Source organism: Thalassiella azotivora (genome assembly GCF_054781695.1).
The window spans coordinates 56,684-144,446 of record NZ_BAAGTX010000009.1 but is presented as its reverse complement, the minus strand read 5'-3'; the positions used below and the strand labels follow the sequence as shown (position 1 = coordinate 144,446).

The following is an 87,763-nucleotide window of genomic DNA, read 5'->3' as shown; positions in this document are numbered from 1 at the left end:
GGGATAATTTGGCATTGACTACTTGGCACGCTGTTGAGTTCTCAAGGAACGGACGCACACCCACCACCAGTCCCTCGACCGGCCCCGGGGGCAACCCTTCAAACTTACCCGACTTGGTCTGCCTGGTCAAAGCCGCTGTGCGACTCGACCCGATCGGCCTCTCCGGGCCCCACGACCCTCGTCCGTGCCGGCGCGCTCCTCAGGAGCCGCGCCAACGGCCTCAGGTGGTGGGAGCCAGCCCCGGACCGGCCACCTCGCGGTGTCCGTTGCTCCCTGTCGGGCTGACGAGGTGGAACATTACGGAGCCTCGGTGGGTGGGGTCAAATCCGCTGCGCGTGGCCCCCGCCACAGCCGACTCGCCGTCGCCGGGCGCCGTTCCTGGGCGCGTCCCAGACGCGCGTCCGGGGCACTCGGAGGTCACGGCACCACCTCCGCCGCCGCGAGGTTGCGACGGCCCCGACGCAGCACCACCCAGCGTCCGTGCAGGAGGTCCGCACGGTCGAGGACCGCCTCCTGGTCGACCACCTTGGTGTTGTTGACGTACGCCCCGCCCTCGGCGATGGTCCGCCGAGCCGCGTTCCGTCCGGTCGCCAGGCCCGTCGCCACGAGCAGGTCCACCACGCCCAGCGCGTCGGCCGGCACCGTCGCCCGGGGCACCTCCTCGAGCGCGTGCCCGAGGGTCCGCGGGTCCAGCTCGCGCAGCTCCCCCCGGCCGAACAGGGCCGCGCTGGCGTCCTCGACGTGCCGGGCTGCCTGCTCGCCGTGCACCAGCGACGTCAGGTCGCGGGCCAGCGCCCGTTGCGCCTCCCTGGCGAACGGGCGCTCACGCGTCGCCTCGTCGAGCTCGGCGACCTCCTCGCGGGAGCGCCACGTGAGCATCCGCAGCATCGACCCCACGACGGCGTCCTCGACGTTGAGCAGGTACTGGAAGAACGCGTAGGGGGACGTCAGGTCGGGGTCCAGCCACAGGGCGCCGCCCTCGGTCTTGCCGAACTTGGTCCCGTCCGCCTTGAGCAGCAGCGGCGTCGACAGGCAGTGCGCCGTCGCCTGCTCGACCCGGTGGATGAGGTCTACCCCGGCGGTGAGGTTGCCCCACTGGTCGCTGCCCCCGGTCTGCAGCGTGCACCCGTACCGGCGGTGCAGCTCGAGGAAGTCCATCCCCTGCAGCAGCTGGTAGCTGAACTCGGTGTAGCTGATTCCCTCCTGGGACTCGAGCCGACGGGCCACCGACTCCTTGGTCAGCATCTTGTTCACCCGGAAGTGCTTGCCGACGTCGCGCAGGAAGTCGATGGCCGACAGGCCGGCCGTCCAGTCGAGGTTGTTGACCACCCGTGCGCGGAACGAGCCCTCGAAGTCGAGGAACGGCTCGATCTGCGCCCGGATCCGCTCGACCCAGTCCGCGACCGTGTCCGCCGAGTTGAGCGTGCGCTCGGCCGTCGGTCGCGGGTCGCCGATGAGCCCCGTCGCGCCGCCCACGAGGGCCAGCGGGTGGTTGCCCGCCTCCTGGAGCCGGCGCACCGTCAGCACCTGCACCAGGTGGCCCACGTGAAGGCTCGGGGCGGTCGGGTCGAAACCGCAGTAGTACGTGACCGGCCCCGCCGAGAACGCCTCCCGCAGCGCCGTCTCGTCGGTGGACTGCGCCACCAGACCGCGCCACCGCAGCTCGTCGAGGATGTGCGTCACGTCGTGCCCTCCGCTCGTCCGCCCCGGTGCCCGGGGCCCGTCCTGCGCTCACCTGCGCGGACCCAGCCTGCCCGATCGCGCTCAACCGGGGCGACGCGCCCGACGCCTGGCGGTGCCCGGCCGGTAGGCCGACACGGTCGGTTCACCGTCCAGCCAGAAGCGCCACGGGTGCGCGCCGGCGTCGCCACCCGGACCGTTGACGCCGACCCGCGGGCCGCTGCGCACGGCTGACGGCGGCACCGCAGCACTCTTCACCAACCGCACCGGCCCCCCGCCACAGGCGTCCGTGCCGTCGTGCTCGCGCCCCAGCCCGAGGGCCTGCGCCAGCCGGGCGGGGCCGCGGGCCAGGTCCCGGTCCGTGCGCGCGGCCGGGCGTCGCGAGCGGGCGAGCTCGTGCCCCGCCACCACCTCGCCCGCCCGCAGCAGGACCGCGGACGCCGTCCCGTCCGGCCCGCAGACCACATTGGCGCACCAGTGCATCCCGTAGGAGAAGTAGACGTACAGGTGCCCGGCCGGTCCGAACATGACCGCGGTCCGCGGGGTGCGGCCGCGGTAGGCGTGCGAGCCGGGGTCGTCCCGCCCCTCGTAGGCCTCGACCTCCGTCAGCCGGACGGCGACGAGCCCCTCCGGCGAGTCCGCCTCGACGACAGCGCCGAGCAGGGCGGGTGCCACCTCGAGCGCTCGCGCCTGCAGCACCCGCCGGTCGAGCACGTCCCGACCCGGCACCGCCGCACCGGCCCCCGTCACGGTCGCGTGCTCAGCGCGGCACCGGGGCGTCGGCCACCCAGACCCGGGCGGCGCCCACCGCGTCGCGGGCGGCGGACAGCTGCTCCGCCACCCGGACCGGGGCGGTGCCGCCGACCGACGAGCGCGACGCCAGGGACCCCTCGACCGACAGCACCTCGCGGACGCCGGGCGTCAGGGCCGGCGAGACGGCGGCGAGGTCCGCGTCGGTCAGGTCCCACAGCTCGGTCCCGCGCTCCTCGCACACCCGCACGCAGGCCCCCGCCACCTCGTGCGCCTCCCGGAACGGCACGCCCTGGCGGACCAGCCACTCCGCGACGTCGGTGGCCAGCGCGAAGCCCTGCGGGGCGAGGTCGGCCATCCGGTCGGTGCGCAGCCGCATCGTGGCGACCATCCCGGCGACCGCGGGCAGGAGCACCGTCAGGGTGTCCACCGCGTCGAACACCGGCTCCTTGTCCTCCTGCAGGTCCCGGTTGTACGCCAGCGGCAGGCCCTTGAGCGTCGCCAGCAGGCCCGTGAGGTCCCCGACGAGACGCCCCGCCTTGCCGCGGGCGAGCTCGGCGACGTCCGGGTTCTTCTTCTGCGGCATGATGCTCGACCCGGTCGAGAAGGCGTCGTCCAGGACCACGAAGGAGAACTCCTTCGTCGCCCACAGCACGACCTCCTCGGACAGCCGCGACAGGTCGACGCCGACCATGGCGGTCACCCAGGCGAACTCGGCGACGACGTCGCGGGCCGCCGTCCCGTCGATGGAGTTGGCGACCGGCGCGTCGAAGCCCAGGTCCGTGGCCACCGCCGCGGGGTCCAGCCCGAGCGAGGACCCGGCGAGCGCTCCCGAGCCGTACGGGGACACGGCCGCGCGCGCGTCCCAGTCGCGCAGCCTGTCGACGTCGCGCAGCAGCGGCCAGGCGTGCGCCATCAGGTGGTGCGCGACGAGCACGGGCTGGGCGTGCTGCAGGTGCGTGCGCCCGGGCATCGCCGCGCCGGGGTGCGCGGCCGCCTGGTCGAGGAGCGCGTCGACCACGTCGAGCAGCAGGCCGGCGACGACCCGCGCCTGCTCGCGAAGGTACATCCGCACGAGCGTGGCCACCTGGTCGTTGCGCGAGCGACCGGCGCGCAGGCGACCTCCGAGCTCGGGGCCGGCGCGCTCGATCAGCCCCCGCTCCAGGGCGGTGTGGACGTCCTCGTCCGAGGGGTCGGGCGCGAACGCCCCCGCGGCGACGTCGGCGTCCAGTCGGTCGAGGGCGTCGAGCATCGCGGCCAGCTGGTCGTCGTCCAGCAGCCCGGCGGCGTGCAGGACGCGGGCGTGCGCGCGCGAGCCGGCCACGTCGTACCGGGCCAGCCGCCAGTCGAAGTGCGTGCTGCGGCTCAGCTCGGCGAGCGCGTCGGCCGGGCCGCCCGCGAACCGGCCGCCCCACAGGCTGAGCGGGCGGTCGTCCGGTGGGGTGCCGGGCACGGCGGACGGGCTGGTGTCCGGCTCAGGCACCGGCGCCTCCCCCGGACACGCGCAGGTCGCGGGCGGAGGCCATCTTCGACGGCAGGCCCCACAGGTCGACGAAGCCCTTGGCGAGGGACTGGTCGAACTGGTCGCCGGAGTCGTAGGTCGCCATCGCGTAGTCGTACAGGCTGGCGTCGCTGCGCCGCCCCGTGACGACGGCGCGCCCACCGTGCAGCACCAGGCGCACGTCGCCGGTGACGTGCCGCTGGCTGTCGTCGACGAACGCGTCGAGCGCGTGCTTGAGCGGGGAGAACCACAGGCCGTCGTAGACGAGCTCGGTCCAGCGCTGCTCCACCTGGCGCTTGAACCGGGCCAGGTCGCGCTCGACCGTGACGTTCTCGAGCTCCTGGTGGGCGGTGATGAGGGCGATCGCGCCGGGGGCCTCGTAGACCTCGCGGCTCTTGATGCCGACCAGGCGGTCCTCCACGAGGTCCAGCCGGCCCACGCCCTGGGCGCCGGCCCGGCGGTTCAGCTGCTCGATCGCCTGCAGGACGGTGACCTTCTCCCCGTCGATCGCGACCGGGACGCCGGCCTCGAAGGTCAGCACGACCTCGTCGGGGTCCCGGGCGACGGACGGGTCCTGGGTGTAGGAGTAGACGTCCTCGGTCGGCGCGTTCCAGATGTCCTCGAGGAAACCGGTCTCGACCGCGCGGCCCCAGACGTTCTGGTCGATGGAGAACGGGTTCTTCTTCGTCGTCTCGATGGGCAGCCGGTGGTGCTCGGCGAACTCGATGGCCTTGTCCCGCGTGAGCGCGAGGTCGCGGACCGGGGCGATGCACGTCAGGTCGGGGGCCAGCGCCTGGATGCCGACCTCGAACCGCACCTGGTCGTTGCCCTTGCCGGTGCAGCCGTGCGCCACGACGCTCGCGCCGTGCTCGCGGGCGGCGGCGACGAGGTGCTTGACGATGACCGGGCGCGACAGCGCGGAGACCAGCGGGTACCGCTCCATGTAGAGGGCGTTCGTGCGCAGGGCCGGCAGGCAGTACTCGTCGGCGTACTCGTCGCGGGCGTCCGCGACGTAGGCCTCGACGGCGCCGCAGTCCAGGGCGCGCTGGCGGATGACGGAGAGGTCCTCTCCGCCCTGGCCGACGTCGACGGCGACGGCGACCACCTCGGCGCCGGTGCGCTCGGCGATCCAGCCGATGGCGACGGAGGTGTCCAGACCTCCTGAGTAGGCGAGGACGACACGGTCGGTCACGGGGTGCTCCTTCGGTGCTGCGGGTCTCGGGTGGCGGCGGGTGCCGCTCCAGGTCGGGTGGTCGTGGTGGGGTCGGTCACTCGTCCGACCGGGTGGAGGCGAGGGCGAGGAACCGCGCCGCGAGGGCGGCCCCGCCGTCCGGTGAGCGCGACACCACGAGCACGGTGTCGTCGCCGGCGATGGTGCCCAGCGCGTCGGGGAACGTGGAGTGGTCCAGCGCGGAGGCGAGGAACTGGGCGGCCCCCGGCGGGGTCCGCAGGACGACGAGGTTCGCGGACGCCTCGGCGGTGACGAGCAGCTCCTCGCACAGGCGGGCCACCCGGGCGTCGAGCACCTCGCTGGAGACCGCCGCCTGCAGCGAGCGGTCCCCGCCCTGTCCCGGCACCGCGTAGACCAGGCCGAGCTCGGGATCGCGCACCTTGGCGGCACCGAGCTCGACGAGGTCACGCGACAGGGTCGCCTGCGTCACGGCGACACCGTCCGCCGCCAGCAGCGTGGCGAGCTCGGTCTGCGAGCGCACCGCCCGCTGCTCCAGCAGCTCGCGGATGCGGGCGTGCCGCGCCGTCTTCGTCGCCGGGCGCTGGCGCTGGTCGGCGCCGGGCACGCGCGCGTCGGGGGCCGCCGCGCTCACGAGGAGCCCCGGACGGACGGGTCGAGGAGCCAGGTGAGAAGGGCCTTCTGGGCGTGCAGGCGGTTCTCGGCCTCGTCCCAGACGAGGGACGCCGGTCCCTCCAGCACGGAGGCGTCGACCTCCCGCCCCCGGTAGGCCGGCAGGCAGTGCAGGACGACCGCCCCGTCGGCCGCCAGCGCCAGCGCCTGCTCGGAGACGGCGAACGGCGCGAACGGTCCCGAACCGCGTTCGTCGGCCTGCGACTCGTGCCCCATCGAGACCCACGTGTCGGTGGCCAGCACGTCGCTGCCCTCGACCGCCGTGCGCGGGTCGTCGGTGACGGTGACCGACCCGCCGGTCGCGGCCGCGACGCGGCGCGCCGCGTCGAGGACGTCGGGGTGCGGGGCGTAGGCAGCCGGGGACCCGACGCGCACGTGCAGGCCAGCAGTGGCACCACCGAGCAGGTAGCTGTGCGCCATGTTGTTGCCGCCGTCGCCCAGGTACGTCAGCGTCGTCCCCGGCAGCGCGTCGACGCCGCCGCGGTGCTCGGCCAGGGTCTGCAGGTCCGCCAGGACCTGGCACGGGTGGAACAGCTCTGTCAGCGCGTTGACGACGGGCACGGACGACGCGCCGGCCATCGCCTCGATCCGGTCGTGGCCGCTGGTGCGCCACACGATCGCCTCGACCTGGCGGTCCAGCACGCGGGCGGTGTCCTCGATCGGCTCGCCGCGTCCCATCTGGGTGGTCTGCGCGTCGATGACCAGCGGGTGGCCGCCGAGCTCGGCGATCCCGACGAGGAAGGAGATCCGGGTCCGCGTCGACGGCTTGTCGAACAGCACCGCGACCGACCGGGGGCCCTCCAGGGGGCGCAGGCCGAACCGGTCGGCCTTGGCCCGCAGCGCGAGCCGCAGCACGTCCGCCTGCTCCTGGGGGGCGAGGTCGTCGTCCCGCAGGAAGTGCCGCGGGGTCACGACGCGCCCTCCGACCCGTCGGCAGCCGCGTCCAGCAGGCCCGGCAGGGCGTGGGTGAAGGAGTCCGCCTGCTCGTCGGTGAGCACGAGCGGCGGGGCCAGCCGGACGGCGTCCGGGGCGACCGCGTTGACCACGAAACCCGCCTCGAGGCCGGCGGCGACCACCGCGGCCGCGACCGGCCGCTCGAGCTGCAGCGCCAGCAGGAGGCCCTGACCGCGCACGCCGCGCAGCAGCGGGTGGTCGACGCCGGCGAGCTCGCGCGCCCACCGCTCCCCCAGGGTCCGCACCCGCTGCAGCAGGCCGTCCCGCTCGATGACGTGCAGGGTCGCCAGGCCGGCGGCGGCGCTGACCGGGTTGCCGCCGAACGTCGTCCCGTGCTGCCCGGCACCGAGCAGGGAGGCGACGTGCTCGCCGTAGCCGACGACCGCGCCGATCGGCAGGCCGCCGCCCAGGCCCTTGGCGAGGGTCACCACGTCCGGGACCACGCCGTCGCCGCCCCCGATCTCGGGGTGCTGGTGGGCGAGCCAGTGGCCGGTGCGCCCGATCCCGGTCTGCACCTCGTCGAGGACGAGCAGCGCACCGGCGTCCCGGGTGACCCGCCGGGCGTGGGCCAGGTAGCCGGCGGGCAGCGGGCGAACCCCCTGCTCCCCCTGCACGGGCTCCATGAACACGGCCGCGGTCTCCTCGTCGACGGCGTCCGCGAGGGCCTGCTCGTCACCGAACGGGACGTGCACCACCCCGGGCAGCAGCGGCTCGAACGGCTCGCGGTACGCGGCCTTGTGCGTCAGGGCCAGGGCCCCGGTGGTGCGGCCGTGGAACGCGCCCTCGAGGGCGACGACCTTCGAGCGGCCCGTGCGACGGCTGAGCTTGAGGGCCCCTTCGAGCGCCTCCGCGCCGGAGTTGCAGAAGAACACCCGGGACCCCTGCGGGGCCCCGGCCAGGGTCAGCACCCGCTCGGCCAGGGCGACCTGCGGGCCGGTGGCGAAGAAGTTGGAGACGTGCCCCAGGGTGGTGAGCTGGGTGGTCACCGCGGCGACGAGGACCGGGTGGGCGTGCCCGAGGGCGTTGACGGCGATGCCCGCCAGCAGGTCGAGGTAGCGCCGGCCCTCGTCGTCCCAGACCCAGGCGCCCTCGCCGCGGACGAGGACGCGCTGCGGTGTCCCGTACGTCTGCATGAGGACGTCGCCGTAGCGGCGCATCACGTCGTGGGTGCCCGCGGCGCCCGTCACCAGCTCGCTCACGGGACCACCATCGTCCCGGTGCCCTCGCTGGTGAGCATCTCCAGCGCCAGGGCGTGCGGCAGCCGGCCGTCCACGACGGTCGCGCGGTTCACGCCGCCGCGGACGGCGCGCAGGCACGCCTCCATCTTGGGCCGCATCCCCGAGTCGATCCGCGGCATGACGCCCTCCAGCTCGTCGGCGCCGATCTGCTGCACCAGGGACGCCTTGTCCGGCCAGTCGGCGTACAGGCCCTCCACGTCGGTCAGGACGACGAGCTTGACGGCGTCCAGCGCGACGGCGAGCGCGGCGGCCGCGGTGTCGGCGTTGACGTTGAGGACCTGACCGGTCTCGTCCGGGGCGACGGTCGACACGACCGGCACGCGGCCGGCCTGCACGAGGTCCAGGACGGCGGCCGGCGCGACGTGGACGACGTCGCCGACCAGTCCGACGTCGACGGGCTCGCCGTCCACGACGGGCCGGGTCCGCCGCGCGCGGAACAGGCCGGCGTCCTCCCCGGAGAGCCCGACGGCGTGCGGGCCGTGCTCGTTGATCAGGCCGACGAGCTCGCGACCGACCTGGCCGACGAGGACCATCCGGACGACCTCCACCGACTCCTCGGTGGTCACCCGCAGACCACCGCGGAACTGCGACTCGATCCCGAGGCGGGACAGCATGGACGACACCTGGGGGCCGCCGCCGTGCACGACGACCGGGCGGATCCCCGCGTAGCGCAGCAGGACCATGTCCTCGGCGAAGGCCCGCTTGAGGCTCTCGTCGACCATCGCGTTGCCGCCGTACTTGATGACGACGACCTTGCCGTAGAACTCCTTCAGCCACGGCAGGGCGTCGAGCAGGACGCCGGCCTGGCGCGCCGCGGCCTCCGGGTCGTCCGGGCGCATGACGCGCGTGGTCCCCCAGCGGGTGGGGCCGCTCGTGCTGTCGGTGCTCATCGTCCTCGAGGTCCTCGGGTCGGGTGCGGATGTCGGGGTGGGGTGCCCGCTCGGTCAGGTCGAGTAGGCGCTGTTCTCGTGCACGTAGGCGTGGGTCAGGTCGTTCGTCCACACCGTCGCGGACGCCTCGCCGCTCTTGAGGTCCACCACCACCTCGACGTCGCGCTGGTCCAGGTCCACGTCCGCGGGGTCCTGCGCGGCGCCCCCGGCCCGGCAGACCTGCACGCCGTTGAGGCTGACGTCGAGGTCGGCGGGGTCGAACGTCGCCGACGTCGTGCCGACGGCCGCGAGGATCCGCCCCCAGTTGGGGTCCTTGCCGAACACGGCCGCCTTGAACAGGTTGTTGCGGGCGACCGAGCGGCCGACCTCGACGGCCTCGTCCTCGGTCGCGGCCCCGACGACGCGGATCGCGATGTCGTGGTCGGCACCCTCGGCGTCGCGCACGAGCTGCAGCGCCAGGTCGAGGCAGACCTGCCGGACGGCGTCCGCGAGCTCGGCCTCGTCGGGGGCCACCCCGGACGCGCCGCTGGCCATGAGCAGCACGGTGTCGTTCGTGGACTGGCAGCCGTCGGAGTCGACCCGGTCGAAGGTGACCCGGGTGGCCGCGCGCAGGACCCGGTCGCAGGTCGCGGCGTCGACGTCGGCGTCGGTGGTCAGGACGACGAGCATGGTCGCCAGGGACGGGGCGAGCATGCCGGCGCCCTTGGCCATCCCGGCGACGCTCCAGCCGTGCCTGGCGGCGACCGACTGCTTGGGCACCGTGTCGGTCGTCATGATCGCCCGGGCCGCGTCCTCGCCACCGTCGGCGTCCAGCGCCGGGACGACCGCGCGCACACCGTCCAGCAGGCGCTCGCGGGGCAGCTGGACGCCGATGAGGCCGGTCGAGCACACCACGACGTCGCCGGCACCGACACCGAGCAGCTCGCCGACGAGCTCGGCCGTCTGGTGGGTCGTCTGGAAGCCGTCGGGTCCGGTGTAGCAGTTCGCCCCACCGCTGTTGAGGACGACGGCCCGCACGCGGCCGTCGGCGGAGGCGCGCTCGCTCCACAGCACGGGGTTGGCCTTGCACCGGTTCGACGTGTAGACGGCGGCGGCGCTGTCGCGCGGCCCGTCGTTGACGACCAGTGCGACGTCGGGCGCGCCGCTGGCCTTGAGGCCGGCGGTGACGCCGGCGGCGCGGAAGCCGGCGGGGGCGGTGACGCTCACGGGGCGACTCCCACGATCGGCAGGCCGGCCGTCTCCGGCAGCCCGAGGGCGATGTTGAGGCTCTGGACGGCGGCACCGGCGGTGCCCTTGGTGAGGTTGTCGACGGCGGCGACGGCGACGACCCGCCCGGCCCGCTCGTCGACGGCGACCTGGACGTGCACCGTGTTGGCGCCGAGGGTGTCGGCGGTGCGTGGCCAGCGCCCCTCCGGCAGCAGGTGCACGAAGGGCTCGTCGGCGTAGGCGTCCTGCCAGGCGGTGCGGACGGCGGCGGGGTCGGTGCCCGGGACGAGCCGTGCGGTCGCGGTGGCGAGGATGCCGCGGGACATGGGCGCGAGTGTGGGGGTGAACGAGACCCGGACGGGTCTCCCGGCCGCCGCGGCGAGGTTCTGCTCGATCTCGGGGGTGTGCCGGTGCACGCCGCCGACGCCGTACGGGGTCATGGAGCCCATCACCTCGCTGCCGAGCAGGTGCGGCTTGACCGCCTTGCCCGCACCGGAGGTACCGCTGGCGGCGACCACGACGACGTCCTCGGTCTCGACGAGCCCGGCGTGGACGCCCGGGGCCAGCGCGAGCGTGACCGACGTCGGGTAGCAGCCGGGCACCGCGATGCGGTGCGCCCCGACGAGGAGCTCGCGCTGCTTGCGGCCGTCCGCCAGCACCAGCTCGGGCAGGCCGTAGGGCCAGGAACCGGCGTGCTCGCCGCCGTAGAACTCGGCCCAGGCGTCGGGGTCGGTGAGCCGGTGGTCGGCGGCGACGTCGACGACGAGGACGTCCGGGCCCAGCTCGGCGGCGACGGCGGCCGACGCCCCGTGGGGCAGGGCGAGGAAGACGACGTCGTGCCCGGCGAGGTTCTCGGTCGTGGTCTCGCTGATGACGCGGTCGGCGTAGGGCGTCAGGTGCGGCTGCACCGACCCCATCGTGCTGCCGGCGGAGCTGTGGGCCGTCAGGGCGCCGACCTCGACCTCGGGGTGCGAGGCGAGCAGGCGCAGCAGCTCACCCCCCGCGTAGCCTGACGCTCCTGCCACTGCGACGGAAACCATGTGCATGACCATACAGGCATGGTCGTATCTATGCACATCGGGGCCTCACACGGCCGGGTCGTCGTCCCCCCACGGTCGCAGGCGCAGCGTGCGGGCGTCATCGCCCGCCGGCCCGTCCAGCACCGCGGCGGCCGCGGCCAGGGACGCCGGGTCGTCGGCACCGGCGCGGACGTAGCGGCCAGACCACTCGTCCAGGCCGCCCCGCGCCGCGGCCACGACCAGGTCCACGACCGCCTGCGGGTCCGTCCAGTCCGTGCGGTCGTCGTGGACCCGCATGCCCGCCGTCATCTCGGTGCGGACGACGCCGGGAGCGATCTCCAGGACCCGCAGACCCCGCTCGTGACCGGCGAGGTGCAGCCCGGAGCCGAACCTCAGCAGCGCCGTCTTCGACGCGAAGTACGCGGAGTAGAGCGCGCTGTCGCGCGTCGCCGACCCCGTGCTGAGGTCGACCACGCGCCCCCCGCCCCGCTCGAGCATGCCGGGGACCACCGCGCGGACGAGGTGGAACGACCCGCGCAGGTTGGTTTCCACGACGGCCCACCACTCCTCCGGGTCCGCCTGCCACGGCGGCACCTCCGTGGACTCGATCCGGCCGGCGTTGTTGACGAGCAGGTCGACCGGACCGAGCTCGCGCTCCACCTCGGCGACCGCGGACTCGACCACGGACAGGTCGGTGACGTCGGCGGTCACGGGGTGGGCCCGCCGGCCGCGGTCGACGACCGCACGCGCCACCTCCTCCAGCGCACCGCGGTCGCGGGCGAGCAGCCCGACGTCGAGGCCCGCGTCGGCCAGGCCCAGCGCGAGGTGGCGGCCGATCCCCCGGGAGGCGCCGGTCACCAGGGCCGTGCGCGCCGGCGGCGGGTGGCCGGCGCCGGCCCCGACCGACGTGCCGGTCACGAGCGCTGCACCGCGCCGACGCGGCGCGCGGCCTCCGCGACGGCGGCGTCCCGGACGGCGTTCGCCTCGTCGGCGGTGAGGGTGCGGTCCGGGGCGCGCATGCGCAGGGCGAACGCCAGCGAGCGGCGTCCCTCCCCGACCTGCTCGCCGGTGTACACGTCGAACAACCGCACCGACTCGAGCAGCTCGCCGGCGCCGTCCCGCAGCGCCGCCTCGACGTCCGCCGCGGGGACCCGCGCGTCCACGACGAGCGCGACGTCCTCCTTGGCGACCGGGTAGGTGCGCAGCGGCACCGCCCGGACCGGCTCGCCGGACGCGGCGACCAGCACGTCGAGGTCGACCTCGAAGGCCACCGTGCGCGCCGGCAGGTCCAGTGCGGAGAGGACCTTCGGGTGCAGCTCGCCGGCGTGCCCGACCAGCGTGCCGTCGGCCGTCGCCAGCCGCGCGCACCGGCCGGGGTGCCAGGGGGCGTGCTCGTCCGCGGTGACGAGGACGTCGACGCCCAGCACGGCCGCGACCCGGCGGGCCAGGTCGATCGCGTCGGCGTGGTCCACCACCCGTCCGGGACCCCACCAGCCCGCGGGGTCGCGCTGGCCGGCGAGGAGACCGGCGACCCGCACCGGCTGGTGCGGTACCGCGGACTCGAGCCGGGCCAGCTCGTCGTCGCCCGGGCGCGAGGCGACGCCCGGCAGCGGCGCCGCGCCGGCACCCGGCCGGGGACGGGTCACCGAGCCGATCTCGTACAGCCCCACGTCGGCGGCGCCCCGGCCCAGGTTGCGGCGCAGCGCGTCGACGAGGGTGGACAGCAGGCTGGTGCGCAGCAGCGGCTGCTCGTCGGACAGGGGGTTGACCAGCCGCAGGGCCGTACGCCGCGGGTCGTCGGCCGCCAGCCCCAGCTCGTCGTGGCGGGACGGGGCGACGAACGGGTAGGTGAGCACCTCCACCAGACCGGCCTCGGCCAGGGTGCGCCCCACCGAGCGCCGGACCCGCTGGGCGTGCGTCAGACCACGCCCCGGCGGGGCGACCGGGAGCACCGAGGGGATCTCGCTGTAGCCGGCGAGACGGGCGACCTCCTCGACGAGGTCCGCGGGCTGGACGAGGTCGGGCCGCCAGGACGGCGGGACGACCGTCAGCACCGGGACGTTGCCCCCGGCCGTGCCCTGCGCCCCGGCCGCGAGGTCGCCGGTGACCTCGACCCGGCAGCCGATCTCGCGCAGGAGGTCGACCACCCGGTCGGTGCCGTACTCGGTCCCGACGAGCCGGGACGGCAGGTCGGCGGGCATCCGCAGGGTGGGTTGCGCGGCCGGCTCGCCGACGTCGGTCACCGCGGGGTCGGCGACCCCGCCACCGTGCTCGACGAGCAGGCGGACCGCCAGCTCCGCCGCGGCGGCCTGCAGCCGGCTGTCGACGCCGCGTTCGAAGCGCTTGCTCGCCTCGCTCGGCAGCCGGTGCCGGCGGGCGGTGCGGGCCACCGAGACCGGGTCGAACCAGGCCGACTCGACGAGCACGTCCCGCGTCGATTCGGAGACCTCGGTGGGACCGCCGCCCATCACCCCGGCCATGCCGATGGCGCGCTGCCCGTCCTCGCCGTCGCAGATGAGCAGGTCCTCGGGGTCCAGCGCGCGGTCGACGTCGTCGAGCGTGCGCAACCGCTCGCCCGCACGGGCCCGGCGCACGGTGACCGCTCCGTCGATGGTGGACAGGTCGTAGGCGTGCAGCGGCTGGCCGAGCGCGAGCATCACGTAGTTCGTGACGTCCACGACGAGGGAGATCGGTCGCATCCCGGCCTGCTGCAGCCGCCGGCGCATCCAGAACGGTGACGCCGCCGAGCCGTCCACACCCCTCACGACCCGCGCGACGAACCGCCTGCACCCGGGCACGCCGTGGATCGGGGCCTCGTCGGCCAGGACGACGGGGAAGCCGCCGGGGGTCGCCGCGGGCACCTCGACCGCGGCGGGGTCGCGCAGCACCTCGGCGACAGGTCGACGGGTCGCGTGGGCGTACTCGCGGGCGACCCCGCGGACGCTGAAGCAGTAGCCGCGGTCGGGGGTCACGTTCACCTCGACGCCGCTGCCCTCCCGGCCGGCCAGCCCGAGCAGCTCGATCGCGTCGTCACCGGGCTCGGCCTTCAGGCCCCACTCGGACAGCACGATGATGCCGCCGTGGTCGTCGCCGAGGCCCAGCTCCCTGGCCGAGCAGATCATCCCCTCGGACAGGTGCCCGTAGGTCTTCCGCGCGGAGATCTCGAAGCCGCCGGGCAGCACCGCGCCGGGCAGCACCACGACGACGAGGTCGCCGACCTCGAAGTTGGAGGCGCCGCACACGACCCGCTGGGGGTCCTCCGGCCCGCGACCGACGTCCACGGCGCACCACCGGATCGTCTTGCCGTTCTTCTGCGGCTCGGCGTCGTACGAGAGCACCCGGCCCACGAGCAGCGGGCCGGTGACGTCGGAGCCGATCAGCCCCTCCTCCTCCAGCCCCACGCGCACCAGGTCGGCGGCGACCTGCTCGGCGGTGGCGTCGTCCGGTACGTCGACGTACTCGGCGAGCCAGGACAGCGGGACGCGCATCAGCCCTCCATCGCGAACTGCGTGCTGAACCGGACGTCGCCCTCGACCATGTCGCGCATGTCCGCGACGCCGGAGCGCAGCATGAGGGTGCGCTCCACGCCCATGCCGAACGCGAAGCCGGAGTAGCGGTCGGGGTCCACCCCGCACGCGCGCAGCACGTTCGGGTTGACCATCCCGCAGCCGCCCCACTCGATCCAGCCGGTGCCCTTGCAGGTGCGGCAGGCCGGGTCGACGGCGCCGCGCGGGGTGGCGCAGACGAAGCACCGCAGGTCCATCTCGGCGCTCGGCTCCGTGAACGGGAAGAACGACGGCCGCAGCCGGGTCGTCGTCCCCGGGCCGAAGACCTGGGCGGCGAAGTGGTCGAGGGTGCCCCGCAGGTGGGCCATCGTCAGGCCCTCGTCGACCGCGATCCCCTCGACCTGGTGGAACACCGGGGTGTGGGTCGCGTCGAGCTCGTCGGTGCGGAACGTCTTGCCGGGGCAGACGACGTACAGCGGGACGCCCCGCTCGAGCAGCGAGCGCGCCTGCACCGGCGAGGTGTGGGTGCGCAGGACGAGGCCCGACCCGGGAGGGTCGACGTAGAAGGTGTCCTGCATCTGCCGGGCCGGGTGGTCGGGGCCGAAGTTGAGGGCGTCGAAGTTGAACCACTCCGCCTCCACCTCGGGACCGTCGGCGACCTCCCAGCCCATCCCGACGAACAGGTCCGCCACGAGCTCCTGCAGCGTGGTCAGCGGGTGCCGGGCGCCCAGGGGCGCCCGGTCCGTGGGCAGGGTGACGTCCACCCGCTCCTCGACGAGGACGCGCTCGTCGCGCTCCGCCTCGAGCTCGGCCTGGCGCGACTGCAGCGCCTGCCTCACACGGCCGCGCGCACCGCCGACCCGCTTGCCGGCCTCGGCCTTGGCGGCGGGCGGCAGGGCGCCGATCTCGCGGTTGGCCAGCGCCAGCGGGCTGCGGTCACCGGCGTGCGCGACCCGCGCCGCCTTGAGCGCGTCCAGGTCGCCGGCGGCCGCGATCGCCGCCAGCGCGTCGGCCACGGCCTGCTCGACCTGCTCCGGCTGGACGGCGCTCACCTCGACCGGGTCGTAGTCCTTGTTCGGTGCGGACATGCGGGCTGGCGCTCCGGTGCTCGTCGGTCGGGGGCGGTGACGAGTCTAGGAGGCGGGGGCCGCGGCACCCCAGCGGGTTACCGACCGGCGGACGGCGGGCGGCGGGGGCCGACGTGCTCCGGCACGGCACTGGGCAGCAGCACCCGGAAGCGGGCGCCGCCGCCGGGCGAGCGGCCCACGCTGACCCGCCCGCCGTGCGCCTCGACGAGGCCGCGCACGACGTACAGCCCCAGGCCGGTGCCGCCCCGCCGCGCGCCGCGCCAGAACTTGGTGAAGACGAGTCCGAGGTTCTCCTCGGGGATGCCCTCCCCCTCGTCCTCGACGACCACGCTCACCGCGTCGGCGTGCGCGGCGTCGGGGCCCACCGGCCCGTCGTCGACGCGCGCCGCGGCGACCGTGACGGTGACGTCGCCGTCCCCGTGCCGCACGGCGTTCTCGAGCAGGTTCGCGAGCACCTGGTCCAGCCGGTCGGGGTCGGCCCACAGCTCGGGCAGCGGCGTCCCGGGGGCCACGACGTGGACGCGGCCGGCGGCCACGCCGGAGGCGACGGAGCGGGCGACCTGCCCGCGGACGAGGGCCACCACGTCGACGGGCTGGCGTCGCACCTCGAGCCGCCCGGCGTCGATCCGGGAGATGTCGAGCAGCTCGGCGATGAGCCGGGTGACGCGGTCGGCGTCCGCCTCGACCGTGGTCAGCATCAGCAGCTTCTGCTCGTCGGTGAACCGGTCCCACCGGCGCAGCAGCGTCGAGGTGAAGCCCTTCACGCTGGTCAGCGGCGAGCGCAGCTCGTGCGCCACGGTGGAGATCAGGCCCGCGTGGTCGTGCTCGGCCCGGCGGCGCGACTCGGTGTCGCGCAGCTGCAGGACGACCCGGTCGACGGGCCGCGAGCGCCCGGACCGCACGTACCGGGCCGTGACCAGCACCTCGCGCCCCGGCGGCACGACGAGCAGCCGCTCCCGGTGGCCGGTGCGCGTCGTCAGGCCGTGCCAGGGGTCGGTGACCTCCCACCACCGGCGACCGGTGGTGTCCTGCAGCGGGAGGACCTCACGGACGTCGGCTCCGACCGCCGCACGGGCGGCCACCCCCGTCACGCGCTCCGCCGCGGCGTTCCACACGGTGACGCGCGCCCGGGCGTCGGCGACCACGACCGCGTCCGGCAGCTCGTCGGGGTCCACGACCGGAGCCTAGTGGCGCTCCTGCGCGCCGGACGGGCGGTGCGGGGCGCGCGAGCGGCGCTGCGCGCGGGCCGTGGCGTACAGGCACACGGTGGCGGCGGTGGCCAGGTTCAGGCTCTCTGCCCGGCCGTGCACCGGGACCCGCACCACGTCGTCCGCGAGGGCGCGGTCCGCCTCCGGCAGGCCCCACGCCTCGTTGCCGAGCACCCACGCCACCGGCCCCGTCAACGGTCCGGCCCCTCGCTCGGCGGCGTCCTGCAGGTCGTCGAGGTCGGTGCGTCCGGCACCGTCGGCGGCCAGCACGGCCGTCCCCGTCTCCCGCAGCGCGGCGACCGCCTGGTCCAGCGGGACGCCGGTCACGACGTCGACGTGGAACAGGCTGCCCGCCGTCGCCCGCACGCACTTGGGGTTGTACACGTCGACGCTGGCGTCGGTCAGCACGACGGCGTCCGCTCCCGCGGCGTCCGCGGCGCGCAGCACCGTGCCGGCGTTGCCGGGGTCGCGCACGTGGGCGAGCAGCGCGACGAGCCGCGGCCCGCGCTCGAGCGCCGTGGCGAGCGGGACGTCGACGGGACGGCACACCGCCAGCAGGCCCTGCGGCGTCACGGTGTCGCACATCGCCGCCAGGACGTCGTCGGTGCACCACCGCACGGGGACGTCGGCGGCGCGGGCGGCGTCCACCAGGTCGGGGTGGCGACTGCCCCCTGCGTCGGTGACGTACAGGTCGCGCACCGCGCCCGCGGGCACCGCCTCGCGGACCGCCTGCGGACCCTCGGCCAGGAACAGGCCCTGGCGGGAGCGACCCGCGCGGCCGGTGAGCCGCCGCACGGAGCGGACGCGGTCGCTGCGCGGGTTGACCAGCTCCGGCTCACCGGGCACGCGGGCGCTCGGTCCGGAGGCGCTCGGTCCGGAGCTGCTCGGTCCGGAGGTGCTCGGTTGGCAGGCGCTGGGCACGGCCCAAGGGTGGCAGACCCGCGGGACGGCGACGCCCCCGCGTCCGGGTGGACGCGGGGGCGGGAGCCGTCGGCTCAGGCGGCGGAGGTGCCGGACGCCGGCAGGGCCTCCTTGGCCGTCTTGACGAGCGAGGCGAAGGCGGCGGAGTCGTTCACCGCGAGCTCGGCCAGCATGCGCCGGTCGACCTCGATGCCGGCCAGGCGCAGGCCCTGGATGAAGCGGTTGTACGTCATGCCCTCGGCGCGAGCCGCCGCGTTGATCCGCTGGATCCACAGGCGACGGAAGTCGCCCTTGCGGGCGCGGCGGTCGCGGTAGGCGTAGACGAGCGAGTGGGTGACCTGCTCCTTGGCCTTGCGGTACAGCCGCGAGCGCTGGCCGCGGTAGCCGCTGGCGCGCTCCAGGGTCTCCCGGCGCTTCTTCTGGGCGTTGACGGCCCTCTTCACGCGTGCCACGTGACTAACTCCTTGCTGGGTTCGGTTCGTCGGGGGGACCCGCCGGCGACGGTCCGGCCGGCAGGTCGGTCGGCTGGGTCAGCCGGGGTGGTCAGCTCACTTGCCGAGGAGCTTCTTGATGCGCGGGACGTCGGCCGCCGCGACCTGCTTGTCGGCGGCGATGCGCCGGGTGCGGGTGGAGGGCTTGCCCTCCAGCAGGTGACGGCCGTTGGCCTGCTCGCGCATGACCTTGCCGGAGCCGGTGACCCGGAACCGCTTCTTGGTGCCGCTGTGCGTCTTCTGCTTCGGCATGGCTGCCGTTCTCCTGTCGTTCGTCGGGTGGTGCTGGTGGTGCGTGCGGGGGCGGTGGGCGGACGCGGTCGTCCTGGCGCCTCCCCCGCGGGGTGGCGCCGAGCGCGGGGCCGTCAGGCGTTCTCGGGCGCCTCGGTGGTCTGGTCGGCCTCGGTGGCCTCGGCCTGGCCGCCGGAGCGGTCGCGACGCTGGCGCGGGGCCCCGCCCCGGGCGCGCTGCTCGGCCTTGGCCTCGGCCTTCTTCTTGTTCGGGCCGATCACCATGACCATGTTGCGGCCGTCCTGCAGCGGGGCGCTCTCGACGTAGCCGAGCTCGCCGAGGTCCGCCGCGATCCGCTGGAGCAGCCGGTAGCCCATCTCCGGCCGGGACTGCTCGCGACCGCGGAACATGATCATGACCTTGACCTTGTCGCCGGCCGAGAGGAACTTCTCGGCCTGGCCCTTCTTGGTCGCGTAGTCGTGCGGGTCGATCTTCAGCCGGAGCCGGATGGTCTTCAGGACCGTGTTGGCCTGGTTCTTGCGGGCCTCACGGGCCTTCATGTCGGCCTCGTACTTGAACTTGCCGAAGTCCATGAGCTTGCAGACCGGGGGCTTGGCCTGCGGCGCCACCTCGACGAGGTCGAGGTCGGCCTCCTGGGCCAGCCGGAGTGCGTCCTCGACGCGGACGATCCCGACCTGCTCGCCGTTCGGGCCGACCAGACGAACCTCGGGGACTCGGATCCGGTCGTTGATGCGCGGCTCGCTGATGTGCTGCTCCCTCGTAGACGTCGGTGCGACCGCCGGTCCACGGGAAAGGCCCCCGCGGGCGTTCGCTCGGCGGGGGCCTGCCTACCTGTCCGTTCGCCTCGGTGGCCCACGTCGTCCGACGGGGGCCGCCACGGCACCCGGGCGGGGTGCACCCGGGCTGGACCAGGACCCGGCGACCGGTGGGAACCCGGGGGTTCGCTTCGGCCGCTGCGGGTGGGAGGGATCTCCGCTTCGCGCACCTGGCCGGCTCCGCCCGTCGGGACGGGCGGTGTCAGCACAGGTCGGTCTGCGTGACAGGCTACCAGCATGGTCACCAACGAGCAGAATCCCGACGCGGCCGACACCGCCGACGGTGCCGCCGACGCCGTCGGCGCCGCCGCCGACGACGGTGCCCGGCAGGCCGAGCGGGACATCGCCGACGTCGCGGCCGTCGAGGTCGTCACCACGGCCGCGGTCCACCTGATGAGCGCGGCGGCCGTCAAGTGCGGCCTCGCGCAGGACGCCGAGGAGCGCGGGCACCTCGACCTCGCGGAGGCGAGGATCCTCATCACCGCGCTCGCCGGTCTGGTGACCTCGGCCGCCCCGGAGGTGGGCAACCAGCACGCCCGTGCGCTGCGCGACGGCCTGCGCACCCTGCAGCTGGCGTTCCGGGAGGCCTCCGCGGTCCCCGACCCGCCCGGGCAGGGACCCGGCGAGCGGCTGACCGGCCCCGTCTCCTGACTCGGGCTCAGGCCGTCTCCTGACCCGGGCTCAGGCTGGCGAGGCCCCGCCCACGACGGCCGCCCCGGCCCGGCGGGCGCGCTGCACCGACAGGCCGGTGGCCGCCACCCCCAGCCCGACGACCCCCACGACGGCGAACGCCGCCCAGGGGGCGACACCGTCGATCGCGGCACCGGCGACGGGGGCGCCGAGCGCGCTGCCGACCGTCATGGCCGAGCCGTGCCAGCCCATCGCCGTCCCCCGCGACTCCTCCGGCACCAGCCGCGCCACCGCCTCCGCCGTGGACGAGATCACCGGTGCGACGAGGGCGCCGGCGGGCAGGATCGCCAGGGCCAGCAGCCACGGCGAGGTGGCCAGCCCCACGGGCACGGTCAGGACGGCCAGGCCCAGCAGCAGCCACAGCGGGTGCACGGCGCGCCGCGCCTGGCCGTACACCAGCCCACCGACGATGGAGCCGACGCCCCACGCGGCGAACACCAGCCCCAGCAGCTGCGGTGAGCCGGCGTCGTCCAGGACGGCGACGACTCCGACGTCCGTGCCCGCGAGGACGAGCGTCCCTCCCCCGGCCGCGGCCAGGACGGCCAGCACCGACGGCGACCGCGACCACCGCGTGCGCCTCGCGGAGCCGTCGAGCTCCGCCGCGGCGCTGGCCGCCGCCGGGACCTCCCCGACACCGCGCGGCCCTGCCGCCGCGGCCTGCTCGAGAGCGGCCCGCTCGGCGTCCGCTCCGGCGGCCGGGCCCAGGACGGCGCTCGCCTCGGCGGCGTCCACCGACGGCCCGACGCGGCGGCCGGCGAGCTGCTCGCTGCGCGTGGGCGGGTTGAACCAGGCCAGCCCGAGCCCGGCGGCGACGGTGGTGCCGCCGACGAGCAGGAGCGCCGCGGTGGTGGACCACTGGGTGGCGACCACGACCCCGGCCGCCGGGCCCGCCATGAAGGACAGCTCGACCCCCATGCTGTCGACCGCGTAGGCGCTGCGACGCTGCTCCAGCGGCACGAGGATGCTCAGCGACTGCCGGATCACCGTGAAGATCGGCAGCCCCATCACGCCGCCGACCAGGCCGACGACGAGCAGCGCGTGGTAGGGCACGAAGGGCGCGGCGGACCACACCAGCGCCTCGACGACGATCGACGGCGCCAGCGCCCGTCGCAGGCCGTACCGGTCCACGACGCGCCCGCGCCACGGCGCCCCCACGGCCATCCCGACCGTCACGGCGGTGGCGACGAGGCCGGCCTCCGTCCAGCTGCGCTCCAGCCCGTACACGACGTGCAGGGTGAGCACCACGCCCGCGGTGGTGTGGGGCAGGCGGGCGAGGATCCCGACGAGCAGCAGGTTGCGGACCGAGGGCACGCCGAGCAGGCGGCGGTAGGGGGCGAGGGACATGGGATGAATGCTCCCACCCCGGTGCGGGTGGTCCAAACCGGTTTCCCCGGTCGGCGGACGGTCAGGCGGTCGGTCAGGTGGGACGAGGCACCGCGCGCGGTCGGAGCTCGAGGGAGTCGACGCGCTCGGCGACCACTCCGTCGGCGGCCAGCCGGCGGGTCACCTCCGCCGTGAGCGCGTCGAGCGCCGACCGCCCCAGCCCGGCCGGCAGGTCGAGGACGACGCGCAGCTCCGTGCGTCCGCCCGGCTCGCACCGGCAGCCGAGCAGCCCGGGGACGCCGGCCAGCGCGGCCGCGACCGCACCGTGCACGGCGGGGTCCTGCGGCGACGGGGTCCACGGGCGCGCCTGGGCCACCGCCCACACCGCCGGTCGCGGCAGGACCGCCGTCACCGGGCCCGCGGGGTCCAGCACGAGCAGCGAGCAGCCCTCGTCGACGGCCGACAGCGCCGCCCTGCGGGCCCCCACCGGAACCGGTCGCGCGGCGGCGTCCCAGGAGGCGAGCGAGGTCGTGGACGTGAACACGGGCAGCGCCCGCCGCCCGTCCGGGGAGGTGAGGGTGACCAGGGCCATGTCGGCGCTCTTGTCTGACGTCAGGGACCTGCCGTCCGGACCGGTCGCCGCGGCCTCCTCGCCCTCCCCCAGGACTGCCACCACGGGCACGAGCACCCGCACGTCCGCGAGCGCCGACGCGACCTCCTGCGGTCCGGCCTCCCCGGCCGCGTACCGACGCAGCACGGCCGCGAGAGCGGGGTCGGCGGTCCCGTCGTCGCCCTCGAACCCCGTCGGGGTCAGCGTGCGGCCGGCCCACGGCACCCCGGCGGAGTCGGTGGGGCCGCCGGGGCCCGGGTGGTCGGCGGGGCCGCTCACGGACGGCCCGCGACGTCCAGGGCCTCGGGGAGTGTGAACGCCTGGGCGTACAGGGCCTTGCCGACGATGGCGCCCTCCACGCCCAGCGGCACCAGCTCCCGCAGCGTCCTCAGGTCCTCCAGGCTCGACACCCCGCCGGAGGCCACCACGGGACGGTCGGTGCGGGCGCACACCTCGCGCAGCAGCTCGACGTTCGGGCCGCGCAGGGTGCCGTCCTTGGTGACGTCGGTGAGCACGTAGCGGGCGCAGCCGTCGGCATCGAGCCGGTCGAGGGTCTCCCACAGGTCGCCGCCCTCGGAGGTCCAGCCGCGCGCGGCCAGCGTCGTGCCGCGCACGTCCAGGCCGACGGCCACCGCGTCACCGTGCTCGGCGATCACCCGGGCCGTCCAGGCGGGGTCCTCCAGCGCGGCCGTACCGAGGTTGACGCGCCGGCAGCCGGTGGCCAGCGCGCGGCGCAGCGACTCGTCGTCCCGGATGCCCCCGGACAGCTCGACGGCCACGTCGAGCCGGCCCACGACCTCCGCCAGCAGGTCGGCGTTCGACCCGCGGCCGAAGGCGGCGTCCAGGTCGACGAGGTGGATCCACTCGGCGCCGGCGTCCTGCCACGCGGTCGCGGCCGCCAGCGGGTCGCCGTAGCCGGTCTCGGTCCCGGCCTCGCCCTGGACGAGCCGCACGGCCTGGCCGTCGGCGACGTCGACGGCCGGCAGCAGCTCGAGCCGCGGTGCGGGGGTGGGGGCGTCGGTCACGTGGGGCTCCTCCGGTCGAACAGGACGGTGACGAGCACCGGCCAGGCCATCAGGGTCAGGACGGCGGCGCTGATCCGCACCGTCCACGAGTCGCTGAGCAGCCACAGGACGCTGTGCAGGGCCACCAGAGCGGCCAGCAGGGTGCCGTCCTGGCGGCGGCGCCGGCGCCGCAGCGGCGAGTCGGGGCGGGGCCGCCGGGCGGGCCGCCGACGCCGACGCCGCCCGTCGCCGTGACCGTCGGGACGCAGCCGCGCGGGAACCAGGGCGGTCACGCGACCGCGGCGGACCGCGGCCCGCTCACGCCGCGCCCGCTCGGCCTCGGCGGCGGCCTCGCGCTCGGCGCGGCGACGCGCCCGCTCCTTGCTCATCGCGTGGTCACAGCGTGGCGAGCCAGTTGCGCAGCAGCTCGGCGCCGGCGTCCCCGGACTTCTCCGGGTGGAACTGCGTCGCGGACAGCGGGCCGTTCTCGACGGCGGCGACGAAGGGCGCGCCGTGGGTGGACCAGGTGACGAGGGGCGCCCGCATCCGGCTCGTCCCGTCGTCCGTGGGGCCGACCCAGCGCAGCACGCCGTAGGAGTGCACGAAGTAGAACCGCTCGGACTCCACGCCCGCGAACAGGCGCGAGCCGGCCGGGACGTCGACGGTGTTCCACCCCATGTGCGGGACGACGTCGGCGGGCAGCCGCTCGACGACGCCGGGCCACTCCCCCAGGCCCTCGCTGCGCCGTCCGTGCTCCAGACCGGTCCCGAACAGCACCTGCAGCCCGACGCAGACCCCGAGCACGGGCCGGCCTCCCGCGAGACGGCGGCCGATCACCTCGTCACCGCGGACCGCGCGCAGCCCCTGGACGACCGAGGCGAAGGCACCGACGCCCGGGACGACGAGGCCGTCCGCCTCCTGGGCGGACGCGCGGTCGGCGGTCAGCTCGACGTGGGCGCCGACGCGCTCCAGGGCGCGGACGGCGGACCGGACGTTGCCGGAGCCGTAGTCGAGGACGACGACGCGGGGGGCGGGCACGACGACAGCCTACGAGGGTCGGCGCAGCGCGCCGGACACCCGCCACACCGCCCACGCCAGGACGAGCGCGGTCACCACGACGAGGACCCACGAGCCGCCGCCGCCACCGGCCACCCGGGTCAGCTCGACGACGAGCAGCAGCAGCGCCGCCAACCCGACCAGCCCCGACGTGACCAGCTCGAGCCGGCGCACGCGGCGGACCGTGGCGGGGTCGGCGCCGGCACGCTGCAGGGCCATGGCCGAGCGCAGCGCCGCCGTCCGGGGCACGTCGGCGACGGCCACGGCGCCGGGCTCGGCGTCCGGTGGCGCGGTGGACAGCAGGAGCCGCTCGACCTCGTCCGGGAGCGCGGACAGGACCAGCACCGGCGCGGGCGCGTCCTGGAGCGCCCCGCCGCGCCAGCGCTCCGCCGCGACCTGGTGCTCGTCGCGCCACAGCACGATCAGCTCGGCCCGCCCGAGCAGCCGGGACAGGTCGCGGGCGGCGACCGACGGGTCGACCCCGCGGCCCAGGACGACGGCCACCCCGGCGTCGCCGACCGGGACCGCCGTCCCGTCCACGCGGATCGTGGAGCACGCGCCGGCGACGGCGGTGGCGTGGGCGACCGGCACCAGCAGGACGACCCGCTGGGCCTGCCCGGTCGGCCCGTCCGGGGTGCTCAGAGCGCCCCCTTCGTGCTCGGCACGCCCTGGACGCGCGGGTCAGGCGCGACCGCGGCGCGCAGCGCGCGGGCGACCGCCTTGAACTGCGCCTCGACGACGTGGTGCGGGTCCCGACCGGACAGGACCCGCACGTGCAGGGCGATGGCGGCGTGGAACGCGAGCGTCTCCAGCACGTGCCGGGTCAGCGAGCCGACGTAGGCGGCGCTGTGCGGGGACACGCCGATCAGCGCGTGCTCCTGACCGGGCGGCTCGCCGGTGTGCACGCAGTACGGGCGGCCGGACACGTCGACGACGGCCTGCACGAGGGTCTCGTCCAGCGGCACGGTCGCGTCACCGAACCGGGCGATGCCCTCCTTGCCGCCGAGCGCCTGCCTCAGCGCCTGGCCGAGGACGATCGCGACGTCCTCGACGGTGTGGTGGGCGTCGACGTGGGTGTCACCGGTGGCCTCGACGACGAGGTCGAGCAGGGCGTGCTTGGCGAGGCTGGCGAGCATGTGGTCGTAGAACCCGACGCCGGTGCTCACCCGGGAGGTCCCGGTGCCGTCGAGGTCGAGCTCGACGACGACGGTCGACTCCGACGTCGTTCGCTCGATGCGGGCGGTGCGGCTCATCGGGCCTCCTGCGGCTCGGCGGGCGTGGTGGGGTGGCCGGTGCGGGCGGTCACCGCGGCGAGTGCCTGGAGGAAGGCACTGGTCTCCTCCGCCGTGCCGGCGGTCACCCGCAGGTGGCGCGGGATGCCGACGTCGCGGACGAGGACGCCGTGGTCGAGGAGCGCCCGCCAGGTCGCCGCGGCGTCCGGGAGGCCGCCGAAGAGGACGAAGTTCGCGTCGCTGGGCACGGGGTCCAGGCCGAGGGCGGCGATGCCCGCGACGAGACGGTCGCGCTCGCCGCGGATGGCCTCCACCGTCGCCAGCAGGACGTCCGCGTGCGCCAGCGCCGCGCGCGCGGCGGCCTGCGTCAGCGCGGACAGGTGGTAGGGCAGCCGCACCAGCCGCAGCGCGTCGGCGACGGCCGGGTCCGCGGCGAGGTAGCCGACCCGCGCGCCGGCGAGCGCGAAGGCCTTGCTCATGGTGCGGCTGACGACCAGGCGCGGCCGGCCCGGCAGCAGCGAGACGGCGGACGGCGTCCCGGTCCGGGCGAACTCCGCGTACGCCTCGTCGACGACGACGAGGGCGTGGTCGCTCGCGGCGTAGGCCGCCTCGACCACGTCGGGTGCCAGCGCCGTGCCGGTCGGGTTGTTCGGCGAGCACAGGAACACGACGTCCGGGTCGACGTCCCGCACCTGCCGGGCGACGAGGTCGGCGTCGAGGTCGAAGCGCTCGCCGCGGGCGCCGTCCACCCACGCGGTGCCGGTCCCGGTGCTGATCAGCGGGTGCATGGAGTACGACGGGGTGAAGCCGAGGGCGGCGCGCCCCGGCCCGCCGAAGGCCTGGAGCAGCTGCTGCAGCACCTCGTTGGAGCCGTTCGCCGCCCACACCTGCTCGGCGCGCACGGGGTGGCCCGTGCTGCGGGCGAGGTAGGCGGCCAGGTCGCCGCGCAGGGCGGTGAACTCGCGGTCGGGGTACCGGTTGAGGCGACCCGCCTCGGCCGCGACGGCGGCGACCACGGCCTCGGCGACCTCGGCGGGCACGTCGTGGCTGTTCTCGTTCGTGTTGAGCCGCACCGGCACGTCGAGCTGCGGGGCGCCGTACGGCGTGCGGCCGCGCAGGTCCTCGCGCAGCGGCAGGTCGGACAGGTCGGTCACGGCACGATCCTCCCAGAGGCCCGAGGGCGCCCCGCACGGCGTCCGGCAGGCGGGCGCCCGGCACCGCCTCGAGCCGACGCGCGTCCCGCCGTGACCCGGTCGACCGTGGCGCGAGGACGCTAGCCGCGGAACCGGACGCTGACGGCCTGGCCGTGGGCCGGCAGGTCCTCCGCCTCGGCCAGCGCCAGGACGTGCGGGGCGACGTCCTGCAGCGCCTCCCGGGTGTAGTCGACGACGTGGATGCCGCGCAGGAAGGTCTGGACGCTCAGGCCGCTGGAGTGGCAGGCGCACCCACCCGTCGGCAGCACGTGGTTGGACCCGGCGCAGTAGTCACCCAGGGACACCGGCGCGTAGGCGCCGACGAAGATCGCGCCGGCGTTCGTCACCCGCGACGCGACCTGCGCGGCGTCCCGCGTGATGACCTCGAGGTGCTCGGCGGCGTAGGCGTCCACGACGGCCAGCCCGGCGTCCACGTCGTCGACGAGGACGACGGCGGACTGCTCGCCGGTCAGCGCCGTCGTGATCCGCTCGTGGTGCTTGGTCTGCGCCACCTGGCGCTCGACCTCGACGAGGACGGCGTCGGCGAGCTCCGCGGAGTCGGTGACGAGGACGGCGGCGGCGATGGTGTCGTGCTCGGCCTGGCTGATGAGGTCCGCGGCGACGTGCGCCGGGTCCGCCGTCTCGTCGGCCAGGACGGCGATCTCCGTGGGCCCCGCCTCGGAGTCGATGCCGACGACGCCCTTGACCAGGCGCTTGGCCGCGGCGACCCAGATGTTCCCCGGACCGGTGACGACGTCGACGGGCGCGCACAGCCGCGAGCCGTCGTCCTGGCGGGCGCCGTAGGCGAGCATCGCGACCGCCTGGGCGCCGCCGACGGCGTACACCTCGCCCACGCCGAGCAGAGCGCAGGCGGCCAGGATCGTCGGGTGCGGCAGGCCGCCGAACTCCTTCTGCGGCGGGCTGGCGACGGCGAGCGACGCGACCCCCGCCTCCTGCGCCGGGACGACGTTCATCACCACGCTGCTGGGGTACACGGCCAGCCCACCGGGCACGTAGAGGCCGACCCGGCCGACCGGGACCCACCGCTCGGTGACCGTGCCGCCGGGGACGACCTGCGTCGTGGTGTCGGTGCGACGCTGGTCGCGGTGCACGAGCCGCGCCCGCCGGACCGACTCCTCGAGCGCCGCGCGGACCTGCGGGTCGAGGCCGTCGAGCGCCTCCGTCAGCGCCTGCGCCGGGACGCGCAGGTGCTCGACCTCCACGCCGTCGAAGCGCCGGGCGAGGTCCCGCAGCGCCGCGGCACCGCGTTCACGGACGTCCGCGACGATCGGGCGCACCGTCTCCACGGCCGCCTCCACGTCGAGGCGGGCGCGGGGGACGGTTCCCCGCAGCTCGCGGGAGTCGAGCGTCTGGCCGCGCAGGTCGAGTCGACGGATCACGTGCCGATTCTAGGTCGGGGCGGGCGGTGCGGCGCCGCGCGGCAGCGTGCGGCCGGTCACCCGCCGACCCCGCCCGGCGCTCCGTCAGCCGACCCCGCACCCGGGCGCGCACCCGGCCGTGCCCGGTCGCGGTACGCGGGCAGGAGGGCGGTGAAGCGCGCGTCCCAGTCCCCCGCGGCGGCCCCTGTCAGGTGGTCGCCGAGGCCGTCGAGGTAGGCGTGCCAGCCCGCCCCGTAGCCGACCGCCTGGTCCGCGGGGAGCCGGCTGTGGTCGAGGACGAGCACGGTGCCCGCGCCGGCGGCGGCTGCGGCGAGCTCGACCACGACCCGGCTCGTCGGCTCCCCCGGGAAGTCCCAGCTGACGACGAGCAGGTGCGGGGGGCGGCACTCCTGGACGACCCCGGTCGCCTCGTCGCCGCCACCGAAGTCGACCCGGTACCGCCCGCCGGCCGCGAGCTCGCCGGTGACCGGCGCCAGCCACCGGGCGAGCCGGTCGGGTTCGGTGAGGGCGCTCCACAGGTCCTCGGCGGTCGTGGCGTAACGGCGTTCGAACCGGACGGCGTGGCCGTCCCGGTCGAGCCGCAGGGCCCCGGGCAGGTCGGTTCCGTCCGGGGTGCCGGTGCTGGTCATCGTGGCCTCCTGGTGCGTGGGTCGGTGCTCGTCGGACGTGCCGGACGTGGCGGTGCTCGTGGTGCGGTTCAGTGGTGGTGTCGCCGACGTCCTCGCGCGACCTCGGTGTCGAGGGCGTCGAGGCGCTGCTGCCAGAGGTGGCGGTAGCGCGACAGCCACGCGTCCACCTCCCCGAGCGGCTCGGGTCGGACGGCGTACAGCCGCCGGGTGCCGTCCTCCCGGGAGGTCAGCAGCCCGGCCTCGCGCATCACGCGCAGGTGCCGGGACACGGCGGGCTGGGAGATCCCGAACTCGGCTCCGACGGCGTCGGCAAGCAGGCCGGCGCGGACCTCGCCGGCGTCGGCGACGAGCTCCAGCAGCCGTCGTCGGACGGGGTCCCCGAGGACGTCGAGCGGGTGCACGACCCCATTCTTAGCCTGTCCGTTATATAAGTCAACAGTTACCCGCCTTGGGGGCGCGAACCCCCCTCCCCCGGCCTAGGGTCGGTCTCGTGCAGCGGCTACCGCTCTTCCCGCTGGGGACCGTGCTCGTCCCCGGCCTGGTCATGCCGCTGCGCGTCTTCGAGGACAGGTACCGCGCGCTCGTGCGCGACCTGATGGCCCAGCCCGAGCACGAGCGGTTCTTCGGCGTCGTGGCGATCCGCAGCGGGCACGAGGTCGGCACCGGCAACGCGACGGCCATGTACGAGGTGGGCTGCACCGCGCTGGTGCGGGAGGTGGACGAGCTGCCGGACGGTGGCTACGACCTCGTGGTCAGCGGCGCCGTGCGGTTCCGCCTGCACGACGTCGACCCCGCGCCACCCACCCCCTACCCGAGCGGCTGGGTGACCCCGCTGGTGGAACAGGACCACGACCCCTCGCCGGAGCTCGCGCACCTGTCGGACCGGGTGGCTGCGCGGTTCGCCGCCTACCGGGACCAGGTGGGGAGCCCACCGCTGGAGCTGCCCGACTCACCACGCGTCCTGTCCTACCTCGTGGCGGCCGGGACGGCGCTGGACGTGGCCGACCGGCAGGGCCTGCTCGAGGCCCCGGACACGACGCGGCGGCTGGAGAGCGAGCTGCGGCTGCTCCGGCGCGAGCAGCTGCTCTGGGACGCGCTGCACGCCGTGCCGTCGAGCGCCCCGCCGGCCTCCTCCGGCGCCAACTGACGGTGGGACGCGCGCGCCGCGGATCGCGGGACACCGCCGGGACCCCGGCCACGTCGGCCCTGACCGCCGCGGGCGCGGCGTTCACGGTGCACGCCTACGAGCACGACGCCCGCACGGCGCAGGAGGCGGGCGGCTACGGGGGCGAGGCCGCGCGCGCCCTCGGTGTCGAGCCCACCCGCGTGCACAAGACGCTGCTGGTGTCCGTGGACGGCCGCCTGGTCGTGGCCGTCGTCCCGGTGACGTCCCGGGTCGACCTCAAGGCGGTGGCCGCAGCCGTCGGCGGCAAGCGGGCGGAGATGGCCGACCCCGCGGACGCCGAGCGGGCGACCGGGTACGTGGTCGGCGGCATCAGCCCGCTCGGGCAGCGGCGTCGGCTCGAGACCGTCGTGGACGTCGGTGCGCTCGACCACCGCACGGTGCTGGTCAGCGCCGGGCGGCGCGGACTGGAGATCGAGCTCGCCCCGGCGGACCTCGTCGCGCTGACCGGTGCGACCACCGCGGCGGTCGCCACCCGCTCCTGAGCCAGCGCGTCCCGACCCGGCCAGCCCACCGGCCAGCCCGCCGGGCACCCGGCGGCGGTCCGGGTGCGCCTACGGGGCGCGCCGCGGTGCGACCACCGTGACGGCGAGGAGGACGGCGAAGCCCACGAGCGCCGTCGTCGTGGGCCAGACCCCGAGCACCCCGAGCGCCTGGACGTCCAGCGGCGCGGGCACCGGCTCGGTCCCCACCGGTCCGCCGGGGCCGAGCAGGTGACCTGTCGCCCAGGCCAGCGCCGAACCGAGGAACCCGCCGGCCACCGCAGCGACCGCGTGGGCGACCGGCTCGACCGGGGACCGGGACAGCGCCGCCGCCACGACCCGGAGGCCGACGACCAGGCCGGCGGCCGCTCCGAGCCCCGCCATCACGGCGTCCCGGGTGGCGAACAGCTCGGGGTCGCCGACGGACAGCAGCAGGCCCTGCCGAGCCACGGCGTCACCGTCCGGCGAGAGGGCCCACCACAGGGCGCCCACGACGGGCCCGAGCAGGAGGCACAGGGCCAGGGTGCCGGTCACGACCCGCCTCCGGGCGGAGGAGCGCTCAGACAAGGCAGCTCGGACCGAGCAGCGCCTTGAGGTCGCCGAAGAGCGCCGGCGACGGCGTCACCCGCAGACCGTCGTCCAGCCTCATCACCGTGGCCCTGCCCGGCTGGGTGAGCCGCAGGTGCACCTCCGTCACCCCGGGGTGGGTGGCCAGCACGTCCTTGAGCCGGCCGACGACCGGGGGCGTGCACCGCGTCACCGGCATCGCGATGGTGACCGGTCCCCGCGGCCCGTCCGACAGGTCGGGCAGGCTCATCTCCTGGGCGTAGATCGTCGGGACGTCGTCACGACGGTTCAGCCGTCCCCGCACCACGCACACGAGGTCCTCGCGCAGCTCGTGCAGGACCTGCTGGTAGGTCTGCGGGAAGAACAGCACCTCGATCGAGCCCTCGAGGTCCTCCAGGGACGCGATCGCCCAGGGGTTGCCGTTCTTCGTCATCTTGCGCGTCACCGTCGTGACCATCCCCGCGATGGTCACGGTCGCGCCGTCCGGACGGGCCTCGTCCGCCATCAGCTGGGCGATCGAGCAGTCCGACGCCTGGGCCAGCACGTGCTCGACCCCGAACAGCGGGTGGTCGGAGACGTACAGCCCGAGCATCGCCCGCTCGAACGCGAGCTTCTCGCGCTTGTCCCACTCCGGGACGTCGGGCAGCACGACCGACAGGCCGCCGGCGCCCTCGTCGTCGCCCGCCCCGCCGAACAGGTCGTACTGGCCGACCGCCTCGTTGCGCTTGAGGTCGATCACCGCGTCGACCGCGCTCTCGTGGGTCATCACCAGCTGGCGCCGGTTGTGGCCGAGGGAGTCGAAGGCGCCCGCCTTGATCAGCGACTCGATCGTCCGCTTGTTGCACACGACGGCGGGCACCTTCTCCAGGAAGTCCTGGAAGGACGTGAAGGCACCCTTCTCCTCGCGGGCCCGGATGATCGCGTCGACCACGTTGACACCGACGTTGCGGACCGCCGCGAGACCGAACCGGATGTCGTCGCCGACGGCCGCGAAGGTCGCGATCGACTCGTTCACGTCCGGAGGCAGGACCGTGATCCGCATCCGCCGGCACTCGCCGAGGTACAGCGCGGACTTGTCCTTGTCGTCGCCGACGCTGGTGAGCAGCGCGGCCATGTACTCCGCGGGGAAGTTCGCCTTCAGGTAGGCCGTCCAGTAGGAGACCAGCCCGTAGGCCGCCGAGTGCGCCTTGTTGAAGGCGTAGTCGGAGAACGGGACGAGGACGTCCCACAGCGCCTTGATGGACGCCGCGCTGAAGCCGTTCTCCTTCATACCGGCCTCGAAGCCGACGTACTCCGCGTCCAGGACCTCGCGCTTCTTCTTGCCCATCGCGCGGCGGAGCAGGTCCGCCTTGCCGAGCGTGTACCCGGCGAGCTGCTGGGCGATGGCCATGACCTGCTCCTGGTACACGATCAGGCCGTAGGTCGTACCGAGGATGGGTTCCAGGGCCTCGGCGAGGTCGGGGTGGAGGTACTCCACCTCCTGCTGGCCGTTCTTGCGCAGCGCGTAGTTGGTGTGCGAGTTCGCGCCCATCGGACCGGGCCGGTAGAGGGCGCCGACCGCGGAGATGTCCTCGAAGTTGTCCGGCTTCATCAGCCGGAGCAGCGCGCGCATGGGACCGCCGTCGAACTGGAACACCCCGAGGGTGTCGCCCCGGCCGAGCAGCTCGTAGGTCGCCGGGTCCGTCGGGTCCTTGCTCAGCGCGTCGAGGTCGATCGTGACGTCGCGGTTCGCCTGCACGTTCTTCAGGGCGTCGTCGAGGATCGTGAGGTTGCGCAGCCCGAGGAAGTCCATCTTGACCAGGCCGAGGTTCTCGCAGCTCGGGTAGTCGAACTGCGTGATCACCTGGCCGTCCTGCTCGCGGCGCATGATCGGGATGAGGTCGAGCAGCGGCTCGCTCGACATGATGACGCCGGCGGCGTGCACGCCCCACTGGCGCTTGAGGCCCTCCAGGCCGCGCGCGGTGGCGACGACCTTCTGCGCGTCCGGGTCGGTGGAGTGCAGCTGGCGGAACTCCTCCGCCTCCTTGTACCGCTTGTGGCCGGGGTCGAAGATCCCCGACAGGGGGATGTCCTTGCCCATCACCGACGGCGGCATCGCCTTGGTGAGCCTCTCCCCCATCGCGAACGGGTAGCCCAGGACGCGGGAGGCGTCCTTCAGCGCCTGCTTCGCCTTGATCGTGCCGTAGGTGACGATCTGGGCGACCCGGTCGTCGCCGTACTTGTCGGTGACGTAGCGGATCACCTCACCTCGGCGGCGCTCGTCGAAGTCGACGTCGAAGTCCGGCATCGACATGCGCTCGGGGTTGAGGAAGCGCTCGAAGATGAGGCCGTGCTGCAACGGGTCGAGGTCGGTGATGCGCATCGCGTACGCGCACATCGAGCCGGCGCCGGACCCGCGGCCGGGACCGACCCGGATCCCGTTCTCCTTGGCCCAGTTGATGAAGTCCGCGACGACGAGGAAGTACCCCGGGTAGCCCTTGCCGACGATGACCTCGGTCTCGTACCGCGCCTGCCGGCGGACGTCGTCGGGCACGCCGTCGGGGTAGCGCTCGCGCAGCCCCCGCTCGACCTCCTTGACGAACCACGACTCCTCGTCCTCCCCCGGCGGGCAGGGGAATCGCGGCATGTACCGGCCCTCCCCCTCGGTGAAGCGCACGTCGCACCGCTCGGCGATGAGCAGGGTGTTGTCGCACGCCTCCGGCAGGTCGCTCCACAGCGAGCGCATCTCCGCGGCCGACTTGAGGTAGAAGTCGTCGGCGTCGAACTTGAACCGGTTGGGGTCGGACATGGTCGAACCCGACTGCACGCACAGCAGGGCCGCGTGGGCCTGGGCGTCCTCCGCCCGCGTGTAGTGCAGGTCGTTCGTGGCGACCAGCGGCAGCTCGAGCTCCTTGGCCAGCCGCAGCAGGTCGTCCCTCACCCTGCGCTCGATGTCCAGCCCGTGGTCCATCAGCTCGAGGAAGTAGCTGCCCTTGCCGAAGATGTCGCGGAAGTCCGCCGCGGCCTCCAGCGCCTTGTCGTACTGGCCGAGCCGGAGGCGGGTCTGGACCTCACCGGACGGGCAGCCCGTCGTGGCGATCAGGCCGCCGCTGTGCTGGGACAGCAGCTCGCGGTCCATGCGCGGCTTGTAGAAGTGGCCCTCGAGGGAGGCCAGGGACGCCAGCCGGAAGAGGTTGTGCATCCCGCCGGTGTTCTCCGCCAGCAGGGTCATGTGCGTGAACGCGCCGCCGCCGGACACGTCGTCGCGGCTGCCGTCGCCCCACTTGACCCGCGTGCGGTCGGACCGGTGCGTGCCCGGCGTCACGTACGCCTCGACCCCGATGATCGGCTTGACGCCGTGCTTCTGCGCCGTCTTCCAGAAGTCGTAGGCGCCGAAGACGAACCCGTGGTCGGTGGTCGCGATCGCCGGCATGCCCATCCGGGCGGCCTCGGCGAACAGGTCGTCGACGCGCGCCGCGCCGTCGAGCATCGAGTACTCGGTGTGCACGTGCAGGTGCACGAACTGGTCCGAGCTGCTCGACGGCATGTCTGGCGCCTCCCTGGCGTCGCTGGGCGGAGCACGGCCCGAGAGCCGCGGTGGTACGACCGGGGAAGGCACCCGCGGCCCGTCGGACGGGCCTGCCGGTGCGGTCGTGCGCAGGTGAGTCTAGGTGCCCCGACCGACAGCCGGGAGGGCGCGTGACGCCGTCGCAGGTGCGTCGGCGTGTCCGCGCGGCGCGTCGTCGCCGGGGCTCACCCCGACGCGTCCGCCAGGCGGTCCAGGGCCTTCGCGAGGTCGTCCGGGTAGGGGCTCTCGAAGACCGCCCGCTCACCCGTCCGCGGGTGCTCGAACGCCAGCCGGTGCGCGTGCAGCCACTGCCGCGTGAGCCCCAGCCGGGCGGCCAGCGTGGGGTCCGCCCCGTACGTCAGGTCCCCGACGCACGGGTGCCGCAGCGCCGACATGTGGACCCGGATCTGGTGGGTGCGACCCGTCTCGAGGTGCACCTCCAGGAGCGTGGCCGCCCGGAACGCCTCCACGGTCTCGTAGTGGGTGACGCTCGGCTTGCCGGCCGCGGTCACGGCCCACTTCCAGTCGGAGCTGGGGTGGCGCCCGACCGGGGCGTCCACGGTGCCGGAGGTCGGGTCGGGGTGGCCCTGGACGACGGCGTGGTACACCTTCTCGACCGTGCGCTCCCTGAACGCGCGCTTGAGCACGGTGTAGGCGTGCTCGCTCTTGGCCACGACCATCAGGCCCGAGGTGCCGACGTCCAGGCGGTGCACGACCCCCTGCCGCTCGGCCGCGCCGGACGTGGAGACGCGGTAGCCGGCCCCCGCCAGGCCGCCCACCACCGTGGGCCCTGACCAGCCCGGGCTGGGGTGCGCCGCGACCCCCACCGGCTTGTCGACCACGACGAGGTCGTCGTCGTCGTGGACGACCCGCAGCCCCGGGACGGGTTCGGCGACGACCTGCACGGGCTGCGGCGGGTCGGGCAGCTCCACCTCCAGCCAGCCACCGGCCACGAGGCGGTCCGACTTGCCGACCGGTCGGCCGTCCAGGTGCACGGCACCGGCCGCCGCGAGGTCGGCCGCCCTGGACCGGGAGAACCCGAGCAACCTGGCCAGGCCGGCGTCCACCCGCTCGCCGTCCAGGCCGTCGGGGACGGGGAGCGTCCGCGACTCACCCACGCGCGTCGTCACCACCGGTGCGCTCGGCGTCGCCGGCGCGCGCCGCGTCCTCGCCGCCCGTCGCGCCGCCGTCATCGGCCGCGCTGTCGCCCTCCCGGCCACCGTCGACGCCGATCCCGCGCAGCCCCAGCAGGATCACCAGGCACGCGGCCACCGTGATCGAGGAGTCGGCCACGTTGAACACCGGGAAGTCGGGGAGCGCGACGAAGTCGACGACGTGACCGCGGGCGAACCCCGGGTCCCGCAGGAAGCGGTCGGTGAGGTTGCCCAGGGCCCCGGCCAGCAGCAGGCCGAACGCGACGGCCCACGCGCGGCTGCCGAGTCGCCGGGACACGCGCACCACCACCACCACGACGACCGTCGCCAGCAGCGTGAGCAGCCAGGTCATGCTCGTGCCGATGGAGAAGGCGGCCCCCGGGTTGTAGACCAGCCGCAGCTGGACGAGCTCGCCGACGACCTGCACCGGCTCCCGGTCGGTCAGGTGCTCCACCGCCAACCACTTGGTCACCTGGTCGAGGACGTACACCACGGCCACGATCGACCACGTGACCAGGTGCAGCCGCCGGCGGGAGCGCCGAGGCGGGTCACCCACCGGTGCAGCGGCGTCCGTGGTGCCGGGACGACGGTCGGGCGGCCCCGCCTCGGGGGCGGGCCGCTCGTCGGCGGGGTGCTGGGAGGACTCCATCCCCCCCAGAATCCCACGACCGACGGGGTGCGGCGGTCAGCGGCGCTCCTGGCGCTGCTTGCACTCGACGCAGAGGGTCGCGCGCGGGAACGCCTGGAGGCGCAGCTTGCCGATCGCGTTGCCGCAGGACTCGCACGTGCCGTAGGTGCCGTCCGCGATCCGGTCCAGCGCCCGGTTGTTCTGGGTCAGCAGGTCGCGCGTGTTCGCCACCAGCGTCATCTCGTGCTCGCGCTCGAACGCCTTCGAGCCGCTGTCGGCCTGGTCGTCACCGGCTCCGTCCCCCGAGTCCCGGATGAGCTCCGCGAGCTGCTCGTCCGCCTCGGCGAGCTCGGTGCGCAGGCGCTGGACCTCCTCGGCCAGGGCCAGCCGGACCTCCTCCAGCTCCTGCGGCGACCAGGGGTCCTCGTTCGCACGGACCTTGAGCTCGGAGGGGGCCGCGGACGGGGCGGAGCGCGGTGCGGTCGTGGCCGGCTCCCGCGCCGGGGCCCGCCGCGTCGCCGCACGGGTCGCCGCGGACCGGGTGGCCGGACGGCCGCCGGTCGCCGCCTTCGTCGCCGTCCTCGTCGCCGGGGCCTTCGTCGCCGTCTTCTTCGCCGGGGCCTTGGTCGCGGGTGCCTTCCTGGCAGCCTTCGTCGCGGTCTTCGCCGGGGCCTTGGTCGCGGGTGCCTTCTTGGCAGCCTTCGTCGCGGTCTTCGCCGGGGCCTTGGTCGCGGGTGCCTTCTTGGCAGCCTTCCTCGCGGTCTTCGTCGCCGGGGCCTTCTTCGCGGGCGCCTTCGTCGCCGGGGCCGTCGTCGCCGCCGACGTCGCCGCGGCCGCCTTCTTCGTCGCCGCCTTCGGCGCCGGGGCCTTCGTCGCGGGGGCCTTCGTCGCGGACGCCTTCTTCGCGGGCGCCTTCGTCGCGGCCTTCGTCGCCGGGGCCTTCGTCGCTGTCGACTTCGTCGCGGCCTTCGAGACGGTCCTCTTCGACGTCGCGGCCTTCGAGGTCGCGGTCTTCGCCGCCGCCTTCGTCGAGCCCGACCCCCCCGAGCGGGACCCCGTGCCACGGACCACCTTGGCGGCCCCCTCGACCGCCCGGCGCGCCGCACCAGCGAGCCCTCTCCCTCGCTCAGCCATGGCCCCTCATCCCTCGGCGTGGACGACCCCCCGGCCGTCGTGTGCCGCGAGGATAGGGGCCGGACACGGTGCGCTCAATCACAACGCGCCCACGAATCTCAGCGGATCGTGACCGGATCGGCACGCAGCGCGTCCAGCCGCTCCGCCACCGTCGCGTCCGCCTCGGCCACGAGCAGCACCTTGTCCCGGCTCGTCGCCCCCGTCACCAGGCTCACCTGGCTGCGCCGCACCCCCAGCGCCCGGGCCACGGCGTCCAGGGTCGCGCGCGTCGCCGCGCCGTCGACGGCTCGTGCGCCGACGCGGACGACGAGCGCACCGCCGTGCTCGCCGCCGACCGTGGTCCGCGAGGCACCCGGGCGGACCCTGACGGCCACCCGGTACGACGACGGCGCGGCGCGGGGACCGTGCAGGTCCCCGCGCCGCGCCGTGTGGTCGTCCGCCGCGCCGTCCGTCAGCTCGACGTCCCGAAGCTGTAGCCCGGCTCGCCCTGACCCGGCTGCTGGGCGCGGCCGGGCACGATCGACCCCTTGGCCTCGAGGTCGCGCAGCTGGCTCTCCAGGTAGGACTTCAGGCGGCTGCGGTAGTCGCGCTCGAAGGCGCGCAGCTCGTCGATCTTGCGCTCGAGCAGCGACCGCTCGCGCTCGAGGGAGCCGAGCGTCTCGCGCTGCTTCTGCTCGGCCTCGGCGACGAGCCGCGCCGCGTGGGTCTCGGCCTCGTTGATGAGCTGGTCGCGCTTCTGCTCCCCGCTGCGCACGTGCTCGTCGTGCAGCTTCTGGGCGAGCGCGAGCATGCCCGTCGCGGCCTCGGGGCTCTGGCCGCCGACGGCGGCGGCCACCGGGGCGGGTGCGGGAGCCGGGGCGGGTGTGGGCTCGGGCTTCTTGACGGGCTCCGGCTCCGGCGCCGGCTTGGCCTTGGCGACCGGCTGACCGCCGGTGGCACCGGCGCGCGTCAGCTCGCCGACGCGTCGCTCGCAGGCGGCCAGCTTCGAGCGCAGCTCGTCGTTCTCCGCGTTGAGGCGGCGCAGCTCGTTGACGACCTCGTCGAGGAAGTCGTCGACCTCGTCCTGGTCGTACCCCTCCCGGAACTTGGTCGCCTGGAAGCGCTTCTCAACGACAGCCTCGGGCGTCAACGCCATGTGGTCACCTCGCGATGAAGAGTGGACAACCGTTGACCCCGACGTGCCGGGATCGCCGAAAGCCACCGTATCGGACTCTCTGTCATGGCGTCGCCACGCCTGCGGACCGAGACGGCGTCACGTCGGGTCATGACGCGGACACCGCCAGCGACTGGAAGACCTGCATGAGGATGACGACCGCGAGGAAGACCACCATGAAGGCCAGGTCCAGCTGCACCGACCCGATGCGCACCGGCTTGAGGACCTTGCGCACCGCCCGCAGCGGCGGGTCCGTCGCCGTGTACACGACCTCGGCGACGACGAGGAGCGCACCGCGGGGCTGCCAGTCCCGGGAGAACACCTGCACCCAGTCGATGACCAGGCGGGCGAGCAGCAGGACGAAGTAGATCGTGAGCAGGAACGCGACCAGCCCGAAGACGAGACCCACGGGCGGTCAGCTCTGGTTGAAGAAGCCGGTCGCGGCGGCCTTGCCGGCCACCGCGGGGCCCTCCCCGGTCACCTCGACGTGCGCGGGGGAGAGCAGGAAGACCTTGTTGGTCACCCTCTCGATGCTGCCGCGCAGCCCGAAGATCAGCCCGGCGGAGAAGTCGACCAGCCGCTTGGCGTCCGCGTCGTCCATGTCCGTGAGGTTCATGATCACCGGCACGCCCTGGCGGAAGCTCTCGCCGATCGCCTTGGCGTCGTTGTACGAGCGGGGGTGGATCGTCGTGATCCGGCTCAGCTCGCCGCCCACCGGCTCCGGCACCACGCGTGCCACCTGCCGGTCGCGCTTGATCGGGGTCACCTGCGCCCTCCGCTCGTCCTCGTCGTCCTCGTGCGCCGACTGGGGCGGGGTGGCTCGGGCCACCGGCGCCTCCTCGACGTCGTCGTAGGCGTCGTAGCGGTCGTCCTCCTCGGCGAGGCCGAGGTAGACCATGGTCTTGCGCAGCGCCCCAGCCATGTCAGTGACTCCAGTCCGTTCCGCGGTGCCGGGCGGACCCGGCGGGTCCACCGGACCGGGCCCCCCGTCGACGCCGCCGTGGTGCCGGAGGTCCCGCGTCCACGACGACGCTAGCCGAGCGGGGGCCGCGAACCGAGGACCGCGCCGCCGACACGCAGGTGTGTCGCCCCCGCGGCGACCGCCTCCTCCAGGTCACCGCTCATCCCCGCCGAGACCCAGGTGGCGTCGGGGTGCCGCAGGCGCATCTCCGCCGACACCTGGACCAGCCGGTCGAACGCCGGCCGGGGGTCGACGTCGCGGGGCGCGACGGCCATCACACCGGCCAGCTCGAGCCCGGGCGCCTCGGCGACGGCGTCGGCGAGGCGGGGCAGGTCCGGCACCAGCGCTCCCCCGCGCGCCGGGTCGTCGTCCAGGCTCACCTGGAGCAGGCAGCGCACCGTGCGGCCGGCGGCCTGGGCGCCCCGGGACAACGCGGCGACCAGCCGGGTGCGGTCGACCGAGTGCACGACGTCGGCGTACCGGGCCACCGAACCCGCCTTGTTCGTCTGCAGCCGCCCCACGAAGTGCCAGCGCAGCAGGGTCGGCGCGGTGCCGTGCGCGGCCCGGGCGCAGGCGGCCACCTTGTCCCTGGCCTCCTGGTCGCGGCTCTCGCCGACGTCCCTGACGCCGAGCTCCGCGAGCGTCTCGACGTCGGTCACGGGGAAGGTCTTGGTGACGACGACGGTGGTCAGCCCCGCGGGGTCGCGACCGGCGGCCGCGCAGGCCCCGCGCACCCGGGATTCGAGGACGGCGAGGTTGTCGGCCAGCTCCGCCCGTCGACCGTCGTCCGGCGGGCGGCGGTCCGCGCTCACGGGGCCTCCAGCCACGCGAGGCCGGCGAAGCGTCCCGTCCTGCCGTCGCGGCGGTGGGAGAACAGCGACCGGTCCTCCACCGTGCAGCCGGGCAGCTGCCGGACCCTGGCGCACAGCGGCGCCAGCTGGGCGAGCACGCCCGCGGCCACGTCGACGGCGGGGGTGCCTCGCCAGGTGACGGACGCGGCAAGGGGCGCACGGGCGGCGACCTCGTCGCGCAGCGCGGCGGGGACCTCGTAGCAGCGGGGGCAGACCGACGGACCGAGCGTGGCCTCGACCTGCGTCGCCCCCAGGTCACGCAGCGCCTCCACGGCGGCGACCGCGACCCCGTCCACCATCCCGCGCCGACCGGCGTGGGCGACGCCGACCAGGCGCTCGCGTGGCGCGCTGAGCAGCACGGGCACGCAGTCGGCGACGAGGACGGCGAGCACGGTGCCCGGCGCGTCGGTGACGAGCGCGTCGGCCTCGGGGACGGGCCCGGGCCAGGGTCCGGTGACGTGCACCACGGACGAGCCGTGCACCTGCGAGGCGCTGACGAGCCGGTCGGCGCCGACCCCGAGCCGGGCGGCGAGCGCCCTGCGGTTGGCGGCGACGGCCGTCGGGTCGTCCCCCACGTGGCCACCGAGGTTCAGGCCGTCGTACGGGCCGGCGCTCACGCCGCCGACGCGGTCGCTGACGGCGAGCCCCACGCCGCCCGAGTCCTCCCGCCACCACAGCACGACGGCCACCCTGCCAGACGCTCCGAGGAGCGTGCGGGGTGGCCGTCGCGCGGCGCCGGCGCCGGCGCCGGCGCCGGCGCCGGACGTCAGGTCACTTGAGGAAGTCCGGGACGTCGAGGTCCTCGTCGGCCTCCACGGCGACCGGGCGACCGGGGCGCTGGCGCTGGTACTCCGTCTCGACCACGCGCGGGGCGGGCTCCACGGCGGGACGGCCCTGCTCGCCGCCGCGCCCCTCGTGCTCGGGCCGCTCGGTGGACGCCCGGGTGTCGCTCGCACCGGGGGGCGCCCAGGACGACGGCGCGGCGGTCTGGGCGCCCTCGCGGTGCCCCGGCGTGGCGCTGCCGTCGGCGAAGCCGTTGGTGGTCTGACCCCACGACCCGGCGGTGCTGGCCGGGCCGGCGGTGCCACCCGACCCGCCGTTGGACCCGGTCGCGGCCCCCACGGGGGTCAGCCCCTCGCGCCCCACGGGCTGCGGGGTGGCGGTCGCCGGGCGGTCGGCGTCGGGGCGTCCGTGCTCGCGACGCACCGTGGTCGGGGCCGGCGCGGCGTGCGCCCCACCGTTCGTGCCGGCGCCCTGGGCACCGCCCTGCTGGCGGCCGGAGACCTGCCCCAGCGCGCGGTCGTTGCGGCGGTGGTTGGGGTGGCCGCCGTCGAAGCCCGCGGCGATGACGGTGACGCGCACCTCGTCCCCGAGCGCGTCGTCGATGACGGCACCGAAGATGATGTTCGCCTCCGGGTGAGCGGCCTCCTGGACCAGCCGCGCCGCCTCGTTGATCTCGAACAGGCCGAGGTCGCTGCCGCCCTGGACGGACAGCAGGACGCCGTGCGCGCCGTCGATGCTCGCCTCGAGCAGCGGCGAGGAGATCGCCAGCTCGGCCGCCTGCACGGCCCGGTCCTCGCCGCGCGCCGAGCCGATCCCCATCAGCGCGCTGCCGGCGTTCTGCATCACGGACTTCACGTCGGCGAAGTCCAGGTTGATCAGACCCGGCGTGGTGATGAGGTCGGTGATGCCCTGGACGCCGGACAGGAGCACCTGGTCGGCCGACTTGAACGCGTCGAGGACGCTGACGGCCCGGTCGCTGATCGACAGCAGGCGGTCGTTCGGGATGACGATGAGGGTGTCGACCTCCTCGCGCAGGCTGTCGATGCCCGAGTCCGCCTGGTTGGCGCGACGCCGGCCCTCGAAGGTGAACGGGCGGGTCACGACGCCGATCGTCAGCGCCCCGAGCGACCGGGCGATCCGCGCCACGACCGGCGCGCCGCCGGTCCCGGTGCCGCCGCCCTCCCCGGCGGTGACGAAGACCATGTCGGCCCCCTTGAGGACCTCCTCGATCTCCTCGGCGTGGTCCTCCGCGGCCTTGCGGCCGACCTCGGGGTCCGCCCCGGCGCCCAGCCCGCGGGTGAGCTCGCGGCCGACGTCGAGCTTGACGTCGGCGTCGCTCATCAGCAGCGCCTGGGCGTCGGTGTTGATGGCGATGAACTCCACGCCCTTCAGACCGACCTCGATCATGCGGTTGACCGCGTTCACGCCGCCGCCGCCGATGCCGACGACCTTGATGACCGCGAGGTAGTTCTGCGGTGCTGCCACGTCGGTGAGCCTCTCGCTGGTGGTTGGTGACGGGCCGCCGGCCGCTGCGGCCGGCACCGTCAGGTGCTGTGGTGCCCCCCGGGTGCGGGTCCTTCCCCAGACCCTCACCCTCAAGTAGAGGGTTATAGTTATGTCAACTTGCTGCGTGGTGCTGACGCTAGGTGCCCGGCCCCGGGCGTCCAACGCACCACGCCGCGTGTCGGGTGATTTCGTCCGGACGTCACCCGCGGTCCCGTGTGACCGGGGTGTCCGGTGCGCTGACGTCGTAGACCTCCGCCGGACGCTGGAGCAGGACCTCGAGGACCATCGCCTTGAGCTCGGAGTCCTCGGCGCTCCCCCACACGACCTGCGAGCCGTCGGCCAGCTCGAGGGTGACCGAGTCCCGGGACGCCGCCGACAGCGTGGTCACCCGGCCCCGCAGCGCGGGCGGCATCGCGGTCAGGACCGCGACCGCCTCGACGACGGTCCGCGGTCCCGCGGTCGCGACGTCCACCTGGACCAGCGGCAGCCCGGCCGGTGGCTCGTTCACGCTCTCCAGCACCACGCCCTCGCCGTCCACGACGTCCAGCGCCCCCTCGCCGGCCGGGACGACGGCGACGGGACGGCGCTCCACCACCCGCACCCGCAGACCGGAGGGCCAGTCCCGCTCGACGGTCGCGTCCAGCACCCGCACGAGCCCGCGGACGTCGTCCTCGACGGCACCCAGGTCCACCCTGGCGAGGGGGACGCCGACGGCCGACGACGCGGCCTGCTGCACCTCGGCCGGCGCCACCCGCTCCGTGCCCTGCACGCTCACCTCGTCGACGGCGAGCCACGGCGACCACAGGAGGACCCACGCCGCGGCGGCCAGCACCACCGACGCGGCGAGCACCCACCCGACCCGGCGCAGCACCCGGCGTCGTTCCTCGCGCGCCCGCTCCGCGAAACGACGCACGCTGGTGCGGGACACCACCGACCGGGCCGTGTCCCGCACGGCCGTGCCCGCGGCGGCGACGCGGTCCTGCCTGCGGTCACCCCGGCGACGGTCCTCGGCGAGCTCGCGGCCCAGCCTCTTCGGTGACCGGCGCCGGTCCTGCCCGCGCCGCTCCCCCTGCCGCCGGTCCTGCTCCGCCTCCGCAGCCGCCACGGCAGCCGCGTCGTCGCGGTCAGGGGCGGACGGTCGTGCCGCGGGGCGCCTGCGGGCCCCGCCCGCGCCCGCGCGCGCCCCCGCCGACCCCGCGGGTGGACGGCCCGGCGGGCTCGGTCGCCGCGCCGGTGCGGTGGGCCGCCGGCTCACGGCCGCCCCAGCAGGTCCAGGACCCGGGGGCCGACGTCCGTCACGTCACCCGCCCCGACCGTGAGCACGACGTCCCCGGGGACCACCCGGTCCACCACCGCCCGCGGCACCTGGCCGGCGTCGGCGACGAAGCGGACCCGGTCGCCCGGCAGGGGGACGGCGTCGGCCACCAGCGCCCCGGTGACGCCCGGGACCGGGTCCTCGCGGGCGGCGTAGACGTCCATCACGAGCACCTCGTCCGCCGCGGACAGCGCCGCCCCCAGCTCGGCGGCGAAGTCCCGGGTGCGGCTGTACAGGTGCGGCTGGAAGACCACGTGCAGTCGGCCCGTGCCCGCGACCTGCCGGCCGGTGGCGACGGCCGCGGCCACCTTCGGCGGGTTGTGGGCGTAGTCGTCGAAGACCCGCACCCCGCCTGCCGTGCCCCGCGGCTCGAACCGCCGACGGGTCCCGGCGAACGTCGTCAGGCCCTGGGCCGCCGTGGCCTCGGGGACGCCGAGGGCGGTGGCCGCGGCGTAGGCCCCGAGCGCGTTCAGCACGTTGTGGTGCCCGGGGACCCGCAGCCGGACCCGGCCCACCGGGCGGCCGTCGTCGACAAGGTCGAACGACACGCCCTCGGCGTCCAGGGCGACCGACCCGGCGCGCACCTGCGCCTGGGCCGAGGTGCCGTACGTGCGCACCGCCCGGCCGCCGCTGCGGACGCGGGCGGCGAGCGCGGCCGCCCCCGGGTCGTCGGCGCAGGCGACGAGGACGCCGTCGGGTCCCAGCCGGTCGGCGAAGCGACCGAACGCCTCCGCGACCCGCTCCGCCGTGCCGTAGTGGTCGAGGTGGTCCGGCTGGACGTTCGTCACGACCGACACCGCCGGCCGGTACACCAGGAACGAGGAGTCGCTCTCGTCGGCCTCGGCGACGAAGACGTCCCCGCGGCCGTCGCGGGCGTTCGTCCCCTCGCCGACCAGCTCGCCGCCGATGGCGAACGACGGGTCGAGACCCGCGTGCAGGAGGACCGCGGTGAGCATCGAGGACGTCGTCGTCTTGCCGTTCGTCCCGGCGACGGCGACGCCCCGCCGGCCCTGCATCACCGCCTGCAGCGCCTGCGAGCGGTGCAGGACCAGCTGGCCGTCGCGGCGGGCCCGCACGAGCTCCGGGTTGTCCGGGCGGATCGCCGAACCCGCCACCACCGTCCGCACGCCGTCGAGGCGGCCGGCGTCGAAGCCGACGTCGACCCGCCCGCCCGCCGCGCGCAGCTCGGCGAGGACCGGCACGTCCTTGGCGTCGCTGCCGCTGACGACCAGACCGCGCTGCAGCATGACGCGGGCCACGGCGGACATGCCCACGCCGCCGACGCCGACGAAGTGCACCGGGGACAGGTCCGCTGCCGGTGGCACCCTCAGGTCGACGTCGAACCGGGGGACGCCGGCGGGGGACGCGTCCTGCGGTGCCGTGCTCACCGTCCCTCCGACGCGGCCAGGACGACCATGTCGGCGAGCCGGTCGTCGGCGTCCCGGACGCCCTGACCCGCGGCCACGGCCGCCATCGCGGCCAGCCGGTCGGGGTCCTCCAGCAGCGGCAGCACCTGCCGGCGCAGCCACGCGGCGTCCAGGTCGGCGTCGTCGACGAGCAGGCCGCCCCCGGCACGCACGAGCGGCTCGGCGTTCAGCCGCTGCTCGCCGTTGCCGACCGGCAGCGGCACGTACACCGCCGGCAGCCCGACGGTGGTCAGCTCGCACACCGTGTTCGCGCCCGCGCGGCACAGCACCAGGTCCGCCGCGGCGTACGCGAGCTCCATCCGGTCGAGGTACTCCAGCACCGTGTAGGCCGGGTGGCCCGCAGACGACTGGCCGAGGTCGGTCGCCCGGGGTGCGTCGTCGTCCACGGTGCGCACCGCCGTGGCGACGTCGAGCAGGTCACCGGACTTGCCGGCGCCGGCCAGGTGCAGGACCTGCACGCCCGCGTCGCGCAGGTCCGCCGCGAACGCCGCCATCGTCCGGTTCAGCCGCTGGGCGCCCAGGGACCCGCCGGTGACGAGCAGCGTCGTCCGGTCGGGGTCCAGACCGAGGTCGGCTCGCGCCTGCTTGCGCACCGCCGCCCGGTCCAGGGTGCTGATCTCACGGCGCAGCGGCATGCCCACCCGGACGGCGTGGGGCAGGCGGGTCTGCTCGAACGTGGTGGCCACGTGCCGGGTCAGCCGGGCGCCCAGCCGGTTGGCCACGCCCGGGCGGGCGTTCTGCTCGTGCACGACGACCGGGACGCCGCGACGCCGGGCGGCCAGGTAGGCGGGGGCCGAGACGTACCCGCCCATCCCGACCACCACGCGGGCGCCGACCCGGTCGATGGCCTCCTCGGCGGCGCGCACCGCGTCGCCCAGGGCGCCGGGGAGCCGCAGCAGCGCCGGCGACGGCCGGCGCGGCAGCGGCACCTTCGGCACGAGCGCCAGCTCGTAGCCGCGCGCGGGGACGAGCCTCGCCTCGAGGCCCTCGGCGGTCCCCAGCGCGAGCAGCGGGACGTCGGGGTCGCGTCGGCGCAGCGCGTCGGCGAGGGCGAGCATCGGGCTGACGTGGCCGGCGCTGCCCCCTCCGGCCAGCAGGACCGGCGGCACCGCCGGGCTCACGACGCGCCGCCGCGGCGCAGCCGCCGCCGCACCCGGTCGGGGACGCGGTCGCCGACCCCGCGCGGCACGGCGCGGGGGACGACCGTCAGGGACCGTCGGACGACGTCGGCGCGCGCCGCGAGCACGTCGCGGGCGCCGGGTTCGGAGCGGGCGAAGGACAGGACCATCCCGAGGGCCACCATGGTGCAGATCAGGGCGGAGCCGCCGCTGGAGACCAGCGGCAGCGGCACGCCGATGACGGGGAGCAGACCGAGCACGACGGCGACGTTGATCATCGCCTGGCCGAGGACCCACGCCGCCACGGCGCCGGTCGCGATCTTGACGAACAGGTCGTCGTGGCGGCTGACGACGCGCACGCACGCCACGCCGACCGCCGTGAAGAGCAGCAGCACCGCGAGGGTGCCGGGCAGGCCGAGCTCCTCGCCGATGATCGCGTAGATGTAGTCGTTGTGGGCCTCGGGCAGGTAGGACCACTTCTCGGCGCTGGCGCCCAGGCCGACACCCCACCAGCCGCCCGAGGCCAGGGCCCACTTGCCGTGCGTGGTCTGCCAGCAGTCGCCGTAGTAGTCGCAGCTGCCGGACGCCCACGTCGTCAACCGGGCCACCCGGTTCGGGCTCGTCACGACGAGGAACGCGGCGACGGCGGCGGCAGCGGCACCGGCGACGGCGAACACCCGCCACGGCACTCCGGCCACGAACAGGGCCCCGACGACGATGAGCATGAGCACCAGACCGGTCCCGAGGTCGTGGCCCGCCAGCACCAGGGCCAGCACCAGCCCGGCGACGGGTCCGACGGGGACGACCACGTGCTGCCAGCGGTGCAGCAGGGAGCGCTTGGTCGCCAGCACGGCCGCGCACCAGACGACCAGCGCGACCTTGGCCGCCTCGGACGGCTGGGCGCGCACGCCCGCGATCTCGATCCAGTTCGTGTTGCCCTTCACGCCCACGCCGAGCGGGGTGAACACGAGCAGCTGCCCGAGCACCGCGGCGACGACCAGCGGCCACGCGAGCCGCTTCCACGCGGTCACGGGCAGCCGGGAGGCGACCCACATCAACGGCACCCCGAGGGCCGCGAAGAACGCCTGCCGCGCGAAGACGGCGTACGGGGAGCCGCCGGCGGCGATCGACTCGACGCTGGAGCTGGACAGCACCATCACCAGGCCGAAGGCGACGAGCAGGGACGTCGCCCCGAGCAGCAGGTAGTAGCTCGTCGCCGGCGTCTCCCAGCCGACGAGCCGCTCGACGGCCCGGCCCCGGGCGGTGCCCTCGTGCCGGCGGTCGCCGGCCAGCGCGCTCACGCCGCCCCACCCAGCCGGGCCGCGACGCAGGCGGCGAAGACGTCGCCCCGGTGCCCGTAGGAGGTGAACTGGTCCATCGACGCGCACGCCGGCGCCAGCAGCACGGTGTCGCCGGGGCGGGCGAGACCGGCGGCGACGTCGACGGCGTGCTCCATGACCACGTGACCAGTCTCCGCCGCGGGGACCTCGACGACGGGGACGTCGGGCGCGTGTCGCGCGAGCGCGTCGCGCAGCGGCGCGCGGTCGACGCCGATCAGGACGACGCCCCGCAGCCGGTCGGCGTGCGCGCTGACCAGGTCGTCGAACCGGGCGCCCTTGGCCAGGCCGCCGGCCACCCACACCACGTCGCGGAACGCCGTCAGGGAGGCCGCGGCGGCGTGGGCGTTCGTGGCCTTGGAGTCGTCCACCCAGCGGACGCCCCCGCCCTCCCCGACGACCTGGATCCGGTGCGGCTCGGGCACGGTGCCCCGCAGGCCGTCGCGGACGGCGGCGGCCGGCACGCCGTGCGCCCGGGCCAGCGCCGCGGCGGCCAGGGCGTTGGCCACCACGTGGGGGGCGGCGACGCCGCCGGCGGCTGCCGCGACGTCCTCGAGGGTGGCGAGCTCGGCGGCGGACGTGGCCCGCTCGGCGACGAACGCGCGGTCGGCCAGGACGTCGTCCACCACGCCGAGCATCGACACATCGGGCACCCCGAGCGTGAAGCCGACCGCGCGGCAGCCCTCGACGACGTCGGCGTCCCGGACCAGCTGCTCGGTGGCGGGGTCGGCCACGTTGTACACGCAGGCGACCTCGGTGCGCTCGTACACCGTGCCCTTGACCCGCCGGTACTCCTCGTAGGAGCCGTGCCAGTCGACGTGGTCGGGTGCGACGTTGAGGACGGCGCTGGCCTGCGGGGCCAGGGACGACGACCAGTGCAGCTGGAAGCTGGACAGCTCGACGGCCAGCACGTCCAGCGGCTGCGGCCCGGTCACCGCGTGCAGCAGCGGGGTGCCCACGTTGCCGACGGCCTCCGTGCGCAGCCCGGCGGCACGCAGCACCGCGGCCAGCATCCGCACCGTGGTGGTCTTGCCGTTGGTGCCGGTCAGGCACAGCCAGGGGGCCGCCCCGGGCCGGCGCAGGCGCCACGCGAGCTCGACCTCGCCCCAGACCGGGACGCCCGCCCCCGCGGCGGCCGCGAGCAGCGGCGCGTCGGGCCGCCAGCCCGGGGACGTGACGACGAGGTCGGGAGCCTGCCCGCCGACGTCCGGCAGGGCCGTGGCGGCGTCCGGGCCGAGCAGGGCGCGGACCCCCAGGACGTCGAGGACCGCGGCCTTCTCGCGCTCCGCGGGCCCGTCGCGGCCGTCGACGGCGACGACCTGGGCGCCCCGCTCGGCCAGGACGTCGGCGGCGGCCATCCCGGACACGCCGAGGCCCGCGACGACGACCCGGCGCCCGGTCAGGTCGGCAGCAGTCAGCGAGGCGGGCAGGCCGCCGTCCGCTCCGCCGCTCACGCGCCCGCCACCCACTCGGCGTAGAAGATGCCCAGCCCGAGGGCCACGAACAGGCCGGCGATGATCCAGAACCGGATGACGATGGTGACCTCGGCCCACCCGGCCAGCTCGAAGTGGTGCTGCAGCGGGGCCATCCGGAAGACCCGCTTGCCGGTGAGCTTGAACGACCCGACCTGGATCACGACCGACAGGGTGATGAGCACGAACAGCCCGCCGAGCAGGACCAGGAGGATCTCGGTGCGGGTCGTGATGGCCAGGCCGGCCAGGGCCCCGCCGAGGGCGAGCGAGCCGGTGTCGCCCATGAAGATCTTGGCCGGCGAGGCGTTCCACCACAGGAACCCGAAGCACGCGCCCATCAGCGCGGCGGCCACGACCGCCAGGTCGAGGGGGTCGCGCACCTCGTAGCAGTTGGGGCCGACGCTGTCGAGGCGCTGGCACGACTGGTTGGACTGCCAGATGCCGATGAGCACGTACGCGGCGGCGACGAGCGAGGTGGTGCCGGTCGCGAGCCCGTCCAGTCCGTCGGTGAGGTTCACGCCGTTGCTGGTGGCAGCGATCATGATCTGGGCCCACACCACGAACAGCACCAGGCCGACGGCCGCCCCGGCGAACGCCAGGTCGATGTTCGTGTCGCGGATGAACGAGATCGCGGTCGACGCCGGGGTGCGGAACCGCTCGTTGGGGAACTGCAGCGCCGCCACGGCGAAGAGGACGGCGACGGCGGACTGGCCGACGAGCTTGGGGACGGAGCGCAGCCCCAGGCTCCGCTGCTTGGAGATCTTGATGAAGTCGTCGAGGAAGCCGACCAGCCCCAGTCCCACCATCAGCGACAGGACCAGGACGGCCGACATGCTCGGTGGCGTCCAGGTCAGCAGGTGCGCCGCGGCGTAGGCCGCGACGGTCGCGCCGATGATGACGGCGCCGCCCATCGTCGGCGTCCCGCGCTTGGTGTGGTGCGAGGTCGGGCCGTCGTCGCGGACGAACTGCCCGTAGCTGCGCCGGACCAGGAAGCGGATGAACAGCGGGGTCCCGAGCAGGGACAGCAGCAGGGAGACGGCCGAGGCCGCCAGCACGGCCCTCACGCGTCGGCCACCCCCGGGTCGACGTCCGGGTCGACGTCCGGGTCGGCCGCGAGCCGGTCCCCCAGGAAGCGCAGGCCGATGCCGTTGCTCGACTTCACCAGCACCACGTCCCCGGGGCGCAGCTCGCGCCGCAGCAGGTCGAAGGCCGCGTCGGCGTCCGGCACCCAGACGGACTCCTCACCCCACGAACCCTCCTGGTACGCGCCGGTGTGCACCGGGCGGGCGCCGGCGCCGACGGCGACCAGCCGCGACACGTTGAGCCGCACGGCCAGCCGCCCGACCGCGTCGTGCTCCGCGACGGTGGCGTCCCCGAGCTCGAGCATCTCCCCCAGCACCGCCCACGTGCGCCGTCCCCGCGGGTGCTCCTCGCCGGGGCCGGCCATGGCGACGAGCGCCTTGAGCGCCGCGCGCACGGAGTCCGGGTTCGCGTTGTAGGCGTCGTTGACGACCGTGACGCCGTCGGCGCGCTCGGTGACCTCCATCCGCCACCGGCTCACGGGCCGCGCGGCGGTCAGCGCCGCGGCGACGCCGTCCGGTCGCCCGCCGAGCACCAGCGCCACGGCGGCGGCCGACAGCGCGTTGCCGACGTGGTGCTCGCCCACGACGCCGAGGTCGACCCGCGCCTCGCCCTCGGCCCCGGGCAGTCGGGACACGAGCGTGAAGGACGCCCGGCCCGCCCCGTCGAGCGTGACGTCCCGTGCGCTGACGTCCGCCGTGGAGGTCCGGCCCACGAGGACCACGCGGGCCCGGGTGCGGGTGGCCATCCTGGCCACCCGCTCGTCGTCGGCGGTCAGCACGGCGACCCCGCCGTCCTGCTCCGCCGGCAGCGCCTCGACCAGCTCGCCCTTGGTGGCCTCGACGGCGTCCAGCCCGCCGAACTCGCCGGCGTGCGCCATCCCGACGTTGAGGACGACACCGACCCGCGGCGGCGCGATGCGGCACAGGTGGGCGATGTGGCCCGGGCCGCGGGCGCCCATCTCGGCGACGAGGTGGGCGGTGCCGGCGTCGCAGCGAAGGGCGGTCAGCGGGACACCGAGCTCGTTGTTGAACGACCCCTGCGGCGCGACGGTCGGCCCCTGCGCGGCCAGGACGGCGGCGAGCAGGTCCTTCGTGCTCGTCTTGCCCGAGGAGCCGGTGACCCCCACGACGGCCAGGTCGGGAAGGCCGCCCAGCACGTGCGCGGCCAGGTCGCCCAGGGCCGCGGTCGTCGAGGCCGTGACCACGCACGGGACGTCGAGCTCGCGCTCGGCGAGGGCGGCGACGGCGCCGGCCGCCAGGGCGTCGGCGGCGTAGTCGTGACCATCGACATTCGTGCCCGGGACCGCGGCGAAGAGGCAGCCGGGGACGACGGCCCGCGAGTCCAGCACGGGCGCGGCGTCCACGCGGGCCGCCGGGTCCGCGCCGCCGGCCAGGCGGCCGCCGGTGACGTCGGCGACCTCCTGGAGGGTCATCGGGGTCACCGCGGGGCCTCCCAGGTGGCGAGCGCACCGGACAGCTCGTCCCGGTCGTCGAAGGGGTGCACCGTCCCGGCGACCTCCTGCCCCTGCTCGTGCCCCTTGCCCGCCACCAGCACCGTGTCGGTGGCCGCGGCGAGCCGCACGGCCCGGGCGACGGCCTCCCGGCGGTCGGCGACCTCGAGCACCTCGACCGGACGCCCTCCCGGGTGACCGTCCGGCTGGCCGTCCTGCTGGTCCGGGTGGGTCGCGGCGTGGGCCCGGGCCCCGGCCAGGACCTCCGCGCGGATCGCGGCCGGGTCCTCGGACCGGGGGTTGTCGTCCGTGACGACCACGACGTCGGCCCAGCGCGCGGCCGCCGCGCCCATGGCGCGGCGCTTGCCCGGGTCACGGTCGCCGCCCGCGCCGAGGACGACGAGCAGCCGGCCCGTCGTGGCGGGGCGCAGCGCCGCGCAGGCCGCCGCGACCGCGTCCGGGGTGTGCGCGTAGTCGACGACGCCGAGCGGGTGCGGCCCGGCGGCGATCGGCGGGGAGACCCGCTCCATCCGCCCGGGGACGCCGCCGGCCATGCCCAGCCCGAGGACGGCGGCGTGCGGGTCCACCCCGGCCTCGATGGTCATCACCAGGGCCAGGGCGGTGTTCGCCACGTTGAACCGGCCGGGCAGCGGGCAGGTCACCCGCAGGCTCTCACCGTGCCGGGAGCGCAGGGTGAAGGTCGTGCGGGCGTCGGCCTCGACGTGCTCGCCGACGACCCGCCAGTCCGGCTCGTGGCCGAGGGCGTCGGGTGCGTCGTCGTCCACGGGGTCGGTCGTGGCCACCGTGACCACCGGGACGGCGGCCGTCGCCGCGAGCCGGCGGCCCCACGCGTCGTCCACGCAGACGACCCCGCGCTCGGCGCGCCCCGGGGTGAACAGCGACGCCTTCGCGGCGAAGTAGTGCTCGATGTCGGGGTGGAAGTCCAGGTGGTCCTGGGAGAGGTTGGTGAACCCGACCACGTCGTAGCGCACGCCGTCGACCCGGTGCAGCGTCAGGGCGTGGCTGGAGACCTCCATCGAGCAGGCCGTGGCGCCGCGCTCGCGCATGAGGGCCAGCAGGGCGTGCACGTCGGGCGACTCCGGTGTCGTGCGCACGCTGGGCAGCCGCTCGTCACCGACCCGGGTCTCGACGGTGCCGACCAGCCCGGTGGTGCGGCCCGCGGCGCGCAGCGCGGCGTCCAGCAGGAAGCACGTGGTCGTCTTGCCGTTCGTGCCGGTGACGCCGAGCATCAGCAGGTCGGCGGCCGGCTCGCCGTAGACGAGGGCGGCGACGTCCCCCAGCACCGAGCGGGGGTCGGGGACGACGAGCAGCGGCGGGGTGGCGGACCCGGCCGTACCGGCACGGGCGCCGGCCAGCTCGGCCCCGGCGGGGTCGGTGAGCACGGCCACCGCCCCGGCCGCGACGGCCTGGTCGACGAACTGGGCGCCGTGCGCGCGCTGGCCGGGCAGCGCGGCGTACAGGTCCCCCGGCCGCACGGCCCGCGAGTCCAGCGTCACGCCGGTGACGACAGGGTCGACGGGCCCACCGGCGGCGTCGGCCGGGAGCGAGGCCCCGGCACGGGTGGCGACCTGGCTCAGCGGCCGGCCGTCGACGCGCCGCGGTCGCGGCGCACCGGCCTGGGGCGCTGGGGGCGACGGCGCGGTCACGGCCTTCGGGTCCGGGGAGGGCGTCGGCACCCGGTGAGGTTACCGGGGGCCGGGGCCGCCGCGACGCCGGCCACCGGGCGGGTCGCCGGACCCGTGACGGCCCCGGCGAGGGTGGTCCACCCGTCGTCACGGCACGGTCGCGCTGCGTCCCCGGAGGGCACCGTGGTCATCCTCCGTGGGTCAGCGGGTACAGCTCGGCGGGCTCACCCGACGGCGGGATGCGGAACGTCTGGAGCGCGTAGGACATGACGTCCCGGAACACCGGGGCGGCGACGGTCCCGCCGTAGAACCCGTTGGTGGGGCGCTGCAGGGTCACCGACACGACGAGCTTCGGGTCCTCCGCCGGCGCCATGCCGATGAACGAGGAGGTGTACCCCTCGTACCGGCCGTTCCCGGGGGCCTGGGCGGTCCCCGTCTTGCCGGCCACCCGGTACCCGGGGATCGCCGCGTTGTCCCCGGTGCCCTCGGCGACGGCCGCCTCGAGCATCACCCGGACCTGGCTGGCGGTCTCGGGGCTGACCACCTGGGTGGACCCTGCGGTGGGCTCGGCGGTGAACGTCCCGTCGGGCGAGCGGGTGCCCGCCACGAGGCGCGGCGTGACCCGCACACCGTCGTTGGCGATCGTGGAGAACACCTGGGCGGACTGCAGCGCGTTGGTGGACAGCCCCTGGCCGAACAGCACGGTGTACTGCTGACGGCCGTCCCAGTCCCCCGGCTCGGCGAGGATCCCGCGCGTCTCGCCGGGGAAGTCCAGGCCCGTCGGCTGGCCGATGCCGAACCGGGTGAGGTAGTCGTACCGCTGGTCGCGCGTCAGCCGCTCACCGGCCATCACCGTGCCGGTGTTGGACGACTGGGCCAGCACCCCGGCGAACGTCAGGGGCAGGACGGGGTGGGAGTGCGAGTCCTTGAACGTCTGGCCATTCGACGTCGTGTACCGGTCCGGGACGGTCATCGGGGTGGTCGGGTCGTACAGGCCCTCCTCGATGACGGCGGCGGCCGTGACCACCTTGGCCGTCGACCCCGGCTCGATCACCCCGGACAGCGCCCGGCTGCCGCGGTCCTCCGGCTCGGACGCCCCCGGGTCGTTCGGGTCCACCGAGGGCGCCTCGGCGATCGCCTTGACGTCACCCGTCTCGGGGTCGACGACCGTCACGGTGCCCCACTCGGCGCCCGACTCCTCGACCGCACGGGCGACGCGCTGCTGGGCGTACCACTGCAGGTCCCGGTCGATGGTCAGCACCAGGTCCGAGCCGGCGGTCGGGGCCACCTCGGCCCGGTCGCCGGTCGGGATCATCTGGCCCTGACGGCCCTTCTCGTAACGGCGCATCCCGTCCTGGCCGGACAGCACCCCGTCGTGGGTCATCTCCAGGCCCGCGAGCGGCTCCCCGTCGGCGCCGACGAAGCCGAGGAGGTTGCCCCCGACGGCGCCTGCCGGGTACACGCGCTCGGACGTGGTCTCGCTGAGCAGCCCGGGGACCCGCAGGTCCTGGATGCGGCGCCAAGCCTGCGGGGTGACGTCGCGCGCCACGACGGCGTACCGCTTGAGGTCCTGCTCCGCGACCCCGGCCCCGAGCGCGGCGCGCACGTCGTCGAGGTCGGCTCCGAGCAGCGGCGCGAGGTCGGCGGCGGCACCCTCCACCCCGACCACCTGCGTGGTGCCGGCGACCTCCTTCTCGTACAGCGGGACGAGGGTCTGGTCGACGGTGACCGTGCGCCGCTCGACCGACGTCGCCAGGACCACCCCGTTCGCGTCGGTGACGTCACCGCGCGGGGCCTGCAGGGTGGTCTCGACCATCCGCCGGCCGAGTGCGTCCGCGGCCAGGGCCTCCGCGTCCAGCGCCTGCAGCTGCACCAGGCGCCCGACGAACAGGCTGAGCACGACGAGGACCCCCGTGGCGGCGACCCGCAGCCGGCGGTCCGGGGAGGCGAGCCGACCCGCGGAGCCGGGTGGCCGCCCGGACCGGCGGGCCGGCTGCGGCGGACGCAGCTCCCCCCGCGTGCCGGCGCCCGACCCCTGCCCCGGTCGCCGGTCGCGTCGCTGGCCGGCGGGGCGCGCGGAGGTCGCGGTGGCTGCCACGTCTGTCCCCTCTCCTGCGTGCGACCGGTGGTGCTGCTGTGACCTGAAGGTGGTGCTGTGGTCTGAAGGTGCTGGTGTGACTCGTGTGGTGGACGTCGGTTCCGGTGGTGTGGGTGGGATCCCGTCGACGGATGGCCCGTTGTCGCCCCGTGGACGCGGTGCCGGGGACGGTCAGGGGACGACGAGCACGGCCCCGTCACCGGTGGACGCGGACGGTCGCTGCTCGCCGGTCGCGGCCGCGCCGTCCGTGCCAGTCTGCCCGCCGCCGCCCGCCGAACCGGTGCGCGACGCGCGGTCGGCGCGATCGGGTGACGTCGGGCCGTCGAGCGGCGGCGTGGCCAGGCCGTCCGCCCCCGGCGTGGCGCCGCCGGCCGTGGGGGCGGGCTGCCCGGACGCCGGGACGGACGGCGGCGTGGACGCCGGGCGGGCCCCCACGACGTCGGCCGGGGCCGTCCCCGGCTCGGCGGGGGCCGGCTCACCGAGGACGGCGCCGTCGGACAGGCGGATGAAGCCGGGGCTCGTGCTGGGGACCATCCCCAGCTCGCGGGCGCTGACGGCCAGCTGCGCGGGCGCGGCCCGGGCGGCGAGGTCCTCCGACAGCGCCTGCTCACGCTCGGCCAGCCGCGTTGCCTCGGCCTGCAGCTCGTGCATCTGGTACGCGCCCCGGGACAGGCTGATGTTGAGCATGAGCAGCCCGAGCAGGCTGAGCACCAGCAGGGCGGTGCAGCCGAGCGCGAAGGGCAGCCTGCCGCGCTGGCGCGGTGGCGGGGTGACGACCGTCAGCCGGGGCGGCCGGGGGCGCTCCGTCGTCCGCGCCGGGGGTCGCGCGGTCCCCGGCCTGGCCGCGCGTGCGGCGGTGGCGACCTGGCTCATGCCGCTCTCCCCTCGGTGGTCCTGATCCTCTCGGCGGCGCGCAGGCGCACGGACGCCGCGCGCGGGTTGTCCGCCACCTCCTGCTCGGAGGCCTTCTCGGCACCGCGGGTCAGGAGCCTGAGCCGCGGCGCGTGCTCGGGCAGCTCGACGGGCAGGTCCGGCGGCGCGGTGCTGCGAGCACCCGCGGCCAGCACGCGCTTGGCGAGCCGGTCCTCGAGCGAGTGGTAGCTCATGACGACGACCCGCCCGTGCAGCGCCAGGGCGTCGACGGCAGCGGGCAGGGCGCGCTCGAGCACCTCGAGCTCGCCGTTGACCTCGATCCGCAGCGCCTGGAACGTGCGCTTGGCCGGGTTGCCGCCGGTCCTGCGGGTGGCTGCCGGCACGCAGGCGCGGACCAGGTCGACGAGCCGGGCGCTGGTGCGGAACGGCTCCGTCCGCCGTTCCCGCACGACCGCCTCGGCGATCCGGCGGGCGAACCGCTCCTCGCCGTACTCGCGCAGCACCCTGGTGAGGTCGTGGACGTCGTACTCGTTGAGCACGTCGGCGGCGGTGGGCCCCGAGGTGGGGTCCATCCGCATGTCCAGCGGCGCGTCGTGGGCGTAGGAGAAACCGCGACCGGTCTCGTCCAGCTGGAGCGAGGAGACCCCGAGGTCCAGCAGCACCCCCTGGACGCCGTCCAGGCCGAGGTCGGCCAGCACCTGCGGGATGCGGTCGTACACGGCGTGCACGAGCGTCACGCGGTCCGTGTAGGGGGCGAGCCGCCGGCCCGCCAGCTCCAGCGCCTGGGGGTCGCGGTCGATGCCGACGAGCCGGGCCCCGGGGCACGACCGCAGCAGCGCCTCGCTGTGCCCGCCCATCCCCAGGGTCGCGTCGACGACGACCGAACCGGGCTCGTCGAGCGCCGGGCCGAGCAGGGCGACGCAGCGCTCGAGCAGCACGGGGACGTGCCGCGCGGCCACGTCGTCGTGGTCCGCCGGCTGCGCGCCGTCGTCGGTCATCTCGACCCCTCTGGTGGTGCGTCAGGGGTGTCGCGTACCCCTGCGGGTGGATCGGTCTCGCCCTCGGCCGGCCCAGGTCTCCATCCGCTCCCTCGGTGAAGGAGTCCGCCGTCGCGGCCTGACACCGGGGAAGTGCGTCAGGACGCGGGAAGCGGCTGGAGACCTCGCCCGGTCGCGGGCGGTGTGCTCTCGTCGTCTCGCTGTGTCGTGTCGTGCTGTCTCGTCGTGCTGGCTGGTCGTGCTGGCTCGTCGTGCTGGCTGCGGGGCGTCAGAACAGGCCCGGGACCACCTCCTCGGCCGTCTCGGAGAACGCCGTCTCCTGCTCGGCCAGGTACGACTCCCAGGCGGTGGCGTCCCAGATCTCGACCCGCGAGCCCGCGCCGATCACGGCGCAGTCCCGGTCGAGCCCGGCGTAGCTGCGCAACGCCGGCGGGACGGTGACCCGCCCCTGCTTGTCGGGGACCTCGTCGAAGGCTCCGGACAGCAGCACGCGCAGGTAGTCGCGGGCCTGCTTGCTGGTGACCGGGGCCTGGCGGAGCTGCTCGTGGATGCGCTCGAACTCCCGGACCGGGAAGACGTACAGGCACCGCTCCTGACCGCGGGTGACGACCAGTCCCGACGCGAGCTGCTCCCGGAACTTGGCGGGCAGGATCAGCCGGCCCTTGTCGTCCAGGCGCGGCGAGTGGGTTCCGAGGAACACGGCCCCACCTCCCCTGGACGCCGTCGGAGACCCCGCTCCGCTCCGACGCCCTCCACATTACTCCACTTCACTCCCCCTGCAACCGTGAATCACCCGATCGCCACGCAGCGTGATCGCATCACCGCAGGTCGGAGCGGTGGAGGGAGGTGGAGGAGGCCGGCGCCTCACGCCGCGGCGCGTCGGGCGAAGGCGGCGTGCACCGTCCGGACGCGCACCGGCCGACCGCGCAGAGGACACGGACGCGGTGGGCCGGGGCGCGGGCCGTGGGGGGAAGTGGAGGGCTCCTGCGCGGCGCCTCGGACGGGCCGCTCACCGGAGCCGGTCCCACGGACGCTGCCCGTCACGTACCGTTCCCCCAACACGTCGAAGGAGCACGCGTGACCACAGCCGGCCTCGAACCCGCGGCCCTGGACGACCTCGCCCGCACCACCGCCGACATCCGGCGTGCCGTGGAGTCGGTGATCGAGGGCAAGCAGGCCGTCGTCAGCACCGCCCTGGCGGTCCTGCTCGCCGAGGGCCACCTCCTCGTCGAGGACGTCCCCGGTGTCGGCAAGACCATGCTCGCCAAGGCGCTGGGCCGGTCGGTCGACGGCACGGTGCGGCGGATCCAGTTCACCCCGGACCTGCTGCCCAGCGACATCACCGGCGTGAGCATCTACAACCAGGAGGCGCGGGACTTCGAGTTCAAGCCCGGCCCCGTCTTCGCCAACGTCGTCGTGGGCGACGAGATCAACCGGGCCTCCCCCAAGACCCAGTCCGCCCTGCTGGAGTGCATGGAGGAGCGCCAGGTCACCGTCGACGGCGTGACGTACGCCCTCGAGCCGCCGTTCATCGTCGTCGCCACCCAGAACCCGGTCGAGATGGAGGGCACGTACCCGCTGCCGGAGGCCCAGCGCGACCGCTTCATGGCCCGGGTCTCGATGGGCTACCCGTCCACCGCCTCGGAGCTGGAGATGCTGGACCTGCACGGCGCGCACGACCCTCTCGCCGAGCTGCGCCCTGTCGCCGACGCCACCCACGTGCGGCGGCTCGTCGCCACCGTCCGCACCGTGCACGCGGCCGCGGCCGTGAAGCAGTACGTCGTGGACGTCGTCGAGGCCACGCGACGCCACCCGGAGCTGCGGCTCGGGGCCTCCCCGCGCGCGAGCCTGCACCTGCTGCGCGCGTCACGGGCCTGGGCCGCGCTGGCCGGTCGCGACCACGTCCTGCCCGACGACGTGCAGGACCTGGCCCACCCGGTGCTGGCGCACCGGCTCCTGCTGACCACGGACGCCCAGCTCGCGCGGCGCACGGTGGCCGACGTCCTGCACGACGTGCTGTCGACCGTCGCCGTACCCTCCGGTGCCCGCCGCGTCCCGCTGCCCCCCACCGGCTGACCGGACCACCCGTGCCCGCCTCCACCGCCCCCCTGTCGGCCGCGCTCACCGGGCTCACCACCCGAGGGCGGGCGTTCCTGGCCGCGGGCGCCGCCGCCGCGGCGTGCGCCGTCGTCCTGGGGCAGCGGGACCTGCTGCGGGTGGCCGTCCTCCTCGTCGCCCTGCCCCTGGCCAGCGTGCTGGTCGTGGCCCGTGCCAGGCACCGCATCCAGCTCCAGCGGACCGTCACCCCGGCCCGCGTCCAGGCCGGTCGGTCCGCCTCCGTGCGGCTGGAGATGCAGAACCTGTCCCGCCTCCCCACCGGGGTCCTGCTCGCCGAGGACCACGTGCCCTACGCGCTCGGCTCACGGCCGCGGTTCGTCGTCGACCGCCTCGACGGCGGCGCCGGGGCCGCCGTCGGCTACACCCTGCGCAGCGACGTCCGCGGTCGGTGGGACGTGGGCCCGCTGCGGCTGCGGCTCACCGACCCGTTCGGGATGTGCGAGGTCACCCGCTCCTTCACGGCGACCGACCCGCTGGTCGTCGTGCCCACGGTGCACCCCCTGGTGCCGCTGCACGCCCAGGGGAGCTGGATGGGCTCCGGGGACTCGACCGCCCGGACGGCGGCCGCCGCCGGCGAGCACGACCTCGCCACCCGCGAGTACCGCCACGGCGACGACCTGCGCCGGGTGCACTGGCGCTCCACCGCCCGTCGCGGCGAGCTGATGGTCCGCCGCGACGAGCAGCCGCACCAGATGCGGGCCACCGTCCTGCTCGACCGGCGCACCGTCGGCCACCGCGGGGACGGACCGGCGTCCTCGTTCGAGTGGGCGGTCAGCGCCGTCGCCTCGGTCGCGGCCCTGCTCGTGGACGGCGGGTACGGCGTGCGGGTCCTCACCGACGACGTCGACACCACCTGGACCGGGCGCGAGCACGCCACCGGCGTCGGGCAGGTCCTCGACCAGCTGGCGATGGTGACCACCGGGGGGCCGCACGAGCTGGGCGCAGCGGTCGGCAACCTGGTGCGCGCCGGGGGCGACGGTCTCGTCGTCGCCGTGCTGGGCGAGGTCGGCAGCCGGGACGTGCACGCCCTCGCGGGCCTGGCCCGCCGAGGCGTGACGGGTGTCGCGCTGGTGCTCGAGACGACGACGTGGGCGGCCCTGCCCCCTCGTCGCGCGTCCGAGATCACGGCCGACCGGCAGGCCGCCGTGCGCGCGCTGGACGGCGCCGGGTGGGCCGTGGTGACCGTCCCGGCCCGCACCACCGTCACCGCGGCCTGGTCGCGGGCGGTCGCCCGCGTGGCGGCCGGCTCCTCGGCTCCGGCCGCCGGAGCGGGACGGTGAGCCGCGGGGTGCGGGCCGGCTGGCTCGCCGCGCTGGCCACGGCCCTGGTCGCGACCGGGATGAGCACCCTGGTCGAGGGCACCCGCTGGTTCGTCGAGCTGCTGGCCGTCCTGGTCGCGGTGGTGCTCACCGGGAACGTCACCGCCCGGCTGCTGCGTCGCGCCGAGCTCGTCGTGGCCGTCCAGCTCGTCGCGGTCCTGCTGGTCCTCACCTGGTTGTACGCGCTGCCCGAGGCGTGGGCCGGGCTGCTGCCCACGCCCGCGTCGTGGCAGCGGCTCGTCGACCTGGCCGACGTCGGCCTGGCGCTCGCGCGGGACGAGGCCCCACCGGCGCCCGCCGAGGCCGGCCTCCGGCTGCTGCTCACGGCGGGCCTGGGGCTGGTCGCCGTCGCCGTCGACGCCGCCGCCGCCGGCTGGCGGCAGCCCGCGGTCGCCGGTCTGCCGCTGCTCGCCGTGTACTGCGTCCCCGCCGCCCTGGCCCGCGGCGGACTGGACTGGTACTGGTTCGTCCTGGGCGCCGGCGGGTTCCTGGCGCTGCTCGCGTCGGACTCGACCACGAGGGTGGCCCGTTGGGGCCGGGTGCTGCGGGGACAAGGCGGTGAACAGGCGCCGCTGGCCGCGGCGGGCCGCCGGGTGGGTGCCGTGGCCCTGGCCGCCGCGGTCCTCGTCCCGACGCTGGTGCCCGGCCTGTCCGAGGGCCTGCTGCCCGGCACCGGCGCCGGCGGCGACGGCCCCGGCGGGCGGATCGAGGTGAGCAACCCGCTGTTCGACCTGCGCGAGAACCTGGCCGCCCGCGAGGACGTCACCGTCCTGACCTACACCACGGACCAGCCCTCCCCCGAACCGGTCCGCTGGGTCGTCGCCGACTCCTACGACGGCAACACCTGGGGTCCGACGTCCGGCGCCATCCCCCGGGAGCAGCAGGCGTCCGACGGCCTGCCCGAACCACCGGGCCTGACGGACCGGTCGGTCGCGGCGGAGCGCACGACCACGGTGACGATCGACCGGCTCACGCAGTCCGCGTACCTGCCGCTGGTCTACCCGCCCACCGCCCTGGACGTCGAGGGCAGCTGGCTCTACGAGACGACGACCCTCAACGTCATCGGCGACGGGGTCAGCACCGCGCAGGGCCTGCAGTACACCGTCGAGCACCTCCAGGTGGCACCGGACCCCGCCACGCTGGCCGCCGCGCCCGCCCCGCCGCCGGCCGTCACCGAGCGGTGGACCACCCTGCCGCCCAGCGTCCCGGAGACGGTGGTCGCGACCGCTCGCGAGGTCGTCGACGGCCAGCCCACGCCGTTCGCGCAGGCCAGCGCGCTGCAGTCGTGGTTCCGCAGCGGCGGCGGCTTCAGCTACGACGAGGAGGCGCCCGACGGCACCGGCACCTCGGCCATCGCCGACTTCCTCGAGCGGCGCAGCGGCTTCTGCGTGCACTTCTCCGCCACCATGGCCGTGATGGCCCGCTCCCTGGGCATCCCGGCCCGTGTGGCCGTCGGCTTCCTGCCCGGCGAGGAGGTCGAGGAGGGGACCTACCGGGTCAGCCTCCAGGACGCCCACGCGTGGCCGGAGCTGTACTTCGGGGACGTCGGCTGGGTGCGGTTCGAGCCGACCCCGGCGACGCGCACCGGTTCCGTGCCCGGCTGGACGCTGCCACCCGCCGAGGAGCCCGCGGGCGCCCCCGCCCCCGCCCCGTCGGCGAGCGCGCCCGTGCCCGTCGACCCCGGGTCGCTGGCCCAGGACGGCGCGCAGCAGGAGGCGGACGCCTTCGACCTGCGGGCGGCGCTGGCCGAGGTGCCCTGGCGGCTCGTCGCCGCGCTGGCCGTCGTGCTCGCGGTCCTCACCGCCCCGTGGGCGACGTCGGTGCTCGTGCGCAGGGCGCGCTGGCGCCGGGCGGACGGGAGCGCCGCCCGGGTGGAGGCGGCGTGGCGGACGCTCGGCGAGCGCCTCGACGACCTCGGCGCCGGGTGGCCACGGTCGGCGACACCCCGCCAGGCGGAGACGGCCGTGGCAGAGGGTCTCGACGAGGACGGCCGGCAGGCCCTGCACCGGCTCGCGCGGGCGGTCGAGCGCTGCCGTTACGCGCCCGCGCCCCCCGAGGCCACCCGTGGCCTGCGCACCGACGTCCGCGCCGTCGTCCACGCGGTCCGGGACCGGCGCCCGACCGCGGCGACCTGGCGCGCACGCGTCGTCCCGCGCAGCGGGGTGGAGCACCTGCGTGGTGCCCTGGTCGACGCCGGGCTGGCCGTGGACCGGTGGGAGCGCCGGACGGCGGCGAGGGTCGCCTCCGGGTGGTCGCGGGTCGCGCGTCGGCGGGACGTCGCGCGGTCCTGACCAGGTGGCGGTGCTGCCGGGGTGCTGCCGGGTGGCGCCCTCGGGGCGGGACGGTCAGTAGCGCTGGTCGCGGCGGTTCTGCCAGCGCTGCTCCATGCGCTGCATGAAGCCCCCGGAGGAGGCGCCGCCCCCGCGCCTGGACTGCGGTCGTGCCCGCGTCTGCCCGTCGGTGCCGACGACCCCGACCGGGCCGCTCGGCTTGCGCGGCGGGGTGAACGCGTACCCGGCGCCCGCGAGCATGAGCAGGAAGGCCGGGATACCGAGCCAGAGCCCCACCTGCGAGGCGACGGCCAGCACGAGGAGCACGAGGCCGACCACGAGCGCCGTCGCGCCGATGGCCATCCTGCGCCCGGTGCCACCCGCGCGGGGGGTCCCGCGCATGGTGGAGGCGAAACGTGGGTCGTCGGCGAGCAGCTGCTCTTCCATCTGCGACAGCAGACGCTGCTCGTGCTCAGACAGCGGCACCGCGGCCTCCTCGGTCTCCTTCGGCCCGGTACGACGACCGGGAACGACCCGACACCACCCGGGAACCACCTCAGGATAGGTCCGCGTCGCACGGCGCGAAACCCGGACTCCCTGCTCGACGACCGAACGGGTCACCGAGTTCCCCGGCGACCACCGCGACCCGGTCGCCGGGGGGTGCCGACGGTCCCGCCGGCGGGACCGTCGGACGGTCCGCCGCCCTCGTCCCGGGCGGGGTGCAGCGTCGCCCCGCGGCTGGGGTCGAGGAGGCTCGCGGGACGCACCACGTCCGTCCCGAACCTGGCGGTGGCGCGGTCGGCGGCCCGCTCGGCCTCCCGCCACCCGACCTCCCGCTGGTCGAGCTGGAGCTGGCGGTGCTGCTGCGCCGCGGGCCGCAGGCCCTCGACCCGGACGCCGACGAGCCGGATCCGGGCACGCTGGAGCCCCAGCGCGTCCCACAGCGCCCGCGCGCACCCGTAGACCTCCTTGGCCACGTCCGTGGGCTCGGAGAGCGTGCGCGAGCGGGTGATGGTCGTGAAGTCGGCGAAGCGGACCTTGAGGACGACGGTGCGGCCCACCGACCCGGACGCCCGCAGCCGGGCCGCGGTGCGCTCGGACAGGCGCAGCACCTCCCGCAGCACCACGTCGTGGTCGTCGACGTCCGTCCCGAACGTCTCCTCCGCGCCGATGCTCTTCTCGGTCGACTCGGGGAGGACGTGGCGGGGGTCGCGCCCCCAGGACAGCTCGTGCAGGTGCTGCCCGGCGGCCGGTCCCAGCGCCCGCCGGAGGGTGTCGACCGGGGTGTGGGCGACGTCACCGACGGTGCGCAGGCCGAGCCGGGCGAGCTGCTCGGCGGTCTTGTCCCCCACACCCCACAGCGCGGAGACCGGCAGCGGGTGCAGGTACTGGACGGTCTCGTCGGCGGGGACGACCAGCAGGCCGTCGGGCTTGCACCGCGCCGAGGCGAGCTTGGCGACGAACTTCGTCGCCGCCACCCCGACCGAGCAGGTGATGCGCTGCTCGTCGGCGACCCGGTCGCGCACGAGCTGGGCGATCCGGGTCGGTGACCCGAGCCGGCGGACCGAGCCGGACACGTCGAGGAACGCCTCGTCCAGGCTGAGGGGCTCCACCGCCGGGGTGATCGACCGGAAGACCTCCATCACCCCGCGGGACACCGCCGAGTACCGGCGGTGGTCCGGTTCGATCACGTGCGCCTGGGGGGCGAGCCGGCGGGCCCGGGACATCGGCATCGCCGAGTGCACACCCAGCCGGCGGGCCTCGTACGTCGCGGACAGCACGACCCCCCGGCTGCCCCCGCCCCCGACGACGACGGGCAGCCCGCGCAGGTGCGGACGGTCGATGAGCTCGACGGAGGCGTAGAAGGCGTCCATGTCGACGTGCAGGACGGTGCAGCCGGTGTCGTCGCCGGACAGGCCCCGGCCCTCGTCGGGGCCGTCGGCCCGGTCGAGCTGCGCCCTGCTCACGACCTCACCTCGCTCGTCGCCGCCCCGGCGCCGGTTCGTCGGGTCCGGCCCGGTACACCGCCCGGGGTGGTCTCGTCGCCCACGGACCGGCGGCGCTCAGTCCCCGGCGGGGACGGCGTGCACGTGCAGCTGCGCGGCGACGGCCCGCAGCGCGGGGGTGGTGGCGGCGCGGGCCTCCAGCGCGGTGAGGGTCTCCTCGGCGGCGGGGTCGCCGTCGAGGCTGCTGCGCGGGACCAGGTCGGCCAGCACCCGGACGCCGGTGACGTCCTCGACGCGCAGCCCGTGGCCGGACAGCAGCCCGGCGACCTGGTCGGCGTCGAAGCGCCGCTGCAGCGGGTCGTCGGCCCCCCAGCGGCCGGCGGGGTCGGAGGCGATCCGCAGTGCCTGGCGCAGGTGGCCGGTGCCGACCCGGTGCAGCACGGCCGCGTCGCGCTGGGCGACGAGCAGCGACAGCCGGCCGGAGGGGCGCAGGACCCGGCGCACCGCGCTGAGCGCGACGTCCGGGTCGTCGACGACCTCGAGCACCCCGTGGCACAGGACCACGTCCACGCTGGCGTCCTCGAGCACGTCGCCGAGCCCCTCGGCGTCGCCCTGGACGGCGTGGACGCGGTCGGCGACGCCGGCCTCGGCGGCGCGGCGGCCGAGCGCCGCCAGCGCGTCGGGACTGGGGTCGACGACGGTGACGTCGTGGCCGGCGCCGGCGAGCCGGACGGCCTGCCCGCCGGTCCCGCCACCGAGGTCGAGCACCCTCGCGGCACCGTCGGGGACGGCCTGCCGCACCAGCCGGTCGACGGCGTCGGCGAGCACCGTGCCGCCACGACGATCAGGAGCCACGGGGTCCACCTCCGGGTGCGCGGGCACGGCCTGTCCACGCACCAGCCTAGTGACCGGGACGGCGCTCCCCCGCTCACCCGGTGGCTGGGGGAACCCGGTGCACCCGTCGACGGAGCCCGACGCGGGTGCGGCGGGTGGACGGCCGGACGGGAGGTCACGAGGTCACCGCCCGCTGCTGCCGGGGCTGGAGTGCCAGAGCTTGCGCGGAGCCTCGCTGCGCCGCCGCCGCTCGGCGTCCTGCTCGGTCCGGCCGGCGGCACCGCGGGTGTCGCGGACGTCGTCCCCCGACGGCTTGACGTCGGCGTAGGGGGACTGCCGGAACCCGCTGGCGTGCACCAGGACCCGGCGGTGCCGGGTCCCGCCGCCCATCCCGCCGGCGGAGTGCTCCTCCTGACCGCCGGCCGCGCCGTCGCCGGCGGCCCCGGTGCCCTGCCGGGTGGGGTCCGGCTCGGCTGTCGGGTGGCTGGGTGGGTTGGTGCCGCCGTACTTCACGGTCGCCGCCGCGGGGGCCGCGGCAGCGGCGGCGGCGGACCGGCGCAGCACCGCGGCCTGCCGGTCCGGGTCGGGCAGGGCACCGCCGAACCGGACGAGGTCGCCGTCGTCGCGGCTCTCCCCCAGCGGCGGGCGGGCCATCACGGGCCGGCTGGAGCGGCTGGCCGCCCCACCCTGCACGGCCCGCTCGTCGTAGCCCGTGGTGTCGGTGAGGACGGCGTGGACGGCGGGCAGGCCGCCGTCGGTCCAGGCGTCCCACAGCTCGGGCAGCGACCAGGCGCCGGTCGCGCGCAGGGACACCCCCCGCGGTCCGGTGCGCCGCAGCTCCCCGCGGACCAGCAGCAGCCAGGACCCGAAGACCGTCGCGGCGTACGGGCCCTGGACGTCCTCGAAGAAGGTCGCGTCGACCGGGCCGTGGGAGTCGTCGAGGGTGAGGAAGACGACGCGCCTCCCGGAGCGGATGGGCGGGGTCTGGGTGGCGACCTTCACCCCGGCGACGAGCAGCTCGCTGCGGCTGCGCCGGCGCACCAGGTCCGGCGAGCGGGTCACCCCCAGCGCGCCGAGCAGCGGGGCGTAGAAGTCGACGACGTGGCGGCTCGCGTCCAGCCCGAGGACCTCCAGCTCGGCGCGGACCCGCTCGCTGCTCGTCATCTCCGGCAGGCCGCTGGGGACGGTCTCGTCCGGCCGGTCCCCGAGGTCGAGGGCCATCTGCACGGGCTGGTCCTGCGCGGCCTGCACGGGCCGAGCGGCCTGGGACTGGCGGGCCGCGGCGGTCCTGACGTCGAGGTGGCGCTCCACCGGCGAACCGGCCCCACCCGCCCCACCCGACGGACCCGCCCCACCGGTCGTCGGGGCGGTCGAGCCGGGAGGAGCGGTCCGGCCGCGGCGAGCGGACACCGCGCGGGCGGACCGCTCCTGGCTGCGGGTCCACCGGTCCAGCTCGGCGAGCTGGAGCAGCAGGTCGCGCCGGGTCACCTGCCCGCGGCGACGTACCGGCACGGTCGACCCGAGCCCGTACAGGGAGTCGAACCCCCCGGCCAGCACGAGCCGCTCGGCGACGGGCCGGCTGACCCGCGCACGGTGCCAGAAGTCGGCGAGCGAGTGGTACGGCTGGCCGGCCACGACCCGGGCGACCTCGGCCTCGCTGATGCCCTTGACGTCGGACAGCGAGAGCCGGATGCCGTACCCGCGGGCGTCGGGGACGGCGGCGTCCAGCCGCAGCGGGGCGCCGTCCGAGGTGGTCCCGGCGGCTGGTAGGTCGTCGGGCTGCTCGGGCGGCCGCCGCGGGCCGGCGTCGGGACGCAGGGGGCCGGCGTCCACCTGGTCGAGGACGGCCGGCGGGGGCTCGTCCCAGGGCGCGACCTTCTCGACCCGGTAGGTGTCCCCGGAGGCGTTGACGTCCAGGCCGAGGACGGCGATCCCGAGGTTGCGGGCGTCGTCGAGGATGAGCCGCTTGGGGTACATCCCGGGGTCGTGGGTGAGGACGCCGGCCAGGAACGCCGCCGGGTGGTGGGCCTTCAGCCACGCGGACTGGTAGGTGGGGAGCGCGAACGCGGCGGCGTGGGCCTTGCAGAACCCGAACGAGGCGAACGCCTTGAGCACCTCCCAGACGCGGTCGGCGTCCGCCTCGTCGAAGCCGCGCTCCAGCGCCCGGGGCCGCCACCACGCCTCCACCTCGGCCTGGCCGTCGCGGGACCCGAGCGCGCGGCGCACCTCGTCGGCCTCGGCCCGGGACACCCCCGCGGTGATCGCGACGATGTCGATGACCTGCTCGTGGAACACCACGACGCCGTAGGTCTGCTCCAGCGGCTCGCGCAGCAGGGGGTGCAGGTAGTCCGGTGGGTCCCAGCCCTGCCGGGCCCGCAGGAACGGGGTGACCATGTCGCTCTTCACCGGGCCGGGCCGGAACAGGGAGATGTCGGTGATGAGGTCGGCGAACGTCTGCGGGGCGAACTTGCCGACGAGCTCGCGCTGGCCGGGCGACTCGATCTGGAAGCAGCCGAGGGTGCGGGTGGAGCGGACCAGCCGGAACGTCGCCTCGTCGTCCAGCGGGACGGCGTCCAGGTCGATCGTCCCGGTGGCGGCGTCCAGGTAGGGCGCGTCGGGGTGGTGCCCGCCGGCCCCGACGGCGCCGGTGCCGTCGACCCGCCGGACCTCCTGCACCGCGTACGCCATCGCGGACTGCATCCGGATCCCGAGGACGTCGAGCTTGAGCAGGCCCATCACCTCGACGTCGTCCTTGTCGAGCTGGCTCATCGGGAAGCCCAGCCAGCTCGCCTCGACCGGGGTGCGGTCCCCGAGCGTGGCGTCGGACAGCAGCACCCCGCACGGGTGCAGCGCGACGTGACGGGGCAGGCCGTCGAGCCGCTCGACGAGGTCGAACAGCAGGTCGAGCCGTGCCTGGCCGAGGCCGGAGGCGCGCAGCTCGGGCAGCTCGGCGACGGCGTGCCGGACGTCGCGGGCGCGGATGTGCGGGAACGACTTGGCGATGGCGTCGACCTCGCCGGGTGGCATCCCGAGCGCGGCGCCGACGTCCCGGACGGCGTGCCGGACCCGGTAGGTGTCCATCATCGACACGCAGCCGACGCGCTCACCGCCGAACCGCTCCAGCACCCGCTCGTAGACCTCGGTGCGGCGGGCGGACTCGACGTCGACGTCGATGTCGGGCAGCTCGGCGCGCAAGGGGGTGCAGAACCGCTCCATCAGCAGGCCGTGGGCGAGCGGGTCGACGCCGGAGACCCCGAGCAGGTAGTTGACGAGGCTGCCGGCGCCGGAGCCGCGGGCGGCGACGCGCACGTCCATGGACCGGATCAGGTCGCACACCTCGGCGACGGTGAGGAAGTACGTGGGGTAGCCGAGGGCCGCGACGGTCGCGAGCTCGTCGTCGAGGCGGGTGGCGACCTGCGCCTCGCGGGCGCCGGACAGGCCGGGGTACCGGCGTCCGATCCCGGCCAGGCAGCGCTCGCGCAGGACCTGGTTCGCGTCGTCGCGGGCGGGGTCGAAGCCGGGGACGACGACCTGCGGCTCGGGCAGGTGCACCCGGCCGATGCCGAGGTCGGCGGCCGGGTCGAGGTGGGAGCGCCCGGCGACGCGCTCGGTCTCGCGCAGCAGCGTCGCGGCGGCACCCGCGTCGCCGGCTGCCTCGGCGACCCTGCGGGCGACGGCGCTCATCTCGTCGGCGCCGGCGAGGTGGGCGCGGGCGGTGGTCCGGTCGGTGCTGCGGGCCGACAGCGGGACCAGCCGCCGGGCGGCGTCCAGGACGTCGGCGGTCGGGGCGCCGTCCGGCGTCGCGTAGCGGACGGCGTTCGTCAGGACGGCGGGCAGTCCCGCCTCGCGGGCCAGGGCGAGCATCCCGGCGGCGTGCGCGAGGCTGGCGGGGGTGCCCTGCGGGCCGAGGTGGCAGACCACCTCGACGGCCAGGGCGCCGAGGGGGACGGCGTCGTACCAGCGCGCGAGCAGCGCCCGCGCGAGGTCGGCGCGCCGGGCCAGCACGGCCCGGCCGATCTCGGAGTCCGGGCCGAGCAGGACGGTCAGCGCGGGAGACCCCGTCGTGGGGTCGGTGGCGTGCTCGCCGACGAGGGCGGTGGTGGTCACCGGCCGGCCGCGCTCGCCGCGCAGGTGGGTGGCGGACACCAGCCGGCAGAGCCGGCCCCAGCCGGCGGCCGCGGGCAGGCCCTCGACCCCGCCGGCGCGGGCGAGGACGGTGACCCGGGGCAGCCGCCGGTCCACCTCGGCGCCACCGCGGGCGGGGGTGCGGCGAGCGGTGCGACGGCCGGCGGGGGCCGGTAGCAGGCCGCTGGGCTCGACGGCGAGGTCGACCCCGAGGAGGGGCGCCAGGCCGGCGGAGGCGCAGGCGGTGACGTGCTTGACGGAGCCGTAGAGGCCGTCCCGGTCGGTCAGCGCCAGGGCGGGCAGGCCCAGCTCGGCGGCCCGCCCGACGAGCGTGGCGGGGCTGGACGCCCCGTGGCGCAGGGAGTACCCGGACGCCACGTGCAGGTGGGTGAAGGACACCGCGTTGCCGACCTCTCACCGACGTCACCTGCGGTCCGCAGGTGGTGCCGAGAGGACCGGGGAAGGGATCACTCTCGAACGCGTGTTCGACCCACGTCCCGACGATACCTCGGCGCCGTGGGGCCCGCGCACCCGCCCGGCAGGTGGCCGACGCCGGTCACCCACTCGGCGCAGTGCGGCCGGTCCCGGTCCTCCCACCGACGCAGTTCCGGTCCCTCTCAGGCACCGGAACCGCGTCGGCGTCCGGTACCACGCGTCCGCCGCAGCCGGCCGTCAGGATGCCGGCGCCCACATCACTCCGCGGCTGCCGCTGCCGTCCACCCGATCAGCGTGGCCCACGATCACACCGGCGTCGTTGACGTCGCTGGCCCACCCGCCGGTCAGGCGCTCCGGAAGGACGAGCTCGGTCATGACCCGGTCGTGCCAGACCAGGGCGGTCCGGCTTTGCCTCTCCACGTCGTAGCCGCTACCCACGACCGCACCGAGCCGGTTCACGCCTCCCGTGAACACGGCGGCCATCGACGGACTCGGTAGGTGCTGGACGGCTCCCCCCTGCCAGGTGATCGCCACGCCTTCCCACAGGAAACCGACGACCAGGCCACGTTCGCTGACGCCGGTGATCGCGACCTCGTCGGCAGGGAAGGCCACGGCGTGCGGCACGGTCGTCGTCCCCGGTCCCCGGTCCCAGCGGATCACCAGTGGCGGCCCTCCCTCACGGACAGCGCCGTGCCCACCGACCTGCCCGCGGTTGTTGATCGCCGACGCGTACGTGGGCCCCGCCTCGGCCGGCCCGGTCAACGGGACGAGCTCGCCGCGCCGCCACAGGACAGCCCGGCCGTACTCCCCCGGCCGACTGGCCCAGCCCACGACCTCACCCACGTCGTTGACACCGTTCGCGTAGCCGGTGACGCCCTCAGGCAGCGGAAGCACCCGGACGACGCCCCCGGCCCACATCACCGGACGGGCCCAACCCTGGACGTACGCGGTCCCGACCACCACGCCCCTGTCGTTGATGTCCGACGGACGGGCCACGGTCGAACCCTGCGGGACCGGCAGCGTCTCGACCTGGCCGTCTCGCCACAGCAGCGGCGTGGTCGCCCAGGTGGCCGCGTGACGCGACGACCCCACCGCCACCCCCCGGTCATCGACGGCGACTACGGGCGTGTAGTCGTGACCAGGAGGCTCGGGCAGCTCGATGGCCACGTACCCGGACGGGGTCTGTGCGCGAGAGTCCCCGCCGGACATAGCCAGCACCCACGAGGTCATGACCAGCACCAACGTCACGGCGGGCACTCGCCTCATGGACATCACCTTCAACCACGCGGCCGGTGAGGTCTCGTCTCCTGACACGGTATTCGCCTGGGCGCAGGGGCGGCCAGGCGAACGCGGAGGGTCCGGCCTCCTGGAGGCCTCCGGATCTTCCGCCCTCCCTCGGCCCCGCCTGCAGGACCATGCTCGACTGCGGCGCGCGGGTCAGCGCAGGCCGGCCACCGGCAGGGGGACGCCGAGCAGGTGGGCGACGAGGTGGGTGAACGCCTCCGCGTCGCGCACCAGGTCGTCCGCGTCGCGAGCGGTGACCACACCGTCCCGTCCGGCCTCGACCGCGGCGCGCCGCGAGGCGCCGGCAGCGAAGAAGGCGGCCCACTCCCCCAGCTCGGGGGCGACGCGCGGGAGGACCACCCAGACGTTCAGCGCACCCGAGGTGCGGGTGGGCCGCCCGCGGACGGCGAGGACCGCGGCCGCGGCGCGCAGGGCCGCGAGGTGCGCCGTGACGTACCTGTCGCCGGGCGCGGGCTCCAACCGGGCGCCGGCCAGCCCGTCGCAGGCGCGGTCCAGCAGGTCCATGGCCGCCGTCGGGGTCGGCGCCCTCCGCGGGTGCGGACCGCGGTCACCGCGCGAACGTCCGCCGGACGCGGGAGCCGGACGCGACGAGACCGCGGGCGCGGGAGCCGGACGCGACGAGACCGCGGGCGGCGACGCGGGGCCACCCGACGTGGCCGTGGTCGAGTGACCGGCGGACGAACGGGCCCCGCCCGATCCGGCACGGGGCGTCGCGGGGCCCGGGACCGTCAGCGGCAGGGCGAGGACCGTGACCGTGGAGGCGCTCACGTCAGTCGACCACCCGAAGCAGGGTCCAGCCCTCCGGACCGGACGCGTTGCGGCACAGGTCGTAGACGCCCGTGCCGGCCTGACGCCCCGCACTGGCCTCGACGCGCCAGATCTCCCGGTCGCCACCGAGTCCGTCACCGTCGCCGGCGGGCGACTCGCCGCGCACCGCACGAGCGGCTCCCTCGGACCACCAGGCACGTCGTTCGTACCAGTGGGCCAGGACGTCCCGCACGACGTAGAGCCGCCCCCGCCACAGGAAGGCGGTGGGTGCCACCGGCGCGTCGGGCTCCCCTGGCCGCACCCTCGTCGCGACCCCGCCGGACGGGGCCTCCTTCACCTGGACCGCCTGCACCTGGACCGCGTCCTCGTAGCTGCGCACGGGTTCCACCTCCTGCCGCCGGGTCGCTCACCCGGCACCTGGCCCGCGTCCGCGGGCGCCACCAGCGGGGGACGGCGCCACCGCCGTCCCGAGGTCACTCGACCCGCCACCCGACCCTGCCGAACCCTGCCCGAGCGCTGCCGCACCGCACCCGTCGTCACCGAGGGCGGCGCGGGTGGCCCGGGCTTCCCCACCCGGGCCACCCCTGCGCCGCCCCGCGGCACCGGGCCGGAGGACGGGGTCGAGGTCGCCCACCCGCTCGGTGCCACCGGTGGGTTCGCGACTCCCCACCGGCGACGCGTCCGAACCTTCGTTCGAACACGTGTTCGACTATACGTCCGCCGTCGGACAGGCCGTCAAGCGGAACCGTCGAGGTCCGGCCACCGGCCCCGTCGAGGACCGGCTGTCGGCCACCTGCCCTAGCGTTCACCCCGCCGGTGACAGCCGGCTGGGAGGCGACCCCGGTGCGAGGTCGGACGAGGGAGGAGGGCGCGGCGTGGACCTCGAGGAGGCACGGCGGATGGCCACGGCCCTGATGCGCGGGCACGGCCTGGACGACTGGACGCTCGTCTACGACCGCGCGCGCACCCGGGCCGGGATCTGCCGGCCCGCCCGTCGCGAGATCGGGCTGAGCCGAGCCCTCACCGCGTTGCACCCCCCGGAGGAGGTGCGCGACACGGTGCTGCACGAGATCGCGCACGCGCTGGTCGGCACCGACCACGGCCACGACGAGGTGTGGCGGCGCGCCGCCGTCGCGATCGGCTGCTCGGGTCGCCGCTGCGTCGACCGAGGGTCCCCCCGCCCTGACGCGCCGTGGCAGGGCACCTGCCCCGCCGGTCACGTGGCGCACCGCTACCGCGTCCCCCAGCGGGTGCAGTCCTGTCGCCGGTGCTCGCCCTCCTTCGACCCTCGGCACCTGCTGCGGTGGACCCGGCTCGGCGAGGTCGTGCCGATGCACCCCCGCTACGCCGCCGAGCTGCGCCGCCTGGAACGCGCCGGACCGCCCCCGACCGCCGACGCCCCGGCGGCGGACCGGCCGCGTCGCCGCCCCGCGCTGCTCCCCGTCGGTGCGCTCGTCACCGTGGGCGGCACCGGTCGGCACGCAGGGACCCGCGGCCTGGTGGAGAAGGTGGCCCGGACGCGGTACCACGTGCGGACCCGCGAGGGTCTCCTCACCGTCCCGTTCGACCTCGCCCGCGCCAGTGGCCCGCTCGGCTCGGCGGCCCGACCGGCCGCACGCCCCTCTGCTCCGGGCTGACCTCACCCGCGATGGCCGCCCGCACGACGCGCGCGGAACGCGACCTCGTCGCTACCGTCTGCCCATGACGAGCGCGACCGGCGAGGAGCTCGCCGACCACCCGGGCGTGAGCCGCGTCCGGCAGGCACTGCGCGACCTGCAGGCCACGGGCGAGGTCGTCGTGCTCGACGACCACGCCCGGACGGCGGCGCAGGCTGCCGCGCAGCTGGGCGTCGAGGTCGGGCAGATCGCCAGCTCGCTGATCTTCTCGGTCACGGACGACGGCTCCCACGACGGCCGCCGGGCGGTCCTCGTGCTGACGTCTGGTGCCCACCGCGTGGACACCGACCACGTCGCCGCCCTGCTGGAGGTCGACCGGCTCGACCGGGCCGACCCCGAGTTCGTCCGCGCCCGCACCGGGTTCGTCATCGGCGGGGTCGCCCCCGTGGGGCACCTGACCCCCGTCCAGACCCTGGTGGACGTCGCACTGGCCGGCTACGACGAGGTGTGGGCGGCCGCGGGCCACCCCCGCGCGGTGTTCCGCACGCGCTACGACGAGCTCCTGCGCATCACCGCGGGGCACCCCGTCGAGGTGGACTGAGTCGAGGCCACCGGGTCCAGGCCACCGGGTCCAGGCCACCGGGTCCAGGCCACCGGGTCCAGGCCACCGGGTCCAGGCGGCACGGGGTCGAGGGCGCAGGAGGTCGCGGGGTCGGCGGCGGCACCCCGCCGGCCGCTACGTTCCTGGGTTCCCCCCTGGAACCAGGACCGCCGGCCGGCGGGTGCCGCCACGAGCACGGGGGCGGGTGCCCGACCGGACCACGGGGAGGCCCGGCGGGGTGGGTGAGCACCCGACCCCCGTACACAGCGGAGACCGGGTTCCCCACCCACCGTGACGCCGTGCCGACCACCGTTCCGGTCACGATCAGGTAACGGCCCCACGTGGGCGGGCGACGTCCGGCGGGCGACGTCCGGCTGCCGACCGTCGAGAGCCGACGGGCGCGACGGGGGCGACGGGCAGCGCCGACGACCACGACCTAAGGTCGGCCCGTGACGACGTCGCACCCCGGGAACGGCCCGGCCGGTGTCCTCGGTGCGGCGTCCCGGCGCGCCCCCGGGGCACCGGCACCGGGGGAACCGCCGGCCCTGGTCACGGTCCACCTCTGGGGCGTCCCCCCGGCCGGCGTCCCCGCGGCCCTCGGCCGGATGGCGCTCGACCAGCTGCTCGTCCGCCGGCTGCCGGCCACCTTCACCAAGCTGCTCGGCACCGGCCGAGGGCGCACGTTCACGCTCGGCGACGCCGACCCGGGGCACTGGGCGCTGCTGGCCTGCTGGCAGGACGCGGCGGACGCCGAGGCGCTCGAGCGCTCCCCCACGGCGCGGGCGTGGCGGCGGATCGCCGACGAGGAGCTGCGCGTCCACCTGCGCCCGTTGGCGTCCCGCGGCAGGTGGTCGCGCCGTGAGCCGTTCGGTCGACCGCAGCCGCGTCGCACGACCGGGCCCGTCGCGAGCGTCACCCGGGCGCGGATCCGACCCCGCGAGCTGCTGACGTTCCACCGGGCGGTGCCCCCGGTCGCCGCGGACCTCCGCCAGGTCCCCGGCCTGCGGCTCGCGCTCGGCGTCGGCGAGGCTCCCGTGGGGCTGCAGGGCACGTTCAGCCTGTGGCGGGACGGTGAGGCGCTGCGGGAGTTCGCCCACCGGCGGAACCCGCACGCGACCGCCGTCCGTCAGACCACCGAGCGCGACTGGTACGCCGAGGAGCTGTTCGCCCGCTTCGAGGTGCTCTCGATCGAGGGCACCTACGCTGGGCGGCAGCCGTGAGCCGGGCCCGTCACCCGGCCGTCGACCACGAGAGGGGACCCGCATGGAGCTGATCGCGTGGGTCTTCACGTCCGGGTGGGCGAGCGGCATCAACGGCTACCTCGTGGTGCTCATGCTCGGGCTGCTGGAACGCTTCGTGGCCGTCGACCAGGTGCCCGACGTCCTGGCCCGCACCGACGTGCTCGTCGCGGCCGGCGCGCTCTTCCTCGTCGACCTGGTGGCCGACAAGATCCCGTACGTCGACTCGGTGTGGGACGCCGTCCACACGGCCATCCGACCGGCGATCGGCGCCGCCCTCGGCGCGCTCCTGGCGGGCGAGGCCGGCAGCGTCGAGCAGGCCCTGGCCGCGACGGCCGGCGGCGTCACCGCGCTGGCCTCCCACGCGGTCAAGGCGGGTCTGCGCGCGGCGGTGAACACGTCGCCGGAGCCGGCGTCCAACGTCGGCGTCAGCGTCGCGGAGGACACCGCCGTGGCCGGCGTGATCAGCCTGGCCGTCGTCGCCCCGTGGCTGGCGGCGACGATCGCGGCGACGCTGCTCATGGTCGGCGTGGTCCTCGTGGTGCTGCTGCTGTCCCGGATCCGCGCCTACCGCCGACGTCGGCGCGAGCGCAGGGCGGCACGCGGCGCACCACCCGGCGCCCCGACGGCGCACGGTTCGAGCCACGGAGCGGGCTCCCGGTGAGCGCGACGACCCGCCCCGGGGACGCGGGCGTCCCGACGGCACCGCCGACGGCCCGTGGCCGCGAGGGCCTCGTGCGCGCGTCGGCCGTGCTGGCCGCCGGCGCGGTCCTGGCACAGGTCGCCTACCCTCTCGTGGACGGCGACCCGCGGGCTGCGACGAACCCGACGCTGGTGGCCGTCACGGCCGCGAGCGTGCTGCTGTTCAGCGCGGCGAGCGTGGCGCACGCCGCCGCGTGGTGGGGCGCCCGCGGCGCGGTCGCGCTGGTCGCGGTCGCCGGTGGCGTGGGGCTGGTCTCCGAGGCCACCGGGGTGGCCACCGGCTACCCGTTCGGCCGCTACGACTACACCGGGACGCTCGGGCCGGAGCTGCTCGACGTCCCGGTCCTGGTCCCGCTCGCCTGGGTGATGATGAGCTACCCGTGCCTGCTGGCGGGACGGGCCGTGGCGCACCGGGTGCGCGCGCCCTGGCTGGCGGTGCCGGCCGCGACGTGGCTGCTGACGGCCTGGGACGTCTACCTCGACCCGCAGATGGTGGACGCCGGTCACTGGGTGTGGGCCTTCCCCTCCCCCACGCTCCCCGGCGTCGAGGGGATCCCGCTGACCAACTACGCCGGCTGGCTGCTGGTCTCGGCGCTCATCCAGACGGGGCTGCACCTGGCGGCGCCCCGCGGGGCGACCGCCCCGGGCGCGATGCCGTCGGTCCCCGCGCTCCTGCTGGCGTGGACGTGGCTCGGCTCGGGCCTGGCGAACGCGGTGTTCTTCGACCGACCCGCGGTGGCGGTTCTCGGGGTCCTGGCGATGGGGCTGGTGGCCGGCCCGGCCCTGTGGGTGACGTGGCGCCCGGCTCGAGCCGGCGTGCGGGCCGTCCCGGCCTCCCACCGGTGACCCGGCTCCGGGTGGTGGGCCGGGCCCTCACCTGGGCAGGCACCGCCACGGCCCTGGCGCTGACCGCGCACTCCGCCGTGAACGCCCGGCTCCTGCGCACCCCGACCGCGGACCCGGACGGCGTCCGCGAGCGCGTCAGCGTCCTCGTGCCCGCCCGGGACGAGGCGACGCGGATCGGCGCGTGCGTCCGCTCCGTGCTGGCGCAGCGCGGCGTCCCCGACCTCGAGCTGCTGGTCCTGGACGACGGCAGCGGCGACGGCACCGCCGACGTCGCCCGCCGGGCGGCCGGGGGCGACGCCCGGGTGCAGGTGCTGACGGGCGCACCGCTGCCCGCGGGGTGGTTGGGCAAGCCGCACGCCTGCGCGCAGCTCGCCCGCGCGGCGAGCGGGTCGGTGCTGGTCTTCGTCGACGCGGACGTGCTGCTCGCGCCGGACGCGGTGGCGGCGACGGTCACCCAGCTGCGGCGCACCGGCCTGGACCTGGTGTGCCCCTACCCCCGCCAGGTCGCCGTCACCCCGGGCGAGCGGCTGGTCCAGCCGCTGCTGCAGTGGTCGTGGCTGACGACCGTCCCGCTGCGCGTGGCGGAGCGGACCAGCCGGCCGTCCCTGGGCGCGGCCAACGGCCAGCTGCTGTGCGTCGACGCCGGGGTGTACCGGCGCTGCGGGGGGCACGAGGCGGTGGCCGGTGACGTGCTGGACGACCTGGCGCTGCTGCGGGCCGTGAAGGCGGCCGGTGGGCACGGCGTGGTGACCGACGGCACCGACGTGGCGTCCTGCCGGATGTACGAGGGCTGGGGGCAGGTCCGCGACGGGTACAGCAAGTCGCTGTGGTCGGCGTTCGGCTCACCGGCGGGCGCGGCTGCCGTCACCGGACTGCTGTCGGCGGCGTACGTGCTGCCGGCGGTGGCGGCGCTGACGGGCAGCAGGGTCGGTCTGGTCGGGTACGCGGCGGGGGTCGCGGGCCGGGTGCTGACGGGACGGCGGACCGGCGCGCGGGTGGTCCCCGACGCCGCCGCCCACCCGCTGTCCGTGGCGGCGCTGGCGTACCTGACCGCGCGGTCGGTGGTGCAGCACCGGCGGGGTGCGCTGTCGTGGAAGGGCCGCGCGGTCCGCACCGGCGGTGCGGGCGTAGCCTGACGCCCCTCACTCACGACAGGAGCTGGTGCGGTGTCGCGCGTCGTCGTCGTCGGTGCCGGCCTGGGTGGTCTGGCGTGCGCGGTCCGGTTGGCCGCTGCCGGGCACGACGTCACCGTGCTGGAGAAGGAGCCCGCGACCGGCGGCAAGCTGGGGTGGTTCAGCCGGGACGGCTTCTCGTTCGACACCGGCCCGAGCCTGCTGACGCTGCCGGCGGTGTACCGGGACCTGTTCGCGAACACCGGGACGCCGCTGGAGGAGCACGTCGACCTCGTCGAGGTCGACCCGGCCTGCCACTACCGCTTCGCCGACGGCACGGAGCTGGACGTCCCGAACGGCGGCCGCGCCCGGCTGAAGCGGGCCCTCGACGACGCCCTCGGCGACGGCGCCGGGCAGCAGTGGCTCGACTTCCTCACCCGCGCCGGGCGGATCTGGGACGCCACCCGCGACCCGTTCCTGGCCTCGCCCCTGCAGGGCGCCCGCACGCTGGCGGGGTACAGCCGCCGGCTCGACGACCTGCGCACCATCGCGCCGTGGCACTCGCTGCGCGCGCTGGGCGGCCGGTACCTGACCCACCCGCACCTGCGGACGCTGCTGGACCGGTACGCCACGTACACCGGGTCGGACCCGCGCCGTGCCCCGGCGGCGCTGGCGACGGTGCCGTACGTGGAGCAGACGTTCGGGTCCTGGTACGTGCGCGGGGGGCTGCGCCGCCTCGGGGACGCCGTCCGCGAACGCGCCGAGCTGCACGGGGCGACGGTGCGTACCGGCGCGGAGGTGGTCCGCGTGCTGGTGGACGGCGGCCGGGCGGCCGGGGTCCAGCTGGCCGACGGCGAGCGGGTCCCGGCGGACGTGGTGGTCTCCGGTGTCGACGTGGCCCGCCTGGTGGGGACGCTGCTGCCGCGCACGCGCAGCACCCGTGCCGTCGCCCCGGGGCTGCGCCGCGCGACGCCGTCCCTCTCGGGCTTCGTGCTGCTGCTGGCGCTGCGGGGGCGCACGCCGGACCTGCGCCACCACACGGTGCTGTTCCCGGCCGACTACGACGCGGAGTTCGACGCGGTGTTCGGCGTGGGCCGCCACCGGGGGCAGCCGGTGCCGGTGCCCGACCCGACGGTCTACGTGAGCGCACCGGACGACCCGGCCCTGCGACCGGACGACGACCACGAGGCGTGGTTCGTCCTGGTCAACGCCCCCCGGCACACGCCCGGGCACCGGGGCGCCGGGGTGGACTGGGACGGTGCGGGCGACGACGGTCGGCCGCTGGCCGAGTCGTACGCCGACCGGGTGCTCGACGTCATGGCCGAGCGCGGCCTGGACGTGCGCGAGCGGGTGCTGTGGCGGGAGGTGCGCACGCCGGCTGACCTCGAGCGCGGGACCGGCAGCGTCGGCGGCTCGATCTACGGCAGCTCGTCGAACGGCGCGCGCTCGGCGTTCCTGCGGCCCGCGAACGCCTCCGGCCTGCCGGGCCTGTACCTGGTGGGCGGCTCGGCGCACCCCGGCGGGGGCCTGCCGCTGGTGGGGATGTCGGCGAACATCGTCGCCGACCTCGTCGGACCCGCGACGTCCGCCTGAGCGTCGCCCCGCTCAGGCGGACTGCGGCCGTGCGGGCTCACCGAGGACGGCGCGCAGGTACGGCACCCGCAGGACCACCCAGGTGACCGCAGCCGACGCCACCAGGTGCAGCAGCGTCAGGCCCACCGCGGACAGCAGCACCCCGCCGAGGTCGTCGGCGACACCGGTCACGCGCCGCAGGCCGAAGACCAGCGCCGCGTGCACGAGGAAGACGCCGAAGGCGAGGGGGGCGACCGGTCGCAGCCACCGCTGCGCCCGGCCCTCGCTGGTGCGCAGCAGCGCGTGCAGCAGCAGGAACGCGGTCACCGACATGGTCACCACCCCCGGGGACAGGAACCCGTACGCCCACCGGCCGAGCGCCCCGAAGTCCTGCGCGGCGGCCAGCACGGCGGTGACGGCGACGGACGCGCCCCACGTCGCGGCGCACCACAGCAGCCGGCGACCGGTCAGGACGACGTCCCGCAGGCACCACCCCAGCACGTAGTACCCGGCGAACGGCAGGAACCGGGTGGCGGCGTTCAGCTCACCGACCCCGCCCAGCCAGCCGAGGAGCTGGTCGGTGACGCCGAGCAGCAGCAGCACCACGGCGAAACCGAGCTGCATCCGCCACGTGGCGTGCCGGGTGACGACCTTGAGGAACGGCGTGACGAGCACCAGCCCGGCGAGCACGTAGAGGAAGTACAGCTGGAGGAACGGCGCGCCGCGGGCCACGTCCGTCGCCGCCTCGCCCGGCGTCAGGTCCGGGTCCAGGACCATCCACCGGAAGAGCAGGTACACCCCGGTCCAGAACACCAGTGGGACGCCGATGCGCTGCCAGCGACGACGGTAGAAGTCGCGGGGCCGGACCACCTTCGCCGGGTCGAGCGCCAGCGCACCGCTGATCATCAGGAAGACGGGGACGCACCAGCGCGCCGCCGAGTTCAGCCCGTTCGCCAGCCACCACCCGGCGTCCCCGGTCGTGACCCCCCGCCCCTCGACGGTGGGAGCGAGCACGTGCACCAGCACGACGGCCACGATCGCCAGGACCCGGGCGGGGTCCATCCAGGCGGTGCGCGTGCGCGGCGGCGGCTCCTCCGGGACGGCGTCCAGGGCCTCGAGCGCGCTCACCGGGGCAGCCTGCCCCACCCCACGACGAGCTGCACGGCCCCGACCAGCGCCGTGGCGAGCCAGACGAACGCCCCGGTGGTCGCGAGCGCCGCCGCCTGGTGGGGCAGGACACCGGCGGCGAGCGCGAACATCAGCGTCACGATCACCCGGGTGGGCCGCTCGGCCACGGTGAGGACGACGGCGTCGGCGGCTCCGGTGGCCGCCGCGCGCTCCCGGGCGTACTCGAGCACCGTCGTCCCCGCCACGGCGGCGACGACGAGGGCGGCCGGGGCGCCGAGCACCCAGAGCACCAGGCCGAACGCGGCCTCGGAGAACCGGTCCGCGGTGGCGTCGACGACGCCGCCCCAGCGGCTGCGGTGCTCCCGCAGCCGGGCCACGGCTCCGTCGAGCCCGTCCATCGCCGCGGTGAGGAGCACGAGCGCGGCGACGAGCAGCGTCCACCGGCCGCCGGCGAGGGCGACGGGGACGGCGGCGAGCGCGGCCACCACGCCGGCGGCCGTCAGCAGGTCGGGGGCGACGCCGCGGCGGGCGAGCGGCCGGGCCGCGGCGGTGACGAGCCGCAGCCACGGACCGACGAGCGGCCCGCCGGCCCCGGCGTCGAGGTGGTGCTCCGTGCGCCAGCGGGCCTCGTCGTCGCCGGGCCCGGCGCCGCTCATCGAAGCTGCCAGCGCACGGTCAGGACGACGGTCCGCTCGACCTCCGAGGGGGCGACCGCCACGGCCTCCAGGGCCCCGCGGGCCGCGAACGGGCGGGGACCGCCCGGCGGGGGGCCAGCGGGCTCCTCGGTGACGGCGCGCACCGGCCCGAGGGTGCGCCCGGCCAGTGCGGCCAGCGCCTCCGCCCGGTGCCGCGCGTCGGCGAAGGCCGCGCGGCGGGCGCGGTCCAGCAGGTCGGTGTCGTCGCGGACACCCGCGGCGACGGCGTCGAGCTCGAGGTCGTCGCCGCCGGCCGCCAGCACGGTGGCCAGGGCCTCGCCCAGCCGGTCGACGTCGTCCACACCCAGCCGCAGGCCGTGCACGGCCCGCACGCCGGTGCGGCGGCTGCCGACCTCGGGGTCGTGCCGGTGCTCGGCGTGGACGGCCAGGGCGGTCGTGGCGGGAGCCGCAGCCCACACCGGGTTCGCCGCCGCGACGACGTCACCGACCGCCCGGACGACGGCGTCGACGGCCGCGACCGCGGCGGCGGCGTCGTCGCGGCGGCAGGTGGCGGTCAGCGCGACGGTGACGACGTCGGGTGCCGTGGCCGCGCTCCCCGTCCCGGTGACGACGACCTCGTCGCCGCCGTCGGTCTCGGCCCTCGGGGCGGGACCGGTCATGGTCGGACCCCGGTCACGCCCGCGCGCCGGCGACCCCGGTGACAGCGGGGCGCTGCCGCGACGCGGGGGTGTCCAGGCCCAACGAGCGGTAGATCTCCAGCGTCGCCGTGGACCGGTTCAGCGTGTAGAAGTGCAGGCCCGGCGCGCCGCCGTCGAGCAGGTCCTGCGCGAGGCGGGCGGCGGCCTCCAGGCCCACGGCCCGGACGGCGGCGGGGTCGTCGGCGACAGCGGTGAGCCGCTCCACGAGCGCGGGCGGGACGGGGTTGCCGCCGAGCACGCCGAAGCGCTCGATCTGCCCGATCGTGGTGATCGGCATCAGCCCGGGGATGATCGGGATGGTGCACCCGTGCCGCCGGGCCCGCTCGACGAGCTCGAGGTACGCGGTGGGCTCGAAGAACAGCTGGGTGACGGCGAACGCGGCGCCGGCGTCGGCCTTCATCGCCAGGACGCGGGCGTCGTGCTCCAGGTCGGGCGACTCGGGGTGGCGGTACGGGAAGGCCGCGACGCCGACGTCGAACCGGCCGAGCCCGCGGACGAGCTCGACCAGCTCGACGGCGTGCTGCAGGCCCTGCGGGTGCTGGACCCACGGGGCGCCGGGCCCGCCCGGCGGGTCGCCGCGCAGGGCCAGGACGTTACGCACCCCGGCCGCGGCGTACTCGCCGACGACGCGGCGCAGCTCGTCCCTGGAGGCCGAGACGCAGGTCAGGTGGCCGACCGGGGTGAGGGTGGTCTCGCTGGCGATGCGGCCGGTGATCCGCACCGTCCGGTCGCGGGTCGACCCGCCGGCCCCGTAGGTCACGGACACGAACGTCGGGGCCAGCCCCTCCAGCCGCCGGATCGACGCCCACAGGACGGCCTCGCCGGCGTCGTCCTTGGGCGGGAAGAACTCGAAGGAGAAGGACCGCCGCCCCGAGGCGAGCAGGTCGCTGATCGTGTCCACGAGCGTCGCGGTCGGTCGGCTCGTCGTCAGGTTCCCCAGGGCCATGGGGCCAGCCTAGAGGCAGCGTGCGGGGGGCCGGCCGCCTACGCTCGCATCCGCCGGAGCGGTCCGGCCCGAAGTACGGTCGACAGCACCGCGCACCGCGCGGCAGACCCGCCGAGGCAGGAGAGCACGTGACGCGTCCCACCCCGACCCCGCCCGCACCCGTCGACGCCGGGGTCGAGGCCGCTGCCGAGGGCGGACCCGCTCGCCACCCGCTGGACGCGGCGCACCTGCGCCGGCGCGTGCAGGGGGTGCTGGACGCCTTCCTGGAGGAGCAGCGCGCCGTGCTCGCGGCCGTGTCGGTGGACACCCTGCCGCTCCTGGACGCGGTCCAGGACCTGCTGGTCGGCGGCAAGAGGCTGCGTCCGGCGTTCTGCTTCTGGGGGTGGCGCGGCGCGGGCGGCCCCGACCCGGTCGCGGCGGACGTCGCGGTGCGGGTCGCCGCGTCGCTGGAGCTGTTCCAGGCCGCCGCGCTGCTGCACGACGACGTGATGGACCGCTCCGACACGCGCCGCGGCAGGCCGGCCATGCACCGGGCGTTCGCCGCCCGTCACCGTGAGCGCGGGTGGCTCGGCGACCCCGAGCAGTTCGGCGACGGTGCCGCCGTCCTCGCCGGTGACCTGTGCCTGTCCTGGAACGACGAGCTGCTGTCCCGGGCCCTGCGCGAGCACCTGGCCGACGGCGGCCACGGCCTGCCCGGTGCGCCCGCGCGGGTCGAGGCGACCCGGCGCGAGTTCGACCGGATGCGCACCGAGCTGATGGCCGGTCAGTACCTCGACGTCCTCGCGCAGTCGGGGGGTTCGTCCGGGGACGACCCGGTGGCCGTGGCGCGGGAGGTGATCCGCTTCAAGTCCGCGAAGTACACGATCGAGCACCCGCTGCTCGTCGGCGCTGCCCTGGCCGGCGCCTCCCCGGCGCTGCGGGCCGCGTACAGCGCGTACGGCCTGGCCCTCGGTGAGGCCTTCCAGCTGCGCGACGACGTCCTCGGCGTCTTCGGCGACCCCGAGGCGACCGGCAAGCCGGCCGGGGACGACCTGCGCGAGGGCAAGCGGACGGTGCTCGTGGCGCTCGCGTCCCGGGCGGCGGACGCGCGGGGCCGCTCGCTGCTCGAGGAGCACCTGGGCCGCCGCGACCTGGACGAGGACGGCGTGCAGCGCGTGCGCGACGTGCTGCGCGGCAGCGGCGCGCTGGAGGAGACGGAGCGGATGATCGCCTCCCAGGTCGCCGCGGCGCGCCGGGCCCTGGACGGCGCCCAGGTCGCCGAGCCGGCGCGGACGGTGCTGCTCGACCTCGTCGGCACCGCGACGGAGCGCACGGCGTGAGCGGGCCGACCCGGGCCCGCCGGCTCGCCGACGCGCTCGTCCCCGGCCGGGTGCGGACCGTCCAGGGCCCCACCGACCACGTCGTCGTGGTGGGCGCCGGGCTGTCGGGGCTGAGCGCCGCGATGCGCCTGGCCGGGGCAGGACGGCGCGTCACGGTGCTGGAGCGCGAGGACGGCCCCGGCGGGCGCGCCGGGGTGCTGGTGCGCGAGGGCCCGACCGGGACGTACCGCTTCGACACGGGGCCGACGGTCCTGACGATGCCCGACCTGATCGCCGACTGCTTCGACGCGCTGGGCGAGCGGATGGAGGACCACCTCACCCTGGACCCGGTCGCCCCCCTGTACCGGGCGCGCTTCGCCGACGGCTCGGGCCTGGACGTGCACGCCGACCCGGAGGCGATGGCGGCCGAGGTGGCGGCGCTGTGCGGTCCGGCCGAGGCGGAGGGGTACCGCCGGTTCGTCGACCTGGTCAGCCGCTACTACCGCTACGAGATGCGGGACTTCATCGACCGCAACATCGACACCCCGGCGGACCTGCTCACCCCCAACCTCGTGCGGCTGGCCGCGGCGGGCGGCTTCCGCAGCCTGGCCGGCGAGGTGGCCCGGTACCTGAAGGACGAGCGGACCCAGCGGGTCTACTCGTTCCAGGCGATGTACGCCGGCGTCTCCCCGTACGACGCGCTCGCGCTGTACGCGGTGATCGCGTACATGGACTCGGTCGCGGGCGTGTTCTTCCCGCGGGGCGGGATGAACGCCGTCCCCCGGGCGATGGCCGCCGCCGCGCAGGCGCACGGTGTCGACATCCGGTACGGCGTGACGGTGGAGTCCGTGGAGCGCTGCGGCGACCGGGCGACGGCGGTGCGGACGGCGGACGGCGAGCGCGTGCCCTGCGACGTCGTCGTCCTCAGCCCGGACCTGCCGGTGGCGCGCCGCGACCTGCTGGGGGCGCCGGTGCGCCGTCGGCTGCGGTACTCCCCCTCGTGCTGGCTGATGCTGGCCGGGTCCTCGACCGGGTACCCGGGCCTGGCGCACCACACGATCTCGTTCGGCCACGCCTGGAAGGGCGTGTTCGACGAGCTGACCTCGGGCCGGCTGATGTCGGACCCGAGCGTGCTGGTCAGCGCCCCGTCGGTGTCGGACCCGTCGCTGGCCCCGGACGGGCGGCACAGCTACTACGTGCTGTTCCCGACGCCGAACACGACGGCGGGCATCGACTGGGGGCGGGTGGGCCCGCGGTACCGCGAGCACGCCCTCGCGACGCTGGAGCAGCGCGGCTTCCCCGGTTTCGCGGACGGGATCGAGGTCGAGGACGTGACGACCCCGGCGGACTGGGAGGCCCGGGGGATGGAGGCCGGCGCGCCGTTCGCGGCGGCCCACACGTTCCGCCAGACCGGCCCGTTCCGGCCGGGCAACCTGTGGGGGCGCAACGTGGTGCTCACCGGCTCGGGCACCCAGCCGGGTGTGGGGGTGCCGATGGTGCTCGTCTCCGGTCGGCTCGCCGCCGAGCGGGTGACCGGCCGGGACCGGTCCTACCGCTCGCGCGCCTGGCGCTGACGATCAGAACGCGAGCGCCTGCGCCCTGCGGCGGATCTCCGTCTTGCGGCCCGCCCTCAGGTTCTCCACCGGCGTCCCCGGCAGTGTCTCGTCCGGCGTGAACAGCCACACGAGCGCCTCCGCGGTGCCGTAGCCGGAGTCGGCCAGCACGCTCAGCGTGCCCGGCAGCTCCGGCATGGGCTCGGGGTCCACGAGCGCACGGGGGACGCTCAGCACCCGCGGGTGCCCCCGCCGGACGGCGGCCAGCACGTGGTCGTCGAGCATCCGGCGGACCCGGCGCAGGTCCACCCCCAGGTGCTCGGCGACGTCCGGCAGGGTCATCCACTCGTCGACGAGCTCCTCCAGCCGGGCCGCCGGGTCGTGCTGCTCGTCCTGCGGGTCGCGCCGCGTCTCCTGCTGCTCCACGCGACCGAGGGTAGTGACGGGGCGGCGGCCTCGCCGTGGGGGCGCCCGCCGGCCGGGTCGGGACCGCTCGGGGGCGTGCTCGGGTGGACCTTGGAGAGAGCCGTTCACACGGGCGTACGAATGACATCGCTGTCGTTCCGTGCCGGGGTGGAGTTGCTGTACGTTCCCCATCGGTCACCGTAGTCACACGAGCACCGAGAGTCGCCACACGGCACGGTGACCACCCACGGCCCAGCAGCACCACGGGCCGCTCCGACCACAGCAGTGACCGCACAGCAGTGACCACAGCACCCGGGGTCCGCCCCACCGTTCCGAGGAGGCCGCATGCCGCAGCACGCGACCGCAGGCCGCGTCACCGTCGGCGCCGGCAGCGCACGCACCCACCGACGCTCCCCCACCCCGGGCGCCCCGCTCGCCCTGGCCGCCGTCCTCGGCTCGTGCGTGCTCGCCGCGCCGGCACAGGCCGAGCCCGCTACCACGGACGCCGAGGGCACCCGGCCCGTGACCGGCCCCCAGGACCCGCAGGCCGCGACGCCGTCCGCCCCGGCGGTCCGGACGCTGACCGCCGCGGCCCCCGTCCGCGCCGCCGGTCCCACGTACACCGTGCGGCCGGGCGACACGGTCAGCCACATCGCGGCCCGCAGCGGCGTCTCGTCGGCCGCGATCATCGCCGCCAACGGGCTGGACCGGCGCGGCTTCATCCGCGCCGGCCAGGTCCTGACGCTGCCCGGCGCCGCCGGCTCGGCACCCGCCGCCCCGGCGAGCAGCGGCACCCGGCACACGGTGCGGGCCGGCGAGACCGTCAGCCACATCGCCGCCCGCACCGGGGTGTCGTCGGCCGCGATCATCGCCGCCAACGGGCTGGACCGGCGCGGGTTCATCCGCGCCGGCCAGGTCCTGACGCTGCCCGGCGGCTCGCCGGCCGCGGCGCCGGCACCGGCGTCGACGTCGGCGTCGGGCGGGTACAC

General features: G+C 75.9%; 81 protein-coding genes (1 of these 81 only partly in view). 16 read left to right on the top strand and 65 right to left on the bottom strand.

The window, feature by feature from the left end; genetic code table 11:
* Nucleotides 1–417: 417 nt before the first annotated feature.
* The 18 genes from tyrS to infC all read right to left on the bottom strand — a co-directional run bounded on the left by tyrS (nt 418) and on the right by infC (nt 19,311).
* Entirely contained in the window at nt 418–1,683 is a 1,266-nt protein-coding gene (gene tyrS / locus ACYVQV_RS08190; protein ID WP_461022782.1) for a tyrosine--tRNA ligase, read from the bottom strand.
* 81 nt (nt 1,684–1,764) lie between these two features.
* Nucleotides 1,765–2,430, bottom strand: a complete 666-nt coding sequence (locus tag ACYVQV_RS08185) for a DNA-3-methyladenine glycosylase (RefSeq protein WP_461022781.1) — start codon at nt 2,428–2,430, stop codon at nt 1,765–1,767.
* Between the two features lie 10 nt (nt 2,431–2,440).
* Nucleotides 2,441–3,883: an argininosuccinate lyase gene (gene argH / locus ACYVQV_RS08180; RefSeq protein ID WP_461022791.1), complete on the bottom strand. Its 1,443-nt coding sequence runs from the start codon at nt 3,881–3,883 to the stop codon at nt 2,441–2,443.
* A gap of 22 nt (nt 3,884–3,905) precedes the next feature.
* Nucleotides 3,906–5,123 carry an argininosuccinate synthase gene (locus ACYVQV_RS08175; protein ID WP_461022780.1) on the bottom strand — a complete coding sequence of 406 codons (1,218 nt, stop codon included), beginning with the start codon at nt 5,121–5,123 and terminating at the stop codon, nt 3,906–3,908.
* Between the two features lie 76 nt (nt 5,124–5,199).
* Entirely contained in the window at nt 5,200–5,754 is a 555-nt protein-coding gene (locus ACYVQV_RS08170; protein WP_461022779.1) for an arginine repressor, read from the bottom strand.
* Complete coding sequence (gene argF / locus ACYVQV_RS08165; RefSeq protein ID WP_461022778.1) at nt 5,751–6,704, bottom strand: ornithine carbamoyltransferase; 954 nt, start codon at nt 6,702–6,704, stop codon at nt 5,751–5,753. The genes ACYVQV_RS08170 and argF overlap by 4 nt, the downstream gene beginning before the upstream one ends.
* Nucleotides 6,701–7,903 (bottom strand): acetylornithine transaminase, encoded by a 1,203-nt coding sequence (locus tag ACYVQV_RS08160; protein WP_461022790.1) that lies wholly within the window; start codon nt 7,901–7,903, stop codon nt 6,701–6,703. Before ACYVQV_RS08160 ends, argF begins: the two co-directional genes overlap by 4 nt.
* A 38-nt stretch (nt 7,904–7,941) precedes the next feature.
* The gene (gene argB, locus ACYVQV_RS08155; protein WP_461022789.1) at nt 7,942–8,823 is read right to left on the bottom strand and encodes an acetylglutamate kinase; all 882 of its coding nucleotides are present in this window, start codon (nt 8,821–8,823) and stop codon (nt 7,942–7,944) included.
* A 105-nt stretch (nt 8,824–8,928) separates the two neighbouring features.
* A complete protein-coding gene (argJ, locus tag ACYVQV_RS08150; RefSeq protein ID WP_461022777.1) occupies nt 8,929–10,080 on the bottom strand; it encodes a bifunctional glutamate N-acetyltransferase/amino-acid acetyltransferase ArgJ in 1,152 nt (383 codons plus the stop codon).
* Nucleotides 10,077–11,120 carry an N-acetyl-gamma-glutamyl-phosphate reductase gene (argC, locus tag ACYVQV_RS08145; RefSeq protein ID WP_461022776.1) on the bottom strand — a complete coding sequence of 348 codons (1,044 nt, stop codon included), beginning with the start codon at nt 11,118–11,120 and terminating at the stop codon, nt 10,077–10,079. The genes argJ and argC overlap by 4 nt, the downstream gene beginning before the upstream one ends.
* A 45-nt stretch (nt 11,121–11,165) precedes the next feature.
* Nucleotides 11,166–12,017 carry an SDR family NAD(P)-dependent oxidoreductase gene (locus ACYVQV_RS08140; RefSeq protein WP_461022775.1) on the bottom strand — a complete coding sequence of 284 codons (852 nt, stop codon included), beginning with the start codon at nt 12,015–12,017 and terminating at the stop codon, nt 11,166–11,168.
* Nucleotides 12,014–14,587, bottom strand: coding sequence for a phenylalanine--tRNA ligase subunit beta (gene pheT / locus ACYVQV_RS08135; RefSeq protein ID WP_461022774.1), 2,574 nt, complete (start codon nt 14,585–14,587; stop codon nt 12,014–12,016). The genes ACYVQV_RS08140 and pheT overlap by 4 nt, the downstream gene beginning before the upstream one ends.
* Entirely contained in the window at nt 14,587–15,693 is a 1,107-nt protein-coding gene (pheS, locus tag ACYVQV_RS08130) for a phenylalanine--tRNA ligase subunit alpha (RefSeq protein WP_461022773.1), read from the bottom strand. The genes pheT and pheS overlap by 1 nt, the downstream gene beginning before the upstream one ends.
* A gap of 77 nt (nt 15,694–15,770) precedes the next feature.
* Nucleotides 15,771–16,868, bottom strand: a complete 1,098-nt coding sequence (locus ACYVQV_RS08125; RefSeq protein WP_461022772.1) for a sensor histidine kinase — start codon at nt 16,866–16,868, stop codon at nt 15,771–15,773.
* Nucleotides 16,869–16,877: 9 nt separating this feature from the next.
* Nucleotides 16,878–17,747, bottom strand: coding sequence for a TrmH family RNA methyltransferase (locus tag ACYVQV_RS08120; RefSeq protein WP_461022771.1), 870 nt, complete (start codon nt 17,745–17,747; stop codon nt 16,878–16,880).
* Between the two features lie 149 nt (nt 17,748–17,896).
* Complete coding sequence (gene rplT, locus ACYVQV_RS08115; protein WP_461022770.1) at nt 17,897–18,274, bottom strand: 50S ribosomal protein L20; 378 nt, start codon at nt 18,272–18,274, stop codon at nt 17,897–17,899.
* Nucleotides 18,275–18,370: 96 nt separating this feature from the next.
* A complete protein-coding gene (gene rpmI / locus ACYVQV_RS08110) occupies nt 18,371–18,565 on the bottom strand; it encodes a 50S ribosomal protein L35 (protein WP_461022769.1) in 195 nt (64 codons plus the stop codon).
* A gap of 113 nt (nt 18,566–18,678) precedes the next feature.
* On the bottom strand, nt 18,679–19,311 hold the full coding sequence (infC, locus tag ACYVQV_RS08105) for a translation initiation factor IF-3 (protein WP_461022788.1): 633 nt from the start codon (nt 19,309–19,311) through the stop codon (nt 18,679–18,681).
* Between the two features lie 306 nt (nt 19,312–19,617).
* Here infC and ACYVQV_RS08100 point away from each other — a divergent pair, with 306 nt between their 5' ends.
* Nucleotides 19,618–20,031: a DUF1844 domain-containing protein gene (locus ACYVQV_RS08100; protein WP_461022768.1), complete on the top strand. Its 414-nt coding sequence runs from the start codon at nt 19,618–19,620 to the stop codon at nt 20,029–20,031.
* Nucleotides 20,032–20,061: 30 nt separating this feature from the next.
* Here the strand turns inward: ACYVQV_RS08100 and ACYVQV_RS08095 are convergent, their stop codons facing one another.
* The 11 genes from ACYVQV_RS08095 to ACYVQV_RS08045 form a co-directional block, all read right to left on the bottom strand.
* Nucleotides 20,062–21,414, bottom strand: coding sequence for an MFS transporter (locus tag ACYVQV_RS08095; protein ID WP_461022767.1), 1,353 nt, complete (start codon nt 21,412–21,414; stop codon nt 20,062–20,064).
* A 73-nt stretch (nt 21,415–21,487) separates the two neighbouring features.
* On the bottom strand, nt 21,488–22,282 hold the full coding sequence (locus ACYVQV_RS08090; RefSeq protein WP_461022766.1) for an SseB family protein: 795 nt from the start codon (nt 22,280–22,282) through the stop codon (nt 21,488–21,490).
* A complete protein-coding gene (priA, locus tag ACYVQV_RS08085) occupies nt 22,279–23,028 on the bottom strand; it encodes a bifunctional 1-(5-phosphoribosyl)-5-((5-phosphoribosylamino)methylideneamino)imidazole-4-carboxamide isomerase/phosphoribosylanthranilate isomerase PriA (RefSeq protein WP_461022765.1) in 750 nt (249 codons plus the stop codon). The genes ACYVQV_RS08090 and priA overlap by 4 nt, the downstream gene beginning before the upstream one ends.
* Nucleotides 23,025–23,396 carry a hypothetical protein gene (locus tag ACYVQV_RS08080; protein WP_461022764.1) on the bottom strand — a complete coding sequence of 124 codons (372 nt, stop codon included), beginning with the start codon at nt 23,394–23,396 and terminating at the stop codon, nt 23,025–23,027. The genes priA and ACYVQV_RS08080 overlap by 4 nt, the downstream gene beginning before the upstream one ends.
* Nucleotides 23,397–23,403: 7 nt before the next feature.
* Nucleotides 23,404–24,045 carry an imidazole glycerol phosphate synthase subunit HisH gene (gene hisH, locus ACYVQV_RS08075; RefSeq protein WP_461022763.1) on the bottom strand — a complete coding sequence of 214 codons (642 nt, stop codon included), beginning with the start codon at nt 24,043–24,045 and terminating at the stop codon, nt 23,404–23,406.
* 9 nt (nt 24,046–24,054) lie between these two features.
* Nucleotides 24,055–24,654 carry a hypothetical protein gene (locus ACYVQV_RS08070; RefSeq protein ID WP_461022762.1) on the bottom strand — a complete coding sequence of 200 codons (600 nt, stop codon included), beginning with the start codon at nt 24,652–24,654 and terminating at the stop codon, nt 24,055–24,057.
* Between the two features lie 47 nt (nt 24,655–24,701).
* Nucleotides 24,702–25,316: an imidazoleglycerol-phosphate dehydratase HisB gene (hisB, locus tag ACYVQV_RS08065; RefSeq protein WP_461022761.1), complete on the bottom strand. Its 615-nt coding sequence runs from the start codon at nt 25,314–25,316 to the stop codon at nt 24,702–24,704.
* Entirely contained in the window at nt 25,313–26,449 is a 1,137-nt protein-coding gene (locus ACYVQV_RS08060) for a histidinol-phosphate transaminase (protein ID WP_461022760.1), read from the bottom strand. The genes hisB and ACYVQV_RS08060 overlap by 4 nt, the downstream gene beginning before the upstream one ends.
* A gap of 119 nt (nt 26,450–26,568) precedes the next feature.
* Complete coding sequence (gene hisD / locus ACYVQV_RS08055; RefSeq protein ID WP_461022759.1) at nt 26,569–27,888, bottom strand: histidinol dehydrogenase; 1,320 nt, start codon at nt 27,886–27,888, stop codon at nt 26,569–26,571.
* A gap of 56 nt (nt 27,889–27,944) precedes the next feature.
* Nucleotides 27,945–28,517 carry an SRPBCC family protein gene (locus tag ACYVQV_RS08050; RefSeq protein WP_461022758.1) on the bottom strand — a complete coding sequence of 191 codons (573 nt, stop codon included), beginning with the start codon at nt 28,515–28,517 and terminating at the stop codon, nt 27,945–27,947.
* Between the two features lie 68 nt (nt 28,518–28,585).
* The gene (locus tag ACYVQV_RS08045) at nt 28,586–28,918 is read right to left on the bottom strand and encodes an ArsR/SmtB family transcription factor (protein WP_461022757.1); all 333 of its coding nucleotides are present in this window, start codon (nt 28,916–28,918) and stop codon (nt 28,586–28,588) included.
* A gap of 89 nt (nt 28,919–29,007) precedes the next feature.
* On the opposite strand from ACYVQV_RS08045, the gene ACYVQV_RS08040 reads away from it, so the two are divergent.
* Complete coding sequence (locus ACYVQV_RS08040; protein WP_461022756.1) at nt 29,008–29,664, top strand: LON peptidase substrate-binding domain-containing protein; 657 nt, start codon at nt 29,008–29,010, stop codon at nt 29,662–29,664.
* A 2-nt stretch (nt 29,665–29,666) separates the two neighbouring features.
* Complete coding sequence (gene ybaK / locus ACYVQV_RS08035) at nt 29,667–30,185, top strand: Cys-tRNA(Pro) deacylase (RefSeq protein ID WP_461022755.1); 519 nt, start codon at nt 29,667–29,669, stop codon at nt 30,183–30,185.
* A gap of 69 nt (nt 30,186–30,254) precedes the next feature.
* On the opposite strand, the gene ACYVQV_RS08030 is transcribed toward ybaK, so the two are convergent.
* The 24 genes from ACYVQV_RS08030 to mraZ form a co-directional block, all read right to left on the bottom strand.
* Nucleotides 30,255–30,716, bottom strand: coding sequence for a hypothetical protein (locus ACYVQV_RS08030; protein ID WP_461022754.1), 462 nt, complete (start codon nt 30,714–30,716; stop codon nt 30,255–30,257).
* A gap of 25 nt (nt 30,717–30,741) precedes the next feature.
* Nucleotides 30,742–34,275, bottom strand: a complete 3,534-nt coding sequence (gene dnaE / locus ACYVQV_RS08025; RefSeq protein ID WP_461022753.1) for a DNA polymerase III subunit alpha — start codon at nt 34,273–34,275, stop codon at nt 30,742–30,744.
* 206 nt (nt 34,276–34,481) lie between these two features.
* A complete protein-coding gene (locus ACYVQV_RS08020) occupies nt 34,482–35,414 on the bottom strand; it encodes an RluA family pseudouridine synthase (RefSeq protein ID WP_461022752.1) in 933 nt (310 codons plus the stop codon).
* Nucleotides 35,407–36,099, bottom strand: a complete 693-nt coding sequence (gene lspA / locus ACYVQV_RS08015) for a signal peptidase II (protein ID WP_461022751.1) — start codon at nt 36,097–36,099, stop codon at nt 35,407–35,409. The genes ACYVQV_RS08020 and lspA overlap by 8 nt, the downstream gene beginning before the upstream one ends.
* 36 nt (nt 36,100–36,135) lie before the next feature.
* On the bottom strand, nt 36,136–37,212 hold the full coding sequence (locus ACYVQV_RS08010; RefSeq protein ID WP_461022750.1) for a TraR/DksA family transcriptional regulator: 1,077 nt from the start codon (nt 37,210–37,212) through the stop codon (nt 36,136–36,138).
* Between the two features lie 98 nt (nt 37,213–37,310).
* The gene (locus tag ACYVQV_RS08005; RefSeq protein ID WP_461022749.1) at nt 37,311–37,586 is read right to left on the bottom strand and encodes a DUF167 domain-containing protein; all 276 of its coding nucleotides are present in this window, start codon (nt 37,584–37,586) and stop codon (nt 37,311–37,313) included.
* A 77-nt stretch (nt 37,587–37,663) separates the two neighbouring features.
* Nucleotides 37,664–38,347, bottom strand: a complete 684-nt coding sequence (locus ACYVQV_RS08000) for a DivIVA domain-containing protein (RefSeq protein ID WP_461022748.1) — start codon at nt 38,345–38,347, stop codon at nt 37,664–37,666.
* Between the two features lie 127 nt (nt 38,348–38,474).
* Nucleotides 38,475–38,774, bottom strand: coding sequence for a YggT family protein (locus ACYVQV_RS07995; RefSeq protein ID WP_461022747.1), 300 nt, complete (start codon nt 38,772–38,774; stop codon nt 38,475–38,477).
* Nucleotides 38,775–38,780: 6 nt separating this feature from the next.
* A complete protein-coding gene (locus ACYVQV_RS07990; protein ID WP_461022746.1) occupies nt 38,781–39,287 on the bottom strand; it encodes a cell division protein SepF in 507 nt (168 codons plus the stop codon).
* Between the two features lie 110 nt (nt 39,288–39,397).
* Nucleotides 39,398–40,138, bottom strand: a complete 741-nt coding sequence (locus ACYVQV_RS07985; protein WP_461022745.1) for a YggS family pyridoxal phosphate-dependent enzyme — start codon at nt 40,136–40,138, stop codon at nt 39,398–39,400.
* Nucleotides 40,135–40,866: a peptidoglycan editing factor PgeF gene (pgeF, locus tag ACYVQV_RS07980; RefSeq protein ID WP_461022744.1), complete on the bottom strand. Its 732-nt coding sequence runs from the start codon at nt 40,864–40,866 to the stop codon at nt 40,135–40,137. The genes ACYVQV_RS07985 and pgeF overlap by 4 nt, the downstream gene beginning before the upstream one ends.
* A gap of 82 nt (nt 40,867–40,948) precedes the next feature.
* Nucleotides 40,949–42,445, bottom strand: coding sequence for a cell division protein FtsZ (gene ftsZ, locus ACYVQV_RS07975; RefSeq protein WP_461022743.1), 1,497 nt, complete (start codon nt 42,443–42,445; stop codon nt 40,949–40,951).
* Between the two features lie 220 nt (nt 42,446–42,665).
* Nucleotides 42,666–43,571 carry a cell division protein FtsQ/DivIB gene (locus ACYVQV_RS07970; RefSeq protein WP_461022742.1) on the bottom strand — a complete coding sequence of 302 codons (906 nt, stop codon included), beginning with the start codon at nt 43,569–43,571 and terminating at the stop codon, nt 42,666–42,668.
* Between the two features lie 146 nt (nt 43,572–43,717).
* Nucleotides 43,718–45,169 carry a UDP-N-acetylmuramate--L-alanine ligase gene (gene murC, locus ACYVQV_RS07965; RefSeq protein ID WP_461022741.1) on the bottom strand — a complete coding sequence of 484 codons (1,452 nt, stop codon included), beginning with the start codon at nt 45,167–45,169 and terminating at the stop codon, nt 43,718–43,720.
* Complete coding sequence (locus ACYVQV_RS07960; RefSeq protein ID WP_461022787.1) at nt 45,166–46,266, bottom strand: UDP-N-acetylglucosamine--N-acetylmuramyl-(pentapeptide) pyrophosphoryl-undecaprenol N-acetylglucosamine transferase; 1,101 nt, start codon at nt 46,264–46,266, stop codon at nt 45,166–45,168. Before ACYVQV_RS07960 ends, murC begins: the two co-directional genes overlap by 4 nt.
* 59 nt (nt 46,267–46,325) lie before the next feature.
* Nucleotides 46,326–47,627 (bottom strand): putative lipid II flippase FtsW, encoded by a 1,302-nt coding sequence (ftsW, locus tag ACYVQV_RS07955; protein ID WP_461022740.1) that lies wholly within the window; start codon nt 47,625–47,627, stop codon nt 46,326–46,328.
* Nucleotides 47,624–49,117, bottom strand: coding sequence for a UDP-N-acetylmuramoyl-L-alanine--D-glutamate ligase (murD, locus tag ACYVQV_RS07950; RefSeq protein WP_461022739.1), 1,494 nt, complete (start codon nt 49,115–49,117; stop codon nt 47,624–47,626). Before murD ends, ftsW begins: the two co-directional genes overlap by 4 nt.
* A complete protein-coding gene (mraY, locus tag ACYVQV_RS07945; RefSeq protein ID WP_461022738.1) occupies nt 49,114–50,199 on the bottom strand; it encodes a phospho-N-acetylmuramoyl-pentapeptide-transferase in 1,086 nt (361 codons plus the stop codon). Before mraY ends, murD begins: the two co-directional genes overlap by 4 nt.
* The gene (locus ACYVQV_RS07940; protein ID WP_461022737.1) at nt 50,196–51,659 is read right to left on the bottom strand and encodes a UDP-N-acetylmuramoyl-tripeptide--D-alanyl-D-alanine ligase; all 1,464 of its coding nucleotides are present in this window, start codon (nt 51,657–51,659) and stop codon (nt 50,196–50,198) included. Before ACYVQV_RS07940 ends, mraY begins: the two co-directional genes overlap by 4 nt.
* Nucleotides 51,656–53,365, bottom strand: coding sequence for a UDP-N-acetylmuramoyl-L-alanyl-D-glutamate--2,6-diaminopimelate ligase (locus ACYVQV_RS07935; protein ID WP_461022736.1), 1,710 nt, complete (start codon nt 53,363–53,365; stop codon nt 51,656–51,658). The genes ACYVQV_RS07940 and ACYVQV_RS07935 overlap by 4 nt, the downstream gene beginning before the upstream one ends.
* A 136-nt stretch (nt 53,366–53,501) precedes the next feature.
* The gene (locus ACYVQV_RS07930; protein WP_461022735.1) at nt 53,502–55,412 is read right to left on the bottom strand and encodes a peptidoglycan D,D-transpeptidase FtsI family protein; all 1,911 of its coding nucleotides are present in this window, start codon (nt 55,410–55,412) and stop codon (nt 53,502–53,504) included.
* 171 nt (nt 55,413–55,583) lie between these two features.
* Entirely contained in the window at nt 55,584–56,285 is a 702-nt protein-coding gene (locus ACYVQV_RS07925; RefSeq protein ID WP_461022734.1) for a hypothetical protein, read from the bottom strand.
* Nucleotides 56,282–57,283, bottom strand: a complete 1,002-nt coding sequence (rsmH, locus tag ACYVQV_RS07920) for a 16S rRNA (cytosine(1402)-N(4))-methyltransferase RsmH (RefSeq protein ID WP_461022733.1) — start codon at nt 57,281–57,283, stop codon at nt 56,282–56,284. Before rsmH ends, ACYVQV_RS07925 begins: the two co-directional genes overlap by 4 nt.
* A 268-nt stretch (nt 57,284–57,551) precedes the next feature.
* A complete protein-coding gene (gene mraZ, locus ACYVQV_RS07915; RefSeq protein WP_461022732.1) occupies nt 57,552–57,983 on the bottom strand; it encodes a division/cell wall cluster transcriptional repressor MraZ in 432 nt (143 codons plus the stop codon).
* Between the two features lie 377 nt (nt 57,984–58,360).
* Between mraZ and ACYVQV_RS07910 the strand changes: the two genes are divergently transcribed.
* The 3 genes from ACYVQV_RS07910 to ACYVQV_RS07900 are packed head-to-tail and all read left to right on the top strand — an operon-like array spanning nt 58,361 to nt 63,011.
* Nucleotides 58,361–59,359 carry an AAA family ATPase gene (locus ACYVQV_RS07910; RefSeq protein ID WP_461022731.1) on the top strand — a complete coding sequence of 333 codons (999 nt, stop codon included), beginning with the start codon at nt 58,361–58,363 and terminating at the stop codon, nt 59,357–59,359.
* Between the two features lie 11 nt (nt 59,360–59,370).
* Complete coding sequence (locus ACYVQV_RS07905; RefSeq protein ID WP_461022730.1) at nt 59,371–60,681, top strand: DUF58 domain-containing protein; 1,311 nt, start codon at nt 59,371–59,373, stop codon at nt 60,679–60,681.
* On the top strand, nt 60,678–63,011 hold the full coding sequence (locus tag ACYVQV_RS07900) for a transglutaminase family protein (RefSeq protein WP_461022729.1): 2,334 nt from the start codon (nt 60,678–60,680) through the stop codon (nt 63,009–63,011). The genes ACYVQV_RS07905 and ACYVQV_RS07900 overlap by 4 nt, the downstream gene beginning before the upstream one ends.
* 54 nt (nt 63,012–63,065) lie before the next feature.
* On the opposite strand, the gene ACYVQV_RS07895 is transcribed toward ACYVQV_RS07900, so the two are convergent.
* The 7 genes from ACYVQV_RS07895 to ACYVQV_RS07865 all read right to left on the bottom strand — a co-directional run bounded on the left by ACYVQV_RS07895 (nt 63,066) and on the right by ACYVQV_RS07865 (nt 72,782).
* A complete protein-coding gene (locus ACYVQV_RS07895) occupies nt 63,066–63,476 on the bottom strand; it encodes a DUF3040 domain-containing protein (protein WP_461022728.1) in 411 nt (136 codons plus the stop codon).
* 131 nt (nt 63,477–63,607) lie between these two features.
* Entirely contained in the window at nt 63,608–64,957 is a 1,350-nt protein-coding gene (gene dinB, locus ACYVQV_RS07890) for a DNA polymerase IV (RefSeq protein WP_461022727.1), read from the bottom strand.
* Between the two features lie 96 nt (nt 64,958–65,053).
* Complete coding sequence (locus tag ACYVQV_RS07885; RefSeq protein ID WP_461022726.1) at nt 65,054–65,791, bottom strand: methyltransferase domain-containing protein; 738 nt, start codon at nt 65,789–65,791, stop codon at nt 65,054–65,056.
* A 162-nt stretch (nt 65,792–65,953) separates the two neighbouring features.
* Nucleotides 65,954–70,294, bottom strand: coding sequence for a DNA polymerase III subunit alpha (locus ACYVQV_RS07880; RefSeq protein ID WP_461022725.1), 4,341 nt, complete (start codon nt 70,292–70,294; stop codon nt 65,954–65,956).
* Nucleotides 70,295–70,567: 273 nt separating this feature from the next.
* Nucleotides 70,568–71,596, bottom strand: a complete 1,029-nt coding sequence (locus ACYVQV_RS07875; protein ID WP_461022724.1) for a hypothetical protein — start codon at nt 71,594–71,596, stop codon at nt 70,568–70,570.
* Nucleotides 71,597–71,767: 171 nt separating this feature from the next.
* Entirely contained in the window at nt 71,768–72,139 is a 372-nt protein-coding gene (locus ACYVQV_RS07870; protein WP_461022723.1) for an SAV_6107 family HEPN domain-containing protein, read from the bottom strand.
* Between the two features lie 265 nt (nt 72,140–72,404).
* On the bottom strand, nt 72,405–72,782 hold the full coding sequence (locus ACYVQV_RS07865; RefSeq protein ID WP_461022722.1) for a DUF6504 family protein: 378 nt from the start codon (nt 72,780–72,782) through the stop codon (nt 72,405–72,407).
* A gap of 496 nt (nt 72,783–73,278) precedes the next feature.
* On the opposite strand from ACYVQV_RS07865, the gene ACYVQV_RS07860 reads away from it, so the two are divergent.
* The 7 genes from ACYVQV_RS07860 (at nt 73,279) to ACYVQV_RS07830 (ending at nt 80,111) form a co-directional block, all read left to right on the top strand.
* The gene (locus ACYVQV_RS07860) at nt 73,279–74,040 is read left to right on the top strand and encodes a SprT-like domain-containing protein (protein WP_461022721.1); all 762 of its coding nucleotides are present in this window, start codon (nt 73,279–73,281) and stop codon (nt 74,038–74,040) included.
* A 64-nt stretch (nt 74,041–74,104) separates the two neighbouring features.
* Nucleotides 74,105–74,620, top strand: a complete 516-nt coding sequence (locus tag ACYVQV_RS07855) for a YbaK/EbsC family protein (protein ID WP_461022720.1) — start codon at nt 74,105–74,107, stop codon at nt 74,618–74,620.
* A 449-nt stretch (nt 74,621–75,069) separates the two neighbouring features.
* The gene (locus ACYVQV_RS07850; RefSeq protein WP_461022719.1) at nt 75,070–75,840 is read left to right on the top strand and encodes a monooxygenase; all 771 of its coding nucleotides are present in this window, start codon (nt 75,070–75,072) and stop codon (nt 75,838–75,840) included.
* 43 nt (nt 75,841–75,883) lie between these two features.
* Nucleotides 75,884–76,522: a DUF4126 domain-containing protein gene (locus ACYVQV_RS07845; RefSeq protein ID WP_461022718.1), complete on the top strand. Its 639-nt coding sequence runs from the start codon at nt 75,884–75,886 to the stop codon at nt 76,520–76,522.
* On the top strand, nt 76,519–77,406 hold the full coding sequence (locus ACYVQV_RS07840) for a carotenoid biosynthesis protein (protein ID WP_461022717.1): 888 nt from the start codon (nt 76,519–76,521) through the stop codon (nt 77,404–77,406). The genes ACYVQV_RS07845 and ACYVQV_RS07840 overlap by 4 nt, the downstream gene beginning before the upstream one ends.
* Complete coding sequence (locus tag ACYVQV_RS07835) at nt 77,403–78,542, top strand: glycosyltransferase family 2 protein (RefSeq protein ID WP_461022716.1); 1,140 nt, start codon at nt 77,403–77,405, stop codon at nt 78,540–78,542. The genes ACYVQV_RS07840 and ACYVQV_RS07835 overlap by 4 nt, the downstream gene beginning before the upstream one ends.
* Before the next feature lie 30 nt (nt 78,543–78,572).
* Nucleotides 78,573–80,111, top strand: coding sequence for a phytoene desaturase family protein (locus ACYVQV_RS07830; protein ID WP_461022715.1), 1,539 nt, complete (start codon nt 78,573–78,575; stop codon nt 80,109–80,111).
* A 12-nt stretch (nt 80,112–80,123) separates the two neighbouring features.
* Here ACYVQV_RS07830 and ACYVQV_RS07825 read toward each other — a convergent pair whose 3' ends face one another.
* Genes ACYVQV_RS07825 through metF form a run of 4 tightly spaced genes read right to left on the bottom strand, consistent with a single transcriptional unit; the run spans nt 80,124 to nt 83,518 of the window.
* Entirely contained in the window at nt 80,124–81,218 is a 1,095-nt protein-coding gene (locus ACYVQV_RS07825; protein ID WP_461022714.1) for an acyltransferase, read from the bottom strand.
* A complete protein-coding gene (locus ACYVQV_RS07820) occupies nt 81,215–81,874 on the bottom strand; it encodes a CDP-alcohol phosphatidyltransferase family protein (protein ID WP_461022713.1) in 660 nt (219 codons plus the stop codon). Before ACYVQV_RS07820 ends, ACYVQV_RS07825 begins: the two co-directional genes overlap by 4 nt.
* Nucleotides 81,871–82,533: an SIMPL domain-containing protein gene (locus tag ACYVQV_RS07815; RefSeq protein ID WP_461022712.1), complete on the bottom strand. Its 663-nt coding sequence runs from the start codon at nt 82,531–82,533 to the stop codon at nt 81,871–81,873. Before ACYVQV_RS07815 ends, ACYVQV_RS07820 begins: the two co-directional genes overlap by 4 nt.
* Before the next feature lie 13 nt (nt 82,534–82,546).
* Nucleotides 82,547–83,518, bottom strand: a complete 972-nt coding sequence (metF, locus tag ACYVQV_RS07810; RefSeq protein ID WP_461022711.1) for a methylenetetrahydrofolate reductase [NAD(P)H] — start codon at nt 83,516–83,518, stop codon at nt 82,547–82,549.
* Nucleotides 83,519–83,730: 212 nt separating this feature from the next.
* Between metF and ACYVQV_RS07805 the strand changes: the two genes are divergently transcribed.
* Nucleotides 83,731–84,837 (top strand): polyprenyl synthetase family protein, encoded by a 1,107-nt coding sequence (locus ACYVQV_RS07805; RefSeq protein ID WP_461022786.1) that lies wholly within the window; start codon nt 83,731–83,733, stop codon nt 84,835–84,837.
* Nucleotides 84,834–86,390 carry a phytoene desaturase family protein gene (gene crtI, locus ACYVQV_RS07800; RefSeq protein ID WP_461022710.1) on the top strand — a complete coding sequence of 519 codons (1,557 nt, stop codon included), beginning with the start codon at nt 84,834–84,836 and terminating at the stop codon, nt 86,388–86,390. The genes ACYVQV_RS07805 and crtI overlap by 4 nt, the downstream gene beginning before the upstream one ends.
* A 3-nt stretch (nt 86,391–86,393) precedes the next feature.
* Here crtI and ACYVQV_RS07795 read toward each other — a convergent pair whose 3' ends face one another.
* Nucleotides 86,394–86,711: an Rv2175c family DNA-binding protein gene (locus ACYVQV_RS07795; RefSeq protein ID WP_461022785.1), complete on the bottom strand. Its 318-nt coding sequence runs from the start codon at nt 86,709–86,711 to the stop codon at nt 86,394–86,396.
* A 408-nt stretch (nt 86,712–87,119) separates the two neighbouring features.
* Between ACYVQV_RS07795 and ACYVQV_RS07790 the strand changes: the two genes are divergently transcribed.
* Nucleotides 87,120–87,763 carry the 5' portion of a LysM peptidoglycan-binding domain-containing protein gene (locus ACYVQV_RS07790; RefSeq protein WP_461022709.1) on the top strand. The gene runs 823 nt beyond the window's last position, so 644 of the gene's 1,467 nt are visible here — the first part of the coding sequence; the start codon lies at nt 87,120–87,122; the stop codon falls past the right edge of the window.

What these genes read in the sequence shown, in the direction of transcription:
- argB (WP_461022789.1), bottom strand. Translation starts at nt 8,823, where the DNA reads ATGCGCCCGGACGACCCGGAGGCCGCGGCGCGCCAGGCCGGCGTCCTG.
- ACYVQV_RS07815 (WP_461022712.1), bottom strand. Translation starts at nt 82,533, where the DNA reads ATGACCGGTCCCGCCCCGAGGGCCGAGACCGACGGCGGCGACGAGGTC.
- ACYVQV_RS07875 (WP_461022724.1), bottom strand. Translation starts at nt 71,596, where the DNA reads ATGAGGCGAGTGCCCGCCGTGACGTTGGTGCTGGTCATGACCTCGTGG.
- ACYVQV_RS07960 (WP_461022787.1), bottom strand. Translation starts at nt 46,266, where the DNA reads ATGCTCGCCCTCGCCGACGCGCTGCGCCGACGCGACCCCGACGTCCCG.
- ACYVQV_RS08160 (WP_461022790.1), bottom strand. Translation starts at nt 7,903, where the DNA reads ATGCGCCGCTACGGCGACGTCCTCATGCAGACGTACGGGACACCGCAG.
- ACYVQV_RS07820 (WP_461022713.1), bottom strand. Translation starts at nt 81,874, where the DNA reads ATGAGCGGCGCCGGGCCCGGCGACGACGAGGCCCGCTGGCGCACGGAG.
- argC (WP_461022776.1), bottom strand. Translation starts at nt 11,120, where the DNA reads ATGGTTTCCGTCGCAGTGGCAGGAGCGTCAGGCTACGCGGGGGGTGAG.
- ACYVQV_RS07855 (WP_461022720.1), top strand. Translation starts at nt 74,105, where the DNA reads ATGACGAGCGCGACCGGCGAGGAGCTCGCCGACCACCCGGGCGTGAGC.
- dnaE (WP_461022753.1), bottom strand. Translation starts at nt 34,275, where the DNA reads ATGCCGTCGAGCAGCTCGGACCAGTTCGTGCACCTGCACGTGCACACC.
- hisB (WP_461022761.1), bottom strand. Translation starts at nt 25,316, where the DNA reads ATGAGCCGCACCGCCCGCATCGAGCGAACGACGTCGGAGTCGACCGTC.
- rsmH (WP_461022733.1), bottom strand. Translation starts at nt 57,283, where the DNA reads ATGACCGACGACGGCGCGCAGCCGGCGGACCACGACGACGTGGCCGCG.
- metF (WP_461022711.1), bottom strand. Translation starts at nt 83,518, where the DNA reads ATGGCCCTGGGGAACCTGACGACGAGCCGACCGACCGCGACGCTCGTG.
- ACYVQV_RS08095 (WP_461022767.1), bottom strand. Translation starts at nt 21,414, where the DNA reads ATGTCCCTCGCCCCCTACCGCCGCCTGCTCGGCGTGCCCTCGGTCCGC.
- ACYVQV_RS08010 (WP_461022750.1), bottom strand. Translation starts at nt 37,212, where the DNA reads ATGGCTGAGCGAGGGAGAGGGCTCGCTGGTGCGGCGCGCCGGGCGGTC.
- ACYVQV_RS07925 (WP_461022734.1), bottom strand. Translation starts at nt 56,285, where the DNA reads ATGAGCCAGGTCGCCACCGCCGCACGCGCGGCCAGGCCGGGGACCGCG.
- pheT (WP_461022774.1), bottom strand. Translation starts at nt 14,587, where the DNA reads ATGCGCGTCCCGCTGTCCTGGCTCGCCGAGTACGTCGACGTACCGGAC.
- ACYVQV_RS07990 (WP_461022746.1), bottom strand. Translation starts at nt 39,287, where the DNA reads ATGGCTGGGGCGCTGCGCAAGACCATGGTCTACCTCGGCCTCGCCGAG.
- pheS (WP_461022773.1), bottom strand. Translation starts at nt 15,693, where the DNA reads ATGTCCGCACCGAACAAGGACTACGACCCGGTCGAGGTGAGCGCCGTC.
- rpmI (WP_461022769.1), bottom strand. Translation starts at nt 18,565, where the DNA reads ATGCCGAAGCAGAAGACGCACAGCGGCACCAAGAAGCGGTTCCGGGTC.
- ACYVQV_RS08050 (WP_461022758.1), bottom strand. Translation starts at nt 28,517, where the DNA reads ATGACCAGCACCGGCACCCCGGACGGAACCGACCTGCCCGGGGCCCTG.
- ACYVQV_RS08000 (WP_461022748.1), bottom strand. Translation starts at nt 38,347, where the DNA reads ATGGCGTTGACGCCCGAGGCTGTCGTTGAGAAGCGCTTCCAGGCGACC.
- ACYVQV_RS08100 (WP_461022768.1), top strand. Translation starts at nt 19,618, where the DNA reads ATGGTCACCAACGAGCAGAATCCCGACGCGGCCGACACCGCCGACGGT.
- lspA (WP_461022751.1), bottom strand. Translation starts at nt 36,099, where the DNA reads ATGGAGTCCTCCCAGCACCCCGCCGACGAGCGGCCCGCCCCCGAGGCG.
- ACYVQV_RS07870 (WP_461022723.1), bottom strand. Translation starts at nt 72,139, where the DNA reads ATGGACCTGCTGGACCGCGCCTGCGACGGGCTGGCCGGCGCCCGGTTG.
- ACYVQV_RS07795 (WP_461022785.1), bottom strand. Translation starts at nt 86,711, where the DNA reads ATGACCCTGCCGGACGTCGCCGAGCACCTGGGGGTGGACCTGCGCCGG.
- ACYVQV_RS08080 (WP_461022764.1), bottom strand. Translation starts at nt 23,396, where the DNA reads ATGAGCAAGGAGCGGGCGCGTCGCCGCGCCGAGCGCGAGGCCGCCGCC.
- ACYVQV_RS07845 (WP_461022718.1), top strand. Translation starts at nt 75,884, where the DNA reads ATGGAGCTGATCGCGTGGGTCTTCACGTCCGGGTGGGCGAGCGGCATC.